Origin of the sequence: Insulibacter thermoxylanivorax, assembly GCF_015472005.1 — a bacterium.
GTDB lineage: Bacteria > Bacillota > Bacilli > Paenibacillales > DA-C8 > Insulibacter > Insulibacter thermoxylanivorax.
The window spans coordinates 1-82,729 of record NZ_BMAQ01000035.1; the positions used below are offsets into that span (position 1 = coordinate 1).

General features: G+C 52.5%; 65 protein-coding genes. 8 read left to right on the forward strand and 57 right to left on the reverse strand.

Annotated elements, in window-relative coordinates:
- A partial coding sequence (locus PRECH8_RS14395) for a hypothetical protein (protein WP_207161798.1) occupies nt 1-213 on the forward strand: 213 nt, incomplete at its 5' end.
- Nucleotides 214-330: 117 nt separating this feature from the next.
- Here the strand turns inward: PRECH8_RS14395 and PRECH8_RS11910 are convergent.
- Nucleotides 331-2,505 carry a glycoside hydrolase family 3 C-terminal domain-containing protein gene (locus PRECH8_RS11910; RefSeq protein WP_200967331.1) on the reverse strand — a complete coding sequence of 725 codons (2,175 nt, stop codon included), beginning with the start codon at nt 2,503-2,505 and terminating at the stop codon, nt 331-333.
- 198 nt (nt 2,506-2,703) lie between these two features.
- On the opposite strand from PRECH8_RS11910, the gene PRECH8_RS11915 reads away from it, so the two are divergent.
- Nucleotides 2,704-3,576 carry an AraC family transcriptional regulator gene (locus PRECH8_RS11915; protein ID WP_200967332.1) on the forward strand — a complete coding sequence of 291 codons (873 nt, stop codon included), beginning with the start codon at nt 2,704-2,706 and terminating at the stop codon, nt 3,574-3,576.
- 44 nt (nt 3,577-3,620) lie between these two features.
- Here the strand turns inward: PRECH8_RS11915 and PRECH8_RS11920 are convergent, their stop codons facing one another.
- The 4 genes from PRECH8_RS11920 to PRECH8_RS11935 form a co-directional block, all read right to left on the reverse strand.
- Entirely contained in the window at nt 3,621-5,348 is a 1,728-nt protein-coding gene (locus PRECH8_RS11920) for an alpha-amylase family glycosyl hydrolase (RefSeq protein ID WP_242457566.1), read from the reverse strand.
- Between the two features lie 51 nt (nt 5,349-5,399).
- Nucleotides 5,400-6,218, reverse strand: a complete 819-nt coding sequence (locus tag PRECH8_RS11925; protein WP_200967334.1) for a sugar ABC transporter permease — start codon at nt 6,216-6,218, stop codon at nt 5,400-5,402.
- Nucleotides 6,215-7,528 carry a carbohydrate ABC transporter permease gene (locus PRECH8_RS11930; RefSeq protein WP_200967335.1) on the reverse strand — a complete coding sequence of 438 codons (1,314 nt, stop codon included), beginning with the start codon at nt 7,526-7,528 and terminating at the stop codon, nt 6,215-6,217. The genes PRECH8_RS11925 and PRECH8_RS11930 overlap by 4 nt, the downstream gene beginning before the upstream one ends.
- Before the next feature lie 89 nt (nt 7,529-7,617).
- Nucleotides 7,618-8,925: a sugar ABC transporter substrate-binding protein gene (locus PRECH8_RS11935; protein WP_200967336.1), complete on the reverse strand. Its 1,308-nt coding sequence runs from the start codon at nt 8,923-8,925 to the stop codon at nt 7,618-7,620.
- Nucleotides 8,926-9,444: 519 nt separating this feature from the next.
- Here PRECH8_RS11935 and PRECH8_RS11940 point away from each other — a divergent pair.
- Both PRECH8_RS11940 and PRECH8_RS11945 read left to right on the forward strand, forming a co-directional pair.
- Nucleotides 9,445-10,452, forward strand: coding sequence for a LacI family DNA-binding transcriptional regulator (locus PRECH8_RS11940; RefSeq protein ID WP_200967337.1), 1,008 nt, complete (start codon nt 9,445-9,447; stop codon nt 10,450-10,452).
- Between the two features lie 30 nt (nt 10,453-10,482).
- Nucleotides 10,483-12,432, forward strand: coding sequence for a glycoside hydrolase family 15 protein (locus PRECH8_RS11945; protein ID WP_200967338.1), 1,950 nt, complete (start codon nt 10,483-10,485; stop codon nt 12,430-12,432).
- Between the two features lie 515 nt (nt 12,433-12,947).
- On the opposite strand, the gene PRECH8_RS11950 is transcribed toward PRECH8_RS11945, so the two are convergent.
- From PRECH8_RS11950 to ftsE, 8 genes are all read right to left on the reverse strand, one after another.
- A complete protein-coding gene (locus tag PRECH8_RS11950) occupies nt 12,948-13,214 on the reverse strand; it encodes a hypothetical protein (protein WP_200967339.1) in 267 nt (88 codons plus the stop codon).
- Between the two features lie 353 nt (nt 13,215-13,567).
- Nucleotides 13,568-16,495 (reverse strand): excinuclease ABC subunit UvrA, encoded by a 2,928-nt coding sequence (gene uvrA / locus PRECH8_RS11955; RefSeq protein ID WP_200967340.1) that lies wholly within the window; start codon nt 16,493-16,495, stop codon nt 13,568-13,570.
- Nucleotides 16,496-16,804: 309 nt separating this feature from the next.
- Nucleotides 16,805-18,802, reverse strand: coding sequence for an excinuclease ABC subunit UvrB (uvrB, locus tag PRECH8_RS11960; protein ID WP_200967341.1), 1,998 nt, complete (start codon nt 18,800-18,802; stop codon nt 16,805-16,807).
- A gap of 224 nt (nt 18,803-19,026) precedes the next feature.
- Nucleotides 19,027-20,466, reverse strand: a complete 1,440-nt coding sequence (locus PRECH8_RS11965) for a PDZ domain-containing protein (protein ID WP_200967342.1) — start codon at nt 20,464-20,466, stop codon at nt 19,027-19,029.
- A gap of 14 nt (nt 20,467-20,480) precedes the next feature.
- Nucleotides 20,481-21,989, reverse strand: a complete 1,509-nt coding sequence (locus tag PRECH8_RS11970) for a S41 family peptidase (RefSeq protein WP_200967343.1) — start codon at nt 21,987-21,989, stop codon at nt 20,481-20,483.
- 82 nt (nt 21,990-22,071) lie between these two features.
- A complete protein-coding gene (locus PRECH8_RS11975; RefSeq protein ID WP_200967344.1) occupies nt 22,072-23,259 on the reverse strand; it encodes a murein hydrolase activator EnvC family protein in 1,188 nt (395 codons plus the stop codon).
- 35 nt (nt 23,260-23,294) lie between these two features.
- The gene (gene ftsX / locus PRECH8_RS11980; RefSeq protein ID WP_200967345.1) at nt 23,295-24,206 is read right to left on the reverse strand and encodes a permease-like cell division protein FtsX; all 912 of its coding nucleotides are present in this window, start codon (nt 24,204-24,206) and stop codon (nt 23,295-23,297) included.
- Nucleotides 24,196-24,882, reverse strand: a complete 687-nt coding sequence (gene ftsE, locus PRECH8_RS11985; RefSeq protein ID WP_200967346.1) for a cell division ATP-binding protein FtsE — start codon at nt 24,880-24,882, stop codon at nt 24,196-24,198. The genes ftsX and ftsE overlap by 11 nt, the downstream gene beginning before the upstream one ends.
- Nucleotides 24,883-25,493: 611 nt before the next feature.
- On the opposite strand from ftsE, the gene PRECH8_RS11990 reads away from it, so the two are divergent.
- Nucleotides 25,494-27,038 (forward strand): VanW family protein, encoded by a 1,545-nt coding sequence (locus tag PRECH8_RS11990; RefSeq protein WP_200967347.1) that lies wholly within the window; start codon nt 25,494-25,496, stop codon nt 27,036-27,038.
- A gap of 300 nt (nt 27,039-27,338) precedes the next feature.
- On the opposite strand, the gene argH is transcribed toward PRECH8_RS11990, so the two are convergent.
- The 36 genes from argH to PRECH8_RS12170 all read right to left on the reverse strand — a co-directional run bounded on the left by argH (nt 27,339) and on the right by PRECH8_RS12170 (nt 65,971).
- Complete coding sequence (gene argH, locus PRECH8_RS11995; RefSeq protein WP_200967348.1) at nt 27,339-28,757, reverse strand: argininosuccinate lyase; 1,419 nt, start codon at nt 28,755-28,757, stop codon at nt 27,339-27,341.
- A 371-nt stretch (nt 28,758-29,128) separates the two neighbouring features.
- Complete coding sequence (locus tag PRECH8_RS12000) at nt 29,129-30,364, reverse strand: argininosuccinate synthase (RefSeq protein ID WP_200967349.1); 1,236 nt, start codon at nt 30,362-30,364, stop codon at nt 29,129-29,131.
- Between the two features lie 34 nt (nt 30,365-30,398).
- A complete protein-coding gene (gene argF / locus PRECH8_RS12005) occupies nt 30,399-31,367 on the reverse strand; it encodes an ornithine carbamoyltransferase (RefSeq protein WP_371871212.1) in 969 nt (322 codons plus the stop codon).
- A 12-nt stretch (nt 31,368-31,379) separates the two neighbouring features.
- Nucleotides 31,380-32,540, reverse strand: a complete 1,161-nt coding sequence (gene argD, locus PRECH8_RS12010) for an acetylornithine transaminase (RefSeq protein WP_200967389.1) — start codon at nt 32,538-32,540, stop codon at nt 31,380-31,382.
- A gap of 127 nt (nt 32,541-32,667) precedes the next feature.
- Entirely contained in the window at nt 32,668-33,441 is a 774-nt protein-coding gene (argB, locus tag PRECH8_RS12015) for an acetylglutamate kinase (RefSeq protein ID WP_200967390.1), read from the reverse strand.
- Between the two features lie 58 nt (nt 33,442-33,499).
- The gene (argJ, locus tag PRECH8_RS12020) at nt 33,500-34,729 is read right to left on the reverse strand and encodes a bifunctional glutamate N-acetyltransferase/amino-acid acetyltransferase ArgJ (RefSeq protein ID WP_200967350.1); all 1,230 of its coding nucleotides are present in this window, start codon (nt 34,727-34,729) and stop codon (nt 33,500-33,502) included.
- 137 nt (nt 34,730-34,866) lie between these two features.
- Entirely contained in the window at nt 34,867-35,922 is a 1,056-nt protein-coding gene (argC, locus tag PRECH8_RS12025) for an N-acetyl-gamma-glutamyl-phosphate reductase (RefSeq protein ID WP_200967351.1), read from the reverse strand.
- A gap of 303 nt (nt 35,923-36,225) precedes the next feature.
- A protein-coding gene (prfB, locus tag PRECH8_RS12030; protein ID WP_200967352.1) for a peptide chain release factor 2 occupies nt 36,226-37,354 on the reverse strand; the annotation gives its coding sequence in 2 pieces (ribosomal slippage) (nt 36,226-37,278 and nt 37,280-37,354; 1,128 coding nt in all).
- Between the two features lie 183 nt (nt 37,355-37,537).
- Nucleotides 37,538-40,054 carry a preprotein translocase subunit SecA gene (gene secA, locus PRECH8_RS12035; RefSeq protein WP_200967353.1) on the reverse strand — a complete coding sequence of 839 codons (2,517 nt, stop codon included), beginning with the start codon at nt 40,052-40,054 and terminating at the stop codon, nt 37,538-37,540.
- Between the two features lie 191 nt (nt 40,055-40,245).
- Complete coding sequence (gene hpf, locus PRECH8_RS12040) at nt 40,246-40,800, reverse strand: ribosome hibernation-promoting factor, HPF/YfiA family (protein ID WP_200967354.1); 555 nt, start codon at nt 40,798-40,800, stop codon at nt 40,246-40,248.
- Nucleotides 40,801-41,047: 247 nt separating this feature from the next.
- The gene (locus PRECH8_RS12045; RefSeq protein WP_200967355.1) at nt 41,048-41,245 is read right to left on the reverse strand and encodes a cold shock domain-containing protein; all 198 of its coding nucleotides are present in this window, start codon (nt 41,243-41,245) and stop codon (nt 41,048-41,050) included.
- Between the two features lie 642 nt (nt 41,246-41,887).
- Nucleotides 41,888-42,574: an acylneuraminate cytidylyltransferase family protein gene (locus PRECH8_RS12050; protein WP_200967356.1), complete on the reverse strand. Its 687-nt coding sequence runs from the start codon at nt 42,572-42,574 to the stop codon at nt 41,888-41,890.
- Entirely contained in the window at nt 42,559-43,422 is an 864-nt protein-coding gene (locus PRECH8_RS12055; protein ID WP_200967357.1) for an N-acetylneuraminate synthase family protein, read from the reverse strand. Before PRECH8_RS12055 ends, PRECH8_RS12050 begins: the two co-directional genes overlap by 16 nt.
- 52 nt (nt 43,423-43,474) lie before the next feature.
- Nucleotides 43,475-45,337 (reverse strand): motility associated factor glycosyltransferase family protein, encoded by a 1,863-nt coding sequence (locus PRECH8_RS12060; protein ID WP_200967358.1) that lies wholly within the window; start codon nt 45,335-45,337, stop codon nt 43,475-43,477.
- A complete protein-coding gene (locus PRECH8_RS12065; RefSeq protein WP_200967359.1) occupies nt 45,337-45,936 on the reverse strand; it encodes a DUF8042 domain-containing protein in 600 nt (199 codons plus the stop codon). Before PRECH8_RS12065 ends, PRECH8_RS12060 begins: the two co-directional genes overlap by 1 nt.
- 117 nt (nt 45,937-46,053) lie before the next feature.
- Entirely contained in the window at nt 46,054-46,869 is an 816-nt protein-coding gene (locus tag PRECH8_RS12070; protein ID WP_276569116.1) for a flagellin N-terminal helical domain-containing protein, read from the reverse strand.
- 135 nt (nt 46,870-47,004) lie between these two features.
- On the reverse strand, nt 47,005-47,436 hold the full coding sequence (locus tag PRECH8_RS12075) for a hypothetical protein (RefSeq protein ID WP_200967360.1): 432 nt from the start codon (nt 47,434-47,436) through the stop codon (nt 47,005-47,007).
- Entirely contained in the window at nt 47,411-47,809 is a 399-nt protein-coding gene (gene fliS / locus PRECH8_RS12080; RefSeq protein WP_200967361.1) for a flagellar export chaperone FliS, read from the reverse strand. Before fliS ends, PRECH8_RS12075 begins: the two co-directional genes overlap by 26 nt.
- Before the next feature lie 17 nt (nt 47,810-47,826).
- Complete coding sequence (fliD, locus tag PRECH8_RS12085; RefSeq protein ID WP_200967362.1) at nt 47,827-49,200, reverse strand: flagellar filament capping protein FliD; 1,374 nt, start codon at nt 49,198-49,200, stop codon at nt 47,827-47,829.
- A 75-nt stretch (nt 49,201-49,275) separates the two neighbouring features.
- A complete protein-coding gene (locus tag PRECH8_RS12090; protein ID WP_200967363.1) occupies nt 49,276-49,674 on the reverse strand; it encodes a flagellar protein FlaG in 399 nt (132 codons plus the stop codon).
- A gap of 13 nt (nt 49,675-49,687) precedes the next feature.
- Nucleotides 49,688-49,930: a carbon storage regulator CsrA gene (gene csrA, locus PRECH8_RS12095; RefSeq protein WP_200967364.1), complete on the reverse strand. Its 243-nt coding sequence runs from the start codon at nt 49,928-49,930 to the stop codon at nt 49,688-49,690.
- A gap of 2 nt (nt 49,931-49,932) precedes the next feature.
- On the reverse strand, nt 49,933-50,376 hold the full coding sequence (gene fliW / locus PRECH8_RS12100) for a flagellar assembly protein FliW (RefSeq protein ID WP_200967365.1): 444 nt from the start codon (nt 50,374-50,376) through the stop codon (nt 49,933-49,935).
- A complete protein-coding gene (locus PRECH8_RS12105; protein WP_200967366.1) occupies nt 50,373-50,792 on the reverse strand; it encodes a DUF6470 family protein in 420 nt (139 codons plus the stop codon). The genes fliW and PRECH8_RS12105 overlap by 4 nt, the downstream gene beginning before the upstream one ends.
- Nucleotides 50,793-50,872: 80 nt before the next feature.
- Complete coding sequence (flgL, locus tag PRECH8_RS12110; RefSeq protein ID WP_200967367.1) at nt 50,873-51,763, reverse strand: flagellar hook-associated protein FlgL; 891 nt, start codon at nt 51,761-51,763, stop codon at nt 50,873-50,875.
- Between the two features lie 20 nt (nt 51,764-51,783).
- Nucleotides 51,784-53,358, reverse strand: a complete 1,575-nt coding sequence (gene flgK, locus PRECH8_RS12115) for a flagellar hook-associated protein FlgK (RefSeq protein WP_200967368.1) — start codon at nt 53,356-53,358, stop codon at nt 51,784-51,786.
- Between the two features lie 162 nt (nt 53,359-53,520).
- Nucleotides 53,521-54,048, reverse strand: a complete 528-nt coding sequence (flgN, locus tag PRECH8_RS12120; RefSeq protein ID WP_200967369.1) for a flagellar export chaperone FlgN — start codon at nt 54,046-54,048, stop codon at nt 53,521-53,523.
- Nucleotides 54,049-54,078: 30 nt separating this feature from the next.
- Complete coding sequence (locus PRECH8_RS12125) at nt 54,079-54,582, reverse strand: flagellar protein FlgN (protein ID WP_200967370.1); 504 nt, start codon at nt 54,580-54,582, stop codon at nt 54,079-54,081.
- A 136-nt stretch (nt 54,583-54,718) separates the two neighbouring features.
- A complete protein-coding gene (gene flgM / locus PRECH8_RS12130) occupies nt 54,719-54,994 on the reverse strand; it encodes a flagellar biosynthesis anti-sigma factor FlgM (RefSeq protein WP_200967371.1) in 276 nt (91 codons plus the stop codon).
- Nucleotides 54,995-55,213: 219 nt separating this feature from the next.
- Nucleotides 55,214-55,672: a TIGR03826 family flagellar region protein gene (locus PRECH8_RS12135; RefSeq protein WP_200967392.1), complete on the reverse strand. Its 459-nt coding sequence runs from the start codon at nt 55,670-55,672 to the stop codon at nt 55,214-55,216.
- A gap of 164 nt (nt 55,673-55,836) precedes the next feature.
- Nucleotides 55,837-56,730: a ComF family protein gene (locus PRECH8_RS12140; RefSeq protein ID WP_200967372.1), complete on the reverse strand. Its 894-nt coding sequence runs from the start codon at nt 56,728-56,730 to the stop codon at nt 55,837-55,839.
- The gene (locus PRECH8_RS12145) at nt 56,723-59,221 is read right to left on the reverse strand and encodes an ATP-dependent helicase ComFA (protein ID WP_200967373.1); all 2,499 of its coding nucleotides are present in this window, start codon (nt 59,219-59,221) and stop codon (nt 56,723-56,725) included. The genes PRECH8_RS12140 and PRECH8_RS12145 overlap by 8 nt, the downstream gene beginning before the upstream one ends.
- Nucleotides 59,222-59,412: 191 nt before the next feature.
- On the reverse strand, nt 59,413-59,841 hold the full coding sequence (locus PRECH8_RS12150) for a glycosyltransferase family protein (RefSeq protein ID WP_200967374.1): 429 nt from the start codon (nt 59,839-59,841) through the stop codon (nt 59,413-59,415).
- 989 nt (nt 59,842-60,830) lie between these two features.
- Entirely contained in the window at nt 60,831-61,571 is a 741-nt protein-coding gene (locus tag PRECH8_RS12155; protein ID WP_242457568.1) for a response regulator, read from the reverse strand.
- The gene (locus tag PRECH8_RS12160; RefSeq protein WP_200967375.1) at nt 61,498-62,730 is read right to left on the reverse strand and encodes a sensor histidine kinase; all 1,233 of its coding nucleotides are present in this window, start codon (nt 62,728-62,730) and stop codon (nt 61,498-61,500) included. Before PRECH8_RS12160 ends, PRECH8_RS12155 begins: the two co-directional genes overlap by 74 nt.
- Nucleotides 62,731-62,824: 94 nt before the next feature.
- Complete coding sequence (locus PRECH8_RS12165; protein ID WP_200967376.1) at nt 62,825-63,052, reverse strand: hypothetical protein; 228 nt, start codon at nt 63,050-63,052, stop codon at nt 62,825-62,827.
- Between the two features lie 474 nt (nt 63,053-63,526).
- Nucleotides 63,527-65,971: a stalk domain-containing protein gene (locus PRECH8_RS12170; protein ID WP_200967377.1), complete on the reverse strand. Its 2,445-nt coding sequence runs from the start codon at nt 65,969-65,971 to the stop codon at nt 63,527-63,529.
- A gap of 995 nt (nt 65,972-66,966) precedes the next feature.
- On the opposite strand from PRECH8_RS12170, the gene PRECH8_RS12175 reads away from it, so the two are divergent.
- From PRECH8_RS12175 to PRECH8_RS12185, 3 genes are all read left to right on the forward strand, one after another.
- A complete protein-coding gene (locus PRECH8_RS12175) occupies nt 66,967-68,433 on the forward strand; it encodes an efflux RND transporter periplasmic adaptor subunit (protein ID WP_200967378.1) in 1,467 nt (488 codons plus the stop codon).
- Nucleotides 68,430-71,534 (forward strand): efflux RND transporter permease subunit, encoded by a 3,105-nt coding sequence (locus tag PRECH8_RS12180; protein WP_200967379.1) that lies wholly within the window; start codon nt 68,430-68,432, stop codon nt 71,532-71,534. The genes PRECH8_RS12175 and PRECH8_RS12180 overlap by 4 nt, the downstream gene beginning before the upstream one ends.
- 161 nt (nt 71,535-71,695) lie before the next feature.
- Nucleotides 71,696-72,958, forward strand: coding sequence for a TolC family protein (locus PRECH8_RS12185; protein ID WP_200967380.1), 1,263 nt, complete (start codon nt 71,696-71,698; stop codon nt 72,956-72,958).
- 565 nt (nt 72,959-73,523) lie between these two features.
- Here the strand turns inward: PRECH8_RS12185 and PRECH8_RS12190 are convergent.
- The 8 genes from PRECH8_RS12190 to PRECH8_RS14400 form a co-directional block, all read right to left on the reverse strand.
- Nucleotides 73,524-74,189 (reverse strand): DUF559 domain-containing protein, encoded by a 666-nt coding sequence (locus PRECH8_RS12190; protein ID WP_200967381.1) that lies wholly within the window; start codon nt 74,187-74,189, stop codon nt 73,524-73,526.
- 226 nt (nt 74,190-74,415) lie between these two features.
- On the reverse strand, nt 74,416-75,606 hold the full coding sequence (metK, locus tag PRECH8_RS12195) for a methionine adenosyltransferase (protein ID WP_200967382.1): 1,191 nt from the start codon (nt 75,604-75,606) through the stop codon (nt 74,416-74,418).
- 314 nt (nt 75,607-75,920) lie between these two features.
- The gene (locus PRECH8_RS12200) at nt 75,921-76,214 is read right to left on the reverse strand and encodes an alpha/beta-type small acid-soluble spore protein (protein ID WP_200967383.1); all 294 of its coding nucleotides are present in this window, start codon (nt 76,212-76,214) and stop codon (nt 75,921-75,923) included.
- Nucleotides 76,215-76,350: 136 nt separating this feature from the next.
- Nucleotides 76,351-76,998, reverse strand: a complete 648-nt coding sequence (locus PRECH8_RS12205) for a hypothetical protein (protein ID WP_200967384.1) — start codon at nt 76,996-76,998, stop codon at nt 76,351-76,353.
- A gap of 163 nt (nt 76,999-77,161) precedes the next feature.
- A complete protein-coding gene (gene rfbC / locus PRECH8_RS12210) occupies nt 77,162-77,710 on the reverse strand; it encodes a dTDP-4-dehydrorhamnose 3,5-epimerase (RefSeq protein ID WP_200967385.1) in 549 nt (182 codons plus the stop codon).
- 99 nt (nt 77,711-77,809) lie between these two features.
- Nucleotides 77,810-80,422, reverse strand: coding sequence for an O-antigen ligase family protein (locus tag PRECH8_RS12215; protein WP_200967386.1), 2,613 nt, complete (start codon nt 80,420-80,422; stop codon nt 77,810-77,812).
- A 24-nt stretch (nt 80,423-80,446) separates the two neighbouring features.
- On the reverse strand, nt 80,447-81,865 hold the full coding sequence (locus PRECH8_RS12220) for a sugar transferase (protein ID WP_200967387.1): 1,419 nt from the start codon (nt 81,863-81,865) through the stop codon (nt 80,447-80,449).
- Nucleotides 81,866-82,512: 647 nt separating this feature from the next.
- Nucleotides 82,513-82,729 (reverse strand): hypothetical protein (locus PRECH8_RS14400; protein WP_207161799.1); only part of this gene is annotated, 217 nt, incomplete at its 5' end.

An 82,729-nucleotide genomic window follows, 5' to 3' on the forward strand; every position in this document is an offset into this window, starting at 1 on the left:
TCTGTCGTCTCACACATCGTTTCTCGGATCGACATAGCTGAGTCAACAGTTATTATCGTCTCACGTATCGTTCCTGGGATCGACACAGCTGAGTCAACAGTTACTGTCGTCTCACACGTCATTCCTGCCTCAACGCAGACTGAGACGACAGTTATTATCGTCTCATATGCCATCCCTGCATCCCTGCCTCCACGTGCCATGAATCAACAATAATACGATAACTGTGTCTCACACACCGGATCTCCTCGTCTGCATGTTCATACGCACGCATAAAAGGGCTGTCCATCCGTCAGTTTTCACTGACAGATTGGACAGCCCCTTATATCTGCATTAGAATGGAGGTTTGCTCAATACGACTTCTTCGTCCGCTGTCAGAGTGAGCTTCACCGGCTCCTTGCCTGTCAGCGCACGGCTGCGGCGATCCGGCTGGGTTGTGCCCACGTATACAGAGAATTCTCCAGCGTAGACACGTTTGATCGCCTCTTCATCATAGAGGCCGAAAGCATCCAGCGGCAGATGGATCGTCACTTCCTGCTCCTCTTGCGGATCGAGGTGTACCTTCTTCAGGCCCTTAAGCTGCGGATTCGGCGTACCGTCGCGCTCGACCTTGACGTAGACTTGCACCGTCTCTCCGCCTCTCATCTGACCGGTGTTGCGGATCTTCGCCGTTACCGTAACACCTGCATCAGTCACCTTATCCGTATCCACCTTCACATCGGACAGCTCGAAGTTCGTGTAGGACAGACCGTAGCCGAACGGATACAGCGCATCTTGCTCCATGTAGCGGTAAGTGCGGCCCTTCATGGAGTAATCCGTGAACTCAGGCAGCTCTTCCGTGGAACGGTAGAAGGTAACCGGCAGCTTGCCTTCCGGCGAATACTCACCGAAGAGCAGTTCCGCGATCGCACGTCCGCCCTGAGCACCCGGATACCAGCATTGAACGATCGCCGGGATATGCTCATCTGCCCAGCTCAGGTCCATAGCGCTGCCCGCAAGCACCAGCAGGATGACCGGCTTGCCGCTCTCATAGCAGACTTTCAGCACTTCTTCCTGCAGTCCCGGGAAGCGCAGATCCGGCTTGTCGCCGCTTGCGAATTGGTTACCCGTATCGCCTTCTTCTCCTTCGAGGTCAGCATCGAGACCGAGGCAGACGATGATCACGTCGCTCTCCTTGCAGACGCCTTTCACTTCGGAGATGCGGTCATTGCCTGTCGTGCTCAGCACGCTGACGCGATCCTTGAACAGGTCGCAGCCTTCCGAATAGAGGACGCGCACATCATCGCCGACATAGTCCTGGATGCCTTCCAGCGGCGTGATGTAACGGGAAGCCGTTCCTTCGTAGTTACCCACCAGCGCCTTGCGGTTGTTCGCGTTCGGACCGATGACGCCGATGGTCTTGATCTTGCTCTTATCCAGCGGAAGGATGTTGTTCTCGTTCTTCAGCAGCGTCAGCGTTTGACGCGATACCTGCAGGTTGAATTCGCGCATCTCCGGCGAATCCACTTCCTTGTAGGAAATCTTGCTGAACGGCACCTTCTCCGGATCATCGAACATACCAAGCTTCATGCGGGTCGTCATCAGACGCGTAACCGCTTGGTCAATCTGCTCTTCCGTGACCAGACCCTGCTCGATCGCATCCTTGAGGAAGACGAACAAGCTTCCGCAGTTCAGGTCGCAGCCCATGTTCACGGCCAGAGCAACCGATTCTACTTCGTTTTTCGTTACCTTATGATACTCATGGAAGTCCTTGATCGCCCAGCAGTCGGAGACGACGTGACCGTCGAAGCCCCAATCGCCGCGCAGAATCTTCACGAGCAGCGTCTCACTGCCGCAGCATGGTTCGCCGTTCGTGCGGTTATAGGCCCCCATGACTGCTTCAACCTTCGCCTCTTTGACGCAGGCCTCGAATGCGGGCAGATAGGTCTCATACATATCTTGCTTGGATACAACCGCATTGAAGCTGTGTCTCAGACCCTCCGGTCCGGAGTGTACTGCGAAGTGCTTTGCACAAGCCGCGGCTTTGAGATAGTTTTCATCCTTGCCTTGCAGCCCTTGGATGAACCGCACGCCGAGACGGCTTGTCAGATAGGGGTCTTCTCCGTAGGTCTCATGCCCGCGTCCCCAGCGCGGATCACGGAAGATATTCACGTTTGGCGACCAGAAGGTGAGACCCTTGTAGATATCCGTATCGCCAAATTCCTGCTGCATGTTGTACTTCGCACGACCTTCCGTTGCGATCGCATCAGCGATCTTCTCCATCAGTTCCTCATCGAAGGTCGCCGCAAGTCCAATCGCCTGCGGGAACACCGTCGCCGTACCGGCTCGCGCCACGCCATGCAGCGCCTCGTTCCACCAGTTATACGCTTTCACACCTAGGCGTTCAATCGCCGGAGCCGCGTGCAGCATCTGACGGATCTTCTCATCCAACGTCATCTGCGAGACAAGCTCTGCAGCACGCTTCTTATATTCGGCGATCTTCTCAGGATTTCTCTGCAACTCTGCCATCGATTGCACCATCCTTCCTGGGAATCGTTATAGTAAAATTTTGGTCTAGGAATAAAGGTTGCTTATTCTATTATAGACAACTGTCCCTAATCATTCTTCCCACATCTTGCTTTCGACTTCTCAAAAATTGCGATTTTGTCCTATACTAATATTACACCATCCATGAAAAAACGTCTGAAACGACTGGAGGAATCGCCCTTGATCGAATTTCTCGACGGCACTAGAGAAACGGTTCACTATTCGGAACACTTCGGCATGCGCCTCTTCATCAATGAAAGTGCGATCGATTATCCGGTCCATTGGCATACAGCAGCGGAGATCATCATGCCCCTCGTGAACGGCTACACCGCCGTCGTCAGCGATCAGCGCTGCGAGCTTGCGCCAGGCGAGATCCTGTTCATCCCGCCCGGCGAACTCCATGAACTGTTCGCTCCTCCCAGCGGAAAGCGCCTGATCCTGCAGTTTGACTACGGGCAGTTCACGCATATGGACGGCTTCGACACAACCTTAGCCATGCTGCGGCCCTTCACCGTGCTGCGCTCCGGCGAAGATGACGAAACCTTGCACAGCTTACGTCCGCTCCTGTATAAGATCATGGATGAATATTTCAGCAAGTCGCCGCTGAGTGAAGCGCAGGCTTACTCCATCTTGATCCAATTCATAGTGTGCTTAGGCCGCCGGATCCTAACCGAAGAGCGCCGATTTCCCAAGACCCACCCCTCGAAACGGCTGCGGGACATCGAACGCTTCAACCGCGTATGCCGCTACATCCGCGAGCATTGCACCGAGGACATCCGCACCGACGATGCAGCCCGTGAAGCCGGTCTCAGCAAGTATCATTTCGTCCGCATGTTCAAGCAGTTCACGGGCATCTCCTTCACCACCTATCTGAACCAGCAGCGCATCATGCTGGCCGAGAAACTGCTCATCGAGCCGAATGTATCGATCACGGAAGTCGCCATGCGTTCCGGATTCGGAAGTTTGGCTACCTTTAACCGCGTGTTCAAAGAACACAAAAAATGCACACCCTCCCAATACAAACAGCTCTACGGTCAGCATATTCAACCGTAGAGCTGCTTCATCAGGCAACTGGATGGGGTACATCTTGAACTCACTTATCGCACGACAGCAGTGCTGTACGGAGGAAGCTTCAGATGGAGCTGACCCTCTTCACCGCTGCTTACTTCTACATCGGAACTGCTGGCCGCGACCAGACGCTCGTAAGCCGTGCCAGCCGCATCAGGCTTAAGGATCGCTTCCGCTTCTGAACCGCCCAGGTTATGCACGACAAGGACGCGATCCGCTCCATCCCGCCGCTCATAGGCCATAAGCTGGGCTGGCTCGAGATCGAGCTGTAGGATCGTGCCGCTGACGAGCACCGGCAGCCGGCTGCGCAGCTGGATCAAAGCGCGGTAGTGATGCAGCAGGGATGCGGGATCGGACTGCTGCGCCAGTACCGATGGGGTATCCGCTTGATGCCGCGGCATACGCCAGCGCGTCATCGCTTCGGCATAAGCAGAGACAGGGATGCCCGCCAGGCTGGGCACTCCTTCACCTGCAGCCGAAGTTCCCCCCTCCTCATCGGCCCATTTCATCGGTTCGCGGATCTCCTCATCGGGTTTCACGCCCTGCATGCCGATCTCCTCGCCGTAATAGACGAACGGTCTGCCGGGCAGGGTCAGGAGGATCGACGCCGCCATCTTCGCATGATTCAGATCGCCGCGCAGGTTCGACATCACCCGGTTCTGATCATGATTCGTCAAGAACGGCGCGTCGATGAATCCGCCGCCCGACGCTGTATCATAAGCGCCGTGCATCCGTTCCAGCGTGAAGGCCAGATTTGAATCCTCTTCTCTCGCCGCCGCGGAGATCGCCAGTTCACCGACTGTGAAATTAAAGGCGGAATCAAATACTTGAAAATAGGGAGCCACCCGTGCAGGAGAGGAATCCCATACTTCTCCTACGAGGTACACGTCCGGATTCACCTCTTGCAGAGCTTCACGGAATTCCTTCCACCAGGCCAGGTTGCGTTCTTGCAGCGCCGGATTTTTCTCATCGCCGCTGAGATCCTCATAGATATGCTTCGCCGCATCCAATCGGAAACCGTCGACTCCGAGCTCCAGCCAGAACTTGCCGATATCGATCATCTCCCGGCGCACGGCTGCATGATCGAAGTTCAGATCCGGCATCCCGCTCCAGAATACGCCGAGGTAGTCCGCTCCACCGCCCGGACTTCGATGCCAGGCCGGCCCGCCGGCAGCGCTGACCGCAATCGGAGAATCTTCTTCATCGCGCCACACGTACCAATCCCGATAAGGACTGGAAGGATCCATCGCCGCCTCCAGGAACCACGGATGCTCAGAGGACGTATGGTTGACAACGAGGTCCATGATCACTTTCATGCCCCGCTTATGGGCCTCCTCGATCAATACTTGAAAGTCTTCCAACGTCCCATAGTCGGGATGAATGCTGCGATAATCAGTAACATCATACCCGTGATAGCTCGGTGAAGGGTGAATCGGCATCAGCCAGATGCCGCTGACCCCAAGATCCTCCGTTGTCTCCGGATCACCGTCATTCAGGTAATCCAGCATATTCACGACGCCGCGCAGGTCGCCGATCCCATCGCCGTCCGAATCGGCGAACGCGCGCACGAAGATCTCGTAGTATACGTTCGATTCACTTCGAGCGGATGGATCGTTCACATCCTCAGCGATGATCCACGTTCCGCTTAATGTTTGATGCTGCGGTTCACCGCCGCCCCGCCAAGAACAGCCGGAAGCGATGAGCATCACCGTCAGCAGCCCGACCAGGCCGCACAAGCCGTATCTGCCTAATTTCACGCCGCAACGCATCCTTCCTATCGCTTATTAACCTTTGTAGATCCTTGTCAATCAACCCTTGCTCGCGCCGGCGGTCAGCCCCTGCACCAGATAGCGCTGCAAGAAGATGAAGAGCAGCGTAATCGGCACAGCGATCAACACAGCGCCCGCCGCGAACAGGGTGAATTCCGTCGATTGCCGTTGGCTGACCATCCGCCAGAGCCCAACGGCTAAGGTCCGCTGTTCCTCTGTGCGCAGGATGAGCTCTGCGAAGATGAAATCGACGAAGGCCCCGGTGAAGATCATCAGGCTTACATAGGTCAGCATCGGCCGCGCCAGCGGGATCATGATCCGCGTGAACACGATCCAGTGCGAAGCGCCGTCGATGCGTGCTGACTCGTCCAAGCTCCGCGGAATCGTATCAAAATACCCCTTAGCGATAAACACGTTGCCCAGAATCGCGCCGGAACTGTAGACAAGGATGAGCGCCCAGTGGTTGTTGAGCAGATTGAACTGCATGAGCAGGATATAGATGGCGATCATCGCCATGAATCCCGGGAACATCTGCAGCACCAGCAGCGTCGTCAGCGTCGCCTTGCGTCCCTTGAAGCGAAACCGGGAGATCGCATAGGATGTCAACAGCATCAGCGTCGTTCCAAGGAGCATCGAGACGAAGGCCACTTTAAGAGTATTCATAAACCACAGCGGATAATCGGTGTTCGTGAACAATTCGATATAATGCTCTAATGTGAACTCCCTGGGAAACAGTGTCTCGCTGTACAAACTGTTGCCCACCTTGAAGGAAGACAGCACGATCCACAGCGCCGGGAAGAGGCTGATGCATGACAAGATGACCAAGATAACATAGCTGAATAATAACCTCGGCTTCATACGACCATATCCTCCTCTCGGTAAGATCTTGTCTTGCGGAAGTTATAGATCGATACCGATGCGATGATGATGAAGATGATAATCCCGATCACCGCGGACAGATTGTATTGCTGATTGTTTAGCGTCAATTTATACAGCCAAGTGACGAGCAGATCCGTGCTTCCTGCATATTGGTAGTTCGGGTTGACCGGATCCCCGTTCGTGAGCAGGAAGATGACGTTGAAGTTGTTGATATTGCCGGCGAATTGCATGATCAAGATCGGCGCCGTGGAGAACAGCACCCATGGTAAGGTGATATGACGGAAACGCTGGAAGGCGCTGGCCCCGTCCACCTCTGCTGCCTCGTACAGATCCCTGGGAATAGTCGTCAGGACACCCGAGATCAAGATCATCGATACGGGGATACCGATCCACATATTTACGAGGATGACCGTCACCTTCGCCCAAACCGGGTCCGTCAGCCACGGCACTCCTTCGAGCCCAAGGACATTGCGCAGGAACATATTGATCGGGCCGAACTGACCGTTGAACAAGTTCCGCATGACGAGCAGCGACACCAGGTTTGGAATAGCGAAGGGAATGATCAGGATCGTGCGCCAGAGCTTCTTAAGTTTGATCCCATCCTGGTTGATCAAGATCGCCACGAGCATCCCGCCGAAGTACGTGGTGATCGTCGCCAGGACCGCCCAGATCACCGTCCATCCGAGCACGCCGAAGAATGTACGGCTCCAGCTCTCCAACTGAACGAGATTGCGGAAGTTATCAAACCCCACCCAATCCACCAGGTTTGCCGGCGGCAGGATCGGATCCGCATAGTTGGTGAAAGCGAGCAGGATGTTGAAGACGATCGGCAGGATCGTTAAGAACAGGATCGAGATGGCCGGCAGCAGCAGCACATAATAGGGGAAAGCCTTGCCCTCGATGCCTTTCAGACCATCGATGATCCCTTTCGTCGGCTCGCCCAGCTCTCTGCGCAGCCCGTTCATATAAGCATCGCGTACGTTCATGATGTAGATGCCGATGATCAGGAGCAGAGCGAATAAAGCGATCAACCCTTCTACCATCAAGAAGATCGAGTGATCACCCTGTACCATCTGATAGACCCTGCCGACTTTCACCATGCCGGAGGGCGTCTCGCCCAAGGTGATCAATCCCCTGATCGCTTCAAACAGGTAGTCGAAGCTCACCCAGAGCAGTCCCGACCAGATTAAGGCATACAGGATTCCTTTGGCCAGCTGGCGGTTATAGAGCTGACCTAATCCCATGAACAAGATGGAGAGAGTCATCGCGGATATGGAATGTCGTTTCATCGTAACCTCCCGCCTTACTCTGTAAAATAGACAACCCCACCCGACTGTTCAGCCGGGTGAGTGGTTGCCGTCAGAACATGATCTAACCGTTAATTGGACGAACTGATTCTTTGCTTAATGGTATTCGCTGTTGTGTCCAGCGTCTGACGAACGTCGGCGCCGTCGTTCCAGATCGTCGTCATCGCTGCGGCCATCGGCTCCCACACATTCTGCATCTCAGGAATCGAAGGCATCGGGTGGGAGTACGTGAATTGCTCGAAGAATCCGCTTACGATTGGATCGTTCTTGATCCGCTCATCCTCTCCTGCTTCCTTGTGTGCAGGGATGATGCCCGTCATCTCATAGTTGATCAGCTGATTTTCCAAGCTCGACGCGAAGTAAGCGAACAGACGAGCAGCGTTCGGATATTTCGAGTAAGAGTTGACATAGTAGGACTTAACGCCGGAGAAGGAAATCGACGGTACGCCATCCTCCATCGCCGGCAGCGGCGCGATGCCGAAGTCTACTTGATCGCGGAAGGTCGATACCGCCCATGGACCGTCGATGTTCATCGCCAGTTTGCCGTCGGTGAACAGCTGCGTCTTCACGTCCCAAGTGATGTCCCCCGTATTCAGCGGAAGGATCTCCTTCAAGCTCTGGAATACCTCGAAGCCTTTAACGGCACCCTCCGTATTCACGCCCAGATCGGAACCATCGGAGCCGTCATTGCCGAACACATAGCCGCCGTAGCTGGCTACGAAAGGATAGCCGAAGTAGAAGTTCCCGTTCTCAAACATGATTGCAAACTTGTTATTCGCCGGATCATTGTAGCTTTTTGCAAATTCGATGACTTCTTCCCAAGTCGCCGGCGGTTCCGAGATCAATTCCTTGTTGTAGAACAAGGCATAGGTTTCAACGGATTTCGGATATCCGTACAGGATGCCGTTGTACGTCGAAGCGATAATCGCCGACTCGACCATCGTCGCACGCGTTTCTTCTTCGAAGTAATCGTTCGGCAGGATAAGTCCAGCCGTCGCTGCCGGTCCGATATGGTCGTGCGGCATCGTCAGGATGTCTGCTGCCAGTCCCGCCGGTCCGTCAGTAGCCAGCCGTCCGCCTTGGTCCCCGCCGGGGACTTCTTCTACGGTAACCGGAACCCCGTACAGTTCCTCAAACTTCTTGCCGATCGCCTCGATGAAGGGCTTCTCTTCTTTGGACTCCCAGACGACCAGCTTCGCCCCTTCCTCCGGCAGCAATTCATCGTCATCAGCGGCGTTTTGATTCCCATTGGCATCGGTATTGACCGGTGCCGGCTGCGGCGTGTTGGAAGCATTCTTCCCGCTGTTCTGTGAACTTCCGCATGCTGCCAAGAATACCATCAGAAGTGCCACTAAGATCGCTACACTTTTCTTTTTCATGTCCTTCACACAACCTTCCCTTTCCTTTTTTGGTGACTCCCTTTTACTTGACCATCATGACCGCCGAGATCCCTTCTTTTCAGCGTCCTTAGGACCACATCACGCATTGCTTCGGGATGAGCAAGCGAATGGAGCACGGCAGGTTCATCCTTTGACCCTCGGATCACACCTGGATTAAACAGATTACAGGTACATTGCAACTTGCTGCATCGCCTCTTGCGCAAACGTTTGTCCTACGGGCAATAAAAGAAGGAAATCCTTCGGCAAAAACCCTGCGAAACGCCTTTGGAAAGCGCTTCATTTGATGTTTTTATCTTATACCAGAGTGCGGATATGTTAAAACGTTTGCACAGGTGATTTTTCCATATTTGCACAGTTCGTTTCTCTCGTTTTCTCCATTTCTCTCCCTCTAGCTCAAAATTTCAAATTTTTCGTTGTGCAATTTTTCGCCTATAATGGTTTCTGAATACTCGCTGCATCATACAATAAGTTGCACACTAGTCTATAGGAGTGTATCCCATGACCGTTACGATCAAGGACGTAGCCCGCGCAGCCGGCGTGTCTCCTTCCACTGTATCGCGCGTGATCTCCAACCATCCGCGCATCAGCAAAGCTACAGCAGAGAAAGTTCGCAGGATTATGGATGAACTCGGCTATCATCCGAATCTGGCCGCGAAATCCTTGGTTTCCAAGACGACTTACACCCTCGGGGTGTTCCTGCCGCGCCCGGCTGAGGAGTTGTTCTTGAATCTCTTCTTCGCAGAGTTTATCCGCGGCATCGTCACCCGGGCTTCCAAGTCCGGATACGATATCCTGATGACTTCCTGTCCTTCGGAACAGGATGAGATCAGTGCTTTGAACCGATTGATGAGCGGCAAACGGGTTGACGGTATCATCCTGCTCACCTCGCGGCGCAACGACCCAGTAGTCCAATATCTTAATGAACAGCAATTCCCCTTCATCTTGATCGGCCGCAGCGAGGAGTATCCGGATGTCTTGTCCGTCGATAATGACAACGTGCAGGCTTCCTATGATGCTACGATGCATTTGATCAAGCGGGGCCATACCCGCATCGGCTTTATCAGCGGACCGCCGCACCTCATCCTCTCCCATGACCGGAAGAAAGGATATGAGCAGGCGATGCGGGAAGCGGGGCTGGAGATTCGAGAGGATTGGATCATCGAAGAGGAATTCCTGCAGGAGAGCGGCTACCGTGCGATGTCCATCCTCATGAGCTTAAGCGAACGGCCGTCCGCTCTCGTCGTTGTGGATGATATCGTCGCCTTCGGCATTCTGCGGGGACTGCATGAACTCGGCTACCAAGTGCCGCAGGATATGAGTTTGATCAGCTTTAACAACACAGCGTTAACGGAGCTCTCCTCACCGCCGATCAGCAGTGTCGATATCAGCATCTATCAACTGGGTTATCTTGCTTCACAGAACTTGATCCACACGATTCAAGGAAGCTATGCAGGCGAACCGCGCACCATCGTACCCCATCGATTGATCCTGCGCGAATCCACATGAGGATATCCTAACTTAGAGGAGTGAACTTTGATGAGTCACAATCATAAGCCCTATCTAGTCGATGCCGTCATCGGCAACTCCAAGATGCTCGCCTCGCTTACGAAGGATGGGCGAATCCACCGCCTGTGGTGGCCGCATATCGATTTCCCGCAGCATGTGGACCGCATGCGTCACGCCCTGCTGGTGAATGGCGAACTGAGCTGGTTTGATGACGAAACCGCAGGTTGGCAGCATGAAGCAAGCTATACGGATCGGACGAAAATCGTCAACATCCGTGCTTCTTCCGCCGCCCATCCCGTCGAAGTACATCTGCGAATGTTCGCAGTTCCCGATGAGGATGCGCTGGTGCGTCATTACAGCTTCCGCAATACCAGCGAACAGATGGTGGAGGGGGATTTTCTCCACTATACTTCCTTCCAGATCAGCGAGAACCCGCTGTATAACACAGTGATGTTCGATCCTGAGAGCGATGCATTGATTCACTTCCGGCGGGAGTATTTTTTTGCGGTTTCTGGCTCAAACGTTTGCACAAAATATCAAGCCGGCAAGGACGTCTGGCGGTCCATCAGCCAAGGTCATCTAGATGGCACGAACATCGATATGTCCCCGGACGGGGCCTTGGCCTGGTCCTTGCGAATTCCGCCGGGAAGCACATGCGAGCTTACGGTGTATATCACAGCGGGAACTTCGCAGGAAGAAGCCGTTGCCGTACTCGGCCGTGTACGTGATCTGGGATATACTTCGCTGTTGGAACAGACCACGAATTACTGGCAGCAATTCTTGGAACACACGGTCCCCTGTCCGATCGAGGAGCCGCAGATCCAGCGGTTGTATGAACGCTCCCTGCTCACGATGAAGCTGATGTCCGATGAGCAGAGCGGAGCGGTGATCGCTGCGCCTGAGTTCGATGAACATTTTGCTCATTGCGGCGGATATGCTTATTGTTGGGGAAGGGACGCAGCCTTTATCGCTTCGGCAATGGATCGCGGCGGACTGACCTCCCTGGCGGACCGTTTCTATGAGTGGTCCTTAACCGCCCAATCGCCGGACGGCTCCTGGCAGCAGCGTCACTACCATGACGGCAGACTCGCCCCGTCCTGGGGACTGCAGATCGACGAAGGGGGCTCCATCCTCTGGGGGATGTGGCAGCATTACTTGGTCGTGGAAGACCGCGCCTTCGCGAATCGCGTATGGCCTTCCGTACGCCGAGGAGCCGAGTTTCTGATGTCCTACCTGGATGAGGAGACGGGCTTGCCTCTTCCCAGCAACGATCTGTGGGAGGAACGAATCGGCGAGCACGTGTATTCGGCAGCAGCGGTCTACGGCGGACTGCAAGCAGCGGCTTGCTTCGCTGAACTGCAGGGTGAAGCCGCATCCGCAGCAGAATGGCGGCAGGCAGCGGAGCGCATCCGCGAGAGCATCTGGGAATCCTGTTGGAATGAGGAGAAAGGAGCTTACCTGCGCGGGCTGAAGCTGTCCGTCGATGAAGCCACCTACATGGAAGAAACCCGCAAAGGCCGTTCCGGTTATACCACCACGGACAGCAAAGGATATACGACCTACATCCTGCGGGAGGACCCGATCGTCGACATCAGCCTGCTCGGCCTCTGCACACCCTTCGGTCTATTCCCTGCCGACGATCCGCGGATCGCTCGTACGGCAGATACGATCGAGGCCCTGCTCACCGTGCCCGGCGTCGGCGGTATCAAACGCTACGAAGACGATCCGTATATCGGCGGCAATCCATGGATCCTGACAACCTTATGGCTGTGTCAGTACCGCATCCTGCAAGGCCGCTTGGATGACGCACGGCGTCTGTTGCAATGGGCCATCGATCATCAGACTGAACTGGGGCTGCTCCCCGAACAGATCGACCGCGAAACCGGACAAACCGCCTGGGTCGTTCCCTTGACCTGGTCTCATGCGATGTTCATCCTCGCCGTCCATATGCTGGCAGATGCAGAACAAGCGCAGCGCTGACTGAAGCGCTTCATATGCACAAAGCCGTTCCCGTCTATGTCATGCATAGACAGGAACGGCTTATGTATGTTACCGACTGTTACTCGATGCCTGACACGATACTTTCTGTCGTCTCACACATGGATCACGTCTCTACACAGGCTGAGATGACAAGATTTGTTGTCTCACGCTCGAGCTGTACCTCAGCGCAGGTTGAGACGGCAAGATCTATCGTCTCACGCTCGAGCACGCCCCTGCACGGGCTGAGTCGACAAGATCTGTCGTCTCACGTTCGTAGCACGCCCCTGCACGGGCTGAGTCGACAAGATCTGTCGTCTCACACGCGACCACGCCTCTACACAAACTGAGACGACACATCGTGTCGTCTCACCATCAGAGTCCGTCTCAGCGCATGCACGCTCCCCATGCGCCGTATATATAAATTTCTTCATCTCCCTGGAAACTTCTCTCTACAACACTGTCTCTAACTCAAACTCGCTTGTTCGCTCTTCATTCGCTCTATCTCAACTTCTCTATTACCACGATCTTAAGAAACTCATCGCATCCTGAATCTCATCGAGATAGCCCATCCAATTAGCAACGACTAGCACGTCCAAGAACAGGAACAACAACAGTGCCACTGCAGAAAATCCAATTCCCAGTTTATTGGTGCGATCGTGTCTCAGGAGACGAATGAATCCCCAAGCGATCAAGATCGTGAAGCCGAACATGAACAAATCCCACAATTGAAACGCTTGCGCAAATGTTCCTGCTGCTTCACCATTGGCAGCTGCAAGGTACATCCGAAGACCCTCCTTCAATTCATAGCGATCAGTTAACAACGCTGTAACTTATGTATGATGGTTATGCGCGAAGCATCAATCCTTCCAGCGACGATGTTCGCAGCAAGGGCTGACAAGCCCAGTATAGTTATGATTCATCTTCATATATGTTATCCATCTATGTATGGAATTGCAAGACAAAAATCACGCCTGTAACATCTTTGTAAAACTTATGTGCGGTTTTTGCCTTGATTTTCTCGTTTGTGTCGTACAAAGATCACTGATCAGCATTCATTCAGGTGCAAAAAAAGAGGGCCAGTCCCTCAGGACTGAACCCTCTCCATAACCACATTGCTATATCTTGAACGCCCGTATCAATGCACGTTCGTCGCTTCAGCTTCAGCTTCAGCCTCAGTCTCAGCATCAGTTTCAGCTTTATCTTCAGCTGCAGCCTCGGCCAGTTTGCGCATGCGTTCGCGATCGCGTTCCAGGATTGGCTTCAGATATTTGCCTGTATACGACCGCTCATTCTCGACCAGTTCTTCAGGCGTGCCGGTGCCGATCACCGTTCCCCCGTTATGACCGCCCTCCGGTCCCAGATCGATGATGTAATCGGCGGTCTTGATCACGTCGAGGTTATGCTCGATGACGAGCACGGTATCCCCGTTCTCCACCAACCGGTGCAGAACATTCAACAGGCGGTTCACATCCTCAAAATGCAGCCCCGTCGTCGGTTCATCCAGGATGTAGAAGGTCTTGCCCGTGCTGCGCCGGTACAACTCCGCGGCCAGCTTGACGCGCTGCGCCTCGCCTCCCGACATCGTCGTGGACGACTGACCCAGCTTCATGTAGCCAAGACCGACATCATACAAGGTCTGCAGCTTGCGATGAATGCGCGGGATATTCTTGAAGAATTCCACCGCATCCTCGACGGTCATATTCAGAACATCGGCGATGTTCTTGCCCTTGTAGCGAACTTCCAGCGTCTCGCGGTTGTACCTCAAGCCTTTGCATACTTCGCAAGGAACATAGACATCGGGCAGGAAATGCATCTCAATCTTGATGATCCCGTCACCCTTGCACGCTTCGCATCGTCCGCCGCGGACATTGAAGCTGAAACGGCCCTTCTTGTAACCGCGGATCTTCGCTTCATTGGCGGACGCGAAGACATCGCGGATATCATCGAATACTCCGGTATAAGTGGCAGGGTTAGAGCGCGGTGTGCGGCCGATCGGCGACTGATCGATATCAACGACCTTATCAAGATGTTCCAATCCCTTGATCTCCTTGAATTGGCCCGGTTTCTGCTTGGCGCGGTTTAATTCCTTGGCCAGCGCCTTATAGAGAATCTCATTGACCAAGGTACTCTTGCCGGAGCCGGACACCCCGGTTACACATACGAACACGCCGAGCGGAATCTTCACGTTGATGTTCTTGAGGTTGTTCTCCTTCGCACCGCGGATCTCGATCCATTTGCCGTTCGGCTTCCTCCGCTTTTCCGGCAGCGGAATGAACTTGCGTCCGCTGAGGTAGGCCGCCGTCAGCGAAGTGGGATGCGCCATCACCTCCTGCGGCGTCCCCTGTGCGACGACTTCCCCGCCGTGGATGCCCGCCCCGGGTCCAATGTCGATCAGATAATCCGCAGCCAGCATCGTATCCTCGTCATGCTCTACGACGATCAGCGTATTGCCCAGATCGCGCATATCCTCCAATGCTCGGATCAACCGTTCATTGTCCCGCTGATGCAGACCGATGCTCGGTTCATCCAAGATATAGAGCACGCCCATCAAGCTGGAACCGATCTGCGTTGCGAGCCGAATCCGCTGGGCTTCCCCGCCGGATAACGTCCCCGCCGAACGGCTGAGCGTCAGGTAGTTCAGACCGACGTTATTCAGGAACCCTAAGCGTGAACGGATCTCCTTCAAGATCTGGTTCGCGATCATGGCCTCTTTGTCATTCAGCTGCAGATTGTTGAAGAACCGGTCCGCTTCCTCAATCGACAAATCCGTCACATGGGCGATGTTATACCCATTGATCGTAACGGCGAGAACCTCAGGTCTGAGCCGCTTGCCCTTACAAGCCTCACAAGGGCTTGTGCTCATATATTGTTCGATATACTCGCGGATGCTGTCCGAAGGCGATTCGCGATAGCGCCGCTCTAAATTATTGATGATTCCTTCGAAGGGAACCTCCGCCTCACGGGAGCGGCCGAATTCATTCTCATATCGGAAAGTGATCTTCTCGCCCTTCGAACCGTAGAGGATGATGTTCATCTGCTCCTTCGTCAGTTCGCTGACCGGCACATCCGTCGGAATGTTGAAATGACGGCAGGCCGAAGCGAGCAGCTGCGGATAATAGGTCGATGTACTGCCCGCCCAAGCTTCGAAGGCACCATCCTCGATCGAGCGCGAGGGATCCGGGACAAGCAGGTCGGGGTCGACGACCATCTTGCTGCCCAAGCCGTCGCATGACGGACAAGCACCGTAGGGACTGTTAAAGGAAAACATCCGCGGCGAAAGCTCCTCCATGCTGAATCCGCACTCCGGGCAGGAGAGGTTCGCGTTGAACATCAGTTCTTCCTCACCGATGACATCGATCAGCACGCGTCCGCCGCCCAGCTTCAACGCCTGTTCCAGGGAATCCGTCAGCCGCGACTGGATATCTTCCTTTATCACGATACGGTCCACTACAACCTCGATCGAGTGCTTCTTGTTCTTGTCGAGTTTGATCGGTTCGCCGAGATCCATAAGCTCGCCGTTCACCCGCACACGGACATATCCCTGCTTGTGAATATCCTCCAGGAGTTTCACGTGTTCACCCTTACGCCCAGATACGACAGGAGCCAGGATCTGCATGCGTGTCCGCTCCGGATATTCCATCAGCCGGTCCACCATCTGGTCAACGGTCTGCGACGTGATCTCGATGCCGTGCACTGGACAGTGCGGCCGGCCGATCCGTGCGAACAGCAAGCGCAGGTAATCGTAGATCTCCGTGACGGTGCCGACGGTCGAGCGGGGGTTGCGGCTCGTCGTCTTCTGGTCAATGGAGATCGCCGGCGACAACCCCTCGATCGAATCGACATCCGGCTTATCCATCTGACCGAGGAATTGCCGGGCATACGCCGACAGGGACTCGACATAACGCCGTTGTCCCTCTGCATAGATCGTATCGAAGGCAAGTGAAGACTTGCCGGAACCGCTGATGCCTGTCACGACGATCAACTTGTCGCGGGGAATCGTTAAGTTGATATTCTTCAGATTATGGGCCCTTGCCCCTTTGATTACGATATGGTCTCTTGCCAAGCCGAACATCCTTTCTATATCGCCTAATCAGCGCCTATCTTTGCCAACCCATATATATCAGCCTATCTATATCAGCCTATCTATACCAGCCTATCTATACCAGCCTATCTATACCAGCCTACCTAAATCAACCTGCCTATACCAACCTATCTAAGTCTAAATATCAACTTATCTATGGCCGTCTAATCAATCAAATCAGTCTAATCAGCCCATCCTGTCTATCCTGTATGCCTATCCCGGGTTTTCATGTGCAATGCCGCTTAGCCGTCCGCGGCCATCTCCCAGCTCGCACGGACGGCTTGCTTATCGTTATTCCTGTGCTTTGAGTTCGAGGATCGCATCCCGCAGTTCAGCTGCACGCTCAAACTGCAGGTGCTTGGCCGCTTCCTTCATCTCTTCTTCCAGGCGTTCGATCAACCGCTGACGATCGCGCTTCGACATCTTCCCCTTGGCGGCTTCGGTGAGATAATCCGCCTTCTCCTCGGCTGCCTTCGTCGCTTCGATGACATCCTGTACTTTCTTGCGAATCGTCTGCGGCGTGATGCCGTACTTCTCATTATGGGCGATCTGGATCCTGCGGCGCCGTGCCGTCTCATCGATCGCCTTCTGCATCGATTCCGTGATCGTGTCCGCATACATGATGACACGGCCGTCGGCGTTCCGCGCGGCGCGTCCGATCGTCTGGATCAGCGAGCGTTCAGCACGGAGGAAGCCTTCCTTGTCTGCGTCCAGTATAGCGACCAGAGATACCTCGGGCAGATCCAGCCCCTCACGCAGCAAGTTGATGCCGACCAGCACATGGAACTCGCCGAGCCGCAGATCGCGCAGGATCGCCATCCGCTCCAGCGTCTTGATATCCGAGTGCAGGTAGCGGACCTTGATGCCGATCTCCTTCATGTAATCGGTCAGGTCCTCGGCCATCTTCTTCGTCAACGTGGTCACCAGGACGCGCTCATCCTTCGCGATGCGGTCGTGGATCTCATTGATCAGATCATCGATCTGTCCCTTCGTCGGCCTTACTTCTACGACAGGATCTAGCAGCCCCGTCGGCCGGATGATCTGTTCGACGATCTGCTCGCTGTGTTCCAATTCATAAGGCCCCGGCGTCGCTGATACATAGATGACTTGATTGATCTTCTGTTCGAATTCATCAAATCGCAGCGGCCGGTTGTCGAGGGCCGATGGCAGGCGGAAGCCGTGTTCTACGAGCACTTCCTTGCGCGCCCGGTCCCCGTTGTACATCGCGCGGATCTGCGGAATCGTCACGTGGGACTCATCGATGATCAGCAGCATATCATCAGGGAAGTAATCGAACAGAGTATAAGGCGTAGCCCCGCGTTCACGGAAGGTCAGAGGTCCGGAGTAGTTCTCGATGCCCGAGCAGAATCCCATCTCCTGCATCATCTCGATATCATAACGCGTCCGCTGCTCTAAGCGCTGAGCTTCGAGCAGTTTGCCCTGACTGCGCAGCTCTTCTAACCGCTCTTCCAGCTCTCGCTCGATATTCTTAAGCGCAACCTTCAACGTTTCTTCCCGCGTTACGAAGTGGGACGCCGGGAAGATCGCCACGTGTTCGCGCAGACCGATGATCTCGCCGGTCAGCACATCGATCTCGGTGATCCGGTCGATCTCATCACCGAACAGTTCAACGCGGATAGCATGCTCATGCGTCGAGACCGGGAAAATCTCGATGGTATCGCCGCGCACGCGGAAGGTCCCGCGCACGAAGTTGATATCATTGCGCTGGTACTGGATATCCACCAGCCGATGCAAGATCTCTTCCCGCGATCTCTCCATACCTACGCGAAGCGAGAGGACCTGTTCGCGGTACTCCAGCGGCGAACCCAAACCGTATATACACGATACGCTGGCCACGATGATGACGTCCCGCCGTTCGAACAGGGCACTCGTGGCGGAGTGGCGCAGTTTATCGATCTCATCATTGATGCTGGAATCCTTCTCTATATACGTATCGGTATGTGGAATATAAGCTTCTGGTTGGTAATAGTCATAGTAACTGACGAAGTATTCTACGGCATTGTTCGGGAAAAATTCCTTAAACTCGCTGCACAGCTGCGCTGCTAGCGTCTTGTTATGCGCGATGACCAGCGTCGGCCGATTCATCCTCGCAATCGTATGAGCGATCGTGAACGTCTTCCCTGTTCCCGTCGCTCCAAGCAGCGTCTGATGCTTCATACCGCGATTCAAGCCTTCGACCAACTGTTCGATCGCCTTCGGCTGATCGCCCTGCGGCTGAAAATCCGAAACCAGTTCGAAGGGTCTGTCGGTAACAACGAATTGACTCATTGTGTTCACTCCAATGGGATGAGAATATTTGTTCCCATGCTGTATTATACTCCTCTTATACCGCCCATGCAATAATATGGCAGAATATGATAACAAAAGAGCGGCACCCCTCAAGTCCGCTCTCCAATAGTCCTGTATGCATCTGTTTGTTCATGATCGTCCAACAATCCCCGCCAAAACCTTCTGCTTCTGCCTAGCAACCCGAGACAGCAAGCGTCATACCATCAACCGGGGAGATTCGCACCGTTATCCCGCGCACGATCCTCCCGTACACCATGATCCTGCGCATGATGATCCTGCACACGTTCCTTCCGCACACCAACATCCCGGGCAGCGGCATGCTGCGCAGCATGATCCGGCACGCGGACATTCGAAGCATCCTCATCCAGTACTCTCAGACGCTTAGTCTGCTGTCCCAGTGATGTGCGGAACCGTCTCAACCGTTCATACTTCTTGGGCACAACGTAAAACTCCGCATCATCATCGGGTGCCAGGATGATGCCTAACTGGTGATGCTCCCCTTCAAAAAGCGCCCGCTGCACAAAACGGTGCTGCCCCTCGAGGTCGATGATCTCCAAGCGGCTGAAGGCCGGATTCAAACGCAGGGCTTGGTGCAGTTCCTCTTTCGTGCGCACCGCTTGGCCGTTCACCTTGTGGATGCACTCCCCTGCCCGGATCCCCAGCTCCTCAGCAGGACTATTCGGCAGGATGCCCAGCACCGTGAGACCGCGGTTCGTGTGCACATAGATCGGACTGCGGTTCTTCTCATCCCAGCGCACATACCAGACTAACAGCTCGTGCAGGAGAATCGTGAGCAGTGCAGCCGGCAGCACCATAATCGGGACCCACTCCGCGGATAGAGCCAGCCCAGTTACCAGCACGCCATACACCAGCAGTTGTCCCGAAGTACGCTTCGCTTTTCGCTGTGGTGTCAGCGATACGGTCATATCCGTAAAACCCAGCATCACGGGCATCGCGAGGAACATCCAGCCGCTCGCCCACATCGTTTCCCCGCCGAAGAAGGGGGTGAGCGGCAGCGGCTGACCGTCCAGCGCGGTCGGCACCAGCAGGAACAGCGGCACGGGCCACAGCCCTTGGAACTGGTAAGAGCCGATCAGCTTGCCCCGCTTGCCTTCGATGAAGACCGGCGTGGCAAGCTGAGCTCCTTGTACGCGGATGAGCAGGGCCTCGACGATATGCATGATCCCGGCCAATGTCAGCAAGGACGGCATGTGCAAGTTCATCAGCGGTTGGATCCAGGGATACCAGTCCGCTCCTTTATCAATCCCCGGAACCCCGTTCAGCACGGTATTGATAACGCCAAGAAGCCCGATCACGTAAGCAAAGCATAAGAACCGCAAACGCAGCCATACGAGCAGCAGCGCGATGACCCACATATAGATCACAGCCAGCGGCTGCAGGGATGCGCCGACGAACGCCATAAGGAGGCTGCCGATGACGCCGCCCAGCAAACCCCAGAGCACAACCTTGATGCCTTCATTGAACATGGAGTGGATGCGGCTGGAGTACAGTCTGCGCTCGAAGAAGATCTGCTTCCGCAGTTGCAGCATCACGATCAGGACACCTAGATAGTAAAAAGGGTTGAGAAGCAAGCTGATCCCAGCTTGCCCCAACCTTTCAAGAAGACTGACGACGAATTCCATATGACAGGTCTCCTTTATGTGTCGATCCCTAAAGTCTGTCTCAAGTACTGCAGTGCCGCTTGCAGCTGCGTGTCATTAGCAGGGTCTTGGATTTGCTGAATCAATGCATCTTCCAGCTTCTCGGCCGTCGCACCATCGACTGCCCCCGTCGCCGGCAGTCCGTGCTCTTGTTGGAACCGTTCGACAGCTTCAGCCGTACCCGCACTGTAATATCCATCCATCCGATCCACGGGATAGCCCAGGGCATTCAGCATCAGCTGCAGGTTTGCCGTTGCCGCGTTGTTCTGATCCCGCTCCAGCACCGTATCCCGCGGTAACGGCGCAGCGTAGAAGTAATCCGGCAGCGGGACAACATGATCGGGTGTCACGCCGGTCTCATGGATGTAATTACCCTGAGGCGTCAACCACTTGGCGATCGTAATCTTCACGTTGCTGCCGTCTTTGAATCCCTTAGTATAGGTGGTCTGAACCGTTCCTTTACCGAAGGTGTTCACCCCGAACAGCTTGGCCCGCCCGTTCTCGCGCAGGGCTGCTGCGAGGATCTCCGATGCGCTGGCACTGCCCTCATTCATCAGGACGGCGAGTGGGATATCCAATCCATCGCCGGAAGCTACCGTTACTTGTTTCTCACCTTCCCGATTCTCGATCTGCACGATCGTCTCGCCCTCCGCAAGCAAGATATCCAGCAGATCGATCACGCTGTACAGATAACCCCCCGGGTTGTCGCGAACATCGATGATCAGCGCCTTCAAGCCTTGCTTCTTCAGCTCTTCTAGTTCCTCTTGGAAACGCTGATCGGAATTCTGCACGAACTGGCGAAGTTCGATCACGCCGATCCCGTCGTCCTCCATACGGGAGTAGACGGTCTCAACATCGATCTCGTCGCGGATGACGATGATCTCCAAGGGCTTCTCATAACCTTCGCGCATGATCTCCAGCTTCGCCTGTGTGCCCTTCGGTCCGCGAATCTTAGCGACGGCTTCACTCAGCGTCAGACCGGAGAGGCTCTCGTTATTCACCGAGAGGATGACATCCTTCGCCATCACCCCGGCCTTCTCCGCCGGCGAATCCTTAATCGCTGCGACGACGGTGACGCGTCCATCGATCATCGTCACCTCCGCGCCGATTCCCGAGAAGGTGCTGTCCACCGCGGCGGAGAACTGTGCCGCCTCCTCCGAATTCATGTAGGTCGTATACGGATCATCCAGGGCAGCCACCATGCCGCGGATCGCGCCGTCGATGAGCGCCTGGCGATCTACGTCTTCATAGAAGGACGTCTCGATCATCTCATAGACAAGCTTTAATTTATCCCAATCGGATTGACTGAACCCTCCGCTTTTGCTGCCATCGTCAAGCGCACTCTGAACGCCAGTTTCACGGTCAGCACGGTTTTCTTGGTTCACATCATTGGACATGGCATGTCGAGAATGGACGAACTCCATATAGGCAACGGTTAGCATGCTGCTGACCGCCATCGCTGCTACGATCATTAACGTAACCGTTCTGCCATGAAACTTTCTCATTGTAATCTACACCACCCGTTCCTGTACCAGTCACTGCATACCTTTGTAGTATATGACTGGTTCATTGGGTTTATTATAACATTTAATTAATGTATGGAGCAGGGTCTACGGCAACTTGATTGATCCGCACTTCAAAATGCAGATGGTTGCCCGTCGAACGCCCGGTGGAACCGACTTCGCCGATCTTCTCGCCGGCTTTGACCTTAGCGCCTTTCTTCGTAGAGATCTTGGACATATGCGCGTACAGCGTCCAAACACTCTGACCTTTCTCATTGTCGCCGTGGTCGATGATGACGTAGTTCCCGTAACCGTTCACCCACTGTGCGGCGAGTACGACGCCGTCCCCGGCAGCCAGGATATCGGTGCCCCCCGGTGCGGCAATATCTATTCCCGAGTGATGGGCACCCTTCTTGCCTGTAATCGGATCGACACGCGGTCCAAAATTGGAAGAGACGCGATATTTCTTAGGCAGCGGATAGGCCAGCTTGCCCGCCTTTGCCCGCAATGCTTGAGCTTTTTTGTTCAATTCGGCTTCCTTCGCCGCCAGCTCCATGACGAGCCGCTCTGCTTCCTCAGAGATATGCTCGTAGTGCTCTTCCTGCGACTGAATGCTGGCGATCTGTACCTCTCTCTGTCTGCGCAGTTCCTCTAATTCAATACGCTTCTTCTCCAGCTCGGCATACATGCCTTCCAGCATCGCCAGATGAGTTGCGATCTCCTGCTGTTTCTCTTCCTTGACGATCTTATCCGCCTTCTGTTCTTCCAGGATCTTCTGATCCTGCTTGACGATGATGTTCAGATAATGCATACGATCCAGGAAGTCCGAGAAACTCGCCGAGTTCATCAGCACTTCCAGATACTTAACCTCGCCTTTCTTGTACATCAGCCGAAGCCGGTCGCGGATCAGCTCGTCCCGCTCCTCGATCCGCTTGTTCACAGCCGCAAGCTGCTCATTCGCATCCATGAGGGCATTTTCCGTATCGAGGATCTGGGATTCCAGCTCCATCATCTCGAGGGAATTCTGTTCCAGATCCGCATTGATCCGGTTCAGATCCCGCAGCGTCTGATTCTTCTCCTGCTGAAGCTTGGAGAGCATGCGCTCTGCCTCTCTCTGTTCGCGAGCCTTTCTGGCGGCTTCTTGCTGAACTCTCTTCAATTCCTGCTGGACCTTCTCATACTCAGAGAGCGCATATCCCGGGGTCGATGTGAAGGTGAGTCCGACCAGCACGGCGATCAATATCATCGGAATGAAAGTCCTCTTCTTCAGCAACGGTAACTCCTCCCTGATCTGATTATCCCGGTATCTTATACCTTCAGGTGCTTGCGCACCGACATGAGCGTCCCTGTGACTCCGATCAATACACCCAAGCCGATCAACAGAGCCGAAAGCGGCACAGCGATATCCTCAAGCGGCCGCAGATTGATCATCGCCATGAAGCTGAGGTTGTCCCGCGGTGAATTCGTAATCCGGTCGTATCCGATGAGCAGCACCGCCAGCGGGATCACGGCGCCGATGAAGCCGACGATTGCGCCTTCGACGAAGAACGGCCAGCGGATGAAGCCGTTGGTGGCACCGACCAGTTTCATGATGCCGATCTCTCTGCGGCGGGCCATGATCGTCAGGCGAATCGTATTCGCGATGAGGAACATCGCTGTAATCGCCAGCCCGACGACGATCACCAGGCCGACGCGGTTGATGAAGTTACTGAGCGCAAACAGATCTTCCACGGTTTCTTCCCCGTAATTCACCTCGTCGATCGGCGGCGGATCGAACAGATCATTCAATCCGTAGATCTTCTCCGCCACCATACCCACCTGCTCCGGCTCCTTCACTTGCACGGTGAAGGCGTGCGGCAGCGGGTTGGTATCGCCTTCGAAGCCTTCCACCCATTCTTCGCCGATCGATTGCTTCAAGATCTCCAGCCCCTCATCCTTATGAACGAAGGTGATCCTGTCCACTTCCGGCATCGAACCGATGCTGTTCTGAATCCGGCTGACCTCTGAATCTTCGATGTCCAGATTCAGATAGACATGAATCTCAACTTGGCTTTCTACATGTTCTGCTATGTAGTTGACATTCGTGGTTAATAGAACGAATACTCCGAGGATAAACAGTGAGATGCCGATTGAGCTGAGTGAGGCGAAGGTCATCCAGCCGTTGCGCAGCATACTGCGGATGCCTTCACGAAGGTGGCGGCCCAAGGTGCTAATCTTCATAGCCGTACTCACCTCGCTGCTCGTCGCGCACGATGACGCCGTTCTCTATGGCGATGACGCGTTTGCGCATCGTGTTCACGATCTCCTTGTTGTGGGTGGCCATGACGATGGTGGTGCCGCGATAGTTAATCTCCTCCAGGAGCCGCATGATCCCCCAAGAGGTATCGGGGTCGAGGTTTCCCGTGGGCTCGTCCGCTACGATGACCGCCGGGTTGTTGACGATCGCACGGGCGATGGCGACGCGCTGCTGCTCCCCGCCGGACAGTTGGGACGGATAGGAATTCTTCTTATCTGCTAAGCCGACAAGTTCCAACACTTCAGCTGTGCGGCGCTTGATCAGCTTCGGCGGCGCTTCGATCACTTCCATCGCAAAGGCGACATTCTCTGCTGCCGTAAGCTTCGGCAGCAAGCGGAAGTCCTGGAAGATGACGCCGATATTCCTGCGCAGATACGGGATCTTGCGCCGTTTGAGCTTAGCCAGGTTGAAATTGTCGACGAATATCTGACCCTTGGTAGGGCGTTCTTCTCTATAAATCAATTTCATAAACGTGGATTTACCTGCACCTGATGGTCCTACAACGTAGACGAATTCATTGGAATCTACCTTGACCGAGATGCCTCGCAAAGCATGTGTACCGTCAGGGTATGTCTTCCAAACGTCTTGCATTTCTATCACAGTATCACATCCTGAACGTTGTTAGCTTTTATAATTTCGACACCTTGCGGCTAATTCCTTTAAGGAAATTGAAAAAACAACATATTCCAACGCAAATTGATCCGTCAGTCGCACATATGACACCAATGTCAGAAGAGGACCTGACTTCAAGCCGATCTCCGGTAGACTGCCCTCGAAAGCTTGCCTTCAAAAGCATGCTTTCGAATGAAATGCCTTCGAGATAGTGACACTTCAATTTCCGCTGTTTCCGGCAATATGCCTTTTTCTCGAAAATAGCAGAACCCAAACTTCCTCTATTGTTGGAAATCGGACGGAAACGGCAAGTTTTTGAGCCTATCTTCAAAAATAGCAGAAATCCGACTTCCCTTAAACCGCATAAAATTAACAATTCCGCGAAATAAGGCGATTTGGCTTCCTTTATTAATCCCTCAGCAGTCCGCCCGTCCCGCATCAGTGCCCGCCGAACCGCAGCCTTGTCACACTTCTGCAATCTGCTGCATATACATATCAACAGCGGCTTTCATCTCGCGGAAGGACACTTAACGCAAGCACACCTGACGCAAGGACGCGGCGCCTACGATATCAGATCCCGAGCAGGGGGCGAACCAGCCATGCAAGCGAAGTTTCAAAGGAACGTCAATCCCGCTTCCCATCGAAGAAGTCTAAAGTGGCTCTGGCTGCTGTTATTTTGTATCCTTCTTACTGTCGGAGCGGCATTCGCAGCCGTTCTTGCCGCCGTCGATCTAGACCGCGTGCCCAAAGGGGTGAATCTCGGAGAATGGGACCTCGGCGGTCTGCGAATCGAAGCCTTCCATGATCATCTGGAAGCCAGGATCGACGCGCTGCTGCATCAGCAGATCATCATCCAGTCGGATATCGATGAGGTGAAGGGCGCTTCTTTCACGCTCAAGGAACTGGGCGCCGCGGTTCAGGCGGACAAGATCCTGACGGATCTTCATGACCTGCAGCAAGGCAGCTGGTTCGAACGCCTGCGCAAACACTGGGCGATGCGCGGCTCCGCTTACTCGTTTCAAGTGGCGGTGGATGAACCGCTGCTCAAGCAAGCCCTCGAGGCCGAGTGGAACATGTTAACGCGGGAACCCGTCCCCGCCCGGCGCCTCATCAATGAACGCGATGAAGTCGTCTACATCCCCGAGGTGAACGCTTATCGCGCGGATCTCAAGCGGCTAAGCAGGGAAGTCCAAGCAGCGATCCTGCTTCACACCGACCTGCCGCTGACGCCGCCCCCGCCGATCCTCCTTGATCTGCCGATCGTGACGATCCGGCCGCCGGTTACTGTCGAGAGCTTGCGCGCTGAGGGCATCGAGCGCAAGATCGCGGAATACACCACATCCTATTCCGGCAGCAGTGCGGGCAGGGTGCATAACATCGAAGCGACGGCTTCCGTCATCAACGGCATGATCTTAGCGCCGGGCGACATCTTCGACTACGAACAGATCGTCGCCGCAACGGAAGTCGAGCACGGCTACCGCGAAGCGCCCGTCATCGTGAACGGCCGGCTGGTCCCCGGCATCGGCGGCGGCATCTGCCAGATCACCTCCACGCTGTACAACGCCCTGCTCAGGACCGATCTGGAGATCGTCGAGCGGCGGAACCATTCCCTCCCCGTCGGCTACGTTCCTCTAGGGCTCGACGCCACGTACGCCACCGGCTGGATTAATTTTAAATTCCGCAATAACACCGATGCCCATCTGCTGATCAAAGCCGAAACGAAGAACCACCAGCTGACCATCAAGCTGTTCGGCAAGATGCCAAGCTCCATCACCTACGAAGTCTCATCGAAAGTCGTCGAGATCGTGCCGCCTCCGGTGAAGGTTGTGGTCAATGCCTCATTGGCGCCGGGGCAAGAGCAGATCATCCAGAAGGGCAAACCCGGCTACATCGTCGAGACGCACCGCAAGGTATATGAACATGGGGAGCTTGTCCGCACCGAATGGATCTCGCGCGACACCTACCGCGCCCAAGAACAGCTGGTCGCCGTAGGACCGGATGGAGCGGAGCGCGATCAAGGCGACGGCGATGGCAGCGGCTCCCTGCCGGACAGCGATGCCGACCCCGATGCACATCCCGACACCGGACCGCATGCAGGCGGTAAAGAAGCGCCGGTCGAAGACGGCATCCAGAGCACATTTTAATGCTTAATAAAAATGCATCGGGCCTGCCAAGCGCACCCCTCGTGCCGCCGACAAACCCGATGCTCGCCAGTTCATAACACACGAACTAATCCTTGCTGTTGCACCCGTATGCATCTGCATGTGTGACGCCGTCATATCGCTGCAGCCCTATGCTCAAGATTCCAGCTGCAGATCCTTAAACCGTTTCATCCTGCCATTGTCCCAGCCGTTGATCCAGCCGTGCACCGCACGTTGCAGGGCTGTTTCGTTATCGCTGTTACATAACACTGTTTCATGTCGCGGATTCGGATCAATGTCCGCTCATTGGGCATTCTTCGCCGTGTATTCTTCAACCCAGCCGGCGGTGGCTGCGAGCATCGACTCCGCGCGGGCGATCGCATCGCGCACCTGATTCGTCGCCGTACCGCCGTATACATTGCGAGCATTCACCACGTTCATCGGCTGCAAGACGTCATAGATCTTCTCATCGAACAGCTTCGAGAACTGGTTAAACTCCGCCAATTCCAAGTCCAACAGATACTTGTTGTTCTGGATACAGTACAGCACGATCTTGCCGATAATCTCATGCGCCTGGCGGAAGGGAATTCCCTTGTTCACCAAGTAGTCCGCGATGTCCGTCGCGTTGGAGAAATCCTGGTACACCGCCGCCCGCATGCGATCGGCATTGACTTTCATCGTCGCGATCATCGGAGCCATGAGCTGCAGAGCTCCCTGCAGCGTGCGCACCGTATCGAACATGCCTTCCTTGTCTTCCTGCATGTCCTTATTGTACGCCAGCGGCAATCCCTTCAGCGTCGTTAGGAGACCGATGAGATGGCCGTATACGCGCCCCGTCTTGCCCCGCACCAGCTCAGCGACGTCGGGATTCTTCTTCTGCGGCATGATGCTGCTTCCCGTGCAGAAGGCGTCGTCCAATTCGATGAACTGGAACTCCGTGCTCATCCACAGGATCAGCTCCTCGCACAGGCGGGACAGATGCGTCATGATGAGCGCGGCCGCCGCCAGGAATTCAACGATAAAATCCCGGTCGCTGACTGCATCCAGGCTATTCTCATATACTCCATCGAAGCCCAAGAGTTCCGCCACATAGCGGCGATCGATCGGAAACGTCGTCCCCGCCAGCGCTCCAGCACCGAGCGGCAAGACATTGATCCGCTTGTAGCTGTCCTGCAGCCGCTCGATATCCCGCTGGAACATCGAGACATAAGCCATCATATGATGGGCGAAGGAGATCGGCTGAGCGCGCTGCAGATGGGTATATCCCGGCACGATCGTCTCCACATTCGCCTTGGCTTGCTCGATCAGGGCTTCCTGCAGTTTGTGCAGCAGGCCGACGATCTCCACGACCCGCTTGCGCAGGTACAGGTGCATGTCCGTCGCGACCTGATCGTTGCGGCTGCGGCCGGTATGCAGCTTGCCGCCGACGGGCCCGATGTCCTCGATCAGCATCTTCTCGATGTTCATATGAATATCTTCGTCTGCGATCGAGTACTCCACCTCTCCCCTGCGGATGCGCTGCAGGATGCGGTGCAAGCCCTCCTGAATCTTCTCCACATCTTCCTGCGGCAGGATGCCGCACTTGCCGAGCATCGCCACATGGGCGAGGCTGCCCTGCACATCCTCTTCGGCTAATTCTTTATCGAAGGTGATCGAGGCTGTATATTCCTCCACCAACTGATCCGTCTTCTTCGTAAAACGTCCGCCCCATAACTTCGACATGCTCCATGACCCCTTTCTGCTGTCACCATCCGACCGCTTGCAAGCAGTCAGCCGAGCACCCGCAGCATAGATCCCTGCAGATGCAGATCACTTCAGCGATAAGCCTGTTTCATCCATTCCTTTATATACAAGAAAATCCTGTCGAACTCAACAACGAACCGTCAAAAAGATCCCTCATCCTGCGACAAAAATTACAGCCTGCGTCCTAGACGGCCTAATAGCCGGCAGCATCACCCAGAACTGCATCCGCGCAACAATAAAACCGGGTGCGCATTCGCCCTGCCGCACCCGGTGGACAGTCGTGGAATTCCGCAGCAAATCTTGCTGATCCACAAACCTTACTGCAGCGAGTCTTACTGCTTCTGTGAGCCTTACTTCTTCTGCTGCTCGACCCCGCTCGCGATCTTCAAGCGCAGAGCATGCAGGCGGATAAAGCCCGTGGCATCGTTCTGGTTGTATGCCTGTGCCGGGTCCGCCTCCATCGTCGCGATATCGGGATTGTACAGGCTGACAGGGCTCTTCACGCCGGCGCTGATCACATTGCCCTTATACAGCTTCAAACGAACGGTTCCTGTCACATTCTTCTGACTCTCCGTGACCAGGGCTTGCAGGGCATACCGCTCCGGCGCGAACCAGAAGCCGTTGTACACCAGCTCAGAATAACGCGGAATGAGGGAATCCCGCAGATGCATGACCTCGCGGTCCATCGTCAGCGACTCCATCTTGCGATGCGCGACGAACAAGATGGTGCCGCCCGGCGTCTCATAGACCCCGCGGCTCTTCATGCCGACGAAGCGGTTCTCCACCATATCGACGCGGCCGATGCCGTGCTTGCCGCCGAGTTCATTCAGCTTCTCCATCACGCCCAGCGGGCTCAGCCGTTCCCCGTTAATCGCGATGCAGTTCCCCTGCTCGAATTCCAGCTCTACGTACTCCGGCTCATCGGGCGCATCTTCCGGCGATACGCTCAGTAAGTACATATCCTTCATCTCTTCGGAGCTGGCATCGAACCATGGATCCTCCAGCACTCCCGACTCATAGCTGATATGCAGGAGGTTGCGGTCCATGGAGTACGGTTTCTCCGCCGTTGCCACAACGGGGATCCCGTGCTCCTCCGCATAGGCGATCATCTCCGCCCGTCCCGGGAAGCGCTCGCGGAATTCATCCATCCGCCACGGCGCGATCACCTCCAGCTCCGGTGCCAGCGCCGCTGCCGCCAATTCGAAACGCACCTGGTCATTGCCTTTGCCTGTCGCGCCGTGGGCAATCGCATCGGCGCCTTCCTGCCGCGCGATCTCCACCATCCGCTTGGTGATCAGCGGCCGCGCGATGCTCGTGCCGAGCAGATACTGCCCCTCATACAGAGCACCTGCTTGGAACATCGGGAAGATGAAGTCCCGCGCGAATTCTTCGCGCAGATCATCGATATAAACCTTCGAAGCACCGGTGGCCAGAGCCTTCTCCTCCAGCCCCTCCAGCTCTTCCTTCTGTCCGATGTCCGCGGTGAAAGCGATGATCTCCGCGTCATATTTCTCCTTCAGCCAAGCCAGGATCACCGATGTATCCAGGCCGCCGGAGTATGCCAGTACGATTTTTTTCTTCGCCATCTCAGCCATCTCCCTTATCTATAACTTATCCGCATTACATAATCGCTGCCATGATCGCCTTCTGCGCATGCAGACGGTTCTCCGCCTGATCGAAGATGATCGAGTTCGGACCGTCGATGACCGATTCCGCCACTTCCTCTCCGCGGTGTGCCGGCAGGCAATGCATGAACAGATAATCCTGCTTCGCATAGCGGACGAGGTCATCGTTCACCTGATAATCGCGGAAGGCCTTCTCCCGCTCTTCCTGTTCCTGTTCGAAGCCCATGCTCGCCCACACGTCCGTGTAGATGATATCCGCATCCGCCGCCGCTTCCTTCGGATCGCGGTGCAGCGTGATCCGGCCGCCGGTCTGCTCCGCCTGCTCCTGCGACATCTTCACGATCTCCTCATCCGGCTCGTAGCCTTCCGGCGTCGCCACAGCGACATGTACGCCGAGCTTGCTGCCGCCCATCATCAGCGAATGGGACATGTTATTGCCATCGCCGATATAGGCGAGTTTCAACCCTTCCAGCTTGCCCTTCTTCTCGTAGATCGTCTGATAGTCCGCCAATGCCTGGCAAGGATGCATCAGATCCGTGAGGCCGTTGATGACGGGGATCGTCGCCCCCCGCGCCAGTTCGATCACCGTCTTGTGTGCATAAGTGCGGATCATGATGCCGTTCAAGTAACGCGACAGCGTCTGCGCCGTGTCCATGATCGTCTCCCCGCGGCCGAGCTGCAGATCTTGACCGCTTAAGAACAGCGCTTGACCGCCCAGCTGATACATCCCGACCTCGAAGGAGACACGGGTACGGGTAGAATTCTTCTCGAAGATCATGCCCAGCGTCTTGCCGCGCAGCGGCTGATACACTTCTCCTGCCTTCTGCATGCGCTTGAGTTCGATCGCTTGTTGGATCAGATAGCGCAGCTCCTCCGGTGTATAATCGATCAACGCGATAAAATCGCGGCCCTTTAGCCCCAGTGCGATTTCTTCTTTCTGGGTTTCCGTCAACATCTGGTTCATGTAGTACCCTCCTTAGGATCGCTGGCTTCGAAATACGCGTGTGAGGATCTGAATGCCCTGTTCAGCCTCCTCCTTGGTCAGCAGGAGATTCGGCAGCAGACGAACGACGTTCGGCCCTGCAGGCACGACGAGCAGCCGCTCTTCATGGGCGGCCTTGATCAGGTCCGCTGCTGGTCCCTTGCAGACGACGCCGATCAGCATGCCGAGCCCGCGCACTTCCTGTACATACGGATGCCCGCCGAGTTCCTCCCGCAGCCTGCCGAGGAGATACTCGCCCATCTGCCGGGCCTGCTCCGGCACCCGGTGCTCGATCATATACGTCAGCACCGCCTTCGCTGCCGCCGTTGCGATCGGCGTGCCGCCGAAGGTCGTCGCATGGCTGCCCGGTCCGAAGGCTTCAACAAGCTTCGCCTTGCTCAGCATCGCGCCGATCGGGAAGCCGTTGCCGAGGCCCTTCGCGACGGTGAAGATATCGGGCTCGATGCCGTACTGCTCATAAGCAAATAACGTGCCGGTGCGTCCCATGCCCGTCTGCACCTCATCGAAGATGAGCAGAAGATCATGCTCATCGCACAGCCGGCGCAGCTGCTGCACGAATTCTTTATCAGCCGGGATAACGCCGCCTTCCGCCTGCACGAGCTCCAGCATCACTGCACAAGTGCGCTCATTGATCGCTGCCTTCACCGATTCGAGATCATTGTACAAAGCTTCGCAATAGAAGCCCTCCGGAAGCGGAGCGAATCCGTCCTTCACCTTGTCCTGGCCCGTCGCTGTCAGCGTCGCCAGCGTCCGGCCATGGAAGGACTGCTTGAAGGTGATGATCTCATAGCGGTTCTCGCCGCGGACATGCTGATAATAGCGGCGTGCCAGCTTGATCGCCGCTTCATTGGCCTCCGCGCCGCTGTTGCAGAAGAACACCAGATCCGCACAGGTATGCTCGGTGAGCAGCGCCGCCAGCTCTTGCTGCGGAACCGTGTGGAACAAGTTCGACACATGCCACAGCTCGTCGAGCTGCTTCTTAAGCGCTTCCTTCACCGGCTCGAAGCTGTGGCCGAGGTTCGTCACCGCCAGCCCGCTCGAGAAGTCGAGATATTCTTCCCCCTGTGCGTCCCACAGCTTGCTGCCAGCCCCGCGGACGATCGTCAGCGGATAGCGGGCATACGTCGGGAACATCGCCTGATTCACGCTTCCGTTCTCCACCGCATTCACTCCTCACCTTATCTCAAATATATCAAATAACGCCCGCAACAAGCACGGGTCCCATTATATTTCCTGTTATGATGCCTTCCCTGCTTCTCGATCAGCCTTCCTTGATAATCCGCGTGCCAAGCGCTTCTCCGCCCAGGACACGGCTCAGCACCCGAGGCTCCGCGCCGTCGACGATGACGACTTCCTGCACATCGCCTTGGATGCACTGGATCGCCGCGCGCACCTTCGGGATCATCCCGCCGTAGATCTCGCCGCTTGCGATCATCTCTTCGATCTCCTGCACCGTCACCTCCGGCAGCACGCGCTTCTCGCCTTCGATCGTCTTGAGGATCCCCGGCACATCGGTGACCACGATCATCCGCGGCACGCCGAGGCGGGAGGCCACGGCGCCGGCCGCTGTATCCGCATTGATATTATAATGCTGTCCCGCTTCATCGATGCCGAGCGGCGCGATGACCGGCATGAAACCCATATCGATGATGCCGTGCAGAATCGCCGCATCGACATCGCGCACGTCGCCGACAAGGCCGACTTCATGGGCGTTGGCCGCGGGTACGGCGCGGATCAAGCCGCCGTCGATCCCCGAGAGACCGATCGCCCGGCCGCCGGCCTTGGCGATGCGGCGCACGATCTGCTTGTTGATCTGACCGCCCAGCACCATCTCGACGACGCCCAGCACCCGCTCGTCCGTGCGGCGCAGGCCGCCGACGAATTCCGTCTCGATCTGCATCGCTTCAAGCAGTTCGTTGATCGCCGGTCCCCCGCCGTGCACGATGACGGGGATCGTCCCCGCCTCCTGCAGCTTGCATAGATCCTCGAAGAACACCTCCGGCAGCGCGGCAAGGGTGCTGCCGCCGCATTTCATCACGAAGCACTGTCTCTCCCGTTTCCCCACATCGATTCACTCCGTTCCTGCGTCCATCTCAAGTTCGATAAGCAGCATTGATCCGCACGTATTCGTAAGTCAAGTCACATCCCCACGCCGTGGCGCGACCGTCACCTTGATGCAGATGGATATGGATCTCGACGGTGTCCCCCTTCAGGTACTCCGTCGCCTGCTCCTCATCGAAGGGCACGGGACGCGATTGCTGCAAAGTCACGATCTCGCCGATGCGAATATCCACGGTATCGGGATTCACCGGCTGACCAGCCCGACCGATCGCAGCGATGATGCGCCCCCAGTTGGCATCGGCGCCGAAGGCTGCTGACTTCACGAGGCTCGAGCCGATCACCGTCTTGGCGATGACCCGCGCTGCTTCATCGGACACAGCGCCTTCAACCTGCACCTCGATCAACTTCGTCGCGCCTTCGCCGTCGCGGGCGATGCTCTTCGCCAGCTCCCGGCATATGTACACGAAGGCCTGAGCGAAGCGCGGCCAATCCGCATGCCCCGGGTGCAGCGGCTCATTGCCTGCCAGCCCGTTGGCCATGGCGACGACCATATCATTGGTGCTCGTATCCCCGTCGACGGTGATCATGTTGAAGCTGACCTCCGTCGCTTCTCTAAGCAGGCTCTGCAGCGCCTCAGCATCGATCGCCGCATCCGTGGTGATGAAGCCGAGCATCGTTGCCATATTCGGATGGATCATCCCCGAACCCTTCGCCGCCCCGGCAATATGCACCTCGATACCGTCCACCGTCAGGCTGACGCAGGCTTCCTTCTTCACGAGATCCGTCGTCAGGATCGCCTGGCAGAACTCCTCGCTGCCTTCCCGCGTCCCGCTGACGGCGGCGGGCAGCCGCTCGATGCCGCTCAGCACCTTATCCATCGGCAGCAGCTCGCCGATCACGCCCGTCGACGTGACGCCGACGAGATGCGGTGCCACGCCAAAGGCACGGGCCGCCGCGTCGCGCATGCTGCGCGCATCCTCCATGCCCTGCTCGCCGGTGCAGGCGTTAGCGTTGCCGCTGTTGACGATCATCACCTGCAGCTTGCCTTCCTTGCCGATGCTCTCACGGGTCACGTGCAAAGGCGCCGCTTGGAAGACATTCGTCGTATACACGCCCGCTGCGGCCGCCGGCACGTCGCTGACGACCGCGCCGAGATCATTGCGTCCGGTCTTCTTCAGGCCGCAGTGCAAGCCGCCGGCGCGAAAACCGCGCGGCGTCGTCACCGAACCATCGGGAATCACGGTATAAAGCTCATTCGACATACTTAACGTCCCCTCTATTATGACTTATGAATGATTCATCCTATGAATCATGACGATCCATGAATGACAGAATACCGCAGAAACCTATACATTCCCCGTGACGGTGTCAAAATCCTGCGTATTCTTGAAATTTTGCTTTACGGATAGATTGGAGCATGCATCAGACCAAGGGTTTCGTCCCAGCCCATCATCAAGTTCATGTTCTGGATCGCCTGGCCGGCCGCACCCTTCACCACATTGTCGATGACGGAGATGATCGTGACCCGGCCCGTCCGCGCATCAACGGCAAATCCGATATCGCAATAGTTCGAACCGTAAACCTCCTTCGTCGCCGGCAGGATCCCCTTGTTACGGACACGCACGAACTTTCTTCCCTCATAATATTCACGATACAAGGCGATAAAATCTTCCTCCGTCCGCGTCCCGTTTATCTCCGCATACATCGAGCTCATGATGCCGCGCGTCATCGGCACGAGGTGCGTCGTGAATGTCGTCACCACTTCCCGCCCCGCTTCGCGGCTCAGCACCTGCTCGATCTCCGGGATGTGCTGGTGTTTGTTGACCTTATAAGCCTTGAGATTCTCATTGACCTCCGAATAATGGACGCCGAGACTGACGCCGCGGCCTGCACCGGATACCCCCGACTTCGCATCGATGACGATCGTATCCGGATCGATCCAGCCGGCCTTCACCGCCGGCACCAGACCGAGCAGCGTCGCCGTCGGATAGCATCCCGGGTTGGAGATGAAGGATGCGCCGGCCACCTCTTCACCGTATACTTCGGACAAGCCGTACACCGCCTTCTGCAAGTAAGCCGCTTCCGGCGCCTTCTTCTGGTACCAGCGCTCGTAGGTTTCCCTTGATTGCAAGCGGAAATCCCCCGCCAGATCGATCACCTTCAGCCCCGCATCGAGCAGCTTCGGCGCCAGCTCCGTGCTCACTCCAGCCGGCGTCGCCGTGAAGACGAGATCCGCCTTGCTCTTGATCAGCTCTACATCAACGGGATCAAGCGGCTGCGAGAGGATCTCCGTCATATGCGGATAGCCGTCGGAGAAGGGCTCTCCGGCGCTCGATGAGGAGATGACAGAGGTGATCTCAACCAGAGGATGGGTGAGCAGCAAACGGACCAGCTCCACCCCGCCGTAGCCAGTAGATCCTACGATTCCGATCCGAAGCTTCTGATGATTCGTCATAAACAGCCGACCTCCACGATTATTAATATGAATTATTATACGTTTGGGTGTATAAAGATTCAATATGAAAATGAAATTATTTTTAGCAGCTCTATGAAATTCCCCAGCCAGTATAACAAAACCATATGTAACAGCATCTCGCAGATGGAGACCAGCTTGACGGCATCACGGCCTGTGCCATCCCCATGAAACCAAAAAGAGCCCCCAGCCGGCATACCGCCGGCCAGAAGGCTCCTCATGGCATGAAAATATAAGTTCTCTTATGAATGGAACTTGTGTACATGATCCTTGTGATCACAACTCTTATTCGCTCGGCTTGCCCGCGTCCTTCGCCACCTGACCGCGCAGGTAAGCATCGATGAACATGTCGATATCGCCGTCCATCACCGCTTGAATATTCCCCGTCTCCACGCCGGTGCGGTGATCCTTCACCATGGTGTACGGGTGGAATACATAGGAGCGAATCTGGTTGCCCCAAGCGATATCCGTCTGCTCGCCGCGCAGCTCGGCCAGCTGGGCTTCCTGCTCCTTGATCTTCCGCTCATACAGCTTCGAGCGAAGCATGTTCATCGCCCGTTCGCGGTTCTGGATCTGTGAGCGCTCCGACTGGCAAGCGACGACGATGCCCGTCGGGATATGCGTGATCCGCACCGCGGAATCCGTCTTGTTGACGTGCTGACCGCCGGCGCCGCTGGAGCGGTACGTGTCGATCCGCAGATCCTCCGGCCGGATCTCGATCTCGATCGTATCATCGATCTCCGGCACCACATCGCAGGATACGAAGGAGGTATGGCGGCGTCCCGAAGCATCGAAGGGCGAGATCCGCACGAGGCGGTGTACGCCTTTCTCCGCTTTCAGATAGCCGTAAGCGTTGTGCCCCTTGATGAGCAGGGTGACGCTCTTCACGCCCGCTTCGTCCCCCGGATGATAGTCGAGCACTTCGACCTTGAAGCCCTTGTCCTCCGCCCAGCGTCTGTACATGCGGAGCAGCTGATCCGCCCAGTCCTGGGACTCTGTGCCGCCGGCGCCAGGATGCAGCTCAAGGATGGCGTTGTACTTGTCATAAGGGTTGCTGAGCAGAAGAGTCAGCTCGAAGGATTCCAGCTTGGAGATGAACTGCTTGATGCCTTCCTGCAGTTCCTCTGCCATGCTCTCATCGTTCTCTTCCTCGATCAGTTCCGCCAACAGCTGCAGATCCTCATACTGACTGGTCAGCGAATCAAAGTCCGTCACTACAGACTTGACGGCATTCATCTCGCTGATCAGCTTCTGGGCGCGTTCATTGTCATCCCAGAAGTCCGGGGCCGACATCTTGACCTCATAGTCAGCGATCTGTTCGCGCTTGAGATCTAAGTCAAAGAGACCCCCTTAATTGTTGTAGTCGAACACCTGCATCATGCAGGCTGTGTCTTAATTCTGCTTCCAATACCATAACATCCACCTCTGTCACTTATGCTTTAATGAATTGAATATAGATGAACTGGATCCCAGAAGATCCTAGATGGTCTTAAGATAAGCTTGTCACCATGATCAATATTAGCTAGCAAACAACCGCGAGCCATATTTCCAAGAAGTTCAGCAGAAGTTTTTCAGCAACTGCATCATAGCAGCCGCGCTATGCGCTCGCCCCGTGGCAATGTTTGTACTTCTTGCCGCTGCCGCATGGACAAGGTTCATTGCGTCCAACCTTCTCCTCACGGCGGACCGGTCTGCGCGGTCCGGACTTGCTCTGATCCGCGTTCGTCGACACGGCCTGTGCTTCGGCCACAGCTTCCCGCTTCACGCTGGTCTCAACATGCGCCTTCATGACGTACATGGCCACTTGTTCTTGGATCTTCGCGATCATCTCCTGGAACATCTCGTAACCTTCGAATTGGTACTCACGAAGAGGATCGGTACCGCCGTAAGCACGCAGGTGGATTCCCTGCCGCAGCTGATCCATCGCGTCGATATGATCCATCCACTTGCTGTCTACAGCACGCAGCACGACAGCCTTCTCGAATTCGCGCATCAAGTCCTCGCCGAGCTGTTCGCGGCGCTGCTGATACAAGCGGCGGACGAGATCCTTCATATAGTCGACGATCTCTTCCTTCTCTTTGCCCCAGATGTCGTCTCTGGTCAGCTGACCTTCATGCAGGAAGGTCGCATTGCAGTAGTCGATCAAGCCCTGCAGATCCCAATCCTCTGGTACATCCTTATCGGAGCAATGAGCATCCACCGTGCGCTCGATCAATTCATCCAACATGCCCAGCACGATATCCTGGATATCGTCCATCTCCAAGATATCCCGGCGCTGCTTGTAGATGACCGTCCGCTGTTGGTTGATCACATCATCATACTGCAGGACGATCTTACGCATATCGAAGTTATAGCCTTCGACTCGCTTCTGCGCCCCTTCGATAGCGCGCGTGACCATCTTGCTCTCGATCGGCACGTCGTCTTCGAAGCCGAGACGCTCCATGATATTCTGCATGTTCTCCATGCCGAAGCGGCGCATCAAGTCATCCTCTAAGGAGAGGAAGAATTGCGACGAACCCGGGTCGCCCTGACGGCCGGCACGCCCGCGAAGCTGGTTGTCGATGCGGCGGCTCTCATGCCGTTCCGTACCTATGATATGCAGCCCGCCAAGTTCGGCAACACCCTCGCCGAGGATGATGTCCGTACCGCGGCCGGCCATGTTGGTCGCGATGGTCACCGCGCCGCGCTGTCCAGCTTGGGCTACGATCTCCGCTTCCTCCGCATGATGCTTCGCGTTCAGCACCTGGTGTTTGATGCCCCTGCGCTTCAGCATGTCGGAGAGCATCTCCGAAGTTTCGATGGATGTCGTACCGACGAGCACCGGCTGCTCCCGCTTATGCCGCTCGACGATCTCCTCGACGACATGCTTGAACTTGCTCTTCTGCGTCTTGTAGATGACGTCGGGCAGGTCCTTGCGGATCATCGGCTTGTTCGTCGGGATGACGACGACATTCAAGCCATAGATCTTCTGGAATTCCTCTTCCTCGGTCTTCGCCGTACCGGTCATCCCGGCCAGCTTGCGATACATCCGGAAATAGTTCTGATACGTGATCGAAGCCAGGGTCATGCTCTCGTTCTGAACCTTCAGCCCTTCCTTCGCTTCGATCGCTTGGTGCAAACCGTCGCTGTAGCGGCGTCCGGTCATGATCCGGCCGGTGAATTCGTCGACGATCAGGACTTGTCCATCCTGCACGACGTAATCGACGTCACGCTTCATGATCACATGCGCCTTCAGCGCCTGCTGGATATGGTGGTTGATCATCGTATGCTCGTAGTCGAACAGGTTATCGATGTTGAAAGCTTGTTCTGCTTTCTCCACGCCAGACTCCGTCAGCATCACATTGCGCGTCTTCTCATCGATGGTATAATCCTCGCCGGCCTTCAGCCGTTTCACGAAACGGTCGGCCGCATAGTACAGCTCCGTCGACTTCATCGCCGTACCGGAGATGATCAGCGGCGTCCGCGCCTCGTCGATCAAGATCGAGTCGACCTCGTCGATGATCGCATAATGCAGCGGCCGCTGCACCATCTGCTCCTTATACATCACCATGTTGTCGCGCAGATAGTCGAAGCCGAATTCGTTGTTCGTTCCATATGTGATATCGCAGTTGTAAGCCGCCCGCTTCTCCTCCTGCGACATATTATGCAAGTTTACGCCGACAGTCATACCCAGGAACTCGAAGAGAGGTCCCATCAGGTTCCGACCGACCTGTGCCAGATAATCGTTCACAGTGACCAGATGAGCGCCCTTGCCTTCCAAGGCATTGAGATAGAGCGGAAGCGTCGCTACGAGCGTCTTCCCCTCACCGGTCTTCATCTCGGCAATATTGCCCTCATGCAGGACGATGCCGCCCATCAGCTGTACGTCAAAATGCCGCATATTCAGCACCCGCTTGCCCGCTTCCCGCACGACAGCGAAGGCTTCTGTCAGCAAATCGTCCAGCGTTTCCCCTTTTGCCAGCCGCTCACGAAACTCGTCCGTTTTGGCGCGCAGTTCCGCATCGGAGAGCTTCTCCATCTGCGGCTCCAGCGCATTGATCGGTTCGATGCGCTTCCACAAGCGCTTCACTTGGCGCTCGTTGGCATCGCCGAAAATCTTGGTCAACAGTCCCATGGTCTTCTAGACCCCTTTCCCATAACAGTTCCGCATTTTTAAATTGTAACAATAGTAAGAAACTAGAGCAAGCATATTACAAAATGCGTCAATACCTCCATGCTTCTGCCATATATAAAAGGAGCCACATGACGTGACTCCTGATAGGTTTCGTATGGTCATTCACTAAATTCCGTCTTCCCTAAGCTGTCTTATCTGGCCGGTACGATCAGGCCGTACTTACCATCATCACGTACATAGACAACGTTCACATCGTCGGTCTCAGCATTGGCGAAGACGAAGAAATTGTGGCCAAGGAGGTTCATCTGCAAGATCGCTTCTTCCACGTCCATCGGCTTCAATGTGAATGTCTTCGTCTTCACAAGCTCGAGTTCTTCTTCCGCCTCTTCCGTCGCCACCGCGCCGTTAAGGTCAACGTTCTCCTTAAATAAGGTACGAACGCCGGCTTTCCTCATGCGACGGTTGATCTTCGTCTTATGCTTGCGGATCTGCCTCTCAAGCTTGTCGATCACCATATCGATCGAGGCGTACATATCTTCGCTCTTCTCCTCTGCCCGAAGCATCACGCCCGGCAGCGGGATCGTCACTTCCACGGTATGTAACCCGCGATTCACGCTCATGGTGACATTCACATGGTTGTCGAGGGGAGTTTCAAAATAGCGCTGCAGTTTGCTGATCTTCTTCTCAGCATATTCCCTTAGTGCATCTGTTACCGTAAGTTGATCGCCGCGAACCTGGATATTCATACTCGATCCCTCCTTCATTACTTACAATTATATGATACCATATCCCATATTCTGCTTTCAAAGCATCTTAACAATTGTTAACCGAATTTTCTAACAATTCTAACAATAATGTGTCAACAAAAACTTCCGCTTCCTGCTCTATTCTTCCTGTTCCTCATAAAAATTAAACACCCCAGTTGCCTGGGGTGCAATGCGCGATTCTGTAGTCATGCAATCTATACCAGCGGTCGAGCTCGACCGGGGTTGATTAGAGCTTTACTACGTTAGCCGCTTGTGGTCCGCGAGCGCCTTCCACGATATCGAATTCAACTGCTTGACCTTCTTCAAGAGTCTTGAAGCCTTCCGATTGAATTGCAGAGTAGTGTACGAATACATCTCCGCCCTCATCAGACTCGATGAAACCATAACCTTTCTCTGCGTTGAACCATTTAACTTTACCTTGCATGTAACACATTCCCTTCGTAATCAAATACGTAAGCTTAACGCTCACAAGTTGACTATAACACTCGCCAACACCAAAGTCAATCAAAAGTCACGCAAGAAAATAAAAATGTGTATGCGTTTACTTGTCCATTCTTCCGCGGCATGCCGCACAAGATCTTTCAGGTCTAGATCATCCACATCCCCCTTGCGCGCACATGGTTTATCATCCACCCTGCAGCGAGAGATTATTCAACAAGTTATTAACAATCTTCTCAACAACATGAAAGCTTGTTTTCATTGTTATTCACAGATTTATTCACATTATCCACAGAGTTGTGGATTGGATAATGGGGATAAGATGGGGAGATGAAGGCGGATACTCCACAGAATGTGGATAACTTTTGATACGAAAACGTGTTCGCATCGAATTTTGGTTATGTTGCTGTGAATAAGCAGATCTTGGGCGTTTCTGCTATGTTGTTCGCATCAGGATGGAGGATTTTTGAGTTCATGACTTAATTTTATTCAGCATATGGCGCGTAGATTGCTGCCAGTCGCTTTAGATGTTTCGACTTATTAGCGATCATAAAGGGGTTGAAAAGAAAAAAGCCAAAGCCGGCGGCTTTGGCAAAGGTTTTACTCTTAGACTTTTGTTAATTTTTAATCAATACTTTCGTCTTTTTATTAATTCTTCGACGATCACCCAATCTTCAAGTTCATCTATTTCGACATAAGATTCTTCCGGCATTTCATAATAGGTTATTTTCCCAGAAATTCTGCATTTACTTTTGAGCAATTGCTCTCTGCTAGTTATATAGAAAGCCCCGTTTTCAACCAGGTACCCTTCAAAATCCTGTCGTCGCGGTCGATTCTGAGGATCATAATTTATGGGAACAACAAGATCTCCATTTGCTCTTTCCCATATAAATCTTTTCTGCCGAACCACTGACAACAAGCTGTCCGCATCAGAAGAAAAATATTTAGCCAATGCCTCTGTCAGATGTTGACTGGTTGTCAGGGGTGATGTAGCCTGAATAAACACAACCGAATAGAATTCATGTTTCTCTGCAAATTCTAATAACGACACTTCGCTGGCCGCAGAATCTGTTGCTGATTCCACGGAGCGGTCAATAACGGTAACCTTGGAAAAATTCATCTGATTGACATTCCGGCGAATCTCCTCTGAATCCGTTGAGACAAATATGCGTTCAATGTCCGGGCACTGCTCTGCTGCAGTTAATGTCCACCAAATGAGCGGTCGTCCCGCGATCGGCTTAATATTCTTGAGAGGAATCGATTTGCTTCCTCCTCTTACAGGTATAAAAGCGACCGTTTTCAACGTTGCCTCCATTTGAGTTTCTCCCTTTGCTCTTTTTCCACTTCGAGCAAATCCTCAGACTTATAGTTAAGTGCCTTCTCAACGGCTTTCAGGTCTCGTACAAGCCTTCTTAAACCGTCAGGTTCAAGGGAAGCAGCATGATCCGTGCCTTTCCACGTTCTGTCCAATGTATAATGTCGTTCAATGGTCGTCGCGCCCAAAGTGTACGCTGCCACATCAACCGCAATCCCTAAATGATGTCCGGAAAAACCAATTTCTTTAACAAGATCCCCGTAATTCTCTTTAAGACGCGTGATTTCTAATAATGCAACATCTTCAAATGCAACTGGATAACCCGATGTGCAGCTGTATAATACGACGTCTTGAAGGCGGTTTTTGCGCCTCATGAATTCTATGATTTTCTCTTCTTCTTCCCTCGTTGTCATTCCTAACGAGATATGAAGCTCTCCCTCATAATTTTCACAGAGCCAATCCAACATTTTGAAGTGCAGATTCAATGCGGAAGGAATCTTAATATATTCCGGTTTCAGGCTCGCGATTTCTTTTGCAGATGTTAAATCCCAAACTGAACTGCTGTATGTAATTCCGAACTCCTCACACCATTCTTTCAGCTGTTTATGCTGATCTAGATTAAACTCCAGAGCCTCGCGATGTTCTCCATAAGTCCTGCCATATGAGTGTTGCGGATTGGGGTGAGGCGCATTATACTGTTCCGGCGTCAAATATTCTCGGTTATTTCTCTTCTGAAATTTCACGCCATCCACTTTGCAAAAGATTGCCGCTATTTTGATTAACTCATAAGCAATTTCTATTTCTCCCTTATGATTGCATCCGATCTCAGCGATAATTCTTGGTCTCATCATTATTCAGTCTCCATGCACAATATTTTTTGAGCTTTCTTACTTCATCGTGTCATCCCTTAAGTTCAAGTTTGTTGGTCAATGTCTCCAAATTGAACTCTAACACCTCTGTGACACGTAAAAAGCTATCCAAAATCACATTTGAATATTTTACAATCTGGTTGATTTTTGTCCTAAGATCTTTTTCTAATTGTATCTCTGTCCAATACCTTGAAACATAATTGTACTCAAAATAAAGAAAAAACTTATATATATGGTTTTGTAATTCGTGATTAATAAATCGATCCCATAAAACGTCAAATTGCATTAACCAATCCTTTGTGGTTCTTTCTTGCTGAATATACGCGGCACTGCCCAAGTGCTTTTTCACTCGTTCAGCTGTCTTTTTTAATTCCTCAACATTCTTTTTTAGTTTCACGATTCGTTTTTCAAGCATACGTCTATTATTTTCCGAGTACGGAACCAGCCTCTCTATTAATAATCGATGAAACCAGCCTTCTTCATAGCTGACATGCTGATTTTCATAATAAAGATCTTCTAAAGTTTTTATTTTCGTATGATTAATCTTTGCTCCGATCTTTGATGCGTTATACGCTTCTTTGTAATCCAGTATTTGGAATATCGCTTCAATATCTGTTTTCAACACATGCATTTGTTTACTTGTCTTATTCAATCCGCCGGATACATTTTCTACATACATATCCGCCTTGCTGACTTTTCCTTCTAACTCTTCATTGTCTCTATGGTTTACACCTCGAGCATAATAACGTTCCTCGGGGTAGGAATAATCTTGACCGATCATCACAATCTCACTGCATCCCATATAAATTGCAGCTTGAATAGCTGTGCCGGATACGGTTGATGAAACAATAAATTCGGGCGGAGCTATATCCGGCCCAAGTCCTTTCAGCCAATACTTAGACAACTCATCATTGGAGAATATTGCATGAACCATTAGTTCCCATTCTTTATCCGATATTGCTGCATATATATTCGGAATAAACAAGAAAGGAATGCTGTAATCCGAAATCTTGTTGAATATCTCCAGATTGTTTGGTTTAGGGTCCATGGACACAACTAGATCCGGCTTGATGCCATTGTACAGCAATCCTTGAATGCTTGAACCAGCTGCTATAATCAACACTTTATTTTTTAATTTGCGCAGCCACTCGATCTCCATATCAAGAGAAGGACCTGAACCGACGACAACTGCCGGTATCCCTCTGAGACTATCCTTCATAGGCGCAAAAGAATAGCTGTTCATCACCTTCTCCATATTTAGGATGATGTTTTCGGCCCAATTTAACTGCAAAGCTGCCATCGTGCGCAAATTTTCCTGATAACTTAACGAAAATCTTGAGATCGTTTCTTGCAATCGTTTTATTGGTTCCGCATGTATTCTCCTATAAGCCGGCAAAATGATCGTCGTTATTGAACCTTTGATCGTATCATATATAGCTTTAACAAAATTAAGCAGAGTATGATCGTCTTGGCCTAAGGCGAATACATTCACCTGTTTATGTTTTAGAATGTCGCGCAAATCTACGCATTCAATCGCTGCCATGAGAATATTGGCATCAGGTTCATAGATGTAAATTTTTTTATTGGGATATTTGTGTATAAAAGCACGTAAATGATATCCAAGACCTAAACCAAAAAATAGAATATGATGTGCATTCTTGACCTCATCCTCAATCGATTGAAGCCATCTCTCAATCTCTACTTCCACATCATACTTGCTGTACATGAAGTGAAAACGACCTTGCTCATCTGCTAGTTGCAATACAATCTGATCGCCCCGGTTTCGAGCAATTCGAACAATCTCAGGATCATATTGTTTATTGCGAATATTTTCATAGATATTAGGATATGATTTTCTGAGAAACATCAAATTATCTGCTGTGTGATTCTTCATCATTGTACCCTCGTCTTCATGAATGCTAATATCTTCGAGATCGTGCTTCCTAATTCATATTTGAGGATATCTCCTATCTCTACTGTATCATAATCCTCGATAGCCTCATTGATATCCGCCACATGTGCTTCGACGGAATTAATGAATAACGTAACCTCTTCTGCAAATGCTGTATCCGAAACTTGTGTTTTGCGGTGTTCAGCAATCATCTGCAATAACTGAACAGCGTTATTCAACCCTTCCGCCAGTTGACTTAATAAATTCCAAGCCTCTTGATCTATTTGCCCATAGAATAGATCGGATAATGTTTCAGTCGACTGATGGACTCTTTGCAGATAATCGATGGTCTCATCATAGATGCTTGCCATCATCTCATCGGGGCTAACGGATTCGATCCCGATGGTCTGAATCCGGTCATGATGTTCCTTAATATAAGCATCAAACGTCCCTGTTACATCGATCCCATCAATGGTGATAGTCTTAACCACTTGGCCCTGTTGAATAAGATGATGAACAATCATATTTAATTCTCGTATCGTTAACTGAGCATCATCAAAACTCAGATGTTTAATCGTTTTGCCGTTATGCAGGATATTCACTTAGTATCAGTCCTTTAGATATAATGCACCATCACTACTATTATCGGCATATTATACAATCGATTGAATAGAAAAACTCCCCGATCAAGTTGATTGGGGAGTTTAGGATGGCAGCCATTAGCCAAGCAGACGGAGTACGTTTTGCGGTACTGCATTGGCTTGAGCCAGCATTGCTGTACCAGCTTGCACCAAGATCTGGTTGCGAGTGAATTCCGTCATTTCTTGAGCCATATCTGCGTTGCGAATACGTGACTCGGATGCAGACAGGTTTTCTACGCTAACACCCAGGTTATTAATGACATGCTCTAAGCGGTTTTGAACAGCACCGAAAGCAGAACGGTGGGAAGAAACCGTATTGATTGCGCTTTGGATTGCTGTCATAGCGGCAGCCGCTCCAGCCTCAGTTGTAACATTCAGTCCATCGATACCCAATTCTGCAGTAGTAATATCCACAGTGTTTGCAGAAATTGTGTTACCTGCCTCAAAACCTACTTGGAAATTAATTGTGCCAGCCGAATTTAGCAGATTAATTTCATTGAATGTCGTATTTTCAGCAATCTTATCAATCTGCTCAACTAGTTGTTCAATTTCATCTTGAATCATTTGACGGCTAGCAGGATCATAAGTACCGTTCTTCGCTTGAGTAGCCAGCGTGTTCATACGTTGCAGCATCGCATGAACTTCTGTCAGCGCACCTTCTGCAGTTTGCAGCAAGGAGATCCCGTCTTGAGCGTTACGCATAGCTTGCTTGTAGCCGTTGATTTGGAAACGCAGCTTCTCGGAGATCGCAAGACCTGCAGCATCGTCAGCAGCACGGTTGATGCGGTATCCGGAAGACAGCTTTTCCATTGTTTTGCCCATCTGAGTGTTGTTGAAACCAAGGTTGCGATGAGCATTGATAGCAGCTACGTTCGTGTTGATGTACATCGACATCTTGATCATCCTCCATGATATATAGTAATATCGGCCACGTCCTTGCGGCCTAATTATTATATCGGCAGATCATTTTTTATTTTTAATAGCTTAATCAAAAATTCTTAGATGAATTTACCTGAGAAAATCTGAAGATTATTTCTTCTCATCAAAAAATATCGCTGCATAATCTTCATAACCGCTGGTTTGATAGGCCTTGGCAGCTTGTTTGCGTTCTTGGGATGTTCGCAGCGTTGTCCCTGTCTGGTGCATGATTTGTTTCACTAGAAAAATCGCACGTTCCACATTGTCATGGGCTTGTTTTGCCTTAGGTGCTGTACTCGCAACGGCTTCCCGAAGTTCTTGTTCTGTCATGAACCCTCGACAACGCTCGATTTCATCCTGTATAGAGCTTTGCAAAGATGACCACTCATTGGACATGTTTTGGAATATTTCGAGGAAATTCTCATCCTCGTAGTGTTGCTCTACCCATGCCACCTGCCGCGCACTCAGTTGATGCAGTCTCTCGAACAGATCAGTCAACTCTGTCGCTCTTTCAGCTTTAGATTTGTTGTGCAATGCTGACATCCTTCCCGATCTCCTGCCATGCTTGCCGCAAGTTGTCAATGATCCCTTCAACTTCTCTTAACAGCTTCGTATCCTTATGAATATTGGCTTGCACAAGTTGGTTCGAGCAATAGAAATAAATTTCTCTCAGATTAGCAGCGATATCTCCGCCCTGTTCGAAATTTAGGCATGCCATAAGTTCCAATACGATCTCTTGAGCTTTTAGAATGAATTTGTTGGCTTCCTCAGACTTCTGTTCATCGATGACTCGAATCGCCCTCTGAATATTCGTCACAGCAGCATTGTACAGCAGGCTAATCAATTTATGGGGCGAGGCAGTTTCATACATATTTTTCTGGTAAACTTGATAACCTGATCGGTTAGGAATATTCATGTCAACGACCCCTTAGTTTAATAAATTCCCATCGATGCGATCTGACTTGCTAACCATACTTGTTGGTTTTGTAACTGGATCAAAGCCGATTCCATCGCGGTGAATTGACGTTTTAATTGCTGCTCTTTCAATTCGAGGCGCGTCTCCATAGCTTCCATCTGTTGGTTAATCAGTGATATTTCCGATGTATAGCCTTCGATCTTCATCGCCAAGATTCCCTTACCATAGGATGTCCATTCCATCAATGAATTCTTGAATTGAACGGCTATACCGTTTTGGTCGGGATGATCTTTGTCTTGGTAGGTAAAAAGTCTGATCACTTCATCGGGATTGGCAGCGAAGGCTGATTTGAATTTCTCCTTATCGAAGGAGATCGTACCTGTCATTGATGAAGCATCTACCTTACCTTTATCAACTTCCAGCCCGATTTGGAACAGGAAGCTTAGCGCATCGGGATCATTGCCCACTTGTCTATTGATGAGATTGTTCAGATGGCTTTCAAGCGTACGCAGCGTGGAATCCCCTTGCAGACTCTTCTCTTTGCCCAGATTGGATTTGACCGTGCTGATCACATCGTTGTAAGCTTTGACGAAAGCTTCAACCTTCTCCACGATCTTATCCACATCACGCTGAACATGAATCGTCGTTTCACCGGCTTTCATCAAGGTTAAGCTGAGTCCTGGGATCACTTCACTAATTTCATTGGAGGAAGATTTAATTTCTACACCGTTTACCTTGAAAATCGCATCTTCAGCTTTAACACTGTCTTCAAATTCTAACTGGTTATTCTCATCATCAATCGAGATGCTGTTCGCCGTCCCCGTTTTATTGGATGTGATCACCAGCCGCTTAATTCCTTGGCTGTCATCTGTTGTGATCAAGGAAGCCGTAACGTCAAGTTCCGATGCATTGATCTTCTGTCTTAATTGATCCAGAGCCTGTTCAACCGTAAGTCCGTTGTCAGGATCAGGATCAATGGTAAAAATATCACTTTCATCTCCAACAGCGATTGTAATCTTTAAGGTTTCATTTAATTCTTCGCCTAAATTGGAGAATTTTTTGGATACCAAACTGTGTCTCGTCGCGAGACTCTCGACATTGATCACATAGGAACCCTCAGGCACTCCCTCTGACGCTGTCGCCTTCACGACGCTCTCATCTGACACTGTTGTGCTCCGCAGATCAAAGTTAAAACTCATCGATAACTCTTCTGCTGCTGTTCTGAGAGCACTTAGTTTTGTGTTAATGTTACGAAAGATCGATTGTTGTGAGCTCAGCGTGTTCTGTCTTTGTTCTAACTTCTGATAAGGAATTCGTTCGATTTGCATGAGCTGCGATATGATCGTAGCTGTATCTAAACCGGATGCCAACCCAGTTAAACTAAAGGACATCATACTCGCCTCCACATTCCATCAAAATAACTGAACCTCTATAGACGGATCACTTAAACAGCGAAAGGGAACGAACTACAATCTTTCATCGATATAGAGGCCGATGATCTCTTTCATTCTAGCGGAGAGATCAATCAGAAATTCCGGCGGCAAACTGACAATCACTTCATCAGTCGCAGCATTGATCACTTCCACATACGAAGTCTCTGTTTCTTCATCATATTTGAATCTTAAGTACTTGCCGATATAGGCAAATTCTTTGTTGTATTTTGCGATTTCCTCGAATAATTTCATCTTCTCTTCTTCTTTTTTCTGAGGATCAAACCGGTCCTCCCCTTCAGCTGTAAAAGAGAAGATTCTCTTATTCTTAGGCTCCGTTGTTTTTTGAATTTGCTCGCTTAATTTGCTCACAGGAATATCAATTATCATGCTTGGTCCTCTAATAGGAGAGCTCCCGCTTAAAGTTACATTCATCATCAACACTCCTTCATTCTTCTTTGTCGATAACTTTATGCAAGAGTTGGAGAAGTTGAGCTTGATCCAGCTTTTGAGTGCCGGCCTTTAGATTCTCCTGAAGGATGCTTTCCACCAATTCTTTGCGAAGGATCTGGATGTGTTGTGGTGCTGTAAAACCAAGCTTGACCGTTTCTCCCTCGATGCTGACAACTTGAACCTCGATGTGATCATCTATAACCACTGATTCACCGAGTTTGCGCTTTAATATGAGCATATTTAGGGCCCCTCCTTGATGACAAGCGGGTGTCGGAGAGGATATGATGCATCATCAATGATAAATTGCGCACCCTTACGATTGATTCTGTTGAAAATCAGAGGGGCTTTCAGATTGACATATAATTGATCATCGATCACATTCACAATGACGAACGTGATTACATCTTCCGGATTCTGAATATCAAGCAGCGAGATGATGCTTTGGTTAATGTGAAAACCGTAATTCTCAGCTGCATAATTGCCGGGAAGCAAGATAAAACTCAATTGTCCGCTGGCAGCATGCAACACATAGAACGGGCCGTCTTCTACCTGAATCAGAGCATAGTCATGTTGTTCTTCAAAGCCGATGATGCCTTTGGGAAAGTGATAGATTTGCGACTCATCGACTTTAAACGTTCCATAATATTCGCTCTCAATCCTAAGAACTGATGTCGGCTGATTCATGGTGAGTCGGCTCCTTTCAATTTCAATACATTGGTTTCCACCTCAATCTCAGGAGGATAGATGCGGACATCGATCTGTACGCCGAACTTGGGGGCAGCATCCAACTGGATGTCTGCCCGTCTATAAGCCTGATATCTTTCGAAAGCAAGCTTTCCGAAGATATTCCCCGGTTCCTTATGGATATCACGAGCACGCTTACCGGCTTGCACTCTTGCTGCGATTCCCTCTGCCAACTTCTGCTGTGCCCTAGCTTGGAGTTCCTTGATCTGTGCGTCAGGACCCAAATAACCGATCTCCTCCCGTACGCTGTCCCAATCCGCTTCCATATCAGGATTACGCTTATGAATCTCAATCTCAGCAGGAGTATAGGAAGCATCAACTTCCACCTTCTCTTGCTGCTGCTCTCGGGAAGTCATCAATCGACTGTAGGGCATAGGTTGGTTGCTGACTGAAAAAATCAACTAAGAACACCGCCTCAGCGAGCCTTGGTCTATCATCATCTTAGGAAATCTACCAACGATACCTGCATGATCCGTGCGCCTATAGCCAGTGATGCTTGCAGGACGTTTTCCTTCTGTACAAGCTCGATCAAGGCCTCCGCCATATCAACATCCCCCGTCTCGGATCGCAGTTCCTTCAGGGAGACGATCTGGTCTTCGATCCGGCTGATAACCAATTCAAAGCGATTCGTCCTTGCCCCGATCTCCGCCCAGTTATTATTGATGCGGTCCGAACAGAGATCGATCTTCGCAAGATCATTCAGCAATTGGTCCGGTTGATTGTTGTTTAGATGGGTGATGATATCATCGAATACTTGGAAGACATTGTCCGCTGCTCCAGCCGCACCGAATACTTGCTCACCCGTTAGGCTTACCGGTACGGAGACACTCGGACCAACGTTCAGATAGATCACACCCGGATCAGTCTGATCCAGATGAGGCTGTGTCTTCGAATAAGGCGGCTGGTCCGTCTTCTGCCCATTGAACAAGTATCTGCCGGCGAAGGTGCTGTTGCCGATCATGATCAGCTGTTCTTTCAATTGCGCAATTTCCAAAGCGATCTGCTTACGCCCATCTTCCGGCATCGTACCATTCGCTGCTTGCTGGACGAGGACTCTGGCCCGTTTGAGCACATCGCTCGACTGCTGCATCAGCTCATCCATCGTTTTGAGGTAGCCCAGACCAGTCTTTGCATTTTCCAAGAATTCATTCGTCCTGTTTAACTCACTGTTGTATCTCATCAAATATCCGATGCCGACAGGGTCATCGCCCGGTCTGTGGATACGTTGTCCCGTCGCCAGTTTGTTCTGCCAATCTATGATGCCGCTGTTGTTGTTCCGTATATTACGCAGCAGCTGAGTATTCTGCATCATGCTCGTTACGCGCATCGTACGATCATCTCACTTTCTTATCTTCCTACGATTCCCATCTGATTGATGATGCGATCCAGCATCTCATCGACGGTGGTCATATTCCGTGCAGCAGCATTGTAAGCATGTTGGAATCGAATCATATCCGCTAATTCCTCATCGAGGGATACGCCGCTTACTTGCTGACGCATCATATCCGCCGAGTCTGTCAGGTCCTGCGAATTCTTCACATTCTGTGTGGCATTGTTAGAACGAGTCCCGAGATCGCCGATGAATGCACGGAAGTAGTCATCGATCGTCCCCGAGGATAGATTCGTCATGTCCGCTGGGAAAGTAAAGACGTAATCTCTTACTCCCGTCAAAGCGAACGAGATATCTCCATTGCCGCGGATGGTAGTGCGAGTACCATCTGGTTGCGTCTCATATTTGCCCGAGGCAGCGATCTTGTTGGTATCATTCTTAACCTCTGGATTGAGGCGAATGTTTCCGATTGTAAATTCCGTACTTCCGTCCTCTGTCACGAAGAATGGAATGTCCGTTTGTCCGTCCAATGTATAGCCCAATTGATGCAGCCCGTTGAATCCCTGAACAACAAACTCAACCGGAGTAACGATGGTGGAATTGGCCGGAATCGGCTGGCCTGCTGGGATCACCGTACCATCCGCCAGGGTGACTTCGTTAAGGGCGGTCATCTCTCTCGAGGTCACATAACCATTCTCAAGAGTCACGCGGATGTCGCCGGTAACCAGCGTGTTCACCATAGCATTCAACTGCTGGCGGACCCGCTCCACTTCGGCCATTGACTGAACATATCCTGCCAGTTTACCGGAGGCCGCCTGTTCTGCTATGGACTCATCAACTAAGGCAGCGTTGTTCCCTTCCACAACCGTCATGCCTGCGATCGCAATCGTATAAGAGCCGTCAGGCATCTCTGTTACGTTGACATCCACCAATTCGGATAAGCTGTCCACCAACAAGTCGCGCTGATCCCGCAGATCGTTGGCATTCTTGCCCGGACCTTCGATGCGTTTGATCAAAGCGTTAAGATCAGCGATCTTCTCCAGCAAGGAATTGACTTGTACCGTAACAGCCTGGATATTGCTCTCCAGATCAGACGTAATATCATTTAATCCCTTGTCGATCGAATTCAGCGTATCCGTCAGATTCACCGCTGCTCCGATCAGATCGATCCGCGCGCTGAGCAGGGAAGGATCGCGGTTCAGAACCTCCAGCGAGTTCCAGAATTTATCCATCACCGCTCTCAGACCGTTGTCCGACGGCTCATTGAGCAGGTTTTCGATCGATTGGAAGGTCTTCTGTTGCACCTGCCACATCGCCAGTGCTTGATTCTCGCGGCGGAATTGCAGATCGAGGAAGCTGTCGCGAATCCTCGTTATGCTGTTATATTCCACACCGGTTCCGATCTGTCCAGGCATCGTGCTGTTGCGAAAAGCCGGTGCTTCATAAGGAATCGAAGCCGTCAGATTCACCCGTTGCCGGGAATAGCCCTTCGTCGCTGCGTTAGCGATGTTATGACCAACGGTTTGCAGCGCAACCTGCTGCGTGAGCAGAGCGCGTCTGCTCGTCTCTAAACCGTGAAATGTTGAAGTCATCATGACACCTCCAATGGTATACAAGCTCTGTGGCAAAATAACTGCTATATCAGTAAGTCCTGCGATTATGCGAGATTATGTGAACAGCGATCATGACAGCCGCCGTTCCAGGGACGCTCGTATGGTCAGTTAAATATGTCCATCGCGGCTGTTGCTGCGATATCAGGTGCGAAAATCGATCCCGCTCTGCCGCTTGATGCCCGTTGATGCCGCCTTAGGGTTCTCATATACATACTCGGACTCGGCAGGTCTTCCTACCAGCGAATCCCGCAGATCATGGATCAGCACCATGCTTTGCTGCAGGAGGGCTTGGTTTCTCTCATTAAGATCATGAAGCTGCTTAGCTAATTGCTGAAGCTGCTGTTGGATCATGCGCAGTTGGTTCGCTTGCTCTTCATTCTCCAATATTAATTGAAGATCCGACAGAGAAGCCTCCTCATCGACCTTCTGTCCCACAGTTTCCTGCAGTTTGACCGCTGCTTGCTTCCTCAACTTCTCGCATTGTGAGAATTCAGCCAGCCATTCATTCTCCCGTGCAGCGAGTTCCCTCAGTTCATGATCTTGACTGCGGACTAGGAGCTGGCGCTTCTCCTCTGCTGTCTGAATCAGGCCGCGGTAGATCTGGGTGTATCGCTCCAGCACTTCAATGAGTTGTACATAAGCTGTCCGGCTGCTTTCTCGCTGAGTCACCAATTGTATAATCCCACCTATCTGTAAGGATCAAGCCTTGGATTCGAAACGATTGCCCATGCTGCCGGCAGATGCATACTTCGCGCTTGCCGGATTGCTGTAAGTCACCTCTTGCCCGCCGCTGCCTTGATAGAGTTCAACCAAAACATCGATATGCTGCAATGAACGATCGATGAGCTGCCGGTTGTGTTGGTTGGTTTGTTTGATCGCTTGGATCAATGCAATCAGCCGTTCAGCAGCCTGTTGAAAGTCATCTCGTCCTTCATCTTTGGCAAGCAATTCAGCGATATGATCAACGGTCACACTGTCCGATGGCAAGCCCTTCTCTCTCATATAATCCGAAGCGGTCTGCTGCCAAACCTTCTGGATCTTCGAGATCTGCTCTAAGATGCGCAGTTCTTCATGATAACATTTCGTTAACTCTTCGCGATCATGTTGGATGATCACGCGGCGTTTATGCTCTGCCGCTTCGAGCAGCTGCTCATGAGCAGAGATCAGTTCATTCATCCGTTGCAATAGATTCTTAGCTGCCATTGCTTGCACCACTTTCCGCTGTAGTTTTCCACTGTTCCCAGCATGATGGACAATCCGTCCGCCATCCTCCTATTCGCTTGCTGAATCTCTTGCTGTAATCCGCCGTGATCCCATATCCATCTAGAAGCCGTTGGGATTACTTCTTCCAGCCCATGAGGAAAGGAAGCATCTTCTCAGCGATCTTGCTCGCTTCAACATGGTATGTGCCTTTGGAGACGGATTCTTTGAGCTTGGCGACCTTCGCAGCCCTCTCCGGATCCGTTGTCGCCTCCAGCATCTTCAACGCCTCATCCGAAAACTGCACATTGTCCCGAATCTTCTCCTGCTTGCCAATCTGATCGGGCTGGGATTGGATCATCTGCTTGCGATATGGATTGATCATACCCGCTCTGTTCAGGTCATTGATCTTCATTCGTTCTTCACCTCATATACCTAACCGTGCCAATAACACCGTTTTTACTTATTAATATTATCGGTTACGGAACCAGCAATGTTTATATTCCATACGATTAATGTCTCCAGCAAGCTGGAAGTTATCGCTGTTCTCACATGATTTCTCCGTGATATTTGCCGCAAGGCGGGTTTTGTGTGGTTACAAAAAACAAAAACTTGGAAGCCTTTGCCTCCAAGTTCAATCTTTAAGTGGTCTTATAGAATCCGTCTTCTCTTTGTCCTGGTCCTTCTTGATCCAGTAACCGGTTCCAGGTTTATGCTCTTCACGTTGTGCCTCGTTCTTCGATTCTCGCTGATTCATCGCCTCGGTAACTCTCTGAACTTGCTTGGTCAGACGAGTACGGCACTCCCAGCAGAGATGTCCTTCGCGGATCAGGATGCCGCAGGATTCACACGGATACCCCATGTTCGGATTGTCCATGAGTGAGATCCGTCCTTCGCGGATGAACTTCGTAATCTGCCGCACAGATACCCCCGTCGCATCGCTGACTTCATAGATCGTCGCACCGCGATTCTCCCGGAGGTATTCAGCGCACAGCTCATATTCCTTCTCGATCTCCTTCAAACAGTTCCGGCAAACATCCGAGACCCCTTTAGCAAAAATCTTCCCGCAGCGTGGACAGTTGGCGATATTCAAAGCCATAGCTACGCACCCCACCAATCTATGTAGTCTTCATGCCCCGTGGCATACGACATTCCCAAACAAGTCTGGAAAAATCCATCTATGATTATACTAATATTACATCAATTCACGGAAAAAGTATATGTCCCCTGTCGCCTCTTGTCGTACCAAAGTCACATTTACCTCGCCCAAGTGATGCTGTAGATCGGCATCCCGGTCGTTTCACGCAGCACTTTCGCACATTCATGCAAGGTGCTGCCCGTCGTATAGACATCGTCAACGATGACGATCGCGTCATAGGGGCATTTGCTTGATCCCGTACAGATCTGCTCAGCTGCTGGCGCTGCAACGAACGCTCCTCTCAAATCCTGCAATCGCTCCCTTCGAGATTTGTGACTCTGACGGTTCGTATGACGGATCCTCTGCAGCAAAGGTGCGTAGTCCAGCTTGTACCTGGCAGCCAGATGTTCAGCTAACCGTTCCGCCTGATTAAACCCTCGCTCCTGCAAACGACGGTCACTCAGCGGCACAGCGGTTAGCAACGGGTAAAAAGAACCTCGCCTTTCATCAGTTGACTTCCGCATGATCTCATTGGTTGTCTTCAGCTTCATCAGCAACTGCTCATAGGCATATTCCAACATCACCGATATCAGAAACTGCAGCCGTTCATGCCCCCGATACTTGTATGCGGCGAGCCAATCCTTCATCGTGCTGTCATAGCGAACAGCAGCACGGTTGAGCAGAAGGGCCGGCGAGCGGCGCCGTGCGCAGTCCGGACAATCCATCGCCCTGCCGCATCCTTCACAGCGAATCTCGCGAATCCACGGTATGGAGGTTAGGCAGCGGCGGCATAGATGGCGCTGCAAAGCTTGGATCCAAGGGATCAGATCTAATCCCGCCGCACCCGCCAAGCCCTCCGCCCCCTTACTTTCTCCAGTGTTTGTCCAGCCCCCGCTGCGGGCCGTGCGGTTGATCCAACGGCTGCAAAGCTGGCACTGCTCTTGGCTGCCCAGCATCAGGGATGCGGCGGCAGGTGTGAGCCGCCGCAGGTATGGGAGGAACCGATCAAACATCGGCATTCGCCTCCCTCCGGGCTGCTGGTTCGATCAGCAGCCCTCGTCGGCGCGCGAGGGCATTCATCGCGCGGATCTGACGGACGGCCCGCGTCAGCCCGTCCGTCCGCGAGCGGGCGACGTAGTATACGCGCCCGCATGGATCATCGGCCGAGCGCCCTGCGCGTCCGGCCATCTGCACCAGCGCCGCTTCATCGAAGAGAGCCGCATCCGCATCCATGATGTACACATCGCTGCGGGGAATCGTCACCCCGCGTTCGAGGATCGTCGTCGTGACGAGGATGCGGATCTCGCCGCTGCGGAAGCGGCGCACTCGGCTCGCGCGGTCTCGGTCGCGCGAGGAAGTTCCGTCGACGGCGTCTGCGTCGACGGCATGGGCACACGCCCTGCGAAGCAGGCGTGTGAGCGGCTCGACGTGTTCGATGCGCGGCACGAACACGAAGATCTGCGCGCCGCGCTGCAGCGACTCGTCGAGCGCGGCGCGCAGGGCGCTTGGCAGGCGTCCGCTGCCGAGCGCAGCAGACAGGCCGCGATACCGCAGGATTCGCGGCACGGGAAGGGGGTGCCGGTGGTAGCGGACCGGCACCATCGCATGAGGCAGGCGGCGCTGCCTCATGGCGATCTGCTGCTCACGCGGCGGCGTGGCCGTGAGCAGCACCATCTTGCCGCGCGCTTTGCATGCGCGGCCTGCGGCGAAGGCGAGCATCGGATTGCCATGATACGGATACGCATCGAGTTCATCCAATATGACAAGATCGAAGCAGCGCTCGATCCGCAGCAGTTGATGCGTCGTAGCCACCGTAATCTCCCCGATCTCCCACCGATGCTCGCTTCCGCCATAGAGCGCGATCACTTCGCTCTCAGGAAAGGCCTTCGCCAAGCGCGGCGCCAGCTCCAATACCACGTCCCGCCGCGGCGCCGTCAGCAGTACCCGACCGCCCCTTCGCACCACATACTCGACTAACGGAAACACCATCTCCGTTTTCCCCGCTCCAGTTACCGCCCAGATCAAATACTGCTCCCCTGCCCGCTTCGCCGGCTCCATCACGAATCGAAGCGCGTCTCTCGAAGCTGCCTCCTGCGCAGTGCTTAGTTTCCACTTCTTCATCATCTCCTTCATCATCTCCTTCATCATCTCCTTCATCATCTCCTCCATCCTCTGTTCATCCAACCGTTTCCTGGAACGACTCCGCTCATGACATTCATCTTTAGCGATCACACCTGCATCCCCTGAACTGCCGCAGGTTCCGCATTTACTAATCCCGAAGTGATCGATTACCTTATCCACCTCAGCATCCCGTACTGCTTGCTCCCGTACAGCTGTCCCCTGTGCTCCTGCGACATGATCAAACGCCTCCTTCCCGCATCCGATGACGAATACCGAACATTCCCGCACCCGACCCATCTGCAGACACGCTTCGCAGTACACACACTCCCGACCGCATATTGCACAAGGCGTTCTATGATGCTTGTCCGATCCGCTGTTGCATCTGCCGCACCGCATATTGCGCCGATCGCTCTGCCTCTTGGACCATCGCCGCCCTGTATTCCCGATCATGCGGTCCAGCCAACCCGTCATCTTCCTCATCCGTCCCATCCATTGGTTCGCCCAACGCTCCTCCTGCATCCCTGCCTCCAGCCGAACGAATCCCCGCAGAACAAGAAGCTGTACGAAACCGTTAAGCCGATCATCCGTCTCCCCGCTGAGCAATCCGATCTCGATTCCCAACCGCCGAACTTCGTCGAGCAGCAGCCTTCGTCCTTGCAGTTTCTCGGCCAGTTCCAGCAGCTTCGGGTTGAACTTGTGCTCGTCCAGCATGTCATCCATCATGGAATTCATCTTGGAATCCATCATGCGGTTCACCATGCAGTCCGCAATATAAGCCTTGCGGTATGCCTCACAATCTTCCTCATACTTGCTGACCCGCCCCGCCGACCAATCTTCCCTGGTTACCGATATCCAGGGCATCCTTCCATCACGGCTTGTCCAGTCTCGTCCAACAACATGAGTCGCTTGATCATCTTGATCATCCTGATCATCCTGATTATCCTGACCAACTCGATCGACCCGATCAATCCCTTGTGCCCATCGAGAAGCACTTCCTTCTCTCCCAGACTTCCCATGCCATAGCTTCTCCCAATGCCTCTCCCATCGGCGATACTCTTGATGACCCTCCTGCCGATTCTTTCGATGTGTCTCTTGATGATTCTCACGTCGGCGCTTCTCACGCTGATCCACCCGCCCCGCCCTTACCGCCTGCCACTTCACAGCGTCTCTCAACAGTACTGGTTGGGTACATACATTCAGTAGTACCGTTTCGTCTCCATCCCCGCTGCGCTCTCCAAACCAATACGCATAATCAACCGCTGTGTCCAGACTGATCCGCCTCTCAACCTTGCCTTGCCAAACCGCCTCATAGATGGTCACTAACAGTTTACCCGCCCCCCATGTACGAAGCTTTAATCCATATGTACGAAGCTTTAAATCCATAACCACCCTTCAGATCGCACAAGCCAAACCGGCACTCTCAGCCCCCTTCATTGGACATATTCCTATCACACCATATGTTCGATTCACACTGATCACGGCCGCAGCCATACATTGGGCAGTCCATCAGAACAGAGCCGTGCAGCATAGCCATGATCCTTATTAGTAGAATCATGGCTATTACCGTGCCTTCCTCAGCATCCGAACAGAGGGATCTTCGCACGATCTTCCGGCCGATTCATATGGATCACTGTAATCTCTTCGCAACGTTCTCTTACATCCGCGCGCGCTTCCGAATGCACTTCCGAACGTGCTGCTCTTGCCACCCTTGCCTTGCTTGCCCGCTGATACTCCCGAACGAACCTGCCTGTTTCCACCCAATTCCGCGTTCGTATGACTTGCAGGTTTCCGCTCCGATCCAAACGCCTGATGATCGACAACGTCTGATCCTTCGATCCTTCATCGATCACGGATATTCGATAATCCTTGCCGCACAGCCGCGCATGCCAGGTAATCGCTCTTACGGCAAGTTCTGCGAAGGGCTCATTATTTCTCGTCACCAGCACATAATGATGAGCCGCTCTCCGCTGCCGCTGCTTACGGCGATAAACCGCATGTACCATAACCGCACTGAGTAGGTAGCAAGCGATTATGATCAGCACACCCTCCATCATGAATGTCTACCTCCCTCAGGTTATAGCACCATTATATGCCCGCGGTTTGTCATCAGTTCCCAGCCTATCGCTAGTTTGACGAAAGAGGTTCTCCCGGCCGCTCGTAACGTCCTATAAGCAGGTCAGCCCCCGCCAGTTCACACTTGTCTTCCAGATTTTATAGGATATTTAGGATAAAAGCCTTCGGACATACTCGCTTCAAGCGATTTTTATCCCAAAATTAGGCCAAACCCTTCTGCATCCACGGACAACAACCAAGTTTTGTGCGACTTTTCGGATAAAATCCTCAAATCACACCTGCTTCAAGCTGTTTTTGTCCTAAAAATCGTACAAAAATGTCCTTGCGCCGCATTTCCGCGACCCCCATACGTTCTGGATCCCCATACGTTCTGGATCCTCATACGTTCTGCCGCACATAATAAAAGCCGCCCATCTACGTGATTCCGTAGACAAGCGGCATGTTCTTCATGACCGATATACGGGTATTCATTGGATCATCTCGTTCATCAAACGTCGGTTGGTGTTCAGCAGCTCTGATCCTCTTGGCTGGACCCGTATAGAAGATATTCCCTATGGGCTGAGCAGAGCATGCACCCTAGATACAAGTATTTTGCCCAAACTGTGATAAGGAGATGCTTACATGCTGCAGATCTGGAAGTACAATATTGTGGTATAGTTACTCTAGTATTGTGATTCTGCATTATAGTTCTGGTATTACAATTCTGGTATTACAATTCTGGTATTACAATTCTGGTATTATGACTCTTGTATCGTGATTCAGGTATTGTCAATTCAGTATGATATTTGATCCATCATAAGATATGCTGAATGATGACAACGCTGCTGGTAAGTTGAGTTATGGGTTGCTGGCGAGTCGCAGGGCAGCTATTGCTTCGGTATAAGCATTTTGCAAATGATGAATTCACATAAACACATCATTAAATCGAGATCCAGCCATTCTTGATCGAATTCACCACAGCATGTGTGCGGTCTTTGACCTTCATCTTCTTCAAGATGCTGCTGACATGGTTCTTGACCGTCTTCTCGCTGATGATCAATCGCTCGCCGATCGCCCGGTTGTTCAGCCCTTCCGCAAGCAGGCGCAGCACTTCCGCTTCGCGGCGCGTCAGCGGGTTGTCCTCGGACGGAATGATCTGCGCACCTCTGGCTTCTGCACGCTCCTGCATCATGCTCGGGTCATCCAGATACGTCATGCGGCGCAGATGGTTGATCAGCTTGCCGGTGACCCGCGGATGGATATACGCATGTCCATCTAACACAGCACGCACGGCATGGATTAAAGTATCGGCTTCCATATCCTTTAGAAGATATCCCGAAGCGCCCTTGCGCAAGGTCTCAAAGACATAGGATTCATCATCATGGATCGACAGGATGACGATCTTGATATCCGGCATGTATTGGGTCAGCTTCTCCGTGGCTATGACGCCGTTCTGGATCGGCATGTTGATGTCCATCAGCACGATATCCGGCTTATACGTATTGCACAGTTCCAAGACCTGCACACCGTCAGCCGCTTCCGCGACGACTTCGATGTCTTCCTCCATGTTCAGTATGCGTTTCAGTCCTTCGCGAAACAATTGGTGATCATCCGCCAGGATGACACGTGCTTTTTTGGTCCGGTCTTTCAGACCCGTCTGCAGCCCCATCTCCACACTCATCATGATTCTCCTTTCGTTCATTGATAGGAATATTCAGATTAATCTCTGTGCCCTGTCCAGGAGCACTGTTCATCTCGAAACGACCTTCCAGCATCTCGACTCGTTCACGCATTCCGATGATCCCGAAGTGATCGCCCTTCGCCATTTTCTCCTTCAGTTCCTCCATGTCGAAGCCGATCCCGTCATCCACGATCTGAATCGTCATCTGTTCATCGCTGATCACCATCGTCATATCGATGCGGCTCGCTAGGGCATGCTTCTGCACATTCGTGAAAGCTTCCTGTACGAAGCGATAGACGGCGATCTCCAGACCGGGCTGCATCCTCACTTCCTTGCCGTAAACATCAAACTTCGTCTGGATCTTCGTCCGTTCTTCGAAATCTTGTACGAACTTACGCAGGGTCGGCACTAAGCCCAGATCGTCCAGCGCCATCGGTCTCAGGTTGAAGATAATGCGGCGCACTTCTTCCAATCCGCTGCGAACTTGGCTCTTCAGATTGCGGAACTCTGCTCTTACATGGTCATATTGCTGTTTGTCCAGCATGCGTTCCGTATATTCGGTGCGGAGTACGAGATTAGCCATCGACTGAGCTACACCGTCGTGGATTTCCCGGGAAATCCGCTTCCGCTCCTCCTCCTGCGCCATGATGATCCGCAGGCCGAGCAGCTGCCGGTTCTTCGCAGTCTCGAGCATATACGTCACGGCCGATAGATCGCCGGATAGATACTCCGACACGACATTCATCTGCGAGGCAACGACTTCAGCCCGTTCGATGGTCTGCTCGAGATTCCGGATGCGAATCTGCAGCTCATCCCGCCGCGAACGAAGTCGGGCTTCCTTCTCTCTCTGTATCGTAAGATCTAGTTGTATTCTCGTAGCTGATTCATAAGCTTTGCGGATATCGTCTTCATGATAGCGTTTGAAATCCCGGCTTACCTCAGATAATCGGTTTCGCGCGCGTTTGAACTCGAGTTCTAAGCGGTCGACGGATTCGATCGTCACCTTGATCTCTTCCATCGTGATTGCGAGCTCCTTACGCATCGCATCTAGCTCTATGCGGGCGCCCTCACTGATCTCGAAGATCTGGTAGCGGCTTTGCTCCATGACTTCTATCGCGTTCTTGATGATGCGATCGATATCCTGAACATTAACACCCACGGCTAACCTCCTTATAGATATCGGAAGAAGCGCATCTGTGATTCATATCCTCCGGTTCTGTCCAGCACAGAGCACCGTTTCCCCTGTCTGTCCATCACACGCTGCAGAGCCGGCTGAACGATGCTGAGACCATCTCAGCGCCATCCTGCAACATCCATCCTGCAACATCCACCCTTGCCCTGCCGCTCCCTGTCCTCACCCTGTCCCATCTGCCGGCTGACCATCTGCGGCAGCTTCCGATTCCCGTCATCGGCAGATGAACGCCCGCTGAATCAGTTGCCCAATCGTCCTTCTGCCATATGCCAGATGATACAGCTTCCATAGGATGCTTCCCATCCTGCTCCTGACAGCGAACTCGTATGGGAATGCCGGAACAGCTGTGATCAAACGGGTATCTTGCTGTTGAGAACTTGCTGCGCTGAAACAGACGGATGTGCTGCGGACGGACCTGGCACCATGGCACCGACGGCTCCATGAGATGAGGCCGCGACAGATTCGTCAGCCAACTGGATCAGCTGGACTGGCATAGGCCGGAGTAAACCGGCAGGGCTGCTGCTCGCAGAACATGTCCGGCGCAGCCGCTGCCGCTGCTGATCTTCAAGATGTCTGCTTCATCCGATTCTTTCCTATCTGACGACCAGGCATCCGGACCTGCTTCTTCGGATGCGCGCCGATCGCCTCAGAAGGAAGCTCACTCATAGGTCTTATTGTCATTTTACCCCAGAGCAGGGGGAGACGCTAGCTTTTTGAACAGATAAAATGTGTATTTTGACCTAGTTACCTGGTTGCCTGGTTGCTAGTTGCGTCCGATTAAGGTTATAGATTGCGTATCATTATCCCAATAGACATCCCAACCGAGATATTCCGACAGCACCCGCACAGGAACCAGCGTCCGGTTGTTCAGCGCTGTCGGCGCGATCGGTGCGGTGACTTTGCGGCCATTGAAGTTCATCTCCTGTTCACCGATCCACATCTCGATATATTGTCCGCCTCTCACCAGCGTTACCTTGTTCGTCTGCGGATCATAGGAGACGTCGCCGTCCAGTGCCTCGACGATGAAGCGAATCGGCACCATCGTATACCGGTCGATGATCACCGGCGGCTGATCAAGGGTGCGCTCTTCGCCGTCCACCAGCATCTTCGTGTTGTTCACTTGCAGCTCGATCCGCTTGTTCTCCGGATCAGCCGGCATCTGAACCGCTTGGAAGACGATATTGTCAATCGCAAGCTCACCGCGCACGACCTCAGGATCCACCATCGCCATCAGCTCCTCCAGCGAGATCATAGAGAGGTCGATATTCGGCAGAGGATTCTCCGGCGATTCTTGGACCAGACGCTGCAGCGTCAGCGGATATGGGATCTTGCGGCTGCTGAGATCGATCTCCACTGTGCGCCAGCCCGTCCAGTCTATAGTACCTATAGGTATCGTATGCAGGGTGCCTTTTGTGTCCGTAGCCTCTAACCAAAGTCTGCTGGACTTGCCGTCGCCGTAGACATCGAGTACGAGTTCTTGCGGATTCCCTTGCACTTCGACACCGGCACCGCGGTTGAACTCGATCGCAATCTTCGGCGGTTTGCTGCCATAGATCTGCCCGATCTGGCTGAAATCATAGCGCCACTTCAGCACATTCGAATCCGCTGCTTCTCCGGCGACTTCGTTCGTCACTTCATAACTTACGATCGCCAGCGGGTCGATCAGGTCCACAGAGATCGGCGGCATGGTCGTATCGAAGTCCGCCCACATCTCGCGCGCCAGAGTAGGCAGAAGGATCGCGGTGCTCAGCCCGTCGTAGGTTGCGATGAGACGCGCTGTCGCATCTTCAGCGACTTCTTCCACAGTCAGGACGCCATCGCTCACCGAGCCGCGGAAGCCCTCGATCTTCCACTCGATCGCATCCGCCGGAACTTCACGCGAGCGGCCGTCCTTCAGCTTGGACTTCACGGTCAGTTCGAGCATGCTGCCATTGCGAATCGCTGCATCCGGCACTTCGATGACCAAGCGATCGATATCCGTGCGGTCGACGATCACCACATCGGTCTTCGCTTCAGCTGCTCCCTTCTTGACGGTGATCGTGGCCTTGCCTTTCTGGCTCGGGATGAAGCGGCCCTGCTCGAATCGCCCGTATCCTTCCGTCACCGAGAATTCATATTCAGGGGATGTCAAATCGATCTTCGTTACCGGGTTGTAGTACTCATCATAGCCTCTGACCGGCAGCTCTGCGCGCTCACCGACGAACAGGAATGGCATCTGATCCATGATCAGACCGATGATCTGACCTTGCGGCGCCGTCGTATACACGCCGATGCCGTTCACTACTTGGCGCATCGACCCTTGAGAAGGTGTATTCACCAAGGATGCTGTTGTATCGCCAAGCTCCCGCGCCACCATCGTAGTCGAACCGCCGCCGTCGAGATTGATGCCGCGCCATACGCCAACTTGGATCATCGCCTCTTGCAGTTCCTTCAGCGTCATGCCGCGGCTGGTCGAGGACCTGTCAGCAGTCAGCAGGTACACATACCGGCCGTCCGCCGAATAGCCCACTGCTGTCCGGGCTGCTGGTGAATAGCCGGAGTTATTCTTGACATCCGTCGTGTAAGCCGTCGCCCGGCCCTGATCAACCAGCAGCGTCTGCCCGCCGATCAGCATCTTGAACTGGGTGGGATCTACCGGCGCTCCTGTATGACGGTCCCGCATCTGATAGAACGTAAGGATCGGCTCGCCGATGTTCACATGTTCCTGCAGGAATTCCGCACCCTTGCCTTCACCACGCAGCAGATAGCCGTTCTCTGGAATCTCCACATCCAGCATCTCATCGATGGACATCTGGGTGACGATCCCATCGACCACCAGAACCTCCGTCGGTGGATAATGGCTGCGCTCTGCCCGCGGATGCGGCCCCCAGACAGACGTATACATGAAGATGCTGTCCGTGTGGCTCTGGTTAAGATCCTCATCCCACATGAGCGGCTTGTTAATCCCTCTGAGTTCATAAGTTGCACCGCTTTCCGTCATGACGGTGCCGTCAAAGTCATATTCGCCGATCACGGGCTTGCGGTCCGTTGTCACGCCGAAGGAATACCATCCCTTCAGGAACAAAGGCGATACCGTTAACTCCTGATCCACGATCTGAGCGCCAAGCGGATTGCCCAATGCTGCATTCATATGGAAGAACGACGCGTTCACGCCTGCTACAGCATTGGTCTCGCGGGCCATCCCAAGGACGGTCTGCTTGCTGTTCACCTTGCCCCCCCCTGCCGCTCATTACATTCAATTGAACATAGGGGTTGTGCAAGTCGATGACCAGTACGCGGAGATCCGTGGACTGCGCTAGCTTAACGGCGGAAGGCGCCCACTTATAGGTGCGCAGTACTGCTCCGGACGTCACAATCTCCTCCTTGACGAGTTGGAGGTACGCCTCATTCGCCGCTTGCACGACTTGGCTGGCTTGTGCGGCATAAGCGCCGGGCATCGTCGGCACCGCGAGGAACAATGCCGATAGAGCCGTAGTGGTCGACAACACTATATTAGCAGCACGATTGGCATATTTATGGATTCTATTACGTCTCGTTGTCCTCTTCATGATGCAGTATACACCTCTCCCCAATTGAAGTTTCTCTTAAACTCTTCTATCCGAATGCATCTGCTGGCGACTCATGCAGCTCATGCGACTCCAGCATGGCTCTCGTGCGCATCCTCTTCCAATCCATGCGGTCCATCTTCATCCTCACTTTTTCTCACTTCCATGCATCAGCACATAGCCAGCCGTCTGCTGTCAACTTCATAGGCTGCGTTGCCTCATATCCATGTAAGAATAAGATGTACCGGCCTGCGATCACTCTCCTTGACATTTTGGGGGTTCAATCCTGTAATAGACAGGAGATTGCTTCCACTTCTCGTGATATACTAGAGTAGTGAGCGAGCTCACACCAATGTGTTCTGAGAGATTCTACTGACCGCATCTTGCAATAGATTGGAGGATCGCCCTATTGATATAGACTGTTTTTTTGGTAAAAAGTTACGAGATTTTGTGCTGGTAAATTTTTTTGTTCACTTTCAAGCTAACAGGGCCTTGAAACGCTGGTGCAGCATCTTTTCTCTGATAAATATTGCAAATTAGTGCTACCAACACGCCCATCCTTCGTATTATTGAGAAGGGTTTTCTTACAATAAAGGTCCTGTTCTCGCAGTTCTTCTTAATTAACGTAATCCAGAGAGTAAAGGAGAGGAATCAAAGCATGAAGTCCAAACATCCCGGCCGGAAGGCAGCGCTGGCTGCACTGCTGGCCCTCAGTCTCATCATCACAGCTTGTACGGAGAGTACGGCAAGCGATGATTTGGAAACCGCCGAAGCCGTCACACCGGTCAAAGTAGCGGTTGTCGAGCAAGGCACATTGACGATGCGCAATGAGATTATCGGCATCACCAAACCGAACAAATCCGTAGACGTCTACCCGAAGATGGCCGGCGAGCTCGCTGAACTCTATGTCAGCAGAGGCGATTACATCGAAGCCGGCGCGAAGCTTGGCGCGATCGATACAGAGAACTTGCGGGTACAGATCCAACAGGGCGAAGCGGCGCTGGCCCAAGCCCAAACCCAGCTCAAAAATGCCCAGCTCGGCTTAGAACAAGCGAAGAGCAATCATGAACGCAAGATCCTAACCGAGCCTAATGCAGAGACGGATGAAACCAACCATGGTGAAGATGCGAGTGCTGCTTCAGAGAACGGAGCAGCTGCGGAGGAGACGCAAACCGCGGATGTCTCCTCCCATGGCGAAGAATCGCTTGCAGAAGCAGAGGAGCTGCCAGCTGAATCGCAGCCACAGGCGGTGAACCGCGTAGATCTGGAGCTACAGAACATCAAGCTGCAGTTGGAGCAAGCGCGCACCAATCTGGAGCGCATGGAGAATCTGTATGCAGAAGGCCTCATCTCGCAGCAGCAATACGAGCAAGCCGTCAACGCTGTGCGTCAGACGGAGATCGCTTATCAGCAGGTGCTGCTGGCGATGCAGGATGAGAACTCCGCCTTCGCTGTGCAGCAAGCGGAGATCGGCGTAGAACTGGCTCAGATCCAGGTGAATCAGGCGCAGCTCAATCTCAATCAGGCACGCAAGCAATTAGCCGATGCGGCGATCACCGCGCCGATCAGCGGTCAAGTCGTCGCAGTGAACGCCGATCCGGGTGAGCTGGTGTCGATGCAGATGCCGCTGGTGACCATCATCTCGACGAATCCGATCATCGTCACCGCGGATGTCAATGTTCGTCAGCTGATGCTGCTGCAGGGACTGGAGGAAGTCGAAGTGGAGATCCCGGATCTCGGACGCACCTATACCGCCCGCGTGACCTATCTGTCGCCGATCGCGAACACCGGCGGCTTCTATACGATCGAAGCCGAGCTGGAGAATCCAGACGATGAGATCCGCGCAGGCATGGTCAGCAAGATCATCCTCGATCAATCCCTCGTCGAGAACAGCTTGATCGTACCGACGACGGCGATCATCGAGAGAAGCGATGGTGCCATCGTCTATGTTGTCCGTGATGAACGCGCCGTGCGCGTCAATGTCGAGATCCTTGAACAACAGACGGACAAGACCGCCGTAGCCGGCGAACTGTCCCCCGGCGATCAAGTGGTTACTACCGGTCAGATGACACTGAGCGATGATCAACGCGTCCGCATCATCGATGGGGAGGCGCAGAACCATTGAAGCTGGTAGATGTATCCGTTAGACGACCCATCGGACTGCTCATGATCGTCTTGGGCGTTATCGCCCTCGGGATGGTCAGCTTGCGCAACCTGGCGATCGATCTCTTCCCGAAGATCGAGCTGCCGATCGCCGTCGTCGCCACCTCTTACAGCGGGGCGGCACCGGAGGAAGTCGAGAAACTGGTCTCCCAGCCGCTCGAAGCAGCGCTGGCTTCCGTGAACGGCATCGATACGATCTCGTCCCAATCCCAATCCGGCGCCTCGATCGTGCTCCTGATGTTCCAGAACGGGACGAATCTCGATTATGCCCTGCTTGAGGTTCGGGAGCGGATCGATCAGGTGAAGCCTTTCCTGCCTGACGGTGCAGGCGATCCTTCGGTGCTGCGCTTCGACCTGAACCAACTGCCCGTTGTCCAGCTGGCACTAACGGGAGCAGCACCGGAACGCTTGCAGCAGATCGCGGAGAACACGATCATTCCTTATCTGGAGCGGCAGGACGGCGTCGCCTCCGTTAATACCATGGGCGGCAAGACGCGTGAGATCCTGGTCGAACTGGATATCGCGAAGATGGCCTCTTACGGCATCTCGACGGCCCACGTCGTGCAAGCATTAAATGCCGAGAACCTTTCTGGTTCCGCCGGCGTCATTACCAAAGGGGAACAGGACCTGCAGGTGCGTGTCGAGGGCGAATTCGAATCCCTGCAAGACATCGCTGACACGATCATTCACCTGCCGACGGGACGGCAGATCCAAGTGCGGGATGTGGCCGAGATCGTCGACACCTATAAGAAGCAATCTTCCATGACGCTGGTGAACGGCGAAGAGGCTCTCGTTCTGTCGATTATGAAAGAATCCGACGGCAACACCGTATCGGTAGCACGTGAGGTGCGCAAGGCCGTTGAAGACCTGCAATCGGAACTGCCGCAAGGCGTGAAGTTGAGCACCGTCATCGACACGGCAGTATACATCGAGCAATCTGTTGATTCTGTGTTGAACAATATGCTGTCAGGAGCCGTGCTCGCAGTCATCGTCCTGCTGCTCTTCCTGCGCAGCATCCGGACGACGGTGATCATCGGCGTGGCCATCCCGATCGCGATTATCGCTGCCTTTGCGATGATGTATTATTCCGGTCAGACCTTGAACGTCATCACCATGGGCGGTCTCGCGCTGGGGGTCGGGATGATGGTGGACAACTCGATCGTCATCCTCGAGAACATCTTCACCCACAGGCAGCGCGGCGCTTCCCTTAAGGAAGCTGCGGTGAAAGGGGGATCCGAACTGGCACCTGCGGTCATCGCCGCTACGCTGACCACGGTCGTCGTCTTCGTACCGATGACCTTCGTCCAAGGACTGGCAGCGGATATCTTCATGCCGCTCGGCATCACCGTATCCTTTACGCTGCTTGCTTCGCTTGCTGTGGCGCTCACCGTCGTCCCTTCGATGTCGGCCAAGCTGTTATCCGGACGCCGCTTCGATTATTCAGCGGAGCAGAAGCCCAGCAGGTATGTCCAATTCTTCAGCAAGTTCCTCGACATCTACCGCGGAATCCTGCGCTGGGTGCTGGGGCATCGCAAGACGACGGTCTTCGGAACGATCGCTCTATTAATCGGAAGCTTCTTCTTGATGCCATTTATCGGGGCCTCGTTCTTCCCGGATTCTGACCAAGGTCAGATCGACATCACGATCGAACTGCCCAGCGGCACCCATCTGGAGAGAACTTACGAAATTGCAGCACAAGTAGAAGAACTGCTGGACCCGTATGAAGACATCATCGATATATCGTACTTATCCGTAGGAAGTTCCGGCGGCATCGGCACAAGCGGCGGCAGCCACACCGCAAGTCTCACTGTCCTGCTTGTCGGCAAGGATGAGCGCGATGTATCGACGACGCAAGTGATGCAGGAACTGCACGAGAAGACGCGCGGCATCCCGGGTGCTGAGATCACCGTGCAGGAGACGATGATGAGCCTCGGCACCGGCAGCCCGATCCAGATCAGCGTGAACGGGCCTGAACAAGAAGTGCTGGCCGAGATCGCACAGCAAGTGGTCTGGGTGATCTCCGAGATCGAAGGGGTCCACAACCCGACGACTTCCTTGGCTGACAGCCATCCGGAGCTGAACATCTCCATCGACCGCGAGCTTGCGGCCCAGTACGGTCTGACCTATCAGCAGATCATGAGCCAGGTGCAGATGGCGGTCAATGGTCAGCTGGCCACGATCTACCGCGAAGGCGGTTATGAATACGATGTCCGCGTCATCCTCCCGGAGGATCAGCGCTCGACCATCGCCGATCTGACGACGATGCCGATCCAGACGCCGACCGGACAGCTGGTTCCGCTCTCGCTGGTCGCTGAGTTGGAGCAGATCCAGTCGCCGACGATGATCCAGCGGGAGAATCAGCAGCGGCAGATCAACATCACCAGCGATGTTGTCGGCCGCGACCTGGGCAGCGTCTTCGCCGACGTACAAGCGGCGATAGAGCGGATGAACTTCCCGGACGGCTATTCCTACAGCTTCGGCGGTCAATCCGTCGATATGCTGGAATCCTTCACGGATCTCGCTATCGCTCTGTTGTTCTCGATCTTCCTGATCTATGTCGTCATGGCGGTGCAGTTCGAATCGCTGCTGTTCCCGTTCATCATCATGTTCTCGCTGCCGCCGACCTTCATCGGCGTCGTGTTCGGACTGTTCGTCACGGGAACGGATCTCAGCCTGCCTGCTGCCATCGGACTCATCGTCCTCGCGGGGATCGTCGTCAACAACGCCATCGTCCTCGTCGATTACATCAATATCCTGCGCCGCAAGGGCATGGAGCGCTATGAAGCGATCCTCGAAGCAGGCCCAAGCCGTCTGCGTCCGATCTTCATGACGACGCTGACGACGGTGCTCGGTCTCGTACCGCTCGCCTTAGGTATAGGCGAAGGCGCAGAACTGCAAGCGCCGCTGGCGATCGTCGTCATCTTCGGACTGTTGTTCTCGACGATGATCACCTTGCTGCTTGTCCCGGTCGTCTATACGTATCTGGATGACTTGTCCAACTGGTGGAAACGCATCTTCCGCCGCAAAGGACGCGCAGCTGAAACCAGCGAGCTTGCCGTATAACTTTTGTTGCATCTTATGTACATCCGTTATGTACACCCGGCATGGACGCAGGTGATGGGCTGTGATAAGGAGTGCTGCAGGTCCTCACCTGCTTGCCGGTATCTGACACGATCTTTACGATGATACGTTTATCAACTATATAGGAAAGCGAGGTTTCACCCATGAGGCATAAGGTTTGGCTCATCATAGCCGCAGCGGTTCTGTGCATCCCTGTCGCAGCCAGTATGGCCGAGAGCTATCAGAGCTACACCTTCGATGAAGCCGTCGAGCAGGTGCAGAAGAACGATCTCTCGACCCAGACGAGATTCGTGCCGAAGCTGTCCGCCGATGTGCAGATGTATCAGAGCATGTTGCCGATGACGGAACTGGAAGCTTTATCTTCCATGCAGCAAGGCTATACGATTCGGAACAATGCATGGAATTCTGAGCTCTCCGCCTATCGCAAGGTGTACGACTATCTATTCGCCAAGCAGAGCTTGGAACTCACCGCCAGAAGCCTGGCCCAAGCTGAGAATGAGCTGAAGATCGTCGAGACCGAACGGGAGCACGGTGTCGCTTCTGATCTGGAGATCTTGCAAGCTAAGATGGCCGTTACCAACGCGAAGAAAAACCACGAAAGCGCCAAGATGGGCTATAACATCGCCGAACGCGCCATGCAGCAAGCCCTGCAGCTCGAACTCGGCAAAGATATAATCGAGATCGAATTGCCTTCCTTCTCCCTTCTGGAAGAAGAGAAGTATGATCCTTTATCAGTATCCACCTATGTGAAAGAGAAACATGAATCGCTTTCGATGCTGAAATTCCTGATCTCCGCATACAACAATATCTTGCAGAGCATCGATGATCTCACATACCCGTCAACCGGTGCCATGCCGACAGATCATCTGGAGCAGCAGCTTGCGGCGGTACAGAAACAGATTGAGGCGATTCAAGAATTGCAAAAACAAGGTCCATTAGATGAGCAAACTTTAGCACAATTGCAGCAATTGCAACAAACGGCCTTGCAGCTTCAAATGCAAATCCAGCAGATTCAGGCGGCCAATGCCCAGATGCCGCGCCCGGCTAATCTATCCAAAGCGAAGAGCGAGCTCAAGTTCTACTATGAATCGGAACTGCACAACACGAAGATCCAACTGCAGCAACAGGAGCAAGCCCTCGAACTGCTCAGCTACACCTACGCTGAACAGTTCAAATCCCTGGAGAAGCAGCTTGAACTGCAAGAACAGGCGATCGAGGATGCCAAAGAACTGTATGAGAAGAATCTCGTCCTGCTGGAGAACGGCATGATCCGTCCAGCTGATCTGGAAGCCATCCGCCTGAACGTGATCGCCGCGGAACACCAGAAGTTCCAACTTCAGAAGGATTATATGATCCTTCGAAAACAGTTCGAGCTGTTCCTAGAAGGCCATCTTAGCGGAATGTAAGCAATACAATAAAGGATCGAACATCCCGTTGGAATGTTCGATCCTTTTCTTATCTACCCCCGGATACGGTGCACATCGCCGCGCATACTGCAACACTGCGCAAATAGGAGAAATCAAACTTCCTCTATTTCGCGAAAATAGCCGTTTTCCCCGAAATAACGGAAGCCATATTTCCGCTATCTCATTCATTTCGTATAAAATCCGGTTGTTTTCCTCCTCATGAGCAAAATAAGGTAAGTTTGACTATCACTATTTCATCAAAAACACGGCTTTTTACAAAATAAGAGAAATTTCACTTACACTATTTCTTCACCAATACATTCTTCAACTAATTGCGTCTAGCACATTCACCGCTACATTCTTCAACTAATTGCGTCCAGTACATTCATCCACAACATTCATCCACAACATTCATTCACACCCACTATACTCATCCAACATACTCATCCCTGTATTCATCCACTATATTCGTCCCGTCCCCATTCCTGATCACCATCTCCAATCACCTCTCATCCCGCCTCATACATGCGCACCTGCCTCGTCAACCTCAGCCAACCTGAATCAACTACATAGATTCCAGATCAGCATCGGGATACGAGATCATGTAAGAGCGAATGCGCTTCTCTCCGCTGGCAGGAATAAGGTGTCCCTTGTCCACCAATCGATGAAGATAAGCAAGCGTCTGACGTACAGTGAGGCCGAGCCATTCAGCAGCTTCTTGAGGCGTGAACGCATCACCCCTGCTGCCTGCAAATTGAAGCAAGGAGAGTTCCTTCGGGGTTAACAGCGCCTGTTCCATGCCTTGTTTACCGTAGAAAGTCCCCATGATCTGCTGCAGCTGCCTCTGAACTTCCTTGGGCCGATCCTTCAGCTGATCTATGGTATAGCGGAACACCTTCCAGCCATCCAAGACCAACATGTTCTGTCTCTCCCGATCATCGTCAAATGCATATCGATCTAACTGGTGAGGATGATATCCATCGGCTTCGAAAGCGATTCTATGCGGCGGCCGCAAATAGACAAAATCAATCAAGCGATATCCCCTCTTCACATCCCGCACCATAAACTCCGGATATAGATGGTCGAAGCTGCCGATCGCCGGCCACCATGCATTCTTAGCAAACAATTTCTCCCCATATCCCAGCCCCTTCAACAACCTCTCCCTGCGCATACCTCGGGCTTCATCCAGATGTTTCTCCAGAAACTGTGCATAAGCTCGCTCAAAACTCATCATCCCCATCCCTCCCTTCAACGAAATCTAATAAACAAAAAAACACGCCGATCACCTCACATAAGGCATCAGCGTGTTCTTCACGACATCCAACCGGCAGAAGCGTCAGAACCGGTATACCATATCCTTCATATATGGTTCATGTGTATCAAACGGGTTTCTAACTCACGTCACACTTTTTCTTTCCTTATACGACTCGCAATCTTACACGAATCATACACCAATCTTACGCCAAAGCATCCCGCTTCAAAATCTCCGCCTTATCCGTACGTTCCCAAGGCAGGTCCAGATCCGTACGGCCGAAGTGTCCGTAAGCCGCTGTCTGTCTGTAGATCGGACGGCGCAGATCCAGCATCTTGATGATGCCGGCCGGGCGCAGATCGAAGTTCTTACGGACGATCTCTACCAGCTTGCTCTCGCTCACTTGGCCCGTACCGAAAGTATCGATGCTGATCGATACCGGTTGAGCCACACCGATCGCATAGGCAAGCTGAATCTCAACCTTGTCCGCAAGTCCCGCAGCGACGATATTCTTCGCCACATAACGCGCTGCATAGGCACCGGAACGGTCCACCTTCGTCGGATCCTTACCGGAGAAGGCACCGCCGCCGTGGCGAGCATAACCGCCGTAAGTATCGACGATGATCTTCCGGCCTGTAAGCCCCGCATCCCCCTGCGGTCCGCCGATGACGAAGCGCCCCGTAGGATTGATGAAATATCTCGTATCTTCATCCAAGAACTCCTCAGGGACAACGGGGCGGATCACATGCTCCCGCAGATCCCGATGGATCTGTTCTTGCGTTACATCTTCTTGGTGCTGGGTCGAGATCACGATCGTATCCACACGCACCGGCTTGTCCCCTTCATACTCGATCGTCACCTGTGTCTTGCCGTCCGGGCGCAGATAAGGCAGCGTGCCATCCTTCCGCACTTCAGCCAGTCTGCGTGCCAGACGATGAGCTAGGGCGATCGGCATCGGCATCATCTCATCGGTCTCGTTCGTTGCATAGCCGAACATGATGCCCTGGTCGCCGGCACCGATGGCATCTTCAATCGGTTCCTTACCTTCCCGCGCCTCCAGTGCCACGTCCACCCCTTGAGCGATATCCGGGGACTGCTCATTCAGAGATGTCAGAACGGCACATGTCTCAGCGTCAAAACCATACTTGGCACGGACATACCCGATATCCCGAAGAGTATTGCGCACGATGGCCGGGATGTCAACATAATCCGCCTTAGTGCTGACCTCTCCGATCACAAGTACCAAACCTGTCGTGACGGATACTTCACAAGCGACCCTTGCATAAGGATCCACTTCTAAGAAAGCATCCAGCACCGCATCAGAGATCTGATCGCAGATCTTATCCGGGTGCCCCTCTGTTACTGATTCCGATGTGAACAAACGACGTTCAGCCAATTCCTATCAACTCCTATGACCGAAGATCCCGGACATCCGCCAGGTCCATGAATATGATAATGCCTTTAAACGGGAAATACTCTCGTATCCACATTAATACGACGTATAAACTTCCCTATCATGAAAGAAAAATAACCTTTCCCCTTAGGAAAGGCTGTCTGTCAAAACCTTCAATTCAATATCATACTGGATATGTATAGGCGTGTCAATTGTCATTTCTCGCATGAAACCGCATGATCTTCTGCATATGAAGAGGCTGTCTGTGCGCCTCTAATCGCGTCATAGACAGCCCCCAAAGATAACACGCTAACCTATCATTCCAAGCTCAATCCAAGCAATGCCTGCTCCGCTTGTTTCACCAACCGCGCTGTGATCTGACCGCCGACGGCTCCTGCATCCCGCGAAGCGATATGTCCCCAGTAATCCTCCCTAACCGAGGTCACGGGGATGCTGCCAAGCTCCGTGGCAAACTCCACATCCGCATCGACGATCTGCTTCCCGACAGGCAAGCCTAGTTCAGCGGCGATTTCGTACTTCCACTGGTTAAGGATCTTCTCACAGCCGGGTACAACCTTGGCATTGCTGCCTCCAGACTGACCTCTTGCCACGCTGCGTCACCTCCTGACGGTGGTCTCTGCACGGATGAACCCGCATGTGTAGTATGACCGCCATGCCGTCAGGCAGACGCATAAGTTGTTGTTAATCTGGGGAATATTTATGATGCTGTGATGATCAAACCTGTCTTCACTCTGCCGTTTCGTTCTGGTCGCTGTTATCCATGGACGAGCTTGCAGCAATGGTACCGTCCGGGTTCATCACCGTATAACCGCCGGTTACCATGACGAACACCGTAGAGCTGTGGGTGCTCTTAATACCGCGGCCCTCACGCGGGAAGATGAGCATGTGGTTCAGCTCGATCGGCGTGCCGTCCATCAGATCCTTGCCGCCTGTGACATCCGGAATCCCGTTCGCATCGGTGCTGACCGCGATCGTCGTACCATTACGAACGATAAAAGTAGCACCCGGATCAGCATACATGGTCTGATTCGGCTGCAGCTCAACAACGGTCATACCGCCCGCCTTCGAGATCAAGGCGTCCAGCTGCTTCTGGAACTGGACGATCTTGTCGTCCATTTCCTTCTGCTTATCAGCCAACATCTTGTCCAATTGTTCCAGCTGTCCTTGCAGCTGCTTCTCCAGCTCCGTCTTGACTTGCCCTGCCACAGCCTGGTCAACATAGCTCTTCGTAATCAGCGGATCATTCACCGATCCCGGCCGATTCGGATCAACAAGCCCCGTATTGTTCGCACTGGATGTCCAGATCATCGACCCAGACACCACACCTACAGCAAATACCGCAATCAATAATACGGACTTCTTCAGCCACTTCAACTTCCGATCTCCTCCACTCATGCTATGCTAATTAGTTTATACTCTGCTAGAGTCCCTTTCGTTGCGGAACAATTTCTAGTAATCTAGAAGCTATTATATCATGCTTCTTTGACATACAGATGACGAATCTTACGTCAAAAGGAATAACCCGCCGTACAGCGGGTTATCGAAAATTGATCTCTGCATCTCTTAGGAACGGATGCTGGCGATCTTTCTCTGATAGAATAGGCGACACAACCGGCCATATGATCCCGATCTCCGGATCATCCCAGCGGATCCCTCGATCATGCGGATGAGAATAATATTGATCCACCTTATACAGCACCTCTGTGTTCGGTTCTAAGGTACAGAACCCATGAGCGAAACCGCGGGGGACAAGCAGCTGCCGTTTGTTGCCGGCTGACAGCTCGAAACCTTCCCATCGACCGTATGTCTTCGAATTCGGCCGCAAATCGATCACCACATCGAAGATCGAGCCTCTAATGACACGGACCAGCTTTGTCTGGGCATACGGCTCTAATTGATAATGCATCCCCCGCAGCGTACCCGTCTTTCTCGATAACGAATGATTGTCTTGGACAAACTGACAGGTGATCCCGTATTCCGCCAAAACCTTATCGTTGTAGGATTCCATGAAGAAGCCCCGATCATCCTCATACACCGTTGGTTCCAGCAGATAAACGCCGTCAAGGCTTGTACTTTGCACTTTCATTCATCGATCAGTCCTTCATATACAAGATCTGCCTTATGATATGCAGGACCAAACCTAATGTGCAATAACCTGTTGTTACTTGGTTACTTGGTTACTTGGTCATTTGGTCACACGAACATCCGACACATGCGTATCAAAATACTCCGTCCCAATCACTGTCATCTCCTTATCGAAGACAGCGATATTCAGCCCTCTCTTATTCCGCGAATACTCGATTCCGTCGATCTTGATGGAAGAGCGGTCACCGAATTCTTTGCCGGCTGAATAGATCTCAACACGGCGGGATCCGATCAACTTCTTGAATGCAGCATTCGCTTGTTCATGGGTTAAAGTGACGTCTCCGCTGTTGTTCATATACTCTTCGATAATCTTGCCTTCGTAGATTACTGCGATATACGAGCCGTGGTCCTCCACAAGTTCGATCGAGGAATTCATCCCCTTCAGGATCTCCAGCGCTTCCTCCGATATTCTGCGCGTCGCACTGCCCCTCACCGACAGGATCATCACCCGGTCATTGTACTGCTGCAAAACCTGCGGCAAGGTCAGAATATCGAACGTATCGACGAGTAACTGCTCCGTTTCCGTATCCCAGATTCCTTCATCCAGCACAGGATGGAATGGCTGCAGGATGGCCATTGCCTGCTCAGGAAAGCCCAGCTCTGCATAGGACTTGGCTGCAGCGATATGGGCTTCTCTCGTAATCGTAATCGTTCGCTTATCGGGGATATAGACATCCCTAAATTCCTCATACCATGCCAGATACTTCTCATAATCGTCAATCGCTGCTTGATAATATTGCTTGCTGAGCATTTCATCATCAGCATGGATCTGTCCCAATTGCTGTTTCAACGGAATCAAACCATTGTAAAATTGCACATTGAAACGTTCCATCGACAGCGCCTCGTCCATATACGCAACAGCGCGTTCCCAATCCCCTAAACGGAGATACATCTCCCCGGCAGAATACTTGACCTTAGCATTGTTCGGTTCCATGCGCACGACTTTATCCAATACTTCAACAACCTGTTGCTTAATCGCTTCATCACCAGTGTACATATAGAACTGAGTATAGATGCTTGCCAAACTGATCCCATAGTTGACGTTGTATGGATTGAGAGCATGTGCTGACTCGAATCTGTCCACAACCTGATCAACGGACATCGCCGAAGAAATCTTCGTCTGGGAAGAAGCTGCCATCACACGTATATTGAAGATAAATACGACCAGTACGAACAACGTCACCGCAGCTTTACCAGCTATAGGCCCAGCCTTCCCTAATTTGTTCATTAGCTGTGCTGCTCGCGTCCATCGCAATCCTTCCACTGGTACAGACATCGCCAACAACCATAAAGCGATGAACCAGAAGGTTCCGTAGGAGAAGTCAAAGTCAAGAAAAGCGTGAATAAATATAATAGCTAATCCAGAAATAGCTGCTGTTACAGCTATTTTCTCAGCATTAAATTCTTTCCCAGATCGCTCCCGGAACAGGATGACGGCGAAAAAGCCAAACACCAACAAAAACACCGCAAAGCCAAGGAATCCTATATTCAAGAGCATCTCCAAATACCCGTTATGGATCTCATTGCTTAGATAGGGTTCTGTCTGATACTGACCATAAAGAACCCGCCAACCTTCTCCTCCTGCCCCTAGAATCGGGTAATCGAGGCTGATCTCCCAAGCGTCATCATACATGCCCATGCGGCCAAGTGCACTGCCTGTTTCCAGATTGATGTTGCTTACCATCTGCTGCATCGATGCAGGCAGCACACGGTAGACAAGACCTTGATTGAAGAGATCGAGCACCAGAAGCACACCCACGACAAGGATGACAGCGGGAATAAGCCATCTGCCATGTCTGTCGAGCTGAGCATGTTTAAGGGAATCGCTCGTGTCTCGCTTCGACCAGAACAACTCCACAACGGCTGGTACAGCGGAGCTTGCGATTAACACGAGCAGGGCAAGCCATGCTTGTCCATCCGACATAACCATGGCTAGGATCGATAGTACACCAGAGAGCAGGGTATAGATGATGTACTTGAATTGTTCTTTCGTTCGCAGCAGGACAAGGCCGATGAACCATGCGATCGGAAGGGCGATTAATGCCCCTCTTGAGAAAGCCAAGAAGAAAGTGGTTCCGAACAACACAAGAGAAGCGCTGTACAGATACTTTCCTGCACCCGGCTCGGCACGTAAGCTCGTCCTAATGGTCATAATCAGCGAATACAACCAATAGGCACCCATCACTGCAGCGAAGGTGTTCGGGTATTGGAACGGTCCGCTCAATCGATCAGAGACGATAATATCCTTGTAAGGGATCCCGCCTAGATATCCGAAATAGGAGAAAATCGCTATAGCTATCCCCGTAACCAGGAAAATATATGGAAGACGTTTATTGATCTTCCGCTCTTTCCTCATCTCGACGATCATTACGAAGAAACAAGCATAAGCGATCCAGCGAAAGAGATTATCGAAGTTATGCGCCGGCGACTCTGCTGTAATGAATGCCAATACGAACATAAACGGCACGAGGAAGATCGTAAAGTAAGTCCCCGTCAATTTCTTTTTTGTAATTAATGATGCTGTCAACCAGACTAGAAAACATGCCATAACGACGAGTGCAACCAGATAAAAGTCGCTGTCAAAAAACAATCCCCGCAGATATGGAGTAAAGAGCATGATTGCTCCAAGTACGATCAATAGAAAATAATTCATCCTTCCGTTTGCCGCCTTCCTTTTTTAGTGTGAGATATGATTGTGTTTCGATAGATATTGATCGGATTCTTGGATGATCTTAGGGAATATCCGATGAGCTTTCTCTTGCCGCTTAACACCCTTGGCTTGTACGCCGCGAAGAACAACGATCAATGTTTGAAACAACAATTTTATATCCAACAACAAGGTATAGTTTCTTATATACATCAAGTCATACCGCAGCTTCTCTTCTGCTGTCGTGCTATATTTGGCTTTTACTTGTGCTAACCCTGTAATACCCGGCTTAACAGCTATGCGGTATAGATAATCAGGATGCTCTTTCTGATATTGCTTCATGAAATGAGGTCTCTCCGGTCTAGGACCAACCAGGCTCATATCGCCTTTCAGAACATTGAACAGCTGCGGCAATTCATCAAGTCTCAGAGGACGAATGAGCCTGCCAATCCGAGTAATCCGCGGATCCTTATCCGCAGCCAATACTGGACCAGTATGTTGCTCGGCGTTGTGTACCATAGTCCTGAATTTATAGATCATATAAGGTTTGCCATTCTTGCCGATCCGCACTTGAGAATAGATTGGACTGCCCTTAGAAGTTAGAGGTATCAAAATAAGTAGCAAGAGCATAATAGGGCTTGTGATGATCAGGATGATAACGGATATGACGATATCCAGCAAACGCTTGATGAATAATTCACCTGAACTTAAGCTGGGAGGCATCACCGAGAAGACCAGCATATCATCGATCTGCTGCGCCTCGGCACCCATTAGGAAAAGTTCATAAAGTTCAGGAACTAACAGCACTTCTTTCATATACTGGGAAGAGTAACTCATGATCTCGGCTTTTTGTTCGCCAGTGAGTTCCGGAGTGATCAGTACGACATCGATATGTGGGATATGTTCTGCGATCAGTTCTTTCTTATCCGCAGTAACCACCGCTCTGATCTCGAACCAACCCTTAACATGCTCGAATACTTTCTCCGACATTCTCTTTCCATGTTCCATAGTACTGGCGACGATTAATACCCGTTTCTTCCCGTTCAGCTTCAGTTGTACATACCAAATGAACGAACGAATAAGCACCATCATGATGGTGACGATGAACGATCCGAGCAGGATGACACTTCTAGGCAATGCGAAACCACGGATCCAGAAGCTTACCGCCACCATGACGATTAGCAACAATCCGATGCTAAGAAGAATGGAATATAAGAAGTTATCATAACTTCTCCGATTACTATTCGCATATAGATCGAAGAAATTGAAAATAATTAGCGCAGCCAACCCCAACCATGGCGCCAACAGCACAAAAGCATCCCAGTTACGCTCAGGAATATCCTGACCGAATATGATTAAGAATGCTAACACATAACCGCCATAGAGAATGATTAAATCTGTTACGGCAAGAAGTAAGGCAACAAACCTTCTCTTCATTCGGTTCCCCATACTATATCTCCTAAAATTTCGATATTAACTGTACTTATAATACCATATGATTGTTTAAACGTGTTACAAAGGAATTTGTTGTCTGGAAAGAGGAATCCGAATCCTCCCAATCAAACCAGCGATGTAGTTTTTAGCCCATTGTAGATGTGCATTAGAAGGAATGGCCTGCGGCCAGCCTGTCATTGCTATGGCAGCAAAGCATATATCGGACTCATCACGTACGAAAAATGGAAAAGGGGGACACATTAATTTTGGAAGATACGGTTTTAAAGAAAAGGACTATGCTGGGTCAATTAGTCGATTACTTGAAATTGTGTAAGATAGAATGCTGACCTTAGTTCTCGATTAGAAAAGCTAAGGGAAACCATTACGAGAATCTATTTTGATGAGCAATCTATTAATCACAAGCTCATGGAATTTTATAAGCTGGCATTTGATGCGCCAAAAAATATGGCTCGTTTGCATTTGATCTCATTAGACATCTGAAATAACAAAAATCAAAGACTATGAGAGCCTTTATAAAAGCAAGAATAGAACCTCGCAGATTATGGAATTTAAGATATAAAAGATTGGACCCCGTATTGTGAGTGTAAAATGTTTGTGGGCAGTAAAAAGGAATAATCCTGAATTTCGAAAGTACCTTCTCATCAATTAACTAAAAAAGGGCTCCAATCCTTGGTATAATGAGGTTTACCGAAAACAACACCATCCAAGGAAAGGAGCACCTTCAAGGTGAAGTGTACCACATCCATCGCCAAGTGTGTGTCAAGCAATTGTGGGCAGCCTTCTAAGTTTGGTGAAAACTCATGTTTCGGACCCAATCTTGGCAGCGCTTTTATTCCCTTCTTCCTCGCTTTATTGGTG

Bases quoted from the DNA above. Each gene is read 5' to 3' on its own strand.
- PRECH8_RS11910 (WP_200967331.1), bottom strand. From the start codon at position 2,505: ATGGCAGAGTTGCAGAGAAATCCTGAGAAGATCGCCGAATATAAGAAG.
- PRECH8_RS11925 (WP_200967334.1), bottom strand. From the start codon at position 6,218: ATGAAGCCGAGGTTATTATTCAGCTATGTTATCTTGGTCATCTTGTCA.
- PRECH8_RS11930 (WP_200967335.1), bottom strand. From the start codon at position 7,528: ATGAAACGACATTCCATATCCGCGATGACTCTCTCCATCTTGTTCATG.
- PRECH8_RS11935 (WP_200967336.1), bottom strand. From the start codon at position 8,925: ATGAAAAAGAAAAGTGTAGCGATCTTAGTGGCACTTCTGATGGTATTC.
- PRECH8_RS11940 (WP_200967337.1), top strand. From the start codon at position 9,445: ATGACCGTTACGATCAAGGACGTAGCCCGCGCAGCCGGCGTGTCTCCT.
- PRECH8_RS11945 (WP_200967338.1), top strand. From the start codon at position 10,483: ATGAGTCACAATCATAAGCCCTATCTAGTCGATGCCGTCATCGGCAAC.
- PRECH8_RS11950 (WP_200967339.1), bottom strand. From the start codon at position 13,214: ATGTACCTTGCAGCTGCCAATGGTGAAGCAGCAGGAACATTTGCGCAA.
- uvrB (WP_200967341.1), bottom strand. From the start codon at position 18,802: ATGAGTCAATTCGTTGTTACCGACAGACCCTTCGAACTGGTTTCGGAT.
- PRECH8_RS11965 (WP_200967342.1), bottom strand. From the start codon at position 20,466: ATGGAATTCGTCGTCAGTCTTCTTGAAAGGTTGGGGCAAGCTGGGATC.
- PRECH8_RS11970 (WP_200967343.1), bottom strand. From the start codon at position 21,989: ATGAGAAAGTTTCATGGCAGAACGGTTACGTTAATGATCGTAGCAGCG.
- ftsX (WP_200967345.1), bottom strand. From the start codon at position 24,206: ATGAAGATTAGCACCTTGGGCCGCCACCTTCGTGAAGGCATCCGCAGT.
- PRECH8_RS11990 (WP_200967347.1), top strand. From the start codon at position 25,494: ATGCAAGCGAAGTTTCAAAGGAACGTCAATCCCGCTTCCCATCGAAGA.
- argH (WP_200967348.1), bottom strand. From the start codon at position 28,757: ATGTCGAAGTTATGGGGCGGACGTTTTACGAAGAAGACGGATCAGTTG.
- PRECH8_RS12000 (WP_200967349.1), bottom strand. From the start codon at position 30,364: ATGGCGAAGAAAAAAATCGTACTGGCATACTCCGGCGGCCTGGATACA.
- argF (WP_371871212.1), bottom strand. From the start codon at position 31,367: ATGAACCAGATGTTGACGGAAACCCAGAAAGAAGAAATCGCACTGGGG.
- argD (WP_200967389.1), bottom strand. From the start codon at position 32,540: ATGTTCCCGACGTATGCCCGCTATCCGCTGACGATCGTCCGCGGGGCT.
- argB (WP_200967390.1), bottom strand. From the start codon at position 33,441: ATGAAATGCGGCGGCAGCACCCTTGCCGCGCTGCCGGAGGTGTTCTTC.
- argJ (WP_200967350.1), bottom strand. From the start codon at position 34,729: ATGTCGAATGAGCTTTATACCGTGATTCCCGATGGTTCGGTGACGACG.
- argC (WP_200967351.1), bottom strand. From the start codon at position 35,922: ATGACGAATCATCAGAAGCTTCGGATCGGAATCGTAGGATCTACTGGC.
- secA (WP_200967353.1), bottom strand. From the start codon at position 40,054: ATGGGACTGTTGACCAAGATTTTCGGCGATGCCAACGAGCGCCAAGTG.
- hpf (WP_200967354.1), bottom strand. From the start codon at position 40,800: ATGAATATCCAGGTTCGCGGCGATCAACTTACGGTAACAGATGCACTA.
- PRECH8_RS12045 (WP_200967355.1), bottom strand. From the start codon at position 41,245: ATGCAAGGTAAAGTTAAATGGTTCAACGCAGAGAAAGGTTATGGTTTC.
- PRECH8_RS12050 (WP_200967356.1), bottom strand. From the start codon at position 42,574: ATGGAGGCAACGTTGAAAACGGTCGCTTTTATACCTGTAAGAGGAGGA.
- PRECH8_RS12055 (WP_200967357.1), bottom strand. From the start codon at position 43,422: ATGAGACCAAGAATTATCGCTGAGATCGGATGCAATCATAAGGGAGAA.
- PRECH8_RS12060 (WP_200967358.1), bottom strand. From the start codon at position 45,337: ATGAAGAATCACACAGCAGATAATTTGATGTTTCTCAGAAAATCATAT.
- PRECH8_RS12070 (WP_276569116.1), bottom strand. From the start codon at position 46,869: ATGTCGATGTACATCAACACGAACGTAGCTGCTATCAATGCTCATCGC.
- PRECH8_RS12075 (WP_200967360.1), bottom strand. From the start codon at position 47,436: ATGTCAGCATTGCACAACAAATCTAAAGCTGAAAGAGCGACAGAGTTG.
- fliS (WP_200967361.1), bottom strand. From the start codon at position 47,809: ATGAATATTCCTAACCGATCAGGTTATCAAGTTTACCAGAAAAATATG.
- fliD (WP_200967362.1), bottom strand. From the start codon at position 49,200: ATGTCCTTTAGTTTAACTGGGTTGGCATCCGGTTTAGATACAGCTACG.
- PRECH8_RS12090 (WP_200967363.1), bottom strand. From the start codon at position 49,674: ATGAATGTAACTTTAAGCGGGAGCTCTCCTATTAGAGGACCAAGCATG.
- csrA (WP_200967364.1), bottom strand. From the start codon at position 49,930: ATGCTCATATTAAAGCGCAAACTCGGTGAATCAGTGGTTATAGATGAT.
- fliW (WP_200967365.1), bottom strand. From the start codon at position 50,376: ATGAATCAGCCGACATCAGTTCTTAGGATTGAGAGCGAATATTATGGA.
- PRECH8_RS12105 (WP_200967366.1), bottom strand. From the start codon at position 50,792: ATGACTTCCCGAGAGCAGCAGCAAGAGAAGGTGGAAGTTGATGCTTCC.
- flgL (WP_200967367.1), bottom strand. From the start codon at position 51,763: ATGCGCGTAACGAGCATGATGCAGAATACTCAGCTGCTGCGTAATATA.
- flgK (WP_200967368.1), bottom strand. From the start codon at position 53,358: ATGACTTCAACATTTCACGGTTTAGAGACGAGCAGACGCGCTCTGCTC.
- PRECH8_RS12125 (WP_200967370.1), bottom strand. From the start codon at position 54,582: ATGGCAGCTAAGAATCTATTGCAACGGATGAATGAACTGATCTCTGCT.
- flgM (WP_200967371.1), bottom strand. From the start codon at position 54,994: ATGAAGATCAATGACCTGAACAGAGCGGGTATGATCAATCCATATCGC.
- PRECH8_RS12140 (WP_200967372.1), bottom strand. From the start codon at position 56,730: ATGTTTGATCGGTTCCTCCCATACCTGCGGCGGCTCACACCTGCCGCC.
- PRECH8_RS12145 (WP_200967373.1), bottom strand. From the start codon at position 59,221: ATGGATTTAAAGCTTCGTACATATGGATTAAAGCTTCGTACATGGGGG.
- PRECH8_RS12150 (WP_200967374.1), bottom strand. From the start codon at position 59,841: ATGGTACATGCGGTTTATCGCCGTAAGCAGCGGCAGCGGAGAGCGGCT.
- PRECH8_RS12155 (WP_242457568.1), bottom strand. From the start codon at position 61,571: ATGAGTGTGGAGATGGGGCTGCAGACGGGTCTGAAAGACCGGACCAAA.
- PRECH8_RS12165 (WP_200967376.1), bottom strand. From the start codon at position 63,052: ATGGAAGCTGTATCATCTGGCATATGGCAGAAGGACGATTGGGCAACT.
- PRECH8_RS12175 (WP_200967378.1), top strand. From the start codon at position 66,967: ATGAAGTCCAAACATCCCGGCCGGAAGGCAGCGCTGGCTGCACTGCTG.
- PRECH8_RS12185 (WP_200967380.1), top strand. From the start codon at position 71,696: ATGAGGCATAAGGTTTGGCTCATCATAGCCGCAGCGGTTCTGTGCATC.
- PRECH8_RS12190 (WP_200967381.1), bottom strand. From the start codon at position 74,189: ATGAGTTTTGAGCGAGCTTATGCACAGTTTCTGGAGAAACATCTGGAT.
- rfbC (WP_200967385.1), bottom strand. From the start codon at position 77,710: ATGAAAGTGCAAAGTACAAGCCTTGACGGCGTTTATCTGCTGGAACCA.
- PRECH8_RS12215 (WP_200967386.1), bottom strand. From the start codon at position 80,422: ATGAATTATTTTCTATTGATCGTACTTGGAGCAATCATGCTCTTTACT.
- PRECH8_RS12220 (WP_200967387.1), bottom strand. From the start codon at position 81,865: ATGGGGAACCGAATGAAGAGAAGGTTTGTTGCCTTACTTCTTGCCGTA.